The sequence below is a fragment of the Rhodanobacter sp. Root561 genome, from assembly GCF_001427365.1.
Taxonomy (GTDB): domain Bacteria; phylum Pseudomonadota; class Gammaproteobacteria; order Xanthomonadales; family Rhodanobacteraceae; genus Rhodanobacter.
The window spans coordinates 1-81,996 of the sequence record NZ_LMGH01000016.1 but is presented as its reverse complement, the minus strand read 5'-3'; the positions used below and the strand labels follow the sequence as shown (position 1 = coordinate 81,996).

Sequence of the window (81,996 nt, the reverse complement as noted above, 5' to 3'; positions counted from 1 at the left end):
ACTGCTGACACCGTCGGCCGCCGCGAACGCGCCACTGGCCAGCGAATAGTCGCCATTGGCGCTGGCACCGTAACCGGTCGCCGTGGCCGCCACGCCGGCGGCAAAACTCTGCGCGCCAACCGCCACGGTCGCTATCTGCGTCGCCGCTGCCCCGAAGCCCAGGGCGACGGATTGGTCACCGGTGGCCACCGACGTCGAGCCCACCGTGGTGGAATACTCGCCGGTCGCCGCCGATTCGGCGCCGACCGCCGTGGCATACGTGCCCGGGGTATACGCCAGCGCGCCAAGCGCGGTGGATTCGTCACCGTCAGCCTGCGCACCGATGCCCACCGATGACGCCGCCAGACCACTGGCGATCGCGCTGGCACCGATGGCGGTGCCGCCGTCGCCCGCCGTCGCCGCACCGGTGGTACCGGTCAGGATGTTGGTCGCCTCTCCGACCGATGGCGGTGCCGCCGTCGCCCGCCGTCGCCGCACCGGTGGTACCGGTCAGGATGTTGGTCGCCTCTCCGCCGATCGCCACGCTGTCCGCACCGGTGGCCGTCGCGCCCGCGCCGTAGGCCGAGCTGTTGCCGCCGATGGCCTGGGCGCCGTTGCCGTATGCCGAGCTGTTGTCCGCCGCCGCGTGGCTGTCGCTGCCGGTCGCCACGCTGCCGATGCCGTCGGCCATCGCGTTCGCACCGCTGGCCACGCTGTTGTCGCCCGTCGCGACCGCGCCGTAACCGGTGGCCACGGAGAACACGCCCAGCGCGCTGCCGCCCCAACCGACCACGGTGGAACCTTCGCCCAGCGCCACGCTGCTCGCGCCTACCGCCGTGCTGTAGTCACCTTCGGCATCGGACTGGAAGCCGTAGGCCGAACTTTCCTGACCGATCGCCACGCTGCTGCTGCCCGTCGCCGAAGAGCCGGTGCCCAGCGCCAGCGCACCGGCGCCAAAGGCTGCGCTGTCGTCGGACCCGGCGAAGCTGAGTGCGCCCACCGCCGTCGCACGATCACCGGTCGCGGAAGCATCCGGACCGCAGACGAAGGCGTCGTCACCGGATACCGCACCCGGCGTGCCCACATCGAGCTGGCACGTTGCCGGCAGGTTCTGGGCCGAGGCCGTGGCGACGGGAGCCAGCGCCAACGCACCGACCAGTGCAACCGCGCCGCAAACCAGCCCGACGGACCCTGCCTTGCCGCGCGTCGAGGCCAGCTCGGAAACGGCAACCATGGCGCCCAGCGTGCGGCTCCATACCTTCCTGTAAATCTTGTTCATGCAACACCTCGGCGGTTATGACATGCAACTCTATGGATGGCACCAGCCATGGCCTGCCGCGATGGCCCGGCCGCTGGTGCGAAAAATTCGGATTTGCCGATCGCCGGCAGACGCGATGCCACGCCTCGGAACGATGCGCCTGCCACGATGCGAAGCATTGGATTGCCTGGCCGCGACAGAACACCGATCCAGAGGAGCCTGGCAGGACGACCGGAGTCGTCGCTGCCAGGCGATCTGTGGCTTACCGCTGGGTGAAGTTGCCCAGCACCGTCACGCCGCTGTAGTCGGTCTCGCCGTATACGGTGAGGTAGTAGGTTCCCGCCACCGGACGCGTGATCATCACCGCTTCGCTGTTGGTGCGGGCATGCACCGACTTCCAGCCGTAGTCCGCCGGCGAAGCCTGCGAACCGAGCTTCACGTAGACCGTCACGTCACCCGTGCCGCCCAGCGTGCGCAGGCTCAAGCCCAGCGCCCCGGCCGGGACCTCCAGCGTGTAAACCTTGCTCGAGGCCGCCGCACCGGATTGCCCCGGCACGGTCACGCCGGCGGAGATTTCCTGCGGCGCAAACGCACTCCACGCCTTCCACTGGTTCAGGGTTTCCGCATCACTGAGGCAGGCATTGAGGCTGCTGGCCTGACCACCGGTGATGAGACCGTCGGTGGCAAGACCGGACGCGTAGGCACGCACTGCCGGGCGATAGTCGCCCACCGTCGGAGCAGCACCGGCGATGATCCTGGCGTTGGCGACCACGTTGGCACCGATCACCACGCCACCGGGCAGCCAGGTCGGGATACCGCTGTCGCAGCCCAGCAGGCTCTGCGTACCCTCGTTCAACTGCCAGCCTTCGTCCTGGAACAGCGCGGGGGTCAGGTCGAGGTCGATATGGCCCGCCAGATCCGCATTGATGGCGTATTCCATCAGCGCATTGGGAGTCAGGCGCGTGTCGTAATGCGAGAACGACGAGCCCTGCGCCAGCACGGTCGGTGCGTACAGCTGCACGTTGCCGGCCGCGTCGGCACCGGCCATCACGTCGCCGAGGACGAGAGCACCGGTCAGACCCGCCAGATTCGCCCGCAACGTGTTGCCGTCAGCCTGGCTGACCGAGATCACCGGGATGCTCGCCGTGATGGCGGGCACGATGGTGCCGGCGGCGTTGTTGGCAATGATGACGCCGGTCGCGCCGGCGGCGATGGCGTTGCCTGCCTTGATGTCGAAAGAGCAGGTGCCGCGATTGACCAGCACGAGATGGCCGGCCACGTCGGCCGCGTTGGTGAACGGGTTGCAGCCCTCGAAGTTGCTGGTGCTGGGCGAAAGCGGGGGACTGATCGCCCCGATGATCGAGCCGCTGAAATTGGCCGGGGTTGCCGGAATCGGGCTGCTGCTCTGGTTGAAGGCATAGTCGCCGGCGGCACCCGCCGGTGCGGAGACACGCAGCGTGGTCACCTTGCCCAGTGCCAGCGGTGCCTGTTCCTTCACGTTAGCGCCGGTGAACACGAGGTTGCCGTCGTTGAGCGCCGAGGCGACACGCTGGGTCGGCGTCATCGCATACCAGCTCATCTGCTGGGTATCGTCGTAGACGAAGGTCGTGTAGATGTCCTGGCGACCGACGCCATCGTTGCCCTGCAGCGGCTGGCCGGTGGTGAGGCTGCCGAAACCGGAGAAGCCCAGGCCGTGGGCCATCTCGTGCAGCACCACGTTGAGGAAGTCGATGCTGCCGGCCGGCTGCTTGCCATCCAGACCGAAGTACCAGCTGGAACCCTCGAGGCAACCGGTGGAACCGAGCGCGCCGTTGAAGCGTGCACGAATGTCCGCTGCACCGTCGCCCGCATCCTCGCCGGCGAGCGAATCAAACAGCGCCGAGTGATACCAGGTATTGGCGACCGCGCCCTGTGGCGCCGGTGCCGCGAAGGAGTAGATGTTGGTGGTACCCGCCGAGCCAAGCACGCCCGAAGTGGCGTCGCAGCTGAGCTTGGCGAAGCTGGCGCTGACCGTGACCGGAACGTCGCTCTGCAGCACCGCGCCCCAGATATCGGCCGCGAACTTGAACACGATCTGTGCCTGCTCGCCGCGCGTGGTACCCGGATTGCCACCGACCGGCGTGGCGGGCGTCGGATCATCCAGGCCCTGGCCGGTGCCGACGTCCTGGTTGGAGATCTTGATGTCGGCGGCCGACACCTGGCCGGCCATGAAGATCAGGCCGAGACCGAGGAATGCATTGAACATGCGGTTGCGACGGATCATTTCGTCACCTCCACCGATGCCGGGGCGCTCTGGGTGTCACCCTCGTGATGGATGCTCAGGCTGCCATCGGCCCGACGTTCGGCGACCAGGCTGCTCATGAGATTCTCCGGCAAGGCCATGCCCACCGCGGCATGCCCATTCCTGAGCTTGAAGGTATGGAAAGTGGCACGAGCCTCGGCCTCGTTACGCGGCGCGGCCGGCTGGCCAAGGGTGCGCTTCGAAGACGCAGTCGCGGACTGCTGCAGCATCGCCCGCGACAAAGCCGCGCGCTGCTCCGGCGTGGGGGCCACGAGCTGACCGGTCGGCGAAATCGCCACCTGCACGCCCTGCACCGTTACCGATGTTGCCTGCGCCGCCGTCTGTGGTTCGGCCGCGGTGGCCGCCGTGGCGATAAGCAGTCCAGCCAGTGCCAGACCCGAACCGCGCGCTACCCATTTCTTGTCCATGCAATCCCTCCCGTTGAAAGCCGCACCTCGTTCGAGGCGTGCAAAAGCCCGTCACGCGCATTTCCACGCGCGCGTTGTTGAATGTCCTGGTTGGGGATTGACGGAATCATGCGAAAGCTCCCCCCTCGCACGACACCTGCCCCACGACGTCAGGAATGTGACGCCGTCGCTTGAAACTATCGCAAGTTCCAGCGGTGGTCAACGCGACTTTTTCCGGGTAACCGGGGACTCGCTGGGCAGATGCGCGAGACCATCGTCCGCACGCGAGCGCGACTACGCGGGCGATCCGCCTTTGATCGCATGCTGCGTTGCGCCGAGAAACCCCGACTCGGCACCTTCCCGGACGGCGGACCTTCATCCATTGAGGCAAAACGTACCGGATGGAGGTACGCGAACAGGGACCCGGCGACGCGGTTCTGGCAACATGATCGACGAATGTCCCGGAAAAACGCATGTCTCTCATCGATATCGGCGCCAACCTCACCCACGAGTCCTTCCATCACGACCTGGATGCTGTGATGCAACGTGCGCATGCGCACGGCGTGGACCGGATGATTGTCACCGGCGCGTCGCGCGACGGCAGTGCCAGCGCCCACGTGCTGGCGGCCCGGCATCCGGCCCGACTGTTTGCCACGGCTGGCGTCCATCCCCACCACGCCGTGGAATACGACGATGCGACCGACGCGGCGCTGCGCGAGTTCGCGCAGGACCCCGCGGTGGTGGCCATCGGCGAAACCGGCCTGGACTACAACCGCAACTACTCGCCGCGCGGGGTGCAGCTGCAGGTGTTCGAACGGCAGCTGCAGCTGGCGGTGGACGCGGGCAAGCCGCTGTTCCTGCACCAGCGCGACGCCCACGGCGACTTCGTCGCCCTGCTCGCCCGCTACCGCGACAAGGTTCCGGGGGCGGTGGTGCACTGCTTCACCGATACCGGCGAGGCGCTGCGTGACTACCTGGCGCTGGACTGCCATATCGGCATCACCGGCTGGATCTGCGACGAACGCCGTGGCACGCATTTGCGCGAACTGGTGCGCGAGATCCCGGCCAACCGGCTGATGATCGAAACGGACGCGCCCTACCTGCTGCCGCGCACGGTGCGCCCGCAACCCGCGCACCGGCGCAACGAGCCGATGTACCTGAAGCACATCTGCGAGGAAATCGCCCGCGATCGCGGCGAAAGCGTGGCCGTGACGGCGGCGAACAGCACCGCGACGGCCGAGGCGTTCTTCGGCCTGCCGCGCAGCTCGTGACAGGCTGCGTAGCGGGCGCGGCGACTCAGTCCGCCAGCACGCGCGTCTCGCCCGGGGCGAGGCCGGCCAGCCGGTGTTCGCCGATCTGCACGCGGATCAGGCGCAGGGTCGGAAACCCGGCCGCGGCGGTCATCCGGCGCACCTGCCGGTTGCGTCCTTCGCGCAGCGTTAGGCTGATCCAGCTGGTCGGGATCGCCTTGCGGAAACGCACGGGCGGGTTGCGCGGCCACAGCCATGTCGGCTCGTCGACCAGCTTCGCCTCGGCCGGCAGGGTCGGACCATCGCTCAGCACCAGGCCACGCGAAAGCTTATGCAGCGCCGCCTCGTCGACGCTGCCGTCGAGCTGCGCCAGGTAGGTCTTGGCCTGCTTGTGGCGGGGATCGGTGAGTCGATGGGCGAGGCGCCCGTCGTCGGTCAACAGCAGCAGGCCCTCGCTGTCCTGATCCAGCCGTCCAGCCGCATAGACGTCCTTTTGCACGACGAAATCCGCCAGCGTCGGGCGACCGCGATCATCGGTGAACTGGCAGAGCACGCCGTAAGGCTTGTTGAGGGCGATCAGCATGTGGGCGTGACAGCGCAGCGCATCAGGCCATGCTCAATGCGCTTCATTTCCGGCGGGTGCCGTCGGTTTGACGAACTTCAGCGTCATCCGGTCCGACTCGCCGATCGCCTGGTACTTGGCCTTGTCCTGGTCGCCCAGGGTCAGGGTCGGCGGCAGGGTCCAGACGCCCTTCGGATAGTCCTTCGTGTCTTTCGGATTCGCGTTGACTTCACTGCTTTCCTCCAGCACGAAGCCGGCATCGGTCGCCAGCTTCACCACGTACGGCGTGGGCAGGTAGCCGCTGCCTTTCACCGCATCGATCACGGCGCCTTCGCTGGCGCGGTGATCGACCACACCGAGCACGCCGCCGGGCTTGAGCACGTCGAAGAAGGCCTTGAACATGGCCGGCCCGGTGCCGGCCGTGCCTTTATCGGCAGCAATCCAGTTGTGCACGTTGCGGAAGGTCAGCACCACGTCGGCCGAACCGGGCGCCCCGAACTTCGGCGCGGCGGCATCGAATTCGACGATGCGGGCATTGCCGTAATGCGCCGGGTCGGCGGCGAATTTCCGACGCAACGCGCTGTCGTCGCTGCGTGCCTCGCTGTCGGCGGACGGGGCTTTCTCCGCGGCGATGTAATGGCCGTTGTCGTTCAGCAGCGGCGCCAGGATTTCCGCGTACCAGCCACCGCCGGGCGTGATCTCGATCACCGTCTGGTCCGGCCGCACGCCGAAGAACTGCAGGGTGGCCTTGGGATGGCGGTAGGCGTCGCGCGCGCGGTTGGCGGGCGAACGCCAGCTGCCGGCCAGCACGCTGTCCAGTTGCGAAGCGGTGAAGTCGCTGGCGCTGGTGGGCGGCACCAGTTCATCCACGGGCTGGTCCGACTCCACCGATCCAGCCGACGCGGCCTGTGCGCGGGCAGGCCCGGGCAGCAGCAGCGCGGATGCCAGCAGCAAGACTGCCGCGATGCCGATCCCGGCAGGTTTCGCCGCTGCGGTTGCACGAATCATGGTCAACTCCCTGGCGTGTGGCGGAACGTACGAATTTCCAATATCACGAAAACCATGTGCAATCCCGGTGGAGACCTCAGGACGGACGCGGGCACACCGATTGCAGGCCGTCGATGTGTTCGTGCAGGTCCGGCGCGATGCCCTGCCACATCGGGTCGAGGATGAAGTCGATGCCTTCGTAGCGAGCCAGCTTCGCGGCCGGGATGAAATCCGCGTCGCCGGCGATCAGGATGATCTGGTCGACCAGCTTCTTGTAGGTCAGCGCCGCGATGTCGATGCCGATCTTCATGTCGACCTGGGTCTGGCGCATGTCCGGCTCGAAATGGCCATCGTCCAGATCGTCCCAGCGCAGGCTGCCGTCGCGCAACTGCTGGTAGGTACTGCGCTTCAGCTGCCACTCGCCGCGCTCGGACAGGCGCCCCAGCCGCAGCGCCATCTTGCGCTGGCGACGCAACTGGTCGTGCAGCTCGCGGCGGAACGCGGCGGCGCCGGTACGGCCGAAGTCTACACTGTCGCCGCTGACCGGCTTGATGAAACTCTTTTCCAGCGGCGGGCAATCGTAGAAGAAGATCCGGTACAGCTGTTCGCGTGGGCGGTCGACCGCCTTCAGGTGCTCCAGCGCCATGCCGAACACGGTCTTGGCCACCGCCCGCGCATCACCGGCGTCGCGCTCGCCGTAGACCTTGCGGTAGCGGGCAAGAAAGAAGGCACCGTCGACGAGGATGGCAGTGCGGCTCATGGAACGACCCTGGGCATGACGTGTGCAGACATGGAAACGGCGAACGCCGTCAGCGTGGCTGGCGGCGCCCGCACATTCTACGTCAGTAGTGGATCACCGAGCGGATCACCTTGCCCTCGTGCATCAGGTCGAACGCCTCGTTGATGCGTTCCAGCGGCAGCACCTCGGTGATCATCTCGTCGATGCGGATCTCGCCGGCCATGTAGCGGTCGACGTAGCCGGGCAGCTGCGAGCGGCCCTTCACCCCGCCGAACGCCGAACCGCGCCAGACCCGCCCGGTGACCAGCTGGAACGGCCGCGTGCTGATCTCCTGGCCGGCGCCGGCCACGCCGATGATGATCGACTCGCCCCAGCCCTTGTGGCAGCACTCCAGCGCCGAGCGCATCACATGGACGTTGCCGATGCACTCGAACGAATAATCCACGCCGCCGTCGGTGAACTCGACGATCACCTGCTGGATCGGCGTGTCCGGGTAGTCCTTCGGGTTGATGCAGTCGGTGGCGCCCAACAGCCTGGCCATCTCGAACTTGGTCGGATTGGTATCGACCACCACGATGCGCCCGGCTTTCGCCATCACTGCGCCCTGCACCACCGACAGACCGATGCCGCCCAGGCCGAACACCGCCACCGATGCGCCCGGCTCCACCTTCGCGGTGTTCAGTACCGCGCCGATGCCGGTGGTGATGCCGCAACCGAGCAGGCAGACCTTTTCCAGCGGCGCGGCCGGGTTGATCTTCGCCAGCGAGATCTCCGGCAGCACGGTGTATTCGCTGAACGTGCTGGTGCCCATGTAGTGCAGCAGCGGCTTGCCGTTCAACGAGAAGCGCGAAGTGCCGTCGGGCATCAGGCCCTGGCCCTGGGTCACGCGGATCTTCTGGCACAGGTTGGTCTTGCCGGACCGGCAGAACTTGCACTCGCCGCATTCGGGCGTGTACAGCGGGATCACGTGGTCGCCGACCTTCAGCGAGGTGACGCCCTCGCCGACTTCCTCGACGATGCCGCCGCCCTCGTGGCCCAGGATCACCGGGAACATGCCCTCCGGATCGGCGCCGGACAAGGTGAACGCGTCGGTGTGGCAGACGCCGGTGGCGACGATGCGCACCAGCACCTCGCCCGCCTTCGGGCCGGCGACATCCACTTGCTCGATCGACAACGGCTTGCCTGCTTCCCAGGCGACGGCGGCGCGTGACTTCATGGTTTCAGCTCCTCACAGTCGAATGCACAACGAAGAATGATGACTGGCGCAGAGCGTTTTCGAAACCGTTTCAGCCCGGGGCAACGCTGATCAAGGAGCACCGTCGTTGCCGGGCACCGGCAGATTGCTGCAGTAATCGTCGGCTTCGGCCAGCAACCATTGGCGAAACACCTGCAGCCCCGGATGGTCCTTCGAGCGCGTGGGATACACCAGCCAGTACGCATCCTCCACCGCCAGATAGCGCTCGCCCAGCACCATCAGCCGGCCGGCGTCGATCAGCGACTTCGACATCACCATGCGCCCCATCGCCACACCGAGACCTTCCAGCGTTGCATGTCGCAGCGCATCGAAGCTGTCGAAATTCGCCACGTAACGGCGCGGCGGCGAACCGCCGACCTTGGCGAACCAGTCCTTCCAGCGACTGGACGGATTGGGATCGCCGAGCAGCGGCCATTGCGACAGGTCGTGCGGATCGGCGCCGGCCATTTTCGCCACCAGTTCCGGCGCGACGACCGGCGCGATCCATTCACCGAACAGGCGTTCGCTGTGCAGGCCTTCCCACTTGCCGCGCCCGTAGCGCAGCGCGGCGTCGACCGGCTCGCGCTCGAAATTCACCAGGGTGGAGCCCGATTGCAGGTTGAGCTCCAGTTCGGGATGCGCGGCAACCAGTCGCGGCAGCCGCGGCACCAGCCAGCCCGACATGATTCCCGCGCTGGCGCTCAGCGTGAACGTGTCATGCGCCTGCTTGCGATAACGCAACAGCGCATGCTCGATGCGATCGAGGTGCTCGCCCACCGCATCGAGCAGGCTGCAGCCCTCGGTGGTCAGCTTCACGCCACGCGGCCCGCGTTCGAACAGGCGCTGTTCCAGTCGCTCTTCCAGCTGGCGCATCTGATGGCTGAGGGCGCTGACGGTGAGATTCGCCTGGGCCGCCGCGCGCGACAGGTTGCCTTGCCGGGCAACCAGCACGAACTGCTGCAACAGGCCCAGCGGCAACTTTCCCATCTTGAATTTCCCTCAAGCCTGGCTTGCGAATATATCGCTTTTTGGCGATCTGTGACGTGCGTATCTTGAGCTCTCCCCAAGACGCAATCCTCCCGAGGAGGCTTCCCATGAACTCGTTGTGGAAAGATTTGCTGTTCCTGCACGGCCATCTGGTGCGCAAGGAAGACCTGGACTGGCAGCCCGACGCGCCGGCCAAACCCCCGCAAGATGGCAAGCAAGTCACCCTGGCCAAACGCACCGTGATGGCCTGCTGCGCGCACGTGTGGCCGCGCATGGCGAGTCCACGCTGAACCCGGCCCGGGCTTGAATACCGCGGAGATGCAGCCACTTCGGCTGCATCGCTCATCGCTATCCGGGGTATTCCATGCACCAGCGCCCACTCGGCAACTCGCCGCTTTCCATCGCCCCGCTCGCCTTCGGCGGCAACGTGTTCGGCTGGAGCGCCGACGAGAAGCGTTCATTCGAACTGCTCGATGCGTTCGTCGACGCCGGCGGCAACCTGATCGACACCGCGGACGTCTATCCGGCGTGGGTGCCGGGCAACCGTGGCGGCGAATCGGAAACCATCATCGGCAAGTGGCTGAAGCAGAGCGGCAAGCGCGACCGCGTGGTGATCTCGACCAAGGTGGCCAAGTGGGCCGAGCAGCCGGGCCTGTCGCCGGTGAACATCCAGCAGGCAGTGGACGGTTCGCTGCAGCGCCTGCAGGTCGACTGCATCGACCTGTACCAGGCGCACGAGGACGACGCCAGCGTGCCGATGGAAGAAACCCTGGGCGCCTTCGCCCGCTTGATCGAGGCCGGCAAGGTGCGCGTGATCGGCGCGTCCAACTTCAGCGCCGCCCGTTTCGCCGACGCGCTGGCGATGTCGCAACGGCACGGCCTGCCCCGCTACGAAAGCCTGCAGCCGGAGTACAACCTGGTCAGCCGCGCCGGCTACGAGCAGGAACTGGAACCGCTGATCCGCCGCGAGAACATCGGCGTGATCAGCTATTACGCGCTGGCCAGCGGCTTCCTCAGCGGGAAATATCGGAGCGCGTCAGATCTCGCCAAGAGTTCGGCACGCGGCGGCGCGGTGAAGAAGTTCCTGAACCCGCACGGCCTGCAGGTGCTGGCCGCGCTGGACGCGGTGGCCGCCGCCCACCACGCCACTCCCGCCCAGGTCGCACTGGCCTGGCTGATCGCCCGCCCCGGCCTCACCGCGCCGATCGTCAGCGCCACCAGCGTGGAGCAGCTGCGCGAATTGCTCGGCGCCACCGGGCTGCAGCTGGACGACGGCGAGATCGCACGACTGGATGTCGCCAGCGCCTGACCGTCCGTACGGATCATTCCGGCGCGTCGACCTGGTAGCCCTCGGCACGCAACGTGGCCAGGTAGCCGTCCGGGCTCAGCAGTTCGTCCATCGGCAGCAAGGCGAAGGTCTGCGCGTTGGCCGTCAGCGCCTTGCGCGCGGCCGTCAGCCAGGTGGCGCGCAGGCGTGCCGGCACGTCGCCGAGACCCAGTGTCTGCGCAAAGCCGGCGCCGGTCACCGCCGCCACGCAGGCGTCACGGCGATCGCTGTCGGGCAGTCGGCGCAGGGTTTGCAGGTCGCCGGTGGCCCAGGCGTTCGCCCGTGCGGTCATCGCCGGCATGTCGTGCTCGACGCTGTCCAGGGTGCGGATGAAGCAGGTGGTGTCGTGTGGCGCCGCCTGCCTGAAGGCCTTGATCGCCTCGCGCGGATGCTCGATCACCACGCGATAGTCCACCGGCACCTCGGCCACGCCGTGCTGTTTGGCCAGGCCATCGATGCTCGCCTGGATGCCACCGGAACGACTCAGGCCGTTCGCCTTCAGCGCCTTGTGGTAGAGCTCCTCCGAGGCGAACAGCGGACGCCAGCGCTCGACGCCGCGATCGCGGCCGATGTACTTCTGCTTCAACACCAGCCAGCGTGCATGCACCGGCGGCGGCAGCACGTCCTGCAGCCGGCGGCCGTCATCATTCTTGCGCGCGCTGTACGCCGAGGGCAGCAGGAAGAGCTTGCCGAAGAAGCCCACCTTGGCCTCGAGCCTGACCGCAGGCGCCAGCAGCACCTGTTGCGAGGCGGCGATCACCTGCTCCACCTCCTGCGCCTGCCACTGCATGTCGCGGGGCAACGGCGACAGCGTGCCCAGCACCCACATCACGTGATCGCCCTTGCTGACCTTCCACAGACCCGGCCCGGGTTGCACGCCGCTGACCACCACCATCGGCAGGTCGGCGACCGGGGACGAGGCGGATGACGCCGGCGCCGGCGCGGACGCCGATTGCGCGAACAGCGGCAGGGTGACGACCAGCAGCAGCGGACACAGCCCTTGCCAAACACGCATCGCGAAAACTCCCTCTCCAGATGATGACCGGCGATGCCGCGCGACCCGAAGGCGGGCGCGACCGCAAAGAAAAACGGGGCGCCGATCGGCGCCCCGTTTCCGGCACGGACCGGCTCAGTGCGTCACTTCGACAGCTGCGCCAGCGCCGCGTTCAATGTCGCGCTCGGGCGCATCGCCTGGCCGACCCTGGTCATGTCGGGATGGTAGTAGCCACCGATCTCGACGCCGTGACCCTGCACTTGCGCAAGTTCGGCGACGATCTTCTGCTCGTTCTCGGTCAGCAGCTTCGCCAGCGGCGCGAACTTCGCCTTCAGCTCCGCGTTCACGTCCTGGGCGGCCAGTGCCTGGGCCCAGTACATCGCCAGGTAGAAGTGGCTGCCGCGGTTGTCGATGCCGCCGACCTTGCGCGAGGGCGACTTGTCGGTGTCGAGGAACTTGCCGTTGGCCTGGTCCAGGGTCTTCGCCAGCACGTCCACCTCGGCGCTGCCATAGCGGCTGCCCAGGTGTTCCAGCGAGGCGGCCAGCGCCAGGAATTCGCCCAGCGAATCCCAGCGCAGGTAGTTCTCTTCGAGGAACTGCTGCACGTGTTTCGGTGCGGAACCACCGGCGCCGGTCTCGAACAGGCCGCCACCGTTCATCAGCGGCACGATCGACAGCATCTTCGCGCTGGTGCCCAGCTCCATGATCGGGAACAGGTCGGTGAGGTAGTCGCGCAGCACGTTGCCCGTGACCGAGATGGTGTCCAGCCCCTGGCGGATGCGCTCCAGCGAGAACTTCGTGGCCGCCACCGGATCCATGATGCGGATGTCCAGCCCGCTGAGGTCGTAATCCTTCAGGTAGCGCTCGACCTTGGCGATCACCTGCGCGTCATGCGCGCGCTGCGGATCGAGCCAGAACACCGCCGGCGTGTGCCGGGCGCGGCCCACCGCCAGCTTCACCCAGTCGCGGATCGGCGCATCCTTGGTCTGGCACATGCGCCAGATGTCGCCGGCCTCCACGTCGTGCTGCAGCAGCACGTTGCCCGCTTCGTCGATCACCTTGACCACGCCGTCGCCGGCGATCTGGAAGGTCTTGTCGTGCGAGCCGTATTCCTCGGCCGCCTGCGCCATCAGGCCCACGTTCGGCACGCTGCCCATGGTGGCCGGGTCGAATGCACCGTGCGCCTTGCAGTCCTCGATGGTGGCCTGGTACACGCCGGCGTAGCAGCGGTCGGGGATCACCGCCACGATGTCCTGCAGCTTGCCTTCGGCGTTCCACATCTTGCCGGAGTCGCGGATCATCGCCGGCATCGAGGCGTCGATGATCACGTCGCTGGGCACGTGCAGGTTGGTGATGCCCTTGTCGGAATTGACCATCGCCACGCCCGGGCGCTGGGCGTACTCGGCGTCGAGGTCGGCCTTGATCGCCGCCTGCTGCGCCTCGGTCAGCGAGCCGAGGCGCGCGTACAGGTCGCCGATGCCGTTGTTCGGGTTGAAGCCGGCCTGCTTTAGCACGTCGGCGTGTTTCGCCAGCACGTCCTTGTAGAACTCGCCCACCGCCACGCCGAACATGATCGGGTCGGAGACCTTCATCATGGTGGCCTTGAGGTGCAGCGAGAACAGCACGCCGCGCTTCTTCGCTTCGGCGATCTGCGCATCGATGAAGCCGGCCAGCGCCTTGCGGCTCATCACCGACGCGTCGATGATCTCGTCCGCGAGCAGCGCGGTCTTCGGCTTCAGCACGCTGTGGCTGCCGTCCTTGCCGAACCATTCGATGCTGACGTTGCCGGCCTTCCCGACCAAGACGGACTTCTCGCTGCCATAGAAGTCTCCGCCGTCCATGTGCGCCACATGGGTCTGCGAATCGCCGCTCCAGGCACCCATCTTGTGCGGGTGCTTGCGCGCATAGTTCTTCACCGAGACCGGCGCGCGGCGATCGGAATTGCCCTCGCGCAGCACCGGGTTCACCGCGCTGCCCTTGACCCGGTCGTAGCGCGCCCTGATGTCCTTTTCGGCATCGTCCTTCGGCGCATCCGGATAGTCCGGCAGCGCGTAACCCTGGCCCTGCAATTCCCTGATCGCGGCCTTCAGCTGCGGCATCGAGGCGCTGATGTTGGGCAGCTTGATGATGTTCGCTTCCGGCGTGGTGGCCAGCTGGCCCAGCTCGGCGAGGTCGTCGGCGATGCGCTGGTCTTCCTTCAGCATTTCCGGGAACAGCGCGATGATGCGGCCGGCCAGCGAGATGTCGCGCGTCTCCAGCCGGATGCCCGCGGTGCCGGCGAACGCGCTGACGATCGGCAGCAGCGACTGGGTGGCCAGGAATGGCGCTTCATCGGTGAGGGTGTAGATGATCTTCGGGGTCTGGGACATGGCGAGCGGGGATTCCCTGGCAAGGGCGGCATAACCGCGACAGATGACTGCCCATTGTCGCGCGAATGCCCGTTCCCGGCCACCGCAGGCGGTGCGCGAGCGTGTAGCCATGCCAGAATGCGCCGGCTGGCGCGGCAACTGCCGGCCGCCTGCACCGCCAGGTGCAGCGCGTGATCAACGCCCATGACAAGGAAGGAATATGAGTCAGTTGAGCCAATCCATCGTCGACTTCATCGCCGGCCTGCAACCGCTGTACACCTGCCAGCACGCCGACGGCCGCGAATGCGCACTATCCTTGCTGGACGGCTCGCTGATCCTGCCGGTGGACGAAACCCACTCGGCGGAGCCGGAAGGCTGGGTCGCGGTGTACTGGCAGGGCGACAGCCGCCGCCACTCCGAAGTGCCTGGTGCGCAACTGGCCAGCGTGGCGGTATGGCGGCATGTGGAATTGCATGGGGCCGGGCGCGATGCGGACGAACGTCTGGCACTGCGCGAACAGCTGGCCCAGCGCTTCAAGCGGGAAACCGGCCTGTCATTGCAGCACGCCGCCGCGGCCTTGCCGGCCTGAACGGTCGTTCCGGACCGCTGACCGGAACGGTCGGGCGTGCGGCGCGTCGCGCCGCACGCCCGACACGGACCTCACCCGTTTACTTGACCGAGAAGTCCTTGCTGGCGACCGGCCGGCCGTCCAGCGAGATGTCCACCTTGTAGTTGCCGGCGGGGAAACCGCTCGGCTTGCTGATCATGAACACGGTGGTTTCCGGCCCGCTCGCATTCAGCGCCTTGCTGTCCTCATGCACGGTCTGGCCATCCTGGTAGGTCCACTTCGCGGCCAGCGTGCCGTTGCCGCTGCCCGTCGTATCGACCGACGCATAGATGCTGTCCTTCGGCGCGAACGAGTCGCCGCTGGCCGCGATCCGGTTGTTCGCGTCCACGCTGGAACCCAGCTGGACCGAGCTGAAGCTGATCGCCGCCGCGTTGCCGGTGTTGTCCATGCCCATGGCCGCGGTGCTGGCGGGGGCGGGCGCCATGGTGGTGGGCGGAGGCGCCGGCGCCGTGGCCGCGGGCGGTGGCGTGGCGGGAATCTGCGAGGCCGAATCGTCGGTCTTGCCGCAGCCGCCCAGCGCCAGCGCTGCGGCCAGTGATGCGGTGAGGATCAGGGGTTGGCGAGTCATCTTCATGGCATGTCTCCTGTTGCGGGGCTTGCGGTGTCGTTGCTCAGGGCTTCGCCGGAATTTTCAGCATCTGCCCGGCCTTGATGTGGTCCGGGTCGGTGAGCTGGTCACGGTTCGCATCGAAGATCGGCTTCCACGCATTGCCGTTGCCATAGAAATGCCTGGCTATCTTCGACAGGCTGTCGCCTGCCACCACTTCGTAGACTGTGGCTTCGTCGGCGGTCGAACTCACATGCGATTGCACGTCGCTGAAATCGGCCTTCGCCGCAGGCGGCATCTGCGCGGCCTGGCTGCGCACCTCGCTGCGCACGTCGGAGAAGTCCGGCTTGCCGGTTTCGTTGCCCATGGCGTTGTCTCCGTCTCTATTGAAGAGGGAGTCATAGGTAACGGTCGCCCGGTTAACGCCTTGTGAGTGCGTTGCCGAAGTGTTCAGCCTGGAAGCCGGTGCCGGGAGCGTCCCTGTTCAGGGCGACCAACGGCACGGTCGGGTGCCCGGACGACTCACGACGGCCGTCGTCACGCCCCCGCCAGCTGACGGCGGCGCCGCGCCAGCTGGCGCTCGCGTCGGCGCGCCGACCACGCCCTGCGCCGTTCGGCCAGGCAGGAGAAGATCACGTACAGCGCCGGGGTGCTCAGCAGGGTGAGGCTTTGCGAGATCAGCAGACCGCCGATCAGGGCGATGCCCAGCGGGCGGCGCAGTTCGCTGCCTTCGCCCAGGCCGATCGCGATGGGCAGCGCGGCGAGGATCGCCACCATCGTGGTCATCATGATCGGGCGGAAGCGCACGGTGCACGCCTCGCGCGCGGCTTCGAGCGGACTCTTGCCGTGCTCGCGTTCGGCGACCAGGGCGAAGTCGATCATCATGATCGCGTTCTTCTTGACGATGCCGATCAACAGCACCAGCGCGATCTGCGCCACCACCGACAATTCGGTGCCGGTCAGCCACAACGCCAGCAGCGCGCCGACGCCGGCGGCCGGCAGGGTGGACAGGATGGTCACCGGGTGGATCAGGTTTTCGTACAGCATGCCGAGCACGATGTAGACGGTCAGCACCGCAGCCAGGATCAGCCAGCCCATGCCGCTCTGCGATTGCTCGAAGCGCCGGAAGTTGCCGCCCATCTGCACCTTGATGTCGCCGGGCATGCGCATGTTCTGCACGGTGCCCTGGATGATCCCCATCGCCTCGCCCATGCTGACGCCGGGCGCGAGGTTGAAGCTGAGGTCCATCGTGCTGTACTGGTTTTCGTGGGTGATCTGCGATGGCGCCAGCCCCGGCTCCTGCCGGGTGAAGGCGGTGATCGGAATCATCCTGCCGCTGCTGGAGGCGACGTAGATGCGGTTCAGCGCATCGGGCGTGGCGGTCTGGTCGGGCAGCGCGTTGACCACCACCTTGTACTGGTTGATGTCGGAGTAGATCGTGCTGACCTGGCGCTGGCCGAAGGCGTCGTAGAGCGCGCCGTCGATCGCGCCGATCGACACGCCCAGGCGCGCGGCCTTGTCGCGGTCGATCACCATGTTCTGGCGCAGGCCCGCTTCGTCGACGTCGGTGCCCACGTCGCTGAGCTTGGGATTCTTCTTCAGCTCGGCCTGCAGCTTCGGCAGCCATTCCTGCAGGCTGGCCTGGTCGTTGCCCTGCAGTGAAACCTGGTACTGGGCGCCCTGGCTGGTGCCGCCACCGCCGCCGCTGGGCAGGTCCTGCACCGGGCGCAGGCGCAGGTTGAGGTCGGGATACTTGGCCGCCTTGGCGCTGAGTCGCGCCAGCACGGTGAAGGTGTCGTCCTTGCGACCCTGCGCCCGGGTCTTCAGGTCGATGTTGAACGAGCCGCTGGTGCCCTGTCGGCTGCTGCCCAGGCGCGAGCCCACGGTGGCCACGTCGGGATCGGCCATCAGCATCGCGGTCAGCCGTTCCAGCCGCTGCTTGCTCTCGGCGAAGGAGACCGTGGCGCTGGAACTGGCGCGGCCCCAGATCAGGCCGGTGTCCTGCTGCGGGAACAAGCCGGTCTTGACCACGCCGAACAGGAAGAAGGTGGCCACGATCAGCGCCAGCGGCGTCAGCGCGAACAGCAGCGCGTGCCGCAGCGAGAAGTTCAGCGCGCGGGTGTAGACCCGCAGCATGCCGGCGTGGAAACCGTCCAGCGAACGCGCCAGTCGCGACGGCGCTGCCGCCTTGTGCGCGTCATGCCCGCTGAGGAAGCGCCCGCACAGCGCCGGCGTGAGGGTCAGCGAGACCAGCGCGGAAACCACGATCGCCGACACCAGGGTCACCGCGAATTCGTGCATGAACATGCCGGTGACGCCGCCGGCGAACAGCAGCGGGATGAACACCGCGATCAGCGAGGCGGTGATCGACACGATGGTGAAGCCGATTTCGCGGGCGCCGGCGAGGGTGGCCTGCATCCGCGTCATGCCGTTGTCGATGTGGCGGATGATGTTCTCGATCACCACGATCGCGTCGTCGACCACGAAGCCGATCGCGATCACCAGCGCCAGCAGGGTGAGGTTGTTCAGGGTGTAGCCGAGGATGTACATCACCACGAACGCGCCGGCCAGCGACAGCGGCACGGCTGCCGCCGCGATCAGCGTGGGCGCCAGCCGGCGCAGGAACAGCGCCATCGTGAGGATCACCATCGCCAGCGAGATCAGCAAGGTGGCCTGCACCTCGTGCAGCGAGGCGCGGATGGTCGGCGTGCCGTCGAAGAACGGGGTGAGTTCGGTGCCCGGCTGCAGGTAGGCGCGCAGGGTCGGCAACTGGTCCTTGACCAGGTCCACCGTGGCGATCACGTTGGCGTCGGCCTTCTTGTAGACGTACATCAGCACCGCCGGCTTGCCGCGGAACCAGGCCGCCTGGTACGCGTCCTGCTGGCCGGCATAGACCTTGGCCACGTCGGACAGCCGCACCGGCGTGCCATTGCGGTTGGCGATGACCAGCTGGGCGAATTCGTCGGCGCTGTGCATCTGCGTGGTGGCGCTGATCGCCATGGTGGTCTTGCCGTTGGACAGGAAGCCCTCCGGCGAGGTGACGTTGGCCGCGCTCAGCGCGTTGCGCAGCTGGTCCGGCGACAAGCCCATCGCGTTCAGCGCGCGCAGGTTCACGTCGACGCGGATCGCCGGCGTGGCGGCGCCGGCGATCTCCACCGACGACACGCCGGGCAACTGGCGCAGGCGCTGGGCCAGCAGCGAGTCGGCCGCGTTGTAGAGGTCGGCGGCGGACTGGGTGTCGGAGGTCATCGCCAGCGCGATGATCGGATCGTCGTTCGGGTTGGCCTTCTGGTAGCCCGGTGCGCCGTTGAGGCCGCTGGGCAGGTCCGGCGCCGCCGAGTTGATCGCCGCCTGCACGTCGCGCGCGGCCGCGTCCAGGTCGGTGCCGTTCTGGAACATCATGAAGACGAAGGTGCTGCCCTCGGAGCTGGACGAGCGCATCGTCTCGATGCCGGGCACCTGGCCCAGGTGGCGCTCCAGCGGCGCGGCCACGGTGGACGCCATGGTGCTGGCGTCGGCGCCGGCCTGGCTGGCCTGCACGAAGATCGCGGGGAACTGCATGTTCGGCAGCGCCGCCACGCCGAGCAGGAAGTAGCAGATCATGCCGCCCACGAACAGGCCGATCGCCAGCAGCGAGGTGCCGATCGGGCGACGGATGAAGGTGCCGGAGATGTTCATGGGATCAACGTGAGCAGGGGATGGGCGGGGTATCGCAGATGACGCGTGAACGAATCATCCCACCCTCAACGTCCTAGTCGCCAAAAGGTTGATCGGAACGACTCCCGCCGAAGAGCGACCCCACCCCAACCCTCCCTTGCGAGCAGGGGAGGGAACACGGCGCACAGCTCTATCCTGCCTTGCGCAGGAGGGGTATCGAAGGATCACGCCGCGTGGCTGGCCTGATGGCGAGCCAGCGCACGCTGCTCGCGACGGGCGGCGAGCCAGTCGGAGAAGCGCTCCATGTACAGATAGATCACCGGCGTGGTGTACAGCGTGACCAGCTGCGACAGCAGCAGGCCGCCCACGATGGCCACGCCCAGCGGCCGGCGCAGCTCGGAACCGATGCCGTTGCCCAGCGCGAGCGGCAGCGCGCCCAGCATGGCCGCGGCGGTGGTCATCATGATCGGGCGGAAACGCAGCAGGCAGGCGCGATGGATCGCCTCGCGCGCATTGAGGCCGGTGCGACGCGCCTCGATCGCGAAGTCGATCATCATGATCGCGTTCTTCTTGACGATGCCGATCAAGAGCACGATGCCGACGATGCCGTCCACCGACAGGCTCATGCCGCACAGGATCAGCGCCAGCAGCGCGCCCACGCCGGCCGGCGGCAGGGTGGAGATGATCGTCAGCGGGTGGATGTAGCTCTCGTACAGCACGCCCAGCACGATGTAGATCACCACGATCGCGGCCAGCAGCAGCAACACTTCGTCACCCAGCGAAGAGGTGAACTCGGCGGCCTTGCCGACGAACTCGCCGCGCACTTGGGGCGGGAAGTTCAGTTGCGACTCGACCTGGTGGATCGCCGCCACGGCGTCGGACAGCGAATAACCCGGCGCCACGTTGAAGGCCAGGGTCACCGCCGGCAGCTGCTGCTGGTGACTGACCACCAGCGGTGCGCTGGTGACTTCGGCGGTGACCAGCGAGGACAGCGGGATGCTGCCGCCGCCACCGATCTGGAAACCCACGTTGCCGGTGTTGCCGATGCCCGAGGGCGTGGCCGAATTGCTGGATTTCAGCTGGCCAAAGCTGGTCGCGGTGCTGCCGACGAGCGCGCCGCTGCCGTTGCCGCGCACGGTCAGCTTGGTCAGCAGGTCGTCGCTGGTGCGGAACTCCGGCGCCACTTCCAGCACCACGCGATACTGGTTGAGCTGGGTGAAGATGGTCGAGATCTGGCGCTGGCCGAACGCGTCGTACAAGGTATCGTCGATGCTCTGCACCGGCACGCCGAGGCGGCTGGCCTTCTCGCGGTCGATGGTGAGCTTCAGTGCATTGCCGTTGTCGGCAAGGTTGTTGTCGACGTCGGCCAGTTCCGGTCGCTGGCGCATCGCCTCGGTCATCTGGTTGGCGTAGCCGGCCAGTTCGGACGCGCTGACGTCGGACATCGAATACTGGTATTCGGTGGCGGCCACGCGGCTGTCCAGGGTCACGTCCTGCACCGGCTTCAGGTACAGCGCCACGCCCGGGATATTGGCCACCGCCTGCTGCAGGCGCGGCAGCAGTTCGTCCAGGCCGTCGCGGTCGCCGCGGTCCTTCAGCACGATGCTGAGCTGGCCCTGGTTGAGCGTGGGGTTGATCGTGCCGGCGCCGATGAAGGCGGCCACGCCGGCCACGGCCGGATCCTTGCGCAGCGCTTCGGCGACAGCCTTGGTGCGGTCTTCCATCTGCGGGAAGGCGATGTTGTCGTCGGCCTGCACCACGCCGGTGATCAGGCCGGTGTCCTGCTCGGGCAGCAGGCCTTTCGGGATCACCACGTACAGGAACACGGTGAGCACCACCGCGGCGCCGGCCACCAGCATGGTCAGGCGCTGATGGTCGAGCACCCAGTCCAGCGAGCTTTCGTACACCGCCACGGTGCGCGACCACACGGTGCGCTTGCCGGCCGCCGCATGATGCTCGTGGGCGTCGTCGCCTTCGGGCAGCTGATCCGGCTTGAGCAGGTAGGCGCACATCATCGGGGTCAGCGTCAGCGACACCAGCATCGAGATGGTCACCGCGATGGTCAGCACCCAGGCGAATTCGTGGAACAGCCGGCCGGTGACGCCGGGCATCAGCAGCAGCGGCAGGAACACCGCCACCAGCGACACGGTCAGCGACAGCACGGTGAAGCCGATCTCCTTCGCGCCGATCTCGGCCGCCTCCTTGCCGCTCTTGCCCTTTTCGATGTAGCGCACGATGTTCTCGATCATCACGATCGCATCGTCCACCACGAAACCGGTGGCCACGGTAAGCGCCATCAGCGACAGGTTGTCCAGCGACATGCCGGTGAACGCCATCACGCCGAACGTGCCCATCAGTGACAGCGGCACCGCCGTGGCGGGAATGATGGTGGCCCAAAGCCGGCGCAGGAACACGAAGATCACGCCGATCACCAGGAACACGGTGAGGATCAGGGTGAACTCGACGTCGTGCACTGAGGCGCGGATGGTCACGGTGCGGTCGGCGAACACGTCCAGGTGCACGTCGGCCGGCAGCGCGCTGCGCAGTTCGGGCAGCACGTTGCGGATCTGCTGCACCGTCTGCACGATGTTGGCGCCGGGCTGGCGGCGCACGTCCAGCAGCACCGCCGGCTTGCCGTTGGCCCACGCGGCGAGCTGGTCGTTCTCGACGCCGTCGACCACCTTGGCCACGTCGGACAGCCGCACCGGCGAGTTGTTCTTGTAGCTGATGATGGTGTTCTTGTACTCGGCGGCATCACTCAACTGGTCGTTGGTGCCGATGGAGTAGCTCTGCGTCTTGCCGTTCAAGGTGCCCTTGGGCGCATTGACGTTGGCCTGGGTCAACGCGCTGCGCACGTCTTCCATGGTCAGGCCGAGGTTGGACAGCTGCGCCGGGTTCACCTGCACGCGCACCGCCGGCCGCACGTTGCCGGCGATCGAGACCAGGCCCACGCCCTGCACCTGCGACAGCTTCTGCGCAATGATCGAGTCGGCCAGGTCGTTCACGTCGCGCAGCTGGCGGCTGTCGGAGGTGAGCTTCAGGGTGAGGATCGGCGCATCGGCCGGGTTGACCCGGTTGTACACCGGTGGATACGGCAGGTTGCCCGGCAGGGTGCCCTTGGCCTGGTTGATCGCCGCCTGCACGTCCTGGGCGGCGATGTCGATGTCGCGACCCATCGAGAACTGCAGGATGATCGTGGACAGCCCGGCGGACGAGTCCGAACTCATCATGGTCAGGCCGGAGATCTGCCCCAGGTTGCGTTCCAGCGGCGTGGTGATCAGCGAGGCCATGGTGTTGGCGCTGGCGCCCGGGTACTGCGTGCTGACCACCAGGCTCGGCGCCTCGATTTCCGGCAGCGCCGACACCGGCAGCTGGCGGTAGCCCAGGATGCCGAGCAGCAGCACCGCCACCATCAGCAGCGAGGTGGCGATCGGTCGGCGAATGAAGAGGGTCGAGAATCCCATGGCTATCCGTAACGTCTAAAGTGCGGTTTCAGCCGCGATCATGGCTGGCGCGCGGCCGCAGCCGCGCAACTTCGGGTGTCGCGGCGGCGCAGGCTGGCTGCTCAGCCGTGACGGCGACCACCGCCCTTGCTGTTCTGCCTGGCCTTTTCCATTTCGGTGGCGGTCGGCACCGCCGGCACTTCGCCCGGCTTCAGCGCGTTGACCTTGCTGCCGGGCTTCAGCCGGAACTGGCCCTCGGTGACGACGCGGTCGCCGGCCTTGAGCCCGCTGCCGATCATCACGTGGCTGTCGCCCACTTCGCCGGCCACCACCACCGCCTGCATCTTGACCGTGCTGTCGCCCTGCACCTGGTAGACATAGTCGCCGTCCGGCCCGCGCTGCACCGCCTGCGCCGGGATCACCAGGCCGCCATCGACGGTGTTGACCAGCAGTTGCACGTTGACGAACTGGCCCGGCCAGAGTTCGTTCTTCGCGTTCGGGAATTCGGACTTCAGGCGGAACGTGCCGGTGGTGGTATCGATCTGGTTATCGATCACCTTGAGCACGCCGCCGCTGGCGATCGGATGGGCATCGGTGCGATCCAGCGCGGTCACCTGCAGCGCGGCGGCGTCCTTCCCGGCGGCGCTGCGCACCATGTCCAGGTTCTGCTCGGGCAGGGTGAACATCACGTTGATCGGGTGCAGCTGGGTCAGCGTCACGATCGTGCTCGAGGTGGTCACCACGTTGCCCGGGTCCACGCCGCGGATGCCGGCCAGGCCATCGATCGGCGAAATCACCCTGGTGTAGTTCAACTGCACCTGCGCATCACGCAGGCTGGCCGCATCGGCGGACACGGCGGCCTGGTACTGGGCGGCGGTGTTGCGCAAGGTGTCCAGGTCCTGCTTGGAGATGTAGCCCTTGGCGGCCAGGTCCTGGCTGCGTGCCAGGTTGCTCTTGGCCGTGTCGAACATGGCCTGGTCCTGGCGCTGGCGCGCCACGGCCTGGTCATAGGCCGCCTGGTAGGTGCGCGGGTCGATCTGTGCCAGCACCTGGCCCTTCTTCACCGGCTGGCCCTCGGTGAACTCGAGGCTCAGCAACTGGCCGCCGACCTGCGGGCTCACGCTGACCGTGTTGAGCGCCTGCACCGTGCCCAGCGCGGTCAGGTAGACCGGCACGTTCTGCTTGACCACGGGCACCACGGTCACCGGCACCGGCGGCGTCTCGTTCTTGCCATCCTTGCCGCCACGGTCCTTGCCGGCCGCCTGGGCCGAGGACGCGGGGCCAGCCGGAGCAGGCTTGTGCAGCAGACGGAACCCCAGCGCCGCCACCACGATCACGGCGATGACGATCAACGCGATCTTCCAAAAACGCGACATGTAAAACTCCTGGATTGAACGGTGCGGCCATGCGACACGCAGCAGCGTGACATGCATCTGCCGCCTGGCGGTGCTTTCAGATTGCGCCGACGGACGACTCTTGAGGTGAAAGCATAGGGGCAGTTCAACGAAAATGAACAATGCCGGTTGACATGGGTGCGCCATGACCGATGGCAGGGTAATGGCTTTCGCGCGGGGTTGCGCCCGGTTTTCGCCGACCCCGTTCACGGGGTCCGTCGTCACCGGAGCCTGAAACTTGCCGCGCGCTTCGTTTATAATCTCCGACTGGTTGCCTGTCCGATCCCCGAACCCGGGCCGGGGGCAAGCTTGATCAGCGTCGCGCACTCATGGACCACCCTGCGTGGAGGTGTTCATGATCCGGTGTGACAGCAACAGGCAATCGAGGCAGGTCGGGGCCGCCATGGTGGCGTTCCGCCGTGCCCACTGAAAGGAGTACGTGCGTGAGCGGTTCCATGAGCAAGGCGGACCACAGCGTCCTGCGCCAGTTTTCGATCATGATCGGCGGGCTCGCCGTGTTGACGGTCGTGCTGATCTTCGCGGCGCTGGCCATCCATGAGCACGAGCCCAAGGAAACCAATCCGGAGCAGCCGGCCCGGGTGGCCGCGCGGATCGCCCCGGCTGGCGCCGTCTACGCCGGCAACACCGGCCGCGCCGCGATGCAGGCTGCCGCCGATGCCGCCGCCAAGGCCGCTGCCTCGCAGGTGGCCTACGGTGGCACCACCGACGGCAAGGCGATCTTCGATCACCTGTGCACCAGTTGCCACACCTCCGGTGTCGCCGGCGCGCCCAAGGTGGGTGACAAGGCCGCCTGGGGTCCGCGCCTGGCCCAGGGCATCGACGTGCTGGTCAAGCACGCGATCGAGGGCTACCACGGCCCCGACGGCAACTTCATGCCGCCCAAGGGCGGCAACCCGGCGCTCACCGACGAACAGGTCACCAACGCGGTGCACTGGATCGCTGATCAGGCGAAGTAAAACTTCGCCTGATCCAAAAAGCTGTCTGCAAACGCCGCCCTCGGGCGGCGTTTTCGTTCGCCCCTTCCCCTGCAAAGCAGGGGGAGGTTGGGAGGGGGTCGCTTTTGAGCTAGGCGACCCCGCCTGATCCAAAAAGCTGTCTTCAAACGCCGCCCTCGGGCGGCGTTTTCGTTCGCCCCTTCCCCCGTGGGGGAAGGTTGGGATGGGGAGCCCCGGAGTGCGGGGAAGATCAAAAGCACCCCACCCCAACCCTCCCCTGCCTTGCAGGGGGGGAGCAAGGGCCTTAGTCAGCGTGCCTCTCCACCCACTCCCGCGCGAACCTCTGCAACTCGGGAAAGAACGCCTCGAAGCACCGCTGCAGTTCCGCCTCCCGTTCCACCAGCACCGGCAGCGCCGAATCCAGCGGGTTGGCCCGGCTCAGGCGCTGCCCGATGCCCGCCAGCGCCTGGCCCAGCACCGCGCGATCGGCATAGCCGGCGGGCAGCTGGTGGAAATCCATGTAACCGCGGAAGCGCCGCAGGGCCGGGGGCAGCAGCGCATCGCCACGCCACAGCAGGGCGCGCAGCGCGTCGGAATACGGCAACAGGGGCTGCCCGCTCCAGCGCGGGAAGTCGCGCGCCAGGCAATGGTCGAACCACATGTCGAGCAGGATGCCCGCGTACCGGCGATAGGGCGACGGCAGCAGGGCCTTGGCCGCCAGCACCTCCGGGTGGGCGTCGGTATGGACGTCGATCGCGCGATGCAGGCGGATTCCGGTGATCACCCGGGGCGCGTACAGCGCCGGGTCCGGCTGCCCGTGGACGAAATCGCCGAGCATGCCGCCCAGTTGCAGGTCCTCGTCGTCACCGGCCAGCAGGGCGTGCGCCAGATGGTTCACCGGCGGCTTCCGCGGCAGGCGATCCGATCGGCGGTTATCATCGTGCGCATGAATCCCACCGAACTCCCCGCCGAACCGGCCACCTTTCCCGATGTCGCCGCCAGTTTCCTGCTCGACGGCCCGGTCGGCAAGCTGGAAACCATCAGCGATGTCGCCGAGCCGGCCTGCGCGCGCCGTGGCGTGGCGGTGATCTGCCATCCGCTGACCGTGGAAGGCGGCACCATGCACAACAAGGTGGTGACCATGGCCGAACGCGCCTTGCGCGAATCGGGACTGGACACGGTGCGCTTCAATTTCCGCGGCGCGGGCAATTCGGCCGGCGAGTTCGACCGGGGCGACGGCGAAAGCGAAGACCTGGCCGCCGTGGTGGCCTGGGTACGCCAGCGGCGGCCGCACGATGCCTTGTGGCTATGCGGTTTCTCGTTCGGCAGCTACGTGACCCTGCGCAATGCGGTGAGGCTGCGTGCCGACGCGCTGGTGAGCATCGCCCCGCCAGTGGGCCGGCGGGAGTTCGGCCCGGTCACCCTGCCCACCTGCCCCTGGCTGGTGGTGCAAGGGGAAGCCGACGAGGTGGTCGATCCGCAGGCGGTGTTCGACTGGATCGACACGCTGGAGCACAAGCCCGAGCTGATCCGCATGCCCGACACCAGCCACTTCTTCCATCGCCGCCTGATGGACCTGCGCGGCGCGATCAAGCACGCCGTGCTTGGCTGGCTGCCGCCGCCGCGAAACGACTGAAACCTGCATCCCCACTTCACGACCTGTCCGCTCCATGAGTGAAAACCCCTCGCTCGCGCCCAGCGCGCGCTATCACGAAGGCGTCGCCGCGCACCGCTGGGAGTCCGACCCGACCCAGCTGGCGCTGCTGCCCGAGTTCGATCGCATGCACGCGGCGCTGTGCGCCGCACCGGCCAGCGACAGCGGCCTGTTCGGCCGGCTGAAATCCCTGCTCGGCAACGACGAGCCACCCGCGCCGGTGCCGGGCCTGTACCTGTGGGGCACGGTGGGCCGCGGCAAGACCTTCCTGATGGACCTGTTCGCCGCCAGCCTGCCGCATGGCGTGGTGCTGCGCCGGCACTTCCATCGCTTCATGGGCGAAGTGCACGACAGCCTGCGCCAGCTCGGCGAGCGGCAGAGCCCGCTGGTCGAGGTCGCCGCGGGCATCGCCGCACGCTGCCGGGTGCTGTGCCTGGACGAATTCCTGGTCAACGACATCGGCGACGCGATGATCCTGGCCAACCTGCTCGACGCGCTGTTCGAGCGCGGCGTCACCCTGGTCACCACCTCCAACACCGCGCCGTCGAACCTGTACCGGGACGGGCTGCAACGCGCGCGTTTCCTGCCCGCGATCGCGCTGATCGAACGGCAATGCCACGTGGTGGAGATGGCCTCTTCGCGCGACTGGCGCCTGCGCGCGCTGACCCAGGCCTCGGTCTACCTCACGCCGCCGGGCGCCGAGGCGCATCGCACGCTGGAAAAGATCTTCGCCAACCAGGCCGGTGACGAGGTGGAGCAGGATGGCCAACTACGCATCAACAGCCGCGACATTCCCTTCGTCAAACGAGCCGACGGCGTGCTGTGGTTCGAGTTCGACGCCTTGTGCGAAGGCCCGCGGGCGGTGGCCGACTACATCGCGCTGGCCAAGGCCGGCCCGGCGATCATCATCTCCAACGTACCGCAGTTCACCGTGTACAGCGAGGACCCCGCCAAGCGCTTCGTGCAGCTGGTGGACGAGTTTTACGACCGCCACGTGAAACTGGTGCTGTCCGCCGCCGCGCCGATCACCGAGCTGTACGACGGCGAGCGGCTGCGCGCGGAATTCGGCCGCACCGAGTCGCGCCTGATCGAGATGCAGAGCGAGGAATACCTGGCCCTGCCGCATCGGCCGGAATGAACCGGCGCGCCCCCGTCACAGCGGGGTCGCGATGCCCGGATGGCTGCGCTGGAAACGCCGGTGATGGATCAGCAGGCCGGTGAAATACACGATGTAATAGCCCACCAGCAGGCCGATCACCAGCAGCGTCAACGGGGTCAGTGCGTGGCCCATCGGCTGCATCGCCGCGGCGCCGCCCGCCGTCGCCTGCATCTGCCACGTCTCGAACAGGCGCCAGGCCAGCCGGCCGAGCAGCAGGGCGGTGAGCAAGGCGCCGATCCACGGATTGGGCACGTAGCAGTCGCCCTTGACCGGGTCGATCTCGAAGCGGGTCAGGCGCAGGCCGACCAGGCCCACCGCGCCACCGATCAGGACGCCGCCCAGCAGCCCTTCGGCCAGCGCCAGCCGCTGCAGTCCGCTGAGCGCCATCAGGCCGCCGAGGACCACGAAGATCACGATGCGGGCGATCATCCGCTTGCGCCGGATCGGCTGGCGGCCGAACTGCCGGCTCACGCGCTTCCAGACCATCCAGGCCAGCAACGGCAGCATGATCAGGTAACTGGTCAGATGGGCAGGCATGGGCATTCCGTTGGCAGGCGTCGACGACAGCTTAATTCAGCCATGGTCCGGCTGACGACTGACGAATGTCACCCATCGGACAGGCCGTCGCGCGGATCAGGCATCGCCCAGTTGCTGCGCGATCGAGCGCGTGCGCTCGGTGACCTGGTTGCCGGTATGCAGGGTCGACTTGCGTTCGATCAGCAGGATCAGGCATTCGGCCGCGGCCACCGGATTGTGGCGCGTGCCCTTGGGCACCACGAACAGCTCACCCTGGTCCAGCTCCACCGCACCAGTTTCCAGCTCGATGCGCAGCCGGCCGTCGAGCACCAGGAACAGCTCGTCCTCGTCGTCATGGCTGTGCCAGCCGAAGGTGCCCAGCAGCTTGGCCACCTTCAGATAACTGTCGTCCAGTTCGCCGATCACGCGCGGCGACCAGTATTCGACCAGTGCAGCCGCGGCAGCCTTCGGCGAGACAGCGGAGGACATGCCTACTTGGCCTTGCCCTGGTTGGCCACCGCGGCCATTTTCGCGGCGATCGCCTCGGCGTCGCCGAGATAGTAGTGGCGCAGTGGCTTCAGCTCGTCGTCGAATTCATAGACCAGCGGCACGCCGTTGGGGATATTCAACTCGACGATCGCCTCGTCGGAGATGCCGTCCAGGTACTTCACCAGCGCCCGCAGCGAATTGCCGTGCGCGGCCACCAGCACGCGCTGGCCGGCGCGGATCGCCGGCGCCAGCACCTGGTGCCAGTACGGCAGCACGCGCTCGACGGTGTCCTTCAGGCATTCGGTGTCGGGAATGTCCTTCGGGTCGAGCTTCGCGTAGCGCGGATCATGCACCGACTCGTTGGCGGCGCGATCCAGCGGCGGCGGCGGGATGTCGTAGCTGCGGCGCCAGATCTTCACCTGATCCTCGCCGTACTTCAGCGCGGTCTCGGCCTTGTTGAGGCCGGTGAGGCCGCCGTAGTGACGCTCGTTGAGGCGCCAGTCGGTGACCACCGGCAGCCACATCAGGCCCATCTCGTCCTGTACGCCCCACAACGTGCGCACCGCGCGCTTGAGCACCGAGGTATGCGCCACGTCGAAGCTGTAGCCGCCTTCGGTCAGCAGCCGGCCCGCCTCGCGCGCCTCGGCCATGCCCTGCTCGGTGAGATCGACGTCGGCCCAACCGCTGAAGCGGTTGTCGAGGTTCCACTGCGATTGGCCGTGGCGGATCAGGACGAGCTTGTGCATGGGATGCTCAACAGAAGGGAATAAAGCGGGAATGGTGCAGGCCGACCCCGCTGTCGTCAAACGCGGCCCCTGCCACAGGTCATGCTAAACCCGTCGACCGCGCGGGGCATCCTAATGCCGGTACCCACCCACTCAAGGAGATTGTCATGCGTCGATTCCCCACCCTTCTGATGTTCGGCACGCTGGCGCTGGGCCTGCCGCTGCTGGCGGCCGCGCACGACGGCGACATCGACAAGGTCAACGGCGCGGTGCGGGTGGAAGCCGGCCAGCAGGCGGGTGACGTCAGCACGGTCAACGGCGCGGTCCACGTCGGCGACAACGCCGTGGTGAAGGAAGCCAGCACCGTCAATGGCGCGGTCGAACTGGGCGCGAAGGCGCAGGCCACCGAACTGGGCACCGTCAATGGCTCGATCAGCCTGGCCAGCGGCAGCCGGGTCAGCGGCAAGGTGGATGCGGTCAACGGCGCGATCCGTCTGGATCAGGGCGCCGACGTCGGCGGCCGGGTGGAGAACGTCAACGGCGCGATCGTGCTGGACGCTGCCCACGTCGGCGGCGGCATCGGCACCGTTTCGGGCGACATCACCGTGGGCGCGAACTCGCGCGTCGAGGGCGGCATCCTGGTCGACAAGAGCCACAGCTGGTTCAGCGGCAACAGTCACACGCCGGTGGTGGTGATCGGCCCGCACGCGGTGGTGCAGGGCACGCTGGAGTTCAAGCGCGAGGTGGTGCTGAAGGTCAGCGACAGCGCGCAGATCGGCCCGGTGAAGGGCGCCACGGCGGTGAAGTTCAGCGGCGCCACGCCGTAATTCGCGGGGCCTACAGCCAGTCGCGCGGCTTCAGGTAGGTGGCCAGTTCCGCTTCGGCGGAACCGGCTTCCGGCGCGTACGCATACTCGAAGCGCACCCGCGGCGGCAGGCTCATCAGGATCGATTCGGTGCGCCCGCCGGACTGCAGGCCGAACAGGGTGCCGCGGTCGTAGACCAGGTTGAACTCCACGTAGCGGCCGCGCCGGTACAGCTGGAATTCGCGCTCGCGCTCGCCGTACGGCGTGGCCTTGCGGCGTTCCACGATCGGCAGGTAGGCGTCGAGGAAGCCCTGGCCCACGTCCCTGGTGAAGTCGAGGCAGCGCTCGAAGCCGCCTTCGTTGAGATCGTCGTAGAACAGCCCGCCCACGCCGCGGGTCTCGTCGCGATGCTTCAGGTAGAAATATTCGTCGCACCACTGCTTGTAGCGCGGATAGACGTCCGCGCCGTAGGGCTGGCACAGGTCGCGCGCCACCGTGTGCCAGTGGCGCACGTCTTCGTCCACCGGATAGAACGGGGTGAGGTCGAAGCCGCCGCCGAACCACCACACCGGTTCCACCCCTTCCTTGCTGGCCTCGAAGTAGCGCACGTTGGCGTGGGTGGTCGGCACGTGCGGGTTCTTCGGATGCAGCACCAGCGACACGCCGGTGGCGACGAAGCTGCCGCCGGCCAGCTCCGGCCGATGCGCGGTGGCGCTGGGCGGCAGCTTGTGCCCGGACACGCGCGAGAAATTCACCCCGGCCTGCTCGAACACCGCGCCGTCGCGCAGAACGCGGGTGCGCCCGCCGCCGCCTTCGGCGCGGGTCCACGCGTCTTCCTCGAAACGTGCGCCGCCATCGACCTGTTCGATCGCGCGGCAGATGCGGTCCTGCAGTTCGCGCAGGAAGGTTTCGGCACGGTCGGCTTGCTGGCTGCTCATCACGGGACTCATTGCGGTAAGGCGATCAGCTTAGCAAGTGCGATCCGCGCGGGCGCTGCGACGCGGCGACGCGGACGCCTGCGCTGGATCAGGGCACGCGCGGCGCGCGCATGTCAGCTCAGCCGCTCGGCCATCCGCCGGTTGCCGGTCAGCGCGGCCCAGCGCGCACCGACGTCGATCCACATCAGGTAGCTGGCCTCGATCAGCAGGCGGCCAAGCGTGCGTGGCCGCAGCGAAAGCGTGGACTCGGCGGCGACCGGCTGTCCGTCGAAGCCCAGCCGCCTGGCCAGCATGCCGCAGCGCGCAAGGTGGTAGCGACTGGTCAGCAGGGCCACCGGCGGCAGCTCGCCGGTGGCCGAGTCGATCCGCAACAGCTGGCGCGCGTGGCGCAGGTTCTCCAGCGAGTCCACCGAATCCTGTTCCAGTTCCATGCGCACGGCGCCGGCCAGGCCATGTCGCCGCAGCCAGTCCTCGCCGGCCGCCGCCTCGCTCTGCGTCCCGCCGCTGTAACCGCCCAGCAGCAGCAGGTGATCGGTGTGCCGCTGTTCGACCAGCGCCAGCGCGCGGCGCAGCCGTTGCCGGTAGTCCGCACCCGGCGCATCACGCACAAGCTGGCGACCAAACACCAGCACGATCATCCGCCGCGACGGCTGCAGCGGGCTGCGTGCGGCGACCCGGCAGACGTGGACCAGATAGCCCAGCCAGACCAGCCCCGCACTGAGCACCAGGGTCAGCAAGGTCACCAGCGCCGCGCGTTGCACGTCGCGATCGCGCAGGTAGCGCCAGGGACTTCGGGAGGTCGGCGGATGGGCTTGCACGGGAGACCGGGGCGGCGGGAACGATGCGGCCTAGTTTCGCACGCCTGTTCGCGACATCTTCATGCCTTCGCCGTCACGCTCTGCGCTCGCATGCACAGGCTAGGCATTCCGCCGGGTCACCGTTAGGCTTTCGAAGATGCCCACCAAGATGACCCCTCTCGCCGTCACTGCCCATACCGCCACGTCGGCGCTGGGCAGCGGACTGGCCGCCCAGCTCGCCGCGCTGGAAAGTGCCCGCAGCGGCCTGCGTCCGAACGACATCAGCAGCGCGCCGCTGGCGTGCTGGATCGGCCGCGTGGACGGCGTGGAAGAGGTGCGCCTGCCGGCCAGCCTGCAGATGTGGGATTGCCGCAACAACCGGCTGGCCTGGCTGGGCTTGAACCAGGATGGCTTCATGCAGAAGGTCGAGGCGGCACGCGCCCGTTACGGCGCGGCGCGCGTGGCCCTGCTGCTGGGCACCTCCACCGCCAGCATCGGCGCCACCGAGGAGGCCTATCGCCAGCTCGACGCCGACGGCGGCTTCAGCGACGACCGGCTCTATCCGCCGCTGCACGCGCCGCACTCGCTGACCGCCTTCGTGGCGGCGGCATTGCAGCTCGAGGGTCCCTGCCTCACCGTCTCCACCGCCTGCTCGTCCAGCGCCAAGGTGTTTGCCAGCGCCGAGCGCTTGATCCGCCTGGGCCTGGTCGACGCGGCCGTGGTCGGCGGCGTGGACAGCCTGTGCGACAGCGTGCTGTTCGGCTTCAACGCGCTGGAGCTGGTCTCGCGCGAGCCGTGCCGACCGTTCGACGCCGCCCGCAACGGCATCTCGATCGGCGAGGCGGCCGGCTTCGCCCTGCTCGAACGTGCCGCCGCTGCGCCCGATGCCGTGCAGTTGCTCGGTTACGGCGAAGCCAGCGATGCCCACCACATGTCCACTCCGCACCCGCAAGGCCTCGGCGCCGAACTGGCGCTGGCCGATGCGCTGGCCCGCGCCGGCCTGTCCGCGGCGCAGGTCGATTACATCAACCTGCACGGCACCGCCAGCCAGAAGAACGACGACGTGGAAGCGGCGCTGGTGACGCGGACGTTCCCCGCCCGCACCCGGGCCAGCTCGACCAAGGGCTACACCGGCCACACGCTGGGCGCCGCCGGCATCGTCGAGGCCGCCATCGCGATGCAGGCGATCGAACACGGCCTGATTCCCGGCAACCTCGGCGGTGACACGCCCGACCCCGCCTGCGGCGCGCAGTTCGCCTGGCGCAACGAGCGGCAGACGGTCGAGGTGGCGCTCAGCAATTCGTTCGGCTTCGGCGGCAACAACGCCTGCCTCGCCTTTGCCCGCGCAGGATTCGGCGCATGAGCGGGCTGGATGTCTGGGTCGACGGCATCGGCGTGTGGTCGTCGCAGCTGGCCGACTTCGCCGCCCTGCGCGAGATGCTCGCCGGCCGCCCGCCGGAACCGCCGCCGCGCCGGCCCGCGGCCGCCACCCTGCCCGCCAACGAACGCCGCCGCGCGCCGGAAAGCGTGCTGCTGGCGGTGGAGGTCGCCGGCCAGGCGGTGGCGATGAGCGGCCAGGATGCGGCCGGCGTCGCCTGCGTGTTCGCCTCCTCGCACGGCGACCAGGCGATCACCGACTACATGTGCGCCACGCTGGCCCAGGTGCCGACCGAGCTGTCGCCGATCCGCTTCCACAACTCGGTGCACAACGCCGCGGTGGGCTACTGGACGATCGCCACCGGCTGCCATGCGCCCTCCACCGCGATCGCGGCACAACGCGCCAGTTTCGGCGCCGGCCTGCTCGAGGCGGCCAGCCAGGTATGCAGCGAACAGCGCCCGGTGCTGCTGGTGTGCAGCGATTACATCGGCACCGGCCCGCTGCTCGAAGTGACCGCCTGCGCGCAACCGTTCGGCAGCGCCCTGCTGCTGACGCCGACCCGCAGCCCGCGCAGCCTGGCCCGGCTGCGGCTGACGCTGACAACCGCGCCGGCTTCGAGCACACTCGACGAACCGCTGGCCGGCTGGCGCCAGGCCAACCCTTCGGCCGCCGCGCTGCCGTTGCTGGCACGGCTGGCGCTGGGCGATGGCAGCTGCCATGTCGAGGCGGCCGCGCAACTGGGATTGCAGATCGACATGGAGAACGTCGCTTGAACACCGTCAACCCGCGCTGGTGCGTGCTGATTCCCTGCCTCAACGAGGAGGCCGCGATCCAGTCGGTGGTCGAATCCGTGCTGGCGCTCGGTGCACCGGTGATCGTGATCGACGACGGCTCCGACGATCGCACGCCGGACATCGTCGCCACGCTGCCGGTGACCCTGCTGCGCCACGAGCAGCGCAAGGGCAAGGGCGAGGCGCTGCGCCACGGCTTCCGCGAGGCGGTGAAGCTCGGCTACGACGCCGTGCTGACCATGGACGGCGACGGCCAGCACCTGGCTGCCGACATTCCGCACATCGTGGCCGCGGCGACGAAGTACCCGCAGCACATCGTGATCGGCGCGCGCCTGCTGGACAAGGAACAGCAACCGAAGGGCCGCCGCCGCGCCAACGCGGTGGCCGACTGGGGGATTTCCTGGGCCTGTGCGCAACCGATCGCCGACACCCAGAGCGGCCAGCGCTGGTATCCGCGCGCCGCGCTGGAACTGGTCGACCTGCCGGCGGAGAACTTCGTGTTCGAGGCGGCGATCCTGATCGCCGCCTCGCGCGAGAAGCGGCTGGGCGTGGTCTCGGTGCCGATCGCCTCGCGCTATCACGGCAATTTCCGGCCCAGCCACCTGAAGCCGGTACGCGACGTCACCCGCATCACCACCTACACGATCGGCCGCGTGGTCCATTACGGTCGGATCGTGGCCAGCTACCGTCGTTCGCGCGCCGCGCCGATCCTCTTCGAAGGCGGTGCGACGCACTGAGTTTCCGCGCCACCACGGAGTGCGTCGCATGAGCCGGACGGAGCACGAAGCGGTCATCCTCGGTGGCGGTCTGGCCGGCCTCTGCCTGGCGCTGCAGCTGCGTGGCGAGTTCCCGGACATGGACATCCTGGTGCTGGAGCGCAACCGTCATCCGCTGCCGGTGGCCGCGCACAAGGTCGGCGAATCCACGGTGGAGATCGGCGCGCACTACTTCGACCACACGCTGGGCCTGCGCGAACACCTCGATGCGGCGCACATCCGCAAGTTCGGCCTGCGCTACTTCTTTTCCGAAGGGCGCGACGACATCCAGAACACCACCGAACTGGGCGTGAGCCGGGTCCTGCCGATCCCCAGCTACCAACTCGACCGGGGCATCTTCGAGAACTTCCTGGGCGAGGAGGCGCGGCGGCGCGGCATCGACTTTCGCGACGGCGCCACGGTCAGGGGTTTCAGCCTGGGCGAACATGGCGGTGCGCACGAGGTGCGCTTCACCGACGACAAGGGCGAACACACCGTCGCCGCACGCTGGCTGCTCGACGCCTCCGGTCGCGCCGGCCTGCTGCGTCACCGGTTGCAACTGACCGTGGACAACGGCCACCACGCCAACGCGGTGTGGTTCCGCATGGATACCCGGCTGGACATCGGCCGCTGGAGCGACGACGCCGAATGGGGCGCGCGCTGCACACCGGCCGAGCGCTGGCGCTCGACCAACCACCTGATGGGCGCGGGCTACTGGGCGTGGCTGATCCCGCTGGGCTCGGGCGCACATTCGGTGGGCATCGTCTGCGACGCGGCGATGCATCCGCTGGACGGCATGCGCGATTTCGAGCGCGCGCTGCGATGGCTGCAGGAAAAGCAGCCGGCGATGAGCCGCGCGATTGCCGCCGAGCGCGACAGCCTGCTCGACTTCCGCTTCCTGCGCGACTACTCGTTCAGCAGCAGCCGGCTGTTCAGCGCCGACCGCTGGGCGCTCACCGGCGAGGCGGGCAGCTTCCTCGATCCGTTCTACTCGCCCGGCAGCGACTTCATCGCGATCAGCAACACCTACATCACCGGGCTGATCGGTCATGACCGCGCCGGCCACAACCTCGCGCCCTACGCGCACTTCTACGAAAAGCTGTACCTCTCGTTCTACGACAGCACGCTGACCCTGTTCCGCAAGCAGTACCCGCTGTTCGGCAACCCCGAGGTGCTGTCGGCCAAGGTGATCTGGGATTACGCGTACTACTGGGGCGTGCTGTGCCAGCTGGTGTTCCAGCAGCGGCTCACCGACCTGGCGTTCCTGGGCGAAATGCGCGCGGAGCTGGAACAGGCGCAGGCGCTGAACAGCCGCATGCAGTCGCTGTTCCGCCACTGGCATGCCGCCGCCGGCGGCCACAGCCGGCGCGAGATGCTCGACCAGTGCGCGCTGGCATGGTTCGGCGACCTCAATGCGACCCTGCACGATCCGCTCGACGAAGCCGGTGTCCGCGCCCGCCTGCGCCATAACGTGCGCATGCTCGACGGCGTGGCTGATGCGCTGGTGCTGCAGGCCAGCGCCAGCGACCCGCGCCTGCACGCACCGATGTCGGGCCAGCCGCGCCCACCGCTGTTCAGGGCGGTGGCGTAGCCGGTCAGCCCATGCCGCCGTTGACGCCGATCACCTGGCCGTTGATGTAGGCGGCCGCGTCCGAGCACAGGAAGGCGACTAGGGCGGCGACTTCCTCCGGCTTGCCCGCGCGCTGCGCCGGCACCACCTCGCGGATGCGCTCGGGCGGAAACGCCGCGTCGGCCATGCGCCCTTCGATCACGCCGGGCGCCACCACGTTGACGGTGATGCCGCGCGAAGCCATCTCGCGCGCCAGCGACTTGCTGGCGCCGTGCAGCGCGGCTTTCGCGGCCGCGTAGTTGGTCTGTCCCCGGTTGCCCAGCTGGGCGGCTACCGAGCTGACCGACACGATGCGGCCGAAGCGCTGCCGCGCCATCGGCAGCAACAGCGGCTGGGTCACGTGGAAGAAGCCGTGCAGCGAGACATCGATCACCCGATGCCACTGCTCGTCGCTCATGCCGGCCATCGGCGCGTCGTCATGGATGCCGGCGTTGTTGATCACCGCGTGGATCGGCCCTTCGGCCAGCAGCGTGTCGAGCGCTGCGCGGGTCACCTCGGCGTCGGCGACGTTGAACGCCAGCGCCTGCGCACGGCCGCCCGCGGCGACGATCGCGGCCGCGATGCCCTCGGCGCGGGTCAGACTGTGGTGGCCGTGCACGATCACCTGCCAGCCGGCCGCGGCCAGCGCCTGGCAGATCGCGCCACCGAGTTCGCCGCTGCCGCCGGTGACCAGCGCGCGGCGCAGACTCGCAGGTTCGCTCATGACTTTCGTCCGCTCAAAAGCGCGAGTCTAGCGCAGCGCGTGGCCCCCTTCAGAACGTCACTTGCAGGGTCATCCGCACCGCATGGTCGCTTTCACGACCGGCCAGCACGCCGTCATATCCGGCACGCAGGCTGGTGTGCCTGGACAAGCCGGCGTCGATGCCGAGCTGCACCAGCGCGGCATTCGCCCGCAGCGGCACGCCGCTGACGGTGAAGCGTTCGCCATCGGCGAAACGCTGCTGCGCCAGCGGCACCAGGTCGCCGAATGCGTGTCGCCAGCCGAGCGTGGCGTACAACGACACCGGCGTCGCGGCGCCGTCCGCCAGTTGCCACAGGCCACGCACGCCGAGCGTGCCGAGGCTGACCTCGGTGGTTTCGCCCGCGCTGCGCAAGGCGGTGACGCTGCCTCGCTCATCGACCTGGCCGGTGTATGCCGCCACGTGCGCCAGGTTCACGAACGGCTGCACGCTGCCGTGCGCGCCGGTGTAGCGGTAGCCGCCTTCGAGATACGCCTGGCGGGTACGCCCGTGGTAGTCGGCGCGCAAGGTCCCCGGCAACACGGCATCGACGTGGCGCGTGCTGCGGATGTCGTGCCAGCTTTCGGCCACGCCGCCATCCAGCGACCAGCCGTTCCAGCGGCCGCCGGCATACATGCCCAGGTGCCGGTTCTTCACGTAGGCCGAGCTGTCGAGCGCGGTGACGTCCAGCGCATCCTGGCCTTCGCCGGCGGTGATGCCGGCACGCAGCCAGTCGCCGATCGGCGCATCCACGCCGAGCAGGATGCCGCTGCCATGGCCCTGCATCGATGATGCATTGCCGTCGCCATCGGCGTGGCCGGAATGATTCCAGCCGTGCACCCAGATCGAACCCGCGCTGGCGCCGACGGCGCGGGCATCATCCTGCGCGGTGTCCGCGCGATGCAGGCGGTCGCCCATCGCCTCGCGCACGAAGCGGCTGTCCTGCAGCAGCGCGGTGCGGGTCGAGGCCAGCGATTCGCCTGACCACTGGCCGAGCGCCGCGCGGGTGGTGGTCACGTCCTGGCTCAGCAAGCCGTCGTACAGCCCGCCGCCACCCTGGTGTTCCACCGCATTGCCGGTGGCGCACTGGTTGGCGGTGACCGTCACCGCGCAGAAATCGACGTCGTTGCGGCTCAGCGTCAGCTGCACCGCGTTGGCCAGGTAGTCGAGCCTGGGATCGAGGAAGGCCAGCGTGGTGGTGACCGCGCCGAACTGGCCCTCGACACCGCCGGCGGCGGTGAGGATGGTGTAGGTGGTCTGCGTCGTGTAGCTGCCGTCGCTGGCCAGGTTCAGCACGGCACCGCCCTGCAGCGTGGCGTGTCCGGTCACGGCAAGCAGATCGCTGTGACCGGCTGCGTCGGTCTCCACTTCATAGGACGCGCCGCTGCGGATCGTCACGTCGCCACTGGCCGAAAGCGTGCCGATCGAATGACCCGGTGCCAGCGTGCCGGCCAGGTCCAGGTTGCCCAACGTGCCGCTGCCCGACAGGCGCGTGCCGGCGTCCATGGCCAGCGAACCGCCCAGCGTTCCGTCCACCGCCAGGCCGCCGGCCAGGACCTCGGCGTCGCCGCTGAAGGCATGGTTGTCGCCGCTCAGGGTCAGGGTGCCGGCACCGGTCTTGCCCAGGCTGCCGCCACCGGAAAGGGCAGCGGCATAGCTGCCATCGACCGCCTGGTCGAATACCAGCGCGCCGTGATCGACGATGTCGCCCTGCACGCTGGCGGTGTCGCCGCGCAGCGTGCCGGCACCGATCGTGGTGCCGCCGGCGTAGCTGTTGGCACCGGTCAGGGTGAGCACGCCGGCGCCATCCTTGACCAGCGCGCCGCTGCCGGAGATCGCGCCGACAAACGCCACGGCATCGCTCCGATCGAACACCAGCGTGCCGTTGTTCGTCACCGCACCGCTGCCCAGCGAACCGCTGGTGCCGCCGTCGCCGACCTGCAGGATGCCGGCCTCGATGGCGGTGCCGCCGGCGTAGCTGTTGGCGCCGCCCAGCAGCAGGCTGCCGCCACCCAGCTTGTGCAGGCTGCCGCTGCCGGAAAGCTGGCCCGCGTAGCTGCCATCGGTCGCCTGGTCGAACACCAGCACGCCATGATCGACGATGTCGCCCTGCAGGCTGACCGTGTCGCCGCGCAGCGTGCCGGCATGGATCGTGGTGCCGCCGGCGTAGCTGTTGGCGCCGGTCAGGGTGAGCACGCCGGCGCCATCCTTGACCAGCGCGCCGCTGCCGGAGATCACCCCGGCAAAGCCCACGGCATCGCTCCGATCGAACACCAGCGTGCCGTCGTTCGTCACGGCGCCGCTACCCAGCGAACCGCCGGTGCCGCCATCGCCGACCTGCAGGATGCCGGCACGGATCGTGGTGCCGCCGGCGTAGCTGTTGGCACCGGTCAGGGTGAGCACGCCGGCGCCATCCTTGACCAGTGCGCCGCTGCCGGAGATCGCGCCGGCAACGCCCACGTCATCGCTCCGGTCGAACACCAGCGTGCCGTTGTTGGTCACCGCACCGCTGCCCAGCGATCCGCTGGTGCCGCCGTCGCCGACCTGCAGGGTTCCGGCCTCGATGACGGTGCCGCCGCTGTAACTGTTGGCGCCGCCCAGCAGCAGGCTGCCGGCACCGAGCTTGCGCAGGCTGCCGCTGCCGTCCAATGCCTGCGCCACGGTGAAGGTGTGGCCGGCATCGACGATGTCGAAGCCGCCGCCAGCGGCGGTCATCGACAATGCGCGCGTGGTGCTGGCGAAGCTGCTGCCGGTCACCTGCAGCACGCCGCCATCGAGCACCAGGGCGCCGCTGGCGTCACCGAGGTTGGCATCGGCGGACACCGACAGCGTGCCGCCGCTGACCGTGGTGCCGCCGGTGTAGGTGTTGTTGCCGGCCAGGATCAGGGTGCCGGCGTCGGCCTTGTCCAGGCCGTCGCTGCCGGCGATCACGTTGTTGATCGTGGCCGTCCAGTCCGCGCCGGCGCTGCTGCCGTCGCCGACCCGGATCACCGGCGTCGCGCCTTGGCCGCCGACCAGGGTCAACGTGTCGCCGCCGAGCACATAGCCATCGCTGGCGAACTGCAGGCCGCTGGCGGTGACGGCGCCGTTGCCGCCATCCACCGTCACCGTGCCTGCATCGCCGCCGAAGATGGCAAAGCCCGGCTGCGGCTGCATAGCCGCGTCGACGGAGCCGATGGCATCGGTCCACAACGGCGCGGTCGTCGACCATGTACCGCTGCCGCCGCCCATCCGGGTGGCCGTGGCCTGGCCGTTGGCGTTCCAGAAGTTCAGCGTCAGGCCGGCGGTGTTGAGCAGGTTGATCTGCTTGCTGGCGAGGAGCGTCTGCAGTTGCAGGATGCTGCCGGCCGGCGTGGTGCCGAAGGCAAGACCGCCGTTGCTCTCGACCAGGGCGCCGCCCCAGCGGAACACGTTGTAGAGGCCGGCGCCCATGCCGCCGGCGTCGACGACGTTGAGCACGGCACCGTTCAGCGTGAGGTCGCCGTCGACCTGCACGCTGTCGCCCGCGCCGAAGGTATGCAGGTCCGCGCCGGGGGCGCCGAACTCGTAGTCCAGCACGCTGCCGGATGCGGCGCCGAGATTGCCGCCGATGCTGAGCGTGCCGATGGAACCGCCCGGGGCCAGGTGTCCGCCGGACTGCAGCGCGACATCACCGTCGATGCGGCCGTGGCCGCCCAGCGTGGCGCCGCTGTCCACCTGGACATCGCCGGCAATCGCGGCGGAAGCGTGCGCGGCGTCGCCCACCAGCAGGGTGCCACCGCGCAGCTCGGTGAGGCCGGCGTAGGTGTTGACGCCGTTCAGCACCTGGCGGCCGTCGGCCAGCACCAGGCCGCCACTGCCCGCGATGATCCCGGCGAAGCTGTCGTGGGCATCGCTCAGGGTCAGCGTCTGGCTGCCCAGGGTCACCGCGCCGCCGCCGCCCAGGCTGGCGATGCTGGCGCCGGCGCTGGTGCCGGCGATGTCGAAGATGCCGTTGTCGGTCAGCCCGCTGGATGCGGCGATGCTGCCTGCGCCGGTCAGTGCCCAGGTGCCGGCCGCGATGGTGGTGCTGCCGGTATAGGTGCTGATGCCGCTGAAGGTGGCGCTGCCGCGGTCGTCGGCAAATACCACGCTGCCGCCAGTGCCACCGGCGATGCCGCCATCTGCCAGCACACCGCCGAAGCTCCAGTTGGAGGAGCCCAGGCTGATGGTGAGCGTCTGCGCGCCCAGCGCCACGGTGCCGTCGCCGTACAGGGTCGCGACCTGGGTTCCCGCGTTCGTCTGCGACAGGTCGAAGAAGGCACCGCTGGCGATGTTCAGGGTGCCGCTGATCGCACCGTCGCCGGACAGCGCCAGCGTGCCTGCCTCGATGTCGGTGCCCTGGTACGAATTGGCGTGGCCGGTGAGGGTCAGCGTGCCCGCGCCGTCCTTGATGAGGTTGCCGTAACTTGCCGTGGTGATCGGACCGGCCAGGGTGACGTCGAAACCCTGGCTGTCGATGTGGGCGGAATTGGTGATCTCGATGGCACGCGACGAGCTGAACGAGGCGCCGGCCTGCAGCGTGGCATTTCCGATGTTCACCGCGCCGCTGCTGTCGCCCAGGTTGCCGTCGGCGGCAACGGACAGCGTGCCGGCGTTGATGAAGGTGCCGCCGCTGTAGCTGTTTGCACCACTCAGCGTGAGCGTGCCGGTGCCGGTCTTGGTCAGGCTGCCGGCGCCGCTGACGAGGCCCGCGTAGTTGCCGTCACTGGCCTGGTCGAAGACCAGCGCCGCGCCGTCGTCGATATTGCCGACCAGACTGCTGCTGTCGCCGACCAGGGTACCTCCGGTGATCGACCACGTTTGCGCCACAGAGCCGTTGCCGCTGAGCGTCCAGGTACTGGCGCCGCTCTTCCGGTGGCTGGCAAAGCCGAAGACGGAGCCGATGTCGAAGGTGTTGCCGCCAACGGCATCGACGTCGCCGCCGAGGATCAGGCTGTCGCCGCCCACGCCGGTGCCGCTGCTGCTGATCACGGCGCCGGTGATGCTGGAGCCCGCGCGCAGCAGCAGGGAATTGCCGCCGCCGGACAGCAGCACCGCGATGCCCTGGGTGCCATCGTCGGAGGTGACGCCGCCCACCAGGCTGCCGCTGTTGTCGATCGATGTCTGCCCGTTGGCGACGATGGCCGCGGCGCCGGCGTTGGCACCCTGGCCGTTGCCGCCCTGGATCGTGCCGCCCGCACGGTTGACGATGCTGGCCGCGTTCGCGATCACGGCGGTTCCGGCGAGGATGCCGCCAGTGCCCGCGATGGTGCCGCTGTTGTCGATGCTGACGCCATCGACGGCGACGATCGCGGTGCCGCCGGTGGTGCTGATGTCGCTGAGGCCGCCTTCGTCGCCAAGGATCGAGGCGCCCGACTGGTTGACGATGCTCACGTTGCCGCTGGCATGAATGCCCTGGCCGCCGATGTTGCCGAGATGGAACACGCCGCCGTAGCCGCCTTCGATGATGCCGCCGGAGCGATTGGTGATGCTGATCTGCTCGCCGCTGGCAGCAGTGGCCGCGATGCCGATGCCGCCGGTGCCGCCACCGCCACCGGAGCCGCCGGTGCCGCCTGCGATCCGGCCGCTGTTGCCGATGGTCACGTTGCCGGTGGCCTGGATGCCGCTGCCACCGACGCCGTTGCCGCTGAAACCGGGAGCGGCCTGGGCGCCCACGCCGCCGCTCACGCTGCCCGCGTTGTCGATGACGAAGCTCGCCGCACCGCTGGTGGCGGCCGTGATGCCGTGGCCGCCGGTGGTGCCGCTGTTCAGGGTGGCGCCACCCATGATGTTGCCGCTGGCCTGGTTGGTGACCTGGCTGCCGTTGCCACCCACGATGCCGGCGCCAGCGATGGTGAAGGCGTCGCCACCGGCGATGTCGCCGCTGTTGGTGACCTCGCTGCCGTCAGCAGCCAGATCGACACCGGCGCCGCCTTCGCCAGCGGCGCCGCTGAAGCTGCCCGGACCGCCCGAAGCGCCGCCCGCACCGCCGGTGATCTGGCCGCTGTTGGTCAGGTTGCCGTTCGCGCCCGCCACCAGGATGCCGGCGCCGCCACCGCCACCGCCGCCGCTCCATTGGCCGGTGGCGCCATTACCGCCGTTGCCGCCGGTGATGCTGCCGGCGTTGCCCAACGTGCTGCCATCGCTCAACACGACCAGGCCGGCGCCGCCACCACCACCGCCGCCGCCGATGCGGTCACCGTCGCCGCCGTTGCCGCCATTGCCGCCGGTGATGCCCAGGCCGACACCGAGAGCGAGGCTGGTGCCTGCGGCGTACACGCCGTCGCCGCCACCGCCGCCGCCACCGCTCATGAAGGTGACGCCCGGATCGGTCTGGCCGTCCGCGCCGTCGCCGCCGCTGATCGAGGTGTTGCCGATGGCGGTGGCGCCCACGCTGCCGCCGGCACCGCCGGCGCTGATGGCCGAGCCGCCGTGGCCACCATCACCGCCGTTGCCGTTGCTGCCGGCATCGCCCGCCAGACCGCTGCCACCCTGGCCACCCGTGCCGTTGCCGTTGCCGCCGCTGCCGCCGTAGGCACCGCCGCCCGCGCCACCCGCACCGCCCAGACTGCCGCCCACGGTGGCCCATGCCGGCAGCGGAACCAGGCTGACCGACAGCGCCGCGGCGCAAGCCACCGCCAGCAGGCGGTGCGGCGTGCGGGCGCGCGTGGCCGCGGCGGTGGCTCCACTCCGATGTGGCGTGACAGCCAGTTCCGAAGCCACCTGCATCACGCGCAGGGCGCGGTTCCAGATCAGACGGTAGGTATGGTTCATGGCGCGAGGTCCTTGGCAAGAGAACGGGGCGGCGGTCGCATCAATGCGGTCACCGGAAGAAAGAAACGGGGATAACGCCGCGACGGGGCGGCGGCGGGCTTACAGGTCGGCGTGGCCCGGCCCGGAAAGAGTCGATCGGATGTGCGTGACGCAAGGGGCAGGGGCGCTGCGGGGTCGCGGCGCTTGCGGTTTCCGTCCGGCAGTCGCCCGTCAGCATGTCCATTGCGCAGGATCTCCCTTGGTCACTCGGCACCGCGGGCAGCGTGACGCCGGGCGCACCACAAAGCATAAGCGAAGATGGCTTGCGATGTTCAATCGCGATGGCGGTCAACCGGCTCGCCGGGCAACCTGATCATCGCCATATTGCGTTTCGATCACGCGCGGTTCGGACTCCGCCGGTGATGCCGACCCGGGTCACGCCAGCGGGCCGGCGGCTCCCGCATCCGCGATCGACGGCGCGATCGACGGCGCGATCGACGGATGGATGACGGCCGCGCGCCCATGGGCCAGCATGCGACCGCGATGCTCGACACGGAACGCATACTGCGCACCGCCGTCGTCCGCGTAGAGGCATTCGGCATGGACGTCCAGATGACCGTCCAGCTGATCGACGTACTCCTCGAACAACTGCACGTCGCGCAGGCTGACCAGCATGCCCGGCCGCACCTGTTCGTCGCCGCGCGCGCGGGCCAGCAGCGCGCCGTGCACGGCCATCGCCTGCGCGCCGTATTCGGCCAGGTGCACCGCATGCAGGCCGTGTTCGCCACGCAGCGGATTGTCGGCGCGCGCATGACCGGTGCTGGTCGCGTGGATCGTGCGTGCGTCCCACGCGAGCACGGCGTCGAGCAGGCACATCGTGCCCGCATGGGGAATCAGCTTTTCCCAATCACTCTTCGGCAGCATGCGGCGCCATCAGGATCGACAGGCAGAAGTGGAAGGCCACGCCCAGGCTCACGGTGAGGCCGATCGCGCGCAGCACCGGGATCGTGGCCCACGCCAGCATGCCGAACACCAGCAGCGCGGACAGCACGCAGACGATGGTGGCGTGCAGGGTACGCCGCTGTTCGGCGGGGTCGCCGGTATCGCGCTCGAAGAACAGCGCGTAGTGCAGGCCCAGCCCGCCGGCCAGGATCAGCGCCACCAGGTGGAACAGCGAGATCTCGATGCCGATCACCCGCTCCACCGCCAGCACCAGGAAGGTGGCCAGGGTCATCGGCGCCAGCACATGCCAGGCGCGGCGCACGCTGCGCAGCGCGAAGCTGATCGTCAGCACCAGCAGCAGGCTGGCCGCAAGCAGCGCTTGCAGAATGCGCGTGCGGTAGTCGACCACCAGCGATTCGGAGGCGGCCTTCAGATCCAGCAGACGCACGCTGCCGTGGCTGCCGGCGCCCAGCGACTGCAGCGCGGCCACGTCGTGCACGCCGCTGACCGTGCCCAGGCCCAGCCAGTGACCGTCGCGCTCGACCAGCATCGCGGCCAGGCGCTGACCCAGTGGGGTCTGCGCGTAGCGCTCGGGCGTCAGCGGCGGCAGGCTGCGTGCGATTTCCACGTCGTCGACGAAGGGCTGGAACAGGTCGGCGCGGAAGGGCAGGCCATGCAGCGCTTCATCCAGTGCACGCTGCAGCGTGGCGCGATCAGGCAGCTTCGCCTGCCGCTCGCGTTGTACCGCGACGCTGGGCAGGTAACGCGACGGCAGTTCCAGCGCATCGGCGGCATGCTTTGTCACCAGCGCGTCGACTTGGGGCTGCAACCGCTCCGACAACGCCAGCACGCCCTGCTCGGTCGGCGCCTGCAGCACCAGCAGGTAGCGCACGTCGGGCGCGCCCAGCGCCTCGCGCAGGCGTGCGTCGTGCTGCAGCAGGTCCTGCGGCAGCGGGGTCAGCGCGGCCAGGTTGTTCTGCCAGAACGAACCACGCGCCAGGGCCAGCATCGCCACGATCGCGACGGCGACCAGCAGCGGAATCCAGCGCGGCCGTGGCAGCTGGTCGACGAAGCGCCGCGCCCGCGCCAGCCAGGCCATGCCGGCCACGTCGCGCACGCGCCGAGGCAGCAGGTGCGGCAGCAGGTAGCGCGTGCTGAAGCCGGCCACCAGCAGGCCGACGATGGTGAACACCGCCAGCTGTTTCAGGCCATTCACGCCGGACGCGTAGAACGCGAGGTAGGCGATGCACGCCGACGCAATCGCGGTGAGCAGCAGCGGCCACAACGCGCGCACGCTCTGCACCGCATCCTCACCGGCGCGGCGATGGCTGAGCACGCGGATCGGGTACTCCTGCGCCACGCCGAGCAGGGTGAAGCCGAACGCCAGGGTGATGCCGTGCACGTCGGGAAACGCCAGGGTCAGCGCCGCGATGCCGGCCAGCGCCGCGCTGGCGATCGGCAGCGCGCCCAGCAGCAGCGAACTGAAACTGCGATAGGCCAGCAGCAGCAGCGCGATGAAACCCACGGTGGAGATGCGTCCGATCCAGTCGGCCTGGTGCCGCGTCTGCGCGCCCACGACCACGCTGAAATAGCCCGGACCGCTGAGATCGAGCTTCGCCGCCGCGCTGCCCGGCAGCGCGGCGAAGGCTTGGCGGATGCCGTCGATGGATTGTTCCTGTGCACCCGGATCGAAGCCCGCGGCCACCGTCTGCACCAGCAGCAGCGCCTCGTCCTGCGGCGAGAACCACACGCCTTCGCGCACTTCGGGCGACTTCGCCGGCGCCCACAACTCGGCCAGCTTCAGCACTTCCAGCGTGGGATCGCGGGGCAGCAGGCCCTTCAGCAGAGTGGCGGCGGGCGAGGACAGATCGTCCAGGCGCTGTTGCAGCTGATCGGCCAGGTAGGCCTCGTCCAGCGGCTGCGTGTCCAGCGTGGGCGAGAGCAGGAAGCGGTACGGCAACAGGCTGCTGTCCAGCGCGCCGAGATCGAAACTGCCGTTGACCACCTGGCTGTAGCGCGGGTCCTTCTTCAGCGCAGCGAACAGACCCTGGCTCAACGCGGCCAGCTTCTCGTCGGAGGCGCCGCTGATCGACAACAACAGCAATCGCGAACCCGGGCCCTCGCCGACCTGCTCCATCAGCAGGCGCTGGTCGGGCGTGGTCGGCGCGGGCATGAAGCTGCGCAGGTCGGTGCTGATCTTCAGCCGCTGCGCCACCATCCAGCCCAGCGCGGCCAGAGACAGCAACCACACGACCAGCAAGGTCGCACGGGCACCCCGGCGCATGCTCAGGGCGCGCCCTGGCACAGCGCCTGCAGCGTCTCGCGGGTCGGATCGGCGGGCATCTTCGCGGCCAGCGGACCGAGCAGGTCGACGGCGAGATCACCGTCGGCCTCCTGCATGTGCATGCAGCGCGACTGCTTGCCGACGCCGTCGATGCGGATGCTGGCCACGGTCTTCGCCACGCGCGCGTCGCGCGGCACCAGGGTCAGGGTCCAGGCGCCGTCGGCCTTCCCCGTCTGGGTGATTTCGAAGGACTTCTGCAGACGCGCCGCGTCGCCGCTGAGCAGGGCCACGAAGCTGTCCAGCAACACTTGCAGCTGCGGCGCGCGCTTCAGCGAAAAGTGCCGCGCACTCCTGCCCTCGCGCTGCTGGGTGACCTCGCCGTCGGCGATGGTGGAAGTCTCGCGTTGCGGCCGGTCGACGCGCCGCTGCAACTGGTCACCGCCCAGCCACGACAACTCGCCGGACACCACCAGCGGCTGCTGCAACACTTGCAGGAAACGCGCCTCGGCGAACGCCGTATGCGCGGGCGCCGGCTGGCCCAGCGCGGCGATCAGCGCATGCGCCGGGGAAGACGCAGGCGCCTGCTCAGACGCCGACGCGCTCGCGCACAGCGTCAGCAGCAGGCTCGGCAGCAGGAGGTGCGTCTTGCCAGAAATCATAGAAATTGAACCAGTTGTAGGGAGCGACGTGAATGTAGTGCTCCAGTCGTTTCGCGTAGCGGGCAATCAGCGCATCGAGCGCCGGGCCTCGATCATGCCGCGGAATCTCCACCCGTTCGCTGAATGGCTCGAACACCAGCCGATAGCGGTTGCCGCCCAGATACAGGCCAAAGCACAGTACCACCGGCACCTGCAGCGTATGCGCCAGCAGCCACGGGCTGATCGGGAACGGCGCCGACGAACCGAGGAACTCGGTACGACGCAGCACCTCATGGCCGCGACCACGATCGGCCAGCATCGCCACCAGCGCACCGCTGCGGCAGGCTTCGGCCATCGCCAGCGCGATGCTGGTGCCATCCTGCGCCGCATCGATCACGCACTTGCCCACTTCCGGCGCCAGCTCTTCCAGCAGCTCGGTCATCGCCGGCGTCTTCTGCTTGTCCAGCACCACCCGCAGCGGCATGTCGGGTCTGCGCGCACCCACAGCGCGCAGGGCTTCGAAACTGCCCTGGTGCGAACCGAACAGCAGCACGCCATGACCGCGCGCGTAGCGCTCGTCGAGCAACTCCAGGCCTTCGGTCTCGATCTCGAACGGCTGCTCGCCATGCGCGAGCAGGAAGATCCGGTCCAGGATCGTGGCGGCGAAGCAATGGATGTGTTTCAGCACCTGCCACGATGACACCGGGCCGCCCAGCGCGCGTTCCAGGTACTGCCGCGAGGCCAGCCGCTCGGGCCCGCGACGCAGGTAGAAATACAGCGTGATCGGATACAGGCACAACCGGCCCAGCCGGCGGCCGCCGTACAGGGCGATGCTGCGGATCAGCCAGATCGCGAAGCGGCCGCCGCCCTCGGGCCGGCTTTGCCAGTGTTCGTCGTTGCTCATGCAGATCCCTCGACCACGCCGCGCGCCAGCAAGCAACCGTCGCGACGGATTTCGAAGCGGGCCCGCGAGCCTTCCGTCGCGACCCCGGTCAGACACAGCGTGGCCGTTTCATCGGGCAGCAACGGTGCCACGAATTTCGCCTCGAGTACCCGCGCCAGACGCTGCCCGCGCCAGCGGCCCAGCGCCAGCGCAATCTGTTCCAGCAAGACCACGCCGGGAACCAGCGGATGGCCGGGGAAGTGCCCCGGCAATGCCGGATGGATGGCGTCGATGCGCACAGGCTGTTCGAAGCGCTCGCTCATGACGGCATCACCCGCTTGCCGCGCACCAGTTGCGGCCAGTGCAGCGCCAGTTGCAGCATCATGTCGTGCAGGCCCGGATGACTGAGGTGGCGCAGGCGCCAGCGCCGGTAGAGATACTCCAGCAGGAACGCCACGCCCAGCAGCGCGTAGCAACCCAGGTGCAGCCATGCGGCCGCCCAGCGCTCGGGCACCTGCAGCGGCGAGGCGACGCCGAAGCGCTGCAGCAGGCCGCCGTGATCGGCACACAGCAGCAACACGGTCAGCAGCAGCGCCTGCGCGCCGAGCAACAGGGTCCAGAACCAGGTGAGCTGTCGAGCATAGGCCGCGACACCCGGCTGCTGCAATCGCTCGGCCCCTTCGATGGCGATGATGAAGCGTTCCACCAGCGGCTCGGCGGTTACCAGGGTGCGGCCGAACCAGATCGCCAGCAGCACATTGATCAGCACCGGCACCGCTTCCAGCAGCAGGTCGGCGAATCCGCGCATCCAGACCAGCAGCAGGCCGGCCAGCACGGCGCACCACGACAGCCATGCCGCACCTCGTCGCGCCAGCATGGCTGGCAGCAGCAGGACGGTAAGCAGCAGCGCCAGCGCCAGCAGCGCGAAAATCTGTCGATGGCTCACCGCACCGGCGATCGCCAGCAGGGGATACGCCGGCAACAGGCACAGCGCAAGGCGCCGCGCATGGTCGGACGATGGAGGGGATGCCGTCATGCCAGGTTCCGCGTGAGCTTCATCCGGATGGCCACCCTGCCATCCCCACGGGAAGACCGCGTGACGAAACCATGGCGGAGCAACTGCGAACGTCGGCCAACCTCAGCCGGCGCGATGCTGCTCGACGTGGTCGGACAGGCTGCGCAGACTGGTGAAGATCTGCCGGTTCTCCGGGTTGTCCGAGCGCAACTGAAAACCGTAGTGCTTGGACACGGCCAGGGCGATCTCCAGCGCGTCGATCGAATCCAGCCCCAGTTCGCCGCCGAACAGCGGTGCATCCGGCTCGATCTGCTCCGCCGTGACGGACTCGAGGTTCAGGCATTCCACCACCAGGGTGGCCAATTCGTGTTGCGCTGCGGTCTGCTCTGCCATGCTCGATTCCGTACGGTGTTTTCATTGCCTCCCCCCGGTGGCAGTGGGCGCGGAGTGTAACATAGCGCCCTTGTCGTCCCCGGTTGTCGAGAATGGTTCAGGGAAGTGAAAACCCGCAAATCGACTCGCTGGCGCGCCGCGCGCCGCGGGTTTCCTATCGCATGGCCGAACCCGCCGCGGTGCTTGCCGAACCCGGCACGCTGGCGGTGTTCGGCTTCGGCGAACACGCCCCGCGCAGCGGGGATCCGCGTTATCTGCAGGTACCGCTGGAAGCGTTCGATGGCCCGGCACCGCTGGAGCTGTGGCAGGTCGATGCGTCGGTGAGCAGCGGTCGCGACGGTGCGATGCACTGGGCGGCCGGCGGTGGCTGGCTGTTTGCCTCGATCGAGCTGGACGAGCGCGAGCATGGCGGCGCCACGGCCACCGCGGAGCTGGCCTATCGACAGCTGCACCAGCTGGTAGCCGCGCGGGCGGAGCATCACGTGCAGCGCGTATGGAACTACCTCGGGGCCATCAACCACGGTGATGGCGACGCCGAGCACTACAAGCATTTTTGCGATGGCCGCGCCAGCGGCATGGGCGATTTCTTCAGCGAAGGTTTTCCGGCCGCCACGGCGATCGGTCACCACGGCGACGCGCATCGCTTGCAGGTCTACCTGCTGGCCTGCGATCGCCCCGGCCAGAAAGTCGAGAACCCGCGCCAGGTCAGCGCCTGGCGCTACCCCCGCCAGTACGGCCGGACCCCGCCCAGTTTCGCCCGCGCGATGAGCCTGCCAGCCGGCGATGTGCTGGCCATTTCCGGCACGGCCGCCGTGGTCGGCCATGCGTCGGCGCACCAGCACGACCTGGACGCCCAGCTCGCCGAAACCATGGTCAATCTCGACGCCTTGCTGGCCAATGCCGGCATGGCCAGCGGGTTCGACAGCCACTCGCCGCTGAAGGCGTATGTTCGCCATCGCGGCGACGCCGTCCGCGTGCGCGAGTTTCTCGGCAGTCGGCTGCCCGGCGTGCCGGTGCTGCTGTTGCACGGCGACATCTGCCGCAGCGAACTGCTGTTCGAGATCGACGGCTGGCGGTACGTCTGAGGAACGGGGGAACGGTTAGAGCATCCCCGTTCCGACCGACTACCGCTTCACCGGCCGCTTCCAGCCCTCATAAGTCTGCTGCTTGCCGCGCGCCACGGTCAGCTCGCCATCGGGCGCGTCGCGGGTGATCACCGAGCCGGCGCCGATGGTGGCCTGGGCGCCGATCGACACCGGCGCGACCAGCGAACTGTTCGAGCCGATGAAGGCGCCGTCCCCGATCCGCGTGAGGTGCTTGTTCACGCCGTCGTAGTTGCAGGTGATGGTGCCGGCGCCAATGTTGACGCCACGGCCCACCTCGGTGTCGCCGAGATAGGTGAGGTGGTTGGCCTTGCTGCCTTCGCCGAGACGGGCCTTCTTGGTCTCGACGAAATTGCCCACGTGCACGCCGGCATCCAGCTCGGTGCCCGGGCGCAGCCGCGCAAACGGGCCGATCATGCAGGGGCCGTGGGTGACCACGCCATCGAGGTCGCAGTGCGACTGCACCACGGTGCCGGCCGCCAGCTGCACGTTGCGCAAGCGGGTGAAGGCGCCAATGCGCACGTCGTCGCCCAGCGCAACGTCGCCTTCCAGGATCACGTCGATGTCCAGCTCCACGTCGCGTCCGGCCGTGACCACGCCACGAACGTCGATGCGCAGCGGGTCGGCCAGCCGCACGCCGTCGCCAAGCAGGGCGTGCGCGGCGCGCTGGCGGAAAGCCGCCTCCAGTTCGGTCAGCTGCAGCGGATTGTTGGCGCCGGCGGCCTCGACCGGATCGGCGCACTCCACGCTCAACGCGGGATGGTTCTCCTCGGCCGCCATGCGGAAGATGTCGGTGAGGTAATACTCGCCCTGCGCGTTGTTGCGATCGAGCCGCCCGATCCAGCCACGCAAGGCGCCGGCCCCGGCGATCAGGATGCCGGTGTTGACCAGGTTCACCGCACGCTGCACGTCGTCGGCGTCCTTTTCCTCGACCACCGCCCGCACGCGGGCATTGCCGTCGCACAGCACCCGACCGTAGCCGCGCGGCTCGGCCAGCCGCATGGTCAGCAGGCTGAAGCCGCCCTCGGCTTCCACCAGTTGCCGCAGCGTCTCGACGCGGGTCATCGGCACGTCGCCATACAGCACCAGCACGCGCGCGTCGTCCGGCACCTCGCCCAGCGCCTGCTCCACCGCGTGGCCGGTGCCCAGGCGCTCGGCCTGCAGCGCCCAGCGCAGGTCGGCCTGGTCGGCGAACGCCGCCTGCACCTGTTCGCCGCAATGGCCGTAGACGATGTGCAACGCTGCCGGCTGCAACGCCCGCGCGGCCTCGATGACATGCGCCAGCAACGGCCGTCCGGCCAACGGCATCAGCACCTTGGGGCGGCTGGATTTCATCCGCGTGCCGGCGCCGGCCGCGAGGATGATGACGTGGAGTGGTGCGTGATTCATGCTGTCGGCCCTGACGTGTTTCGATCGAAAAGCATAGCAGCCGGTTCGGCGCCCGTTGCCGGCAGGCCTGACTCAGGGCTGCGCCGCCGCGGCCGAAACCGAGGACTGGCCCGCGTGGCATTCGAAGCGGAAGACATAGGTGAGGCTGAATGGCCGGGTGCCGCTGTCCACCACATGGCTGTTGCCGTCGGCGTCCGCGGCCCAGCGGCTGATGCTCAGCGGCTGGAATTGCCACTGCCGCGCGGCGGCACGCACCGCATCGATGAAGGCGTGCCGGCTCGCATCGGCCTGCCGCTCGCCGCTCACGCGCACCTCGGCCACCGCGCCCTGGTCATCGATGATCAACAGCGCCGGCACCTCCTGCGGCGGCGGGCAGATGGCCAGCCAGCCCGGCGGATACGCCGGCTTCACGCGCCGGAACGGCGTCGCGCCGCTGAACACCTCGCCCATCGCCAACTGGTAACGCACCGTGCCGGGCGGCGCCACCATCCGCCATGAGGCATCGCCACTGGGCGGCGGCGGCGCAATCCGGGACGTGCTGGCACAGCCGGCCAGCGATGCGGCCAGAACGGCCAGTGACAACCTGCGCGCGAATCGGATCATGATGGGCTCCTGCCATGGACGAGGCCTCGGAAGCTATCAGATTACACGTGTAATATATACTGCCACCACCACGGCATGGCTGTCCCGGATTCATCTGTTCCACACGCGAAAACGCCGGCACGAGGCCGGCGCTTTCTGTCGCTTCGGTAGCCCGCGTCAATCAGACGGCTAGTGCTTCAGATTCTTGCGCAGACGTTCCAGCGCCTGCAGCTGGGTCATCGCTTCGGCCAGCTTGGCCTGCGCCTCGGCAATTTCCATCGCGTCGGTGCGATTGGCCAGGGCCGCCTCGGCTTCCTGCTTGGCGCGTTGCGCGGAGGCCTCGTCCAGATCGGCGGCGCGGGCCGCGCTGTCGGTCAGCACGGTGACCACCTGCGGCTGCACTTCCAGAATGCCGCCGGAGACCCAGAACTGCTGGCGCTCGCCGCCGTCCAGCAGCACGTCGACGTGACCGGGTTTCAGGCGGGTGATCAGCGGTGCGTGGCGCGGCGTGATGCCGAGCTCACCGAGCTCACCGGTGGCAACGACCATCGTCGCGTCGCCGGAGAAGATCTCGGCTTCGGCACTGACGATGTCGACGCGAATGGTTTGGGTCATGGCTTTTCTCGCTACGCTCGAAGGGAGTGGGGGATCGGGAATGGGGAATGGTCAGGAGCGGTAGGAACCGGCGCTTTTGCTTTGCCGGTTCCCCATTCTCTGTTCCCGATTCCCGAAAGCCGCCTCAGGCGGCTTTCTTGGCGCCCATGTCCTCGGCCTTCTTGATCGCCTCGTCGATGCCGCCGACCATGTAGAACGCCTGCTCCGGCAGGTGGTCGACGTCGCCGTCCACGATCATCTTGAAGCCGCGGATGGTTTCCTTCAGCGACACGTACTTGCCCGGCGAGCCGGTGAACACTTCGGCCACGTGGAACGGCTGCGAGAAGAAGCGCTCGCACTTGCGCGCGCGCGACACCGCCTGCTTGTCCTCTTCGCTCAGCTCGTCCATGCCGAGGATCGCGATGATGTCCTTCAGTTCCTTGTAGCGCTGCAGCGTGCCCTGCACGCGGCGGGCGACGTTGTAGTGCTCTTCGCCGATCACCAGCGGATCGAGCTGGCGGCTGGTCGAGGCCAGCGGATCCACCGCCGGGTAGATGCCCAGGCTGGCGATGTCGCGCGACAGCGCCACGGTGGAGTCCAGATGCACGAAGGTGGTGGCCGGCGACGGATCGGTGTAGTCATCGGCGGGCACGTAAACGGCCTGGATCGAGGTGATCGAGCCGGTCTTGGTCGACGTGATGCGCTCCTGCAGCACGCCCATTTCCTCGGCCAGGGTGGGCTGGTAACCCACGGCGGACGGCATGCGGCCCAGCAGCGCGGACACTTCGGTACCGGCCAGCGTGTAGCGGTAGATATTGTCGACGAACAGCAGCACGTCCTTGCCCTTGCCGGTCTCGTCCTTCTCGTCGCGGAAGTACTCGGCCATGGTCAGGCCGGTCAGCGCGACGCGCAGGCGGTTGCCCGGCGGCTCGTTCATCTGGCCGTAGACCATCGCGACCTTGTCCAGGACGTTGGAGTCCTTCATCTCGTGGTAGAAGTCGTTGCCCTCGCGGGTACGCTCGCCCACGCCGGCGAACACGGACAGACCCGAGTGCGCCTTGGCGATGTTGTTGATCAGCTCCATCATGTTGACGGTCTTGCCGACGCCGGCGCCGCCGAACAGGCCGACCTTGCCGCCCTTGGCGAACGGACAGACCAGGTCGATGACCTTGATGCCGGTTTCCAGCAGGTCGGTCGCAGCCGCCTGCTCGTCATAGCTGGGCGCTTCGCGATGGATGACCCACTGATCCTGCTCGCCGATCGGGCCGGCTTCGTCGATCGGGTTGCCGAGCACGTCCATGATGCGGCCGAGGGTCGCCTTGCCGACCGGCACCTTGATGCCTTCGCCGGTGTTGCGCGCCTGCAGGCCGCGCTTCAGGCCTTCGGTGGAACCGAGCGCGATCGTGCGCACGATGCCGTCGCCGAGCTGCTGCTGGACTTCCAGCGTGATCTCGGTGCCGTCGATCTTCAGTGCGTCATACACCTGCGGCACCTGATCGCGGGGGAATTCCACGTCGACGACCGCGCCGATGATCTGAACAACTTTGCCCTGGCTCATGCTGATAGCTCCGGATGAATCTCTTTAGGTCTGTTGCGGCGCCGCTTCGCGTCGCCATGAATTTTTTTCAAGAGCTGCCGCGGTTACACCGCAGCCGCTCCTCCCACGATTTCGGAAATTTCCTGGGTGATCGCGGCCTGGCGGGCCTTGTTGTAGACCAGCGTCAATTCGCCGATCACCTTGTTCGCGTTGTCCGACGCGCTCTTCATCGCGACCATGCGGGCGGCGTGCTCGCTGGCCAGGTTCTCCAGGGCCGCCTGGTACACCACGGACTCGATGTAGCGACCCAGCACGTGCTCCAGCACGGTCTGCGCGTCGGGCTCGTAGATGTAGTCCCAGTCGTGGCTAGCTTCCAGCTTCACGCCGGCGTAAGCCGACTCGCCGGCCGCCTGATGGGCTTCCATTTCCGTGGCCACCAGCGGCAGCGGCAGCAGCGCATCGATGGTCGGCTTCTGCGTCATGGTGTTGACGAAGTCGTTGTAGGCGAGGAACACGCGATCCAGACCGTTGGACGTATAGGCGTCCATCATCACCTTGATCACGCCGACCAGCTGCTCCAGCTTGGGCTTCTCGCCCAGATGGGTGACGCTGCCGATCAGGTTGACACCCTTGAGCCGCCGGAAGAACGCCACCGCCTTCTGGCCCACCGCGACCACGTCGACCTGCACGCCCTGCTTCTGCCACTCGACGATCGCCGGCAGCAGGCGACGGAACAGGTTGGAGTTGAGGCCGCCGCACAGGCCACGGTCGGTCGACACCACGATGAAACCGACCCGCGCCACGTTGTCGCGCTGGGTCAGGAACGGATGGCTGAAATCCGTGCTGGCCTGGGCCACGTGCGCGATCACCTTGCGCATCGAGCGGGCGTACGGACGCGAAGCCTTCATCAGGTCCTGCGCACGACGGATCTTCGCGGCAGAGACCATTTCGAGCGCGCGCGTCACCTTGCGCATGTTCTGCGTGCTCTTGATCTTGGTTTTGATTTCGCGTCCGCTGGCCATGCTTTACTCGCTCGCTTTGCTCACTCGGGGGAATGGGGAATGGGGAATGGGGAATGGTTCAAAGCGGAGCGCGATGCGCCGTGGCTCTTCCTATTCCCGATTCTCTATTCCCTGTTCCCGGCTCCTCTTACCAGCTACCGGTCTTCTTGTACTCGTCCAGCGAGGCCTTGAAGGTGGCTTCGATGTCGCCGTTCCAGTCGCCGGTGGCCACGATCTTCTTCATCAGCTCTTCGTGGTTCTGGTGCATGAAGGCGTGCAGGCCCTTCTCGAACGCCAGCACCTTGTTCACCGGCAGGTCGTCGAGGTAGCCCTTCTCGGCCGCGTACACCGACAGCGCCAGCTCGGCGATCGACAGCGGCGCGTACTGCGCCTGCTTCATCAGCTCGGTCACGCGCTGACCACGGTCCAGCTGGGCGCGGGTGGCCGGGTCAAGATCCGAAGCAAACTGTGCAAACGCGGCCAGCTCGCGGAACTGCGCCAGCGCCAGCTTCACGCCGCCGGACAGCTTCTTGACGATCTTGGTCTGCGCGGCACCGCCGACGCGGGACACCGAGATACCGGCGTTCACGGCCGGACGGATACCGGCGTTGAACAGGTCGGTTTCCAGGAAGATCTGGCCGTCGGTGATCGAGATCACGTTGGTCGGCACGAACGCCGAAACGTCGCCGCCCTGGGTCTCGATGATCGGCAGCGCGGTCAGCGAACCGGTCTTGCCCTTCACTTCACCGTTGGTGAACTTCTCGACGTATTCCTCGGACACGCGCGATGCGCGCTCGAGCAGACGCGAGTGGAGATAGAACACGTCGCCCGGATACGCTTCGCGGCCCGGCGGACGCTTCAGCAGCAGCGAGATCTGGCGATACGCCACGGCCTGCTTGGAAAGATCGTCGTACACGATCAGCGCATCTTCGCCGCGATCACGGAAGTATTCGCCCATCGCGCAACCCGAATACGGCGCCACGTACTGCAGCGCAGCCGACTCGGAGGCCGAGGCGACCACCACGATGGTGTGCGCCAGCGCGCCGTGCGCTTCCAGCTTGCGCACCACGTTGGCCACCGACGAGCGCTTCTGGCCGATCGCCACGTAGATGCACTTAATGCCCGAACCCTTCTGCGCGATGATCGCGTCGATCGCCAGCGCGGTCTTGCCGGTCTGGCGGTCGCCGATGATCAGCTCGCGCTGGCCACGACCGACCGGGATCATCGCGTCGACCGACTTGTAGCCGGTCTGCAGCGGCTGGTCGACCGACTTGCGCCAGATCACGCCCGGCGCGACCTTCTCGACTTCGGCGTTGAGCTTGGCGTTGATCGGGCCCTTGCCGTCGATCGGGTTGCCCAGCGCGTCGACGACGCGGCCGAGCAGTTCCGGGCCAACCGGCACTTCGAGGATGCGGCCGGTGGTCTTGGCGGTGTCGCCTTCGCGCAGGTGCTGGTATTCGCCCAGCACCACCGCGCCGACCGAGTCGCGCTCGAGGTTCAGCGCCAGCGCAAACGCGTTGCCCGGCAGTTCGATCATTTCGCCCTGCATCACGTCGGCCAGGCCGTGGATGCGCACGATGCCGTCGGACACGCTGATGATCGTGCCCTCGTTGCGCGCTTCCGCGCCGAGCTTGAACTGCTCGATGCGGCTCTTGATCAGTTCGCTGATCTCGGACGGATTCAGTGTGCTGCTGGACATGGTTGTTATCCCAAAATCGAAAGCTTTGTTGAAGAGTCCGGCCATGGATGGCCGGTTTTGCCCTTCGCGAAATGGACTTCGCGTTTAATCAATTTGTCCGGCCAACAGTGGCCGGTTTTGCTCTTCGCGAAACGGACTTCGCGTGAAACTTATTGGCTCAACGCACCGGCCAGCTGCGCGAGACGTCCACGCGCCGAACCGTCGATCACTTCCGTGCCGGTATCGATCACCACGCCGGCCAGCAGCGAGGCATCGACCGAGGTTTCCAGTTCGATCTCGCGCTTGAAGCGGCGCTTCAGCGACGCCTTGAGCTGTTCGGACTGCGCGGCGTCCAGGCTCATCGCGCTGGTCACCTTGACCAGCAGCTGCGATTCGGACTCGCGCTTCAGCATCTCGAACAACTCGGCCACTTCGGGCAGCAGAACCAGGCGGCGCTGCTCGGCCATCTCGGTCAGGAACTGGCCGAACGGCGCATCGACCGCCATGCCGGCCGGCAGATGCAGCGCCACCAGCTGAGCCGGCAGCACCCGCGGATCATTGCCGAGGCCGGCCACGAGCGCATCGCCCGCCACCGCCGCAGCAAACGCCAGCGACTGCGACCACGAAGCCAGCGTGCCGGACGCGTGCGCCACCTCAAAGGCGGCGCGGGCGTACGGACGGGCGAGGGTGATTGCCTGGGCCATCGATCAGATCTCGGCCGCAAGCTGGTCGAGCAGGGCCTTGTGCGTCGAGGCATCCACCTCGCGCTGCACGATCTTGCTGGCACCCTGCACCGCGAGCGCACCGACCTGCTCACGCAGCTGGTCGCGCGCACGCTGCGCCATCGACGCAATGTCATCCTGCGCCGCGGCCTTCAGACGGTTGATCTCGCTGATCGCTTCGCCACGGGCCTTGTCGATGATCTGATTGGCCTGCTGCTGGGCCTTGTCGATGATCTCCGACGCCTGCAGGCGGGCCTGCTTGATCTCGCCAGCCACCTTCACGTCCGCGCTCTTCAGCTCGGCATGGGCGCGCTCGGCGGCATTCAGCCCTTCGGCGATCTTGACCTGGCGATCTTCGATGGCCTTGTTGATGTGCGGCCAGATGAAGTGGACGCTGAACCAGATCAGGATGGCGAACGAAATCATTTCGCCAATCAAGGTCGCGTTGAAATCCATCGCTGCGTTACCTGTAAATACGGAACAAGACAAACGCGGGAATCAGGGAAACCCGCGCCAGATACGCGATGGCGCCTCGATGGGCGCCATCGCGAGGGTGCTTCTTACTGACCCGCGCCGGCGGCGGACAGCACCTTGCCCAGCAGCGGGTTGGCCACGGCGAAGTACATCGCCAGCGCCACGCCGATCAGGAACGCGGCATCGATCAGACCAGCCAGCAGGAACATGCGGCCCTGCAGCAGCGGCACCAGCTCCGGCTGACGCGCGGCGGCTTCAAGGAACTTCGAACCCATGATGCCGATACCGATACAGGCGCCGAGCGCACCAAAACCGATGATCAGGCCGAGCGCGATGGCGGTGAAGCCCTGGATTTGTGCAAACTGGACGAGATGTTCCACGGTAGTCTCCTGAGAAATTCAAACTGGAATAGACAAAGCGGTTGCAGCAGATGATTCGAGAACGCCGATCAGTGGTGATCGTGCGCCATCGAGATGTACACGATCGTCAGCACCATGAAGATGAACGCCTGGATCGAGATGATCAGGATGTGGAAGATGCCCCACACCGTGTAGCCGATGATGCCCGCACCATACAGCGCCCAGCCCGCCAGGCCGGCACCGGCGCTGAACAGGCCGGCGATCAGCATGAACACCAGCTCGCCTGCATACATGTTGCCGAACAGTCGCATCGCCAGGCTCACCGGCTTGGAGGCGAGCTCGACCAGGTTCAGCGCGAAATTGGGAATCCACAGCAGCGGGTGCTTGCCGAACGGCGCGGTGAACAGCTCGCTCATGTAGCCGCCGGCGCCCTTGGCCTTGAAGCTGTAGAAGATGATCAGCACGAACACCGTCAGCGACATCGCGAACGTCATGTTGATGTCGGCGGTGGGCACGGCACGGAAGTGGCCGATGCCAAACTTCTCGGTGATCCACGGCAGCAGGTCGACCGGCAGCAGGTCCATCGCGTTCATCAGGAAGACCCAGACGAACACGGTCAGCGCCAGCGGCCCCAGCACGCGGCGATCGCCGTGGAACACGTCCTTGACCTGGCCATCGACGAACTCGAGGATGATCTCGACAAAGGCTTGGCCCTTGCCCGGCACGCCGGCCGTGGCCTTGCGCGCCTTCAGCCAGAACCACAGGCAGAACAGCACGCCCAGCACCAGCGACACGGTGACCGAGTCGACGTGCACCGCCCAGAACCCGCCCTCGCTGGTATGCGGGGTCAGGTGCTTGAGATGGTGCTGGATGTATTCGGTAAGACCGCCAGTCGGCTCGCTTGCCATGGATCAACCCTTGAATCTGAACGCCAGCAGATAAACCGCGTAAGCCGCCGCCAACCCCGTGATGGCGGCCAGCGGTGGCAACTTGAGTTGGAACAGGATCACGATCAGCCCTCCGACGATCACGATCCATTTCAGGAACACGCCCGTCAGCAACCGGCCCAACGCCTGACCCGCGCCCGTCACGCCGCTGAAGAATCGCGCCGACATCAGCGCGGTACCCAGCGCCACCATCGTCGCGCCCGCAGCAGCCGAAACCGCTTCACGCGGTCCCAATGCGAGAAACACGAGGCCGACCAGCAACGCCACCAGCAACTGCAGCAGGACAATGCGCAGCGCGATGCGTCGACCGGAGGCAAGACTGTTGAGCAACGTAGCTTCTCCGCGCGGCCTGCAGCAGGCGGCACCGATACAGCTGCGGGCCACGATCCAATCCGTAAAAGTATAGCAGTTGAAAAGTTGCCGGGACAAGCCGTGGAAGCTGCGACATCGTGTCCCGCGGCACGCTTAACGCATTGAATTGCGGAGCCCGCGCGGGCCACGCCACAAGATCTTTCGAGCCGACATGTAAACAGGGCCGGAACGAAGTCCGGCCCTGTTTGGGTCACGCCGAGAGCAACTGATGCCGCGGGATTACTTGGCGGAAGCCTTCTTGGCGGCGACCGGCGCGGCGACCGCGTCATTGACAGCCTGACGCTGCTCCTGCACGAGGGCATTCAGCGACTCGGCGGTCTTCTGGGTCACGGCGATCACTTCCTGCGAAACGGCCACGGCGCGCTCAGCATTCTCGCGGCTCAGGCTGCTGCCCTTTTCCCACAGGCTGCGCAGACCGTCCATGTCGCGGGTTTCCATCGCCTCGGCGACGAACTGGGCGGAGACCTTGGACTGCTCCTCGAGCGCCTTGAGCTGCAGCTCGGCGACCGTCTCCATGCCCTTCAAGGCCAGCGACTGCGCCTTGAACGCGCTGTCGGTGAACTGCTTGGTGAAAGCGAAAAGCTGGTTGTTGAACTGCTGCGTCATGGCTTGGTCCTCGTTGAGGATGGGGTAGTGGCAGCCATTCTAGCGAAAGATTTTGTGCAGTGCAATATATATTTCCGGTCGACGACCAGACCAGCGGGGAAATGTTCTGGAAAAACGATCTGTTGGAGTCGCCATGAACCACATCGCGCCGCGTCAAAGCGATCATCCCGAGCCCAGTCAACTCCGCCCCGACCGAAGACTGCAGAGCTTGGCGCGGGCCCGGTGACGGGGCCGGCTCACATGCCCCGGTATCGACATCCCGACGTGCAGGTTTCATGCACCACCACTTCGGAAAGCAGCGGCAGTGCGGGCTTCAGCCGATCCCATATCCACACCGCCAGCCGCTCGCTGGTCGGATTCTCCAGCCCCTCGATGTCATTGAGATAGTGATGATCGAGCTGATCGTAAATCGGCTGAAACACCGCTTTGACGTCGCCAAAATCCATCACCCACCCCGACTCCACCCCGAGCTCGCCGGTCAGATGCAACTCGACCCGGAACGAATGCCCATGCAGCCGCGCGCACTTGTGCCCCTCCGGCACGTTGGGCAGGCGGTGAGCGGCTTCGAGGGTGAAGACTTTGAAGATGTTCATCGGCGGATTGTACAGCCCTCGGGAAAGCCGCCCAGCATCAGTAGAAGGACGACATTCCGAACCCGCCTGGCGCTGCAATGACCCTGCAAACATGCGCCATCTTCCATCAAACAGCATGACTGGCCGGAACGCAGGTAGGACACGCAGGCGCCAGGTGCAGTCGGGCACCTTGGCTGTGCAAGGTCTGCGACCGACTTCCGCGATGTGCAAAGAGAGGTGTTTGGTGGCTATGGGTGGACTCGAACCACCGACCCCAGCATTATGAGTGCTGTGCTCTAACCAGCTGAGCTACATAGCCTTGAGGAATTCCGCCGGGCTGGATCGGAACGATCACGGGCGGGGCGCGGAAGTGTAGTGGGCCGGGGGCGAAGGTTCAAGCCTGTGGCTTGCCGCTGCTTTGCGGGCTGTGGTTGAATCGGCTTCAGGAATTCGGCGTGGCGTGCAGGAAAACTGCGTCGTTCGGCTCCAGGAGGCGACATGATTGATGTAGATGGCTACCGCCCGAATGTCGGCATCGTGCTGCTGAATGCAGACGGGCAGTTGTTCTGGGCGCGCCGGGTCAATCGTGACGGCTGGCAGTTCCCGCAGGGCGGCATGCGCTCGGACGAGACGCCGCTGGAGGCGATGTACCGCGAACTGGAAGAGGAAACCGGGCTGGCGGCGCATCACGTGGAAGTGATCACCGCCACCCACGGCTGGCTGAAGTACCGCCTGCCGAGTCGCTACGTGCGGCACCATCAGCGGCCGACCTGCATCGGTCAGAAGCAGGTGTGGTTTCTGCTGAAGCTGGTCGGCGGCGAGGAAGCGTTGAAGCTGGATGCCTGCGAAAAGCCGGAGTTCGACATCTGGCGCTGGGTGGATTTCTGGTACCCCGCGGCGCACGTGGTGAACTTCAAGCGCGACGTGTACGCACGGGCGCTGCGCCATTTCGCGCCACTGGTGGAGGATTTGTTCAGCGTGCAACTGGGCACCCTGCCGCCGCGCGACGAGCCCGACACACCCTCCAGGCCGCAGGGCGGTCGCGCGGTGGCCTGAACCGGTTGAACGGACGCCCGGCTGAATCCTGGGCAATCGACGGCCGTCCACTTGTTGACAATCGTTCGCATTCGCGTTCTCATACGCGTCATGTATATCTGCATGTGCAATGCCGTCACCGATCACGACATCCGCCGCGAGGCGGCTGCCGGCGTACAGACGTTCGCCGAGTTGCAGGCGCGTACCGGCTGCTCGGACTGCTGCGGCTGCTGCGATGCCGAGGCACGCGCCACGTTCGACCAGGCGCGCTCGCAGGTGATCTGCCAGTTGCCGCTCGTCACGGCCTGATTCCCCCTTCGTTTCATGCGCAACCCGGCCGGAGTCCGCTCCGCACGCCGGGCAAAGGCGTTCCATTCTCATTCCGTCGCCGCCGACGCGGAGTTTGTATAGTCGGGACTGATTTTCGAGAGGAGTGGAAGCCATGAAAGGTGATGCGAAGGTCATCGAATTCCTCAACAAGGTGCTCTACAACGAGCTGACCGCGATCAACCAGTATTTCCTGCATTACCGCATGCTCAAGGACTGGGGCTATGGCGAGCTGGCCGCGCATGAATACAAGGAGTCGATCGAGGAGATGAAGCACGCCGATCACCTGATCGAGCGCATCCTGTTCCTCGATGGTCTGCCGAACCTGCAACACCTGGGCAAGCTGCGCATCGGCGAGAACGCGATCGAGTCGATGCAGGGCGACCTGGACCTGGAACTGGCGGCTGTGAAGGACCTGCGCGAGGCCATCGCCTACAGCGAAGGCATCGCCGACTACATCAGCCGCGACCTGTTCAAGGACATCCTGCACGACGAGGAAGAGCACATCGATTGGCTGGAGACCCAGTTCAGCCTGATCAGAGATATCGGTGCGGAGCGTTATCTGCAGAACAAGATGACCAGCTGACGTCGCCGCACCGGGACGAGCCGCCGCCCGATTCGTGCTGCCGTTCCTTGACGCTTTCATCACGCCGGGGCTATACCTTGGGTTTTCCCCGGAACAGCCGCATGGGTTCACGACCGCCACCACGTTTCGTCGTGCGCCGCCACGACGATACCGGCCATCGCCGACGCTGGTGGTGGCTGGCCCTGGCATGGCTGGCCAGCCTGCTGGTGGTCGGCCTTGTCGTAGCCTTGTTCGGCCGGCACGCCAACGCACCGGCTGTGGTGGACAACCGGCAACAACGTGCCCTGCTCGGTCAGATCGACGACCTGAAGCAGCAGCTGGCCAATCTGCAGCGCTCGGCCCAGGTCAATGAAGTGGCCACGCGTTCGCTGCGGGGCACGCTGGCCCAGCGCGAAGAGGAACTCAACGGCCTGCGCGCCGACCTCGGCTTCTACTCGCGGCTGGTCGGCGGCGATGCCCAGCGGCAGGGACTGAAGTTGCAGGAAGTGAAGCTGCAGCCGATCGTCGGTTCACGCGGCTGGAACCTCAGCCTCAGCCTGACCCAGAACGCCAAGCGGGGCGACGAGGTTTCCGGCAATGCCCTGGTCAGCGTGGAAGGCCTGCGCGGCGACAAGGTGACGCGGCTGGACTGGAACGCACTGGGCGACGCCGCGCAAAAGGACGGCATGCCGTTCCGCTTCACCTATTTCCAGCAACTGCACGGCACGATCGTGTTGCCGGCGGATTTCCGCCCGACACGACTGCGCATCAGCGTGAAGCCTGCCGACGGGGAGACGGTGAACCGCGCCGTCGCCTGGGGCGACGCGCTCAGTGGCAATATCACGACCGCACAAGGGGATCACGATGCTCAACCGTAGACGCAGCGACCGCAACGATCGCAACAACAGCCACAACGAAACCAGCCTGATTGCCCGTGGCACGTCGATTCGCGGCGATGTGCGCTTCAGCGGCGCACTGCACCTGGATGGACGCATCGAAGGCAGCGTGATCGGCGAGGGCGAGGACACCATGTTCACCCTCAGCGAGCACGGCCAGGTGCATGGCGAAATCCACGTGCCGCAGGCGGTGATCAACGGCCACGTGACCGGCGACGTGAACGTCAGCGTGCGGCTGGAACTGGCGCCGCAGGCGCGTATCGATGGCGACCTGCGTTACCACACCCTGGAGATGGCCGCCGGCGCCCAGGTCAACGGACGCATCACGCGCCAGGCCGAGGAAGCCCAGCGCAACCTGCCCGCGCCGGCCCAGGATGCCGGGGTGGACGAGGCAGTGCCCGCCTGACGCGCTATGCTTGCGCAGACCCCGCCACGCCCCCACTTCGAAAGCCATGGAAACCATCGTCTCGATCCCCGACTACCAGAGCAGCGGCACGCCGCTGATCTTCACCGCAGCGGCCGCGCACAAGGTGCATGAGCTGATTGCCGAAGAGGGCAATCCGGCGTTGAAGCTGCGCGTCTACATCTCCGGTGGCGGCTGTTCGGGCTTCCAGTACGGCTTCACCTTCGACGAAGCCCAGGCCGAAGACGACCTGGCGGTGGAGCGTGACGGTGTCACCCTGCTGTGCGATCCGCTGTCGCTGCAGTATCTGGGCGGCGCGCAGATCGACTACGCCGAGAACCTCAGCGGCGCGCAGTTCGTGATCAGCAACCCGAACGCGAAAACCACCTGCGGCTGCGGCTCCTCGTTCTCCGCCTGAGGGAGTTGCCGATGGACCGGGCCTGGCTTGCCCCCACCAACACCTTCGCCGGGCTCAGCCTGGTGCTCGACCGGGTCGCCGAGTCGCGCGACGAATCGACGTGGATCGTCGAGCAGGCCCGCTCGCCTGCGGCGCGTTATCTGTTGCTGGATGCCGCGGGCGAAGCCTTCCTGCGCCGCGATGGCGACCGGCTGCGCTGGCTCGACGTCGACGAACGCGAGCGCTGGCTGGGGGACACGCGGGCCAGCCTGCTCGGCATGGCGTACGAGCGCCCGCATTTCCTGCTGGTGGCGGACGATCCCGGGCGCATCGATGAACTGGAGCGTGCCCTCGACGCACGTCGCCAAAGCCTGCGCAGCGCCGGCCTGCTGCTGGATGCCGACGAAGCCGGACTGTTTGCCTACGCCAAGGGTCTGTCGCACTGGCAACGCGAGACGCGATTCTGTACACACTGCGGCGCGGCGCTGCTGCTGGTGGCCGCCGGGCATCGCGCGCAATGCACCAACGCCGAGTGCGCGCGCCTGCATTTCCCGCGCACCGACGCGGCCGTGATCATGCTGGTCGAGCACGAGGGCGCCTGCCTGCTCGGGCGCCAGGCGGGCTGGCCCGCGGGGCGCTATTCCACGCTGGCCGGTTTCGTCGAGCCGGGCGAGGCGCTGGAGGATGCGGTGCGCCGCGAAGTGGCCGAGGAGGCCGGCGTGATCGTCGACGAGGTCCGCTACCACTCCTCGCAACCGTGGCCGATGCCTGCCTCGCTGATGGTCGGCTTCATCGCCACGGCGCGCTCAAGGCGCATCGCTCGGCGCGATCACGAGCTGGAAGATGCCCGCTGGTTCACTCCGCAGCAGATCGTCGATGGCATCGCCGACGGCAGTTTCCTCCCGTCCACGCCGCTGTCGGTGTCCTACCAGTTGCTGACGTACTGGCTGCAATGTCGTGCCGGCCTCGATCTGGCCTCGCTGGTGGAGGCGGCCGCAGCACCTTGAGCCCCCGCCGAGAACTTGGTGACGCGCTGGTGGTCTGATTCGCCGCACCTCATCAGGGAATCGGGCATGGCGCATGGAAGCACCCCTCTGCAGGCGCGGGAAACGCCCGCCCGTCGCCCTGACTGGTGGGCGGCGCTTCGGCGCGGAGGCATTCTCGGCCTGGTGATCTCGCTGCATCTTGGTCTGCTGGCGTTGTTGTTCGGGCCGGTCGCGCCACGCCCGCCCCATTCACACGCGCCGCCCGCAGACCAGGGCGTGCTGCGAATCCGGCTGGTGACGCAGATTCGCGCGCATTCCCCCGCGCGCCCGGTGCCGCGGCGCTCGCGCCAGGCGCGGCCGGCCTCGCCATCGCTTGCGCTCACCACGGCCACGCCGGTCCAGGCAGCGGAGCCGGCTCCGGCAGCCAGGCTGATCGGGGCGTCAGCGGTTGCGGACGACTATCAGTCGCCGATCCAGGGTGGCCGCAGCGGTACGGGAGCACCGCCCACCCAGGTACGCCTTCCCGGAACGGACATCGTACGCATTCGTGGCATTTCCCTCGACGACAAGCCAGGCCTGCAACAGGTGGTGCGCAGGATGGCCGGAGCCAGCCGTTGCAAGTACGTCCGCATGAAGATGGAGCACAGCACCATCCAGTTCGTCACCGCTCAGTTGATGGACCGCGCGCTGGAGGCTGATGGGTGCGGCCCGCAGGTTCCGCACACGGCCGACGACCACACCGTCGAAGCGATCTCGCATCAGGCCATCTTCGGCGATTGAACGCACGACGAGGCACCGAGGCGCACGGGCAGTCGCATACAATGGCCCCAGTCCCTGCGAAGCTGCTTCCCCATGGCCATTCGTCTGCTTGTCGTCCTGATCGCCCTTGGTCTGCTGCACGTCGCGCCGCAACTGGCGCGCTGGCGCGGTGACGGCTGGTTCCGCCGCTGGATAGCCCAGCTGGGTGACACCAGCGGCGCGGCCCGGGTGGCGGTGGCCCTGTTGCTGCCCGCGGCGCTGTGCGTGCTGGTCGCGTGGATGCTGGGATGGTCGCCGCTGGGCGAACTGTTGCGCTTGCTGTTCGCGCTGGCCGTGCTGCTGTACTGCTTCGGTCCGCGCGAGTTCGAGGTGGATCTGGAGGCGATTTTGCGCGCCCCGGACGACGCCAGCCGCGAGGCAGCGGCACAGGCCCTGGCCGACGATGGCAACCCGGTCGCCTGGAACGCGCCCGCGCTCGGCGAGGCCGTGGCCTACGCCGCGTTGCGCCGGCGTTTCGCGGTGCTGTTCGGGTTTTTCCTGCTCGGGCCCGCGGGCGCCCTGCTCTATCGCTTGGGGCAGACGCTGGGCCGCGACGACTCGCTGCACCTCGACTCGACCACCCGGCGCGTTGCCGACCAGGTCGCCAATGCGCTGGACTGGTTGCCGGCGCAGCTGCTGACTTTCACCCTGGCCGTGGTCGGCCATTGGGATGCCGTGATCGACGCGTGGCGCCGCTGGCACAGCCAGGCGGCGCCAACCAGCTGGTACAGCAGCGGCCCCGGCTTTCTGGGCGCTGCAGCCAGGGCCGACGTGGTCACCGACATCGAGGCGGGCGACGGTTACGCCGAGGAACACAGCGATCCGCTGGGCGAGCTGCGGCGGCTACAGGGCGCCCTGCTGCGGGCGTTGCTGGCGTGGCTGAGCGTGGTGGCCCTGGTGGTGATCGGCAGTTGGGTGGGTTGAGCGACTCGCTCAGGCCAGGTCGCCGCGCAACTCACGAACCCGCGCCTCCAGTGCCGCGACGCCGGCGTTCTCCGGCTGCCGTGGCGCATCAACCACCAGCTCCACTCGTGCGCGGAAACGGCGAGGCAGGCGGGAACGGCCCAGCATCGAGTCACGCCGGCTCCATACGCTGCCCCACAGGCCGCGCAGGGCCATCGGCACCACCGGCACGGGCCGCCTGGCGAGAATCTTCTCGACGCCCGCCCGGAACGGCGCTATCGAGCCATCACCGGTGAGTCCACCCTCGGGGAAGATGCAGACCACCTCGCCATTGGCCAGCGCGGCGTCGATCGCATCGTAGGCCTCTTGCAGCACAGCAGGGTCTTCCCGGTAACCGGCGATCGGGATCGCCTTGGCCGTACGGAACACGAAGCTGAGCACGGGGATCCGGAAGATCTTGTAATACATCACGAACCGCATGGGGCGGCGCAGATTGGCCATCAGCAGCAGCGGATCCATGAAGCTGACGTGGTTGCACACCAGCAGAACGGGACCCTCCTCGGGAATCCTTTCACTACCGTCCACGCGCACCCGGTACAAGGTGTTCACCAGCACCCAGGTGATGAAGCGCATCACGAACTCGGGCACCAGGGTGAAGATGTACCAGGCCACCAGCACGTTGAGCAGCGAGGCCGCCAGGAAGATCTGCGACGCGCCGAAGCCCAGCAAGCCCAGGCCGAGTCCGAAGCCCGACGCCAGCACGATCAGCAAGGCGTTGAGGATGTTGGTGCCGGCGATGATCCGCGACAGCTTCTCGCGCGGCGCGCGCGCCTGCACGTAGGCAAACAGCGGCACCACGTAGAACCCCGCGAACGCGCCGATCAGGGTGAGGTCCAGCGCGATCCGCCAGCTTCCGGCCGAATGCAGGAAGCCCAGCCAGTCCAGTCCGCGCACCGTGGCCACGCCATGGCGCGCAAAGTACAGGTCCACACCAAACGCGGTCAGCCCGAAAGCGCCCAGTGGAACCAGGCCGATTTCCACCCGGCGACCCGACATGCGCTCGCACAGCAACGCCCCGGCGCCAGTGCCGATCGAGAACAGGGTCAGCACCAGCGTATTGACCGAGCCATCGCCACCCAGCGTCTCGCGCGTATAGATCGGCAACTGCGCGATCAGGACCGTGCCGAAAAACCAGAACCAGGAGATGCCCAGTATCGCGTTGAACACTGCACGGTCGGCCCGGGTTATCGCCAGCACGCGAGCCGTTTCGCTGAACATGTTCCAGTTGAACTTCAGCTCCGGCGCGGTCGCCGGCGCAGGCGGAATCCTGCGGCAGACCAGATAGCCCGCCACGGCCACCGCAATGGTCACGCCCGAGGCCAGCAACGGACCGATACCCGCCACCAGCATCAGCGAGTTGCCGGCGATCATGCCCACCAGCATCGCCATCTGCGTGCCCATCTCGACCAGGCCATTGCCACCGACCAGTTCGTCGCGCTTCAGCGCCTGGGGAAGGATCGCGTACTTGATTGGCCCAAACATGGTCGAGTGCATGCCCATCATGAACAGCACGACCAGCAGCAACGAAGTGTGGTGCGTGTAGAAGCCATAGGCGGCCAGCACCATCGCGCCGATCTCGAACAGTTTCACGTAGCGGATGATCCGCGTCTTCTCGTACTTCTCGGCCAGCTGTCCGGCGGTGGCGGAGAACAGGAAGAACGGAATGATGAACAGCGCCGGCGCTAGATTGGTGTAGATCGAGGCGACGCGATCGCTCAGGCCCATCTGGTAGGCCACCAGCATCACCAGCGCATTGCGGAAGGCATTGTCGTTGAAGGCACCCAGCGCCTGGGTCCAGAAGAACGGCGCGAAACGGCGCTTGCCCAGCAATGCGAATTGGCTCATGCGTTTCCCTGTCTTGATGTGCATCTTGCCAAAGGGCTTTGCCGCCCGAATTCGATGCCGACTGAGCTTTCTCGGCCAAGGGCCGGCGTTCGCAGCTTACAAGACGAAGGCACCGACTCCAAAAAAAGAAGCTGCCGGGGATGCCGGCAGCTTCTTTTGAATCACAGCGATGTGTTGCTGACTGGTAATGAAAAACGAACCTGGGGTCGACCGCCGGACCATCACTGATCCGGCGGACCTTCCCGACTTCAGGACATCAGAAGTCGTAGTTGATGGTGAAACGCACGGAGCGCGGGGCGCCGTAGCTGATCACGCGATCACGCGAGGAGTAAACCACGTTCACGCCGCCGTTCTCGCCAATCTCCGTGACGTTCTGCGCAACCTGCTTGTTCAGCACGTTGAACACGTCGACCTTGAACGCCAAGCCCGGAGCCCAGTTCGGCATGTAAGCCGCATTCAAGCTGAGCTGGATGTCCACCGGCGTGCGGCCGTTGGCACCGCGCGGGGTCGCTTGGCCACCGCAGTAGTGGTAGTACGGACCGTAGCTCAGGTAAGTCTCCCAGAACTCCTGACCGCTTTGCGTCGTACCAGTGCCGTCGGCGTTCGGAGCACCCGGCGGGTTGTAGCCGCCTGCACCCGTGTAGTAACCCAGGCACTGCTTCGGGCGACCGGTACGGGCAACCAGGGCAGCACCGGTACGCCATTCCGGGTTGATCTGATAGAAGCCGTAAGCCTTCACGACGTGACGACGGTCATTCGGCAGGTTGCCGCCGCCGTATTCCATCAGCTCCTTGTGATCGAACAGCACGGTCTGCGAGACGTCGCCCTGACCGATGTCGGAGTTCAGCTGACCTTCGTCGTTACCGTAGTTGTGCGACAGGGTGTAGTCGACGCGACCGAACCACTTGCCATCGAACGGATGCTCGAGGAAGAGATCCAGGCCGATGTACTTGCGCTTCAAGTACATGCCCATGTCCTCCTTGGAGTACGGCACGGGGACCAGGTCGGTGCTGCCGGCAGCGTCCGGAATGTCGAGCAACATGACGTTGTTCTCACCCGGGTTGAACAGGCGGCAATCCGGCGAATAGCTGTAGTTCGGGTCGATCGCGATGTTGTTCTCGACCATGTACTTCAGCATCGGCCGGTTGTCGCACTGGTCGTCGATCGCGGACTTCAGCTCGCGGTACTGCAGGCGGGCGCCCCAGTTCCAATCCGAACCAATCGCCTGCTGCATGCCCAGGATGAATTCGTCCTGGTAATGCGACTTCAGGTTCTGCGCCGCAACGGTGCGCGGGTCCGGAGCCTGGCCAAATTCGTTATTGGACGAGTACGGTCCACCGATCAACGCCGTGCCCTGCGGCGCGCCCGTGACCGGATCGATACCGGTGAAGGTGTAATACGTTTCGGTGTAGGTGGAGCCGGCAGCGCCACGGACAGCCACGTTCAGCGGCATGGCCAGGAAGTAACGACCAGCGTTGCCGTAGATCTTCAGCGTGGAGTCGCCGTTGACGTCCCAGGTGAAGCCCAGACGCGGCGCCCACTGGTTCTTCTGCTCGACGTAAGCGACACCGTCGGAATTGTAGTTGGTGAAACTGTCGTTGCGCACGCCCAGCGACAGCAACCAGCGATCGGTCAACTGCCAGCGATCTTCGGCGTAATAGGCCTTCTGCTCGACCTTGAACTTGCCGCCATTGGTGAACACGTACTGGTCGACATAGTCGCTGTTCGGCGCGGTGGTGTAGCCGCCCTGCTCGGTGGTGCCGTCATCCGTGTGGTAGTAGATCCAGCTGTAGCCGGGGCCGGTCATCGCCGTGCCAGCCTGCGATTCCGAGTTCGACACGTCGTAGCCGAAGCTCAGATCGTGATCGCCCAGATGCCATTCCAAGTCGACGCGATAACCGTCGGTCTTGTCATAGGCTTCCGGATCGGAAAGCGTGGTGTACGGCTGGAGGCCGGTGACCGGATTGGCGGAGTGGGCCGGACGGGAGTCGGTGACGGCGACATCGTTCGGGTTGTAGCCGAACGGCGAGGAATAGTGCACGTTGTCCTGCTTGCCGTACATCGCCGACAGGGTCAGGTTGTCGGTCAGGTAGCTCGTAAACTTGCCGATGTAGGTCTCGCCGCCATCCTTGTAGCGGTAGCCACCGGTCTTGTTGGTGCCGTGGGTGCTGTCGGCGAAATTCCACGCGAAGTTGTCCACGCTCTGGCCGGTCTTGTCAGAGATCGCGGTGAATTCGAGCATGTTGCTGTCGTTGATGTTCCAGTCGATCTTGGCCAGCCAGCGCGGGCTCTTGTACTCACTTTCGGTGTAGCCCTGGGTCGGGCTACCGCCGCGGACGGAACCTGCATCGTAATTGCGATCGGTCCACTCACCGCTGACGTAGACGAACAGGCGATCCTTGATCAGCGGACCGGCAGCGTAGGCGCCGTAGGTCAGGCTGTTGTCGCTGATGGTGCCGCGATCCGAATACAGCAGGCCGGCACTCGATGCGCCCGTATCGTTGGCGTAATAGATGTTGCGGCGACCTGCGCGGAGGCTTTCCGGAGTCCAAGTGGCCGTGGCGCCGAATTTCCATTCGTTGCTGCCCGACTTGGTCACCACGCTGATCACGCCACCGGTGGAGCGGCCGTAACGGGCGCTGTAACCGCCGGTGAGCACCTGTTCCGACTGGATGGCGTCAAATGGCAAGGTGGTGGAGCCGATGTTGGTCAGCGCGTTGGTGACCGGATAGCCATTGATGTAGTAGGCGTTTTCGGAAGCAGCTGCGCCACCGAAGGACACCGAGTTGCCGTAGCGCGAGTCCGCCGGGATGACGCTGGGTGCAAGGACAGCGGCCTGGGTGATGTCACGTGCCACCGGAACGTTCCGCAGGATGGTCGCGCTCAGTTCGGTGGAGGTATCTACCCGGCTGACGTCGATCGACGGCAGCTGGTTGGCCGACACCGTCACGGCACCCAATTCCTGGGCGACGAAGTCGACTTCGGTACCACCGGCGGCGCCGACGTAGACGCTACGGCTTCCGCCCGTCTCTTCGCCGTTATTGCTGGCGGTAACGGTGTAGTTGCCAATCTGCAGCTCGCTCGCGCGGAAACGCCCCTTGGCGTCTGCCGTGATCGTACGGGTCTGTCCCGTATCGGTATTGACGATCTTGATCTGGCTGCCCGCAGCGGCGTCGCCGAAAATGGAGCCAGCGGAGCGTGACTGCGCAACGGCTGAGCCGCCGACCAGGCTCAACGCCAAGCCGATTGCCAAGGCCGAGCGGCGCAGGTGAATACGATTACTCGTGTTACGAAGTTTCATTTGAATAGTCTCCCCATACTTACCCAAAGAACGGACTGCCAAAAAGTCGGCAATGTTAAAAAATGACCGATCACCGACAAAACGTTTTGATCGTCATGTCGCAAGAAGCTGCTGACACTTTCTCAAGGATTGCTGCTTCGATGCCCTTCGAAACACTTTGCGAAAACCTTGGAGCGGCTCATATCACCGCATCGTTGCCGGGTGCAGCGATACCTCCCGACTACGGACGCTACCTGCGCCCATAACATTTTGTCAACAATTTCTTGTGGTGAAAACTTGCGTGCGCAGAAATTTCCACCACCATACTCTTGCGCATGGGTCTGGCGCACGGAGCCGTCTGAAGACGCTCTTCGGAAGACTTGTCGCGTTTGCCCCGACCGGGAGAGCGTGGATCTTCCGCAAAAACGCCTGCTATTTCGCAAATATCAACGACTTCGGACACGTGGCATCGACCGATGGCGGCCTTGCATGAAGCATGGACAGTGGCTGACTGAGCCAGGCAACTACGACTACAACTGAAGTCATCCTCGATATGTGAGCCTGTCCACGCATGGGTTCTGTATGCGGGGGACAATTCCCACACGTTTTCCACGGTTGGGGCGAAGCACCGCACCCACGCCATTCCCGCACACGCTCCGTGGTCGAAGGCCAGCCGAGGCTGATACGGGATGTGCGTACCAGCGGCGCCCCGGGGCTGGATCCGCGTCGATCATGCCCGTGAAATTTTTGCGTACGATCGCTGTCTGTGATGCATGTACAACAGCGTGTACAACTCGAAGGGTGCTGCACAGAAGCGTTGACCCAGGCATTGTTGAAGCTACTGCAAGCAACCTCCGGGAGTTGAGCGGCAGAACGGTGAACATTCGCACTTTCACACGCTTCCACACTAAACTTACCCCGTTGATTTCATAGAAAATAGAAGAAAGACCCTCCCCCCACATCCAAGTCGGGCTTCTCATGAAAACGCAAATCACTGCAGTTCAGGCAACCGAGACAACAGCCACGTCGTCGTTCTCCGACCGGATCAAATTGCTCATACAACATGTTGGCAGTGCTACGGCAATCGCAAGAATGTGTGGTTTCTCAGAGGGCGTCGTGCGCAGCTGGCGTGATGGCAATACGGACCCTTCTCGCGCACGCTGCGTCACACTGGCACGTACCTTGGGAATCTCGCTGGTCTGGCTGGTGGCTGGCGAGGGCGGCTTGCAGACCGAGGCGAACTCGGCGCCTTATGAAGAACAGCGCAATTCAGAAGGGGTCATCTCACACCGGCTACAGAATCCAACACAGCCTTCGGGTGCCTTGGTCGAGAACAAGGTAGACGCGCAGCGGTTGAATACCGCGGTAAGTGTCCTGCAGTCGGAGCTGAGCCTGGCCGATAGCCAGCTTTCGTTGACAGACAATGCCGACCTGCTTACCCAGCTCTATGAAATTCTGGGTCCCAGTGGTTCGCACGTGGATCCTCAAGCCATGGTGGCGTTCAACCAGCAACTTGGTGAGCGCATCCGCAAGGTTCGCGAGGCGGCCTGATCCTATAAAAAGCATGACAGCCCTCGGCTGTCATGCTTTTTTTATAGCGCCTTCAAAGCAACGCGATATCGGCGATCGCGCCGAACTGCGTCTTCAACTGGTTGAGCAGCGCCAGGCGGTTGGCGCGCACGGCGGGGTCGTCGGCATTCACCAGCACGCTCTCGAAGAATGCATCGACGGGCGCCTGCAGATGGGACAGGCGCGCCAGGACAGCGGCATAGTCTCCGGCATCCAGCGCAGCGGCGCTGTCGCGTTGCGCCGAGGCCAGGGCATCGGCCAACTCGCGTTCCGCGTCGGTTTCGAAGCGGGCCGGGTCCACGATCCGCCCGATCGACGGTGCGCCCGCCTCTTCGGCCTGCTTGCGCAGGATGTTGCCAACGCGTTTGTTGGCGGCAGCCAGACTCATCGCCTCGGCGCGGCGACCGAACTCGGCAACAGCCCGCAAGCGCCGATCGAAGTCGGCCAGGCTGGCAGGCTGCACCGCTAGCACGGCCTCGAACTGGTTATGGTCGAAGCCTTGCTCGGCGTAATAGCCACGCAGCCGATCGAGCACGAAGTCGTACAGTTCATCGAGCAGGATGGCGCGCCGCTGGGCGGCGTTGAGTGTCGGCGGCTTGCCGTCCTTGCCTGGCTTGAGACCTGCAGCGAGGGCTGCATCAGGGATCAGCTCCAGTGCCTCGATGAAGCTTCCGCGCAAGTCCAGCTCCAGGCCACCTTCGATCAGGGTGCGCGCCAGGCCCAGCGCGGCGCGGCGCAGGGCGAACGGGTCCTTGTTGCCGCCGGGCTTCATGCCGACGGCAAAGATGCCCGCCAGGGTATCGAACCGTTCGGCCACCGCCAGCACCTGGCCCAGCTTGTCCGCGGCAATGCGATCACCGCCGAAGCGTGGCTGGTAATAGCTGTCCAGCGCCTCGGCCACGACCGCGGGTTCGCCGTCGTGGCTGGCGTAGTAGCGCCCCATCACACCCTGCAATTCGGGGAACTCACCGACCATGCGGGTCAGCAGGTCGCACTTGGCCAGGCTGGCCGCCCGCGTGGCCGCGCCGGCGTCGACACCGGTCCGGTTGGCGATGATCCGCGCCAGTTCCGCCACGCGCACGCTCTTGTCCCACAGGCTGCCCAACGCCTGCTGATAGGTGACTCCCTTGAGCTGCTCCTGGTAGCTGGCCAGCGGAGTCTTCAGGTCTTCATCCCAGAAGAACTTGGCGTCGGCGAAGCGCGGCCGGATCACGCGCTCGTAACCCTTGCGGATCTCGGAAGGGTTCGTGCTTTCGACGTTGGCGATGCCGATGAAATGCTCGGTGAGGTTGCCGCTGGCGTCGAACACCGGAACGAACTTCTGGTTCCCCACCATGGTGGTGACCAGCGCCTCGGGCGGTACGGCGAGGAACTCGCGTTCGAAGGTGCAGGCGATCGCCACCGGCCATTCGGTGAGGTTGGCCAGTTCGTCAAGCAGGGCGTCGTCCAGTCGGGGTACCCCGCCGGTGGCGCCCGCCACCTGTTGGATCTGGTCCTGGATGCGCTGGCGTCGCTCGCGAGGATCGGCCAGCACGTTGCAGGCACGCATGGCATCCAGCCAGCCGTCGGCATCGGCCACGTGCACCGGTTGCGGGTGCATGAAGCGATGACCGCGTGACTTGCGCCCGCTGCGCAGCCCCAGAACTTCGCCATCGATGATCTCGGCCCCGTGCAGGATCACCAGCCAATGGGCTGGTCGCACGAAACTGTAATCGTGATCGGCCCAGCGCATCGGGCGCGGGATCGGCAATGCCTTCAGCGCCTCGTCGACGATTTCCGGCAGCAACGCCGCCACCGGCTGGCCCGGCTTCACGCTGCGCCAGACAAACCAGCTGCCCTTGTCCGTTTCAAGTTTCTCCAGCTCGTCCACACCGACGCCGCACGACTGTGCAAACCCCAGCAGGGCTTTCGAAGGCTGGCCTTCGGCATCCAGCGCGGCGCTCAGCGCAGGACCCCGGCGCTCGATCGCCTGCTCCGGCTGGGCCACGACCACAGCGGGGATATGGACGGCCAAACGACGTGGCGAGGCATAGGCTTGCGCCTGGTCAAGCGCGGCGCCGATGCTGCGCCTGGCCAATCCGTCGCAGATCCCGCGCTGGAACGCGGCGGACAATTCGTCGAGCGCCTTCGGCGGCAATTCTTCCGTACCCAGCTCGATCAGCAGTGACTTGGCGGCGCTCATGCAGCCTGCTCCTTGTGGCCCGCAATGGGAGTCTGCTTCAGACCCGGGAAGCCGAGTTTCTCGCGTTGCGCCACATAGGTTTCGGCGACGCCGCGCGACAACGTGCGTACGCGCAGGATGTAGCGCTGGCGCTCGGTGACGCTGATCGCACGGCGCGCATCGAGAAGATTGAAGGTATGGCTGGCCTTCATCACCTGCTCGTACGCCGGCAAGGGCAGGTTGGCGGCGATCAGCTGATTGGCGGTGGCCTCGCAGACATCGAACCAGCGCAACAACTCGGGCACGTTGGCGTGTTCGAAGTTGTAGGTGCTCTGCTCGACCTCGTTCTGATGGAACACGTCGCCATAGGTCACCGTGCCGCGCGGGCCATCGGTCCAGATCAGGTCGTAGACGTTGTCCACGTTCTGCAGATACATGGCCAGCCGTTCCAGGCCGTAGGTGATCTCGCCGGTGACCGGACGACACTCCAGGCCGCCGGCCTGCTGGAAGTAGGTGAACTGGGTCACCTCCATGCCGTTCAACCAGACTTCCCAGCCGAGCCCCCAGGCACCGAGCGTGGGCGACTCCCAGTTGTCCTCGACGAAGCGCAGGTCATGCACCAGCGGATCCAGTCCCAGCTCCCTGAGCGAGCCGATGTACAACTCCAGGATGTTCTCGGGATTGGGCTTCATCACCACCTGATACTGATAGTAATGCTGCAGGCGATTGGGATTCTGGCCGTAGCGACCATCGGTGGGGCGACGCGACGGTTGCACATAGGCGGCCGCCCAGGGTTCCGGACCCAGCGCCCGCAGGAAGGTGGCGGGATGGAAGGTGCCGGCGCCGACCTCGGTATCGAGCGGCTGCAACAGCACACAGCCCTGCGCCGCCCAATAGCGGTTGAGGGTCTGGATCACATCCTGGAAGGTGCGTGCGGACATGGCTTTCCGTGACCTGGATTAAAGCGCGTTAGTATAGCTGCAGCTTGCTTTCGCACTGGGCTGCGCCCGGAAATGCATGGGGGATACCGCCGGATGGCCGCTTCACCGCAAATCGCTTCACTGCTTGGCCGCCGGGGTCGATTGGAGCTGGACGAACTGCTGGCAGCCCTGGTCGTCGATGGCTACCTGCTGGCCGACGACGCCAAGCAGGTTCGCATCGGTAACCGGGCCGGTCGCAGCACGGTGGAGCTGCATCCGCTGGTGGTGATCGCCAACGCCAAACTGATCAACCAGCGCGATCCGGGCCGTCCGTTGAGTCTGGAAGGCCTGACCGAATGGTTGGCCGGCCATGCCGGGCTGCCGTATCTGAAGATCGACCCGATGAAGATCAATGTCGCGGCGGCGACCCAGGTGGTCAGCCAGGCCTATGCCAAGCGGCATCGCATCCTGCCGATCGCGGCCGCACCCGGCGAAGTGACGTTCGCCACCTGCGAACCGTTCGAGTCGGGCTGGGCGCCGGACCTGAGCCAGATGCTGCGCCGGGACATCCGGCGGGTGGTGGCCAGTCCCATCGACATCAATCGCTACCTGCAGGAGTTCTACGGCGTCCAGCGCTCGATCCAGCTGGCGCAGGATGCCAAGAACGGCAGCGACGCCTCGTCGGCCATCCTCAACTTCGAGCAACTGGTCGAACTGGGCAAGAGCGGCGAAGTCGGTGCGGACGATCGCCACGTGGTGCATATCGTCGACTGGCTGCTGCAGTACGCGTTCGAGCAGCGGGCCTCCGACATCCACCTGGAGCCGCGCCGCGAAACGGGCCATATCCGCTTCCGCATCGACGGCATCATGCAGAAGGTTTTCGAGCTGCCCTCGCCGGTGATGACCGCAGTCACCGCCCGAATCAAGATCCTGGCGCGCATGGACGTCGCCGAGAAGCGCCGCCCGCAGGACGGCCGCATCAAGACACGCTCTTCCTCCGGACGCGAAGTCGAGTTGCGCATCTCGAACATGCCCACCGCGTTCGGCGAGAAGGTGGTGATGCGCATCTTCGATCCCGACCTGGTGGTGAAGGACTTCGCGCAACTGGGCTTCTCGCCTGTCGAGGGTGCGAACTGGCGAAGCATGGTCGAGCGACCGCACGGCATCGTGCTGGTCACCGGCCCGACCGGCTCGGGCAAGACCACCACGCTGTATTCCACGCTGAAGCATCTGGCCACGCCCGAGCTCAACGTGTGCACCGTGGAAGATCCGATCGAGATGGTCTCGCCGGAGTTCAACCAGATGCAGGTACACGCGGCGATCGACCTGGATTTCGCCGCCGGCGTCAGGACCCTGCTGCGACAGGACCCGGACATCATCATGATCGGCGAGATCCGCGACCTGGAGACGGCCCAGATGGCCGTGCAGGCCTCGCTGACCGGGCATCTGGTGCTGTCCACGCTGCATACCAACGATGCGCCGAGCGCGGTCACGCGCCTGCTCGACCTGGGCGTTCCTCACTATCTGATCCAGTCGACCCTTACCGGCGTGGTGGCGCAGCGACTGGTGCGCACCCTCTGCCCGCATTGCAAACGGGCCAGCGTGCAGGACCCCCACGCCTGGAACGTACTCGTCCATGGCTGGGATTTGCCACTTCCGGCGCAGGTGTTCCAGCCTGTCGGATGTCTGGAATGTCGCAATACCGGCTTTCTCGGCCGCACCGGCATTTACGAGATGCTGAAACTGTCGCCCCGCTTGCGCGGGATGATTTCGGCCCAATTCGACCTGAGCGGGTTCGGCCAGGCCGCCCTGTCCGAGGGGATGCGCCCGTTGCGCATCTCCGCCGCCGACCAGGTGGCGGCGGGTCTGACCACCGTGCAGGAAATCCTCACCGTGCTGCCGCCGATCGACGCGTTCGAAGACGGACAGCCCTGACTACAACCCGAGCCTCATCCCTGCATGAAACCCGTCCTGATCATCCGCACCGGCCGTGCCCCGGATCCCATCCGTGCCCGCCACGGCGACTTTCCGCACTGGTTCCGCCTGAGCGCCGGCCTGCAGCCACGGCAGCTGCAAGTTGTCGATGTCGCCAATGGCGAAGCCCTGCCCCCGCCGAAAGAAGTCGCCGGAGCCATCATCACGGGTTCGGCAGCCATGGTCACCGAACGGGCGCACTGGAGCGAACTCACCGCGGGGTGGATCCGCGATGCCATGGATGTCAGCCTGCCACTGTTCGGCGTGTGCTATGGCCATCAGTTGATGGCCCATGCCTTGGGCGGCACGGTGGGTTACCTTCCAGGCGGGCGCGAAATAGGTACCCAGCTCATCGAGCTCACCGACGCCGGCAAGCGCGACTCGCTGGCTCACGGCCTTCCACCACACTTTCGGGCGCATACCACGCACGAACAAAGCGTGCTTGAAGCACCTGCGGAAGCAACCGTGCTCGCCCGCTCGGCCAGGGACCCGCATCAGTGGCTGCGTTATGGTCCGCACGCGCTGAGTGTGCAGTTCCATCCGGAGTTCAACGCCGAGGTGATGCGCGCCTACATCCGGCGCAAGCACTCCGACATGCATCGCGAAGGCAGCGATCCGAAACGCGTGTTCGGCGAAGTCGGCGCCACGCCGCTCGCTCGGCGCCTGTTGCGCCAGTTCGCCAACACCCATCTGCAGAATGGCGGCGCGTTCTGAAACATCAGCCCCGCAGGCGACGCGCTATGCCTTCGCGTGCAAACAGGGCGAACATCACGCCAAACAGGAATCCGCCGATGTGCGCCCACCACACGTAGGCGCCGTAGCTGGGTCCGGCATAGCTGAACAGCAGTTGCAGCAACACCCAGATGCCGATCAGCAGAAAGGCGGGGACCCGGACAAATTCCAGATAGAGACCCAGTGGCAGCACCAGCCCCAGCCGCGCCCGCGGGAACAGTGCCACGTAGGTGCCGACCACGGCCGAGACGGCTCCGCTGCAGCCGATGATTGGCAGCCGCACGCCGGCGAGCGACAGTGCGCCAATCAGATTCGCCACGATGCCGCCCACCACGAACAGAAGCAGGAAGCGAAACGATCCCAGTGCGCGCTCTCCAGGCAATCCGAAGATCACCAGGAAGAGCAGGTTGCTCAGCAAGTGCAGCCAGGTGACGTGAATGAACAGTGCGGTGAACAGCCGCAACAGGGCCGGATCGGTCAGCTGCGGCAGCAGCGCCTCGTGGGGATCGAAGATGTTCGCCGGAATCGTGCCCCATTCAAGCAGCAACGAGATCCGCTGCGCTGGCGGCGTCAGCGCCAGAACCACAAAGCACAAGACGCAAAACGAAACCACCAGGAGAGTGGCCCAATGCCAGCGGGGACGGCGCCGCGTTTCCACATGAATGAACAAGAGCCGCTCCTGGCGTGAGGCGCTGACTGAAGGAGGTTCATCATAGGCGATGGATTGGCCCGGCAACGGTGATCCACATGGAAGAACAATCCTTCAAACGCCACAAAGACGAAGGCCTCCCCGATGGGGGAGGCCTTGGAGGATAAAGCCCCTGGCGGTGACCTGTTGCGGGTCGCGACCTGCGGTCGCCACCGCAACAGCACCAAAGAAAAACCCCCACCGTTTCCGGTGAGGGTGTTTCAGGATAAAGCCCCTGGCGGTGACCTACTCTTGCATGGCAAAGCCACACTACCATCG

At 66.9% G+C, this 81,996-nt stretch carries 73 protein-coding genes, 1 tRNA gene and 1 pseudogene; 25 read left to right on the top strand and 50 right to left on the bottom strand.

The window, feature by feature from the left end:
* The 4 genes and pseudogenes from ASD55_RS18655 to ASD55_RS16790 all read right to left on the bottom strand — a co-directional run.
* A pseudogene (locus tag ASD55_RS18655) lies at positions 1-330 on the bottom strand (hypothetical protein); the annotation flags it as partial.
* Positions 308-1,258 (bottom strand): ESPR-type extended signal peptide-containing protein, encoded by a 951-nt coding sequence (locus tag ASD55_RS16800; protein WP_056768016.1) that lies wholly within the window; start codon positions 1,256-1,258, stop codon positions 308-310. The pseudogene ASD55_RS18655 and the gene ASD55_RS16800, both read right to left, overlap by 23 nt.
* Before the next feature lie 241 nt (positions 1,259-1,499).
* A complete protein-coding gene (locus ASD55_RS16795; RefSeq protein ID WP_056768013.1) occupies positions 1,500-3,500 on the bottom strand; it encodes a PA domain-containing protein in 2,001 nt (666 codons plus the stop codon).
* Positions 3,497-3,946, bottom strand: coding sequence for a hypothetical protein (locus ASD55_RS16790; RefSeq protein WP_056768010.1), 450 nt, complete (start codon positions 3,944-3,946; stop codon positions 3,497-3,499). Before ASD55_RS16790 ends, ASD55_RS16795 begins: the two co-directional genes overlap by 4 nt.
* Positions 3,947-4,398: 452 nt before the next feature.
* Between ASD55_RS16790 and ASD55_RS16785 the strand changes: the two genes are divergently transcribed.
* Positions 4,399-5,196 (top strand): TatD family hydrolase, encoded by a 798-nt coding sequence (locus ASD55_RS16785; protein ID WP_056768007.1) that lies wholly within the window; start codon positions 4,399-4,401, stop codon positions 5,194-5,196.
* A gap of 25 nt (positions 5,197-5,221) precedes the next feature.
* Here ASD55_RS16785 and ASD55_RS16780 read toward each other — a convergent pair whose 3' ends face one another.
* From ASD55_RS16780 to ASD55_RS16760, 5 genes are all read right to left on the bottom strand, one after another.
* Positions 5,222-5,758 carry a pseudouridine synthase gene (locus tag ASD55_RS16780; RefSeq protein ID WP_056713875.1) on the bottom strand — a complete coding sequence of 179 codons (537 nt, stop codon included), beginning with the start codon at positions 5,756-5,758 and terminating at the stop codon, positions 5,222-5,224.
* Positions 5,759-5,791: 33 nt separating this feature from the next.
* Positions 5,792-6,745 (bottom strand): class I SAM-dependent methyltransferase, encoded by a 954-nt coding sequence (locus ASD55_RS16775; RefSeq protein WP_056768003.1) that lies wholly within the window; start codon positions 6,743-6,745, stop codon positions 5,792-5,794.
* A 76-nt stretch (positions 6,746-6,821) separates the two neighbouring features.
* Complete coding sequence (locus ASD55_RS16770) at positions 6,822-7,484, bottom strand: NYN domain-containing protein (RefSeq protein WP_056713878.1); 663 nt, start codon at positions 7,482-7,484, stop codon at positions 6,822-6,824.
* A gap of 82 nt (positions 7,485-7,566) precedes the next feature.
* Positions 7,567-8,679 (bottom strand): S-(hydroxymethyl)glutathione dehydrogenase/class III alcohol dehydrogenase, encoded by a 1,113-nt coding sequence (locus tag ASD55_RS16765; RefSeq protein ID WP_056768002.1) that lies wholly within the window; start codon positions 8,677-8,679, stop codon positions 7,567-7,569.
* A gap of 90 nt (positions 8,680-8,769) precedes the next feature.
* Positions 8,770-9,684 (bottom strand): LysR substrate-binding domain-containing protein, encoded by a 915-nt coding sequence (locus tag ASD55_RS16760; protein ID WP_056713883.1) that lies wholly within the window; start codon positions 9,682-9,684, stop codon positions 8,770-8,772.
* A 107-nt stretch (positions 9,685-9,791) separates the two neighbouring features.
* Here ASD55_RS16760 and ASD55_RS16755 point away from each other — a divergent pair, with 107 nt between their 5' ends.
* Together ASD55_RS16755 and ASD55_RS16750 are read left to right on the top strand one after the other, a co-directional pair.
* Positions 9,792-9,974, top strand: coding sequence for a hypothetical protein (locus ASD55_RS16755; protein WP_056713886.1), 183 nt, complete (start codon positions 9,792-9,794; stop codon positions 9,972-9,974).
* Positions 9,975-10,048: 74 nt separating this feature from the next.
* Entirely contained in the window at positions 10,049-10,993 is a 945-nt protein-coding gene (locus ASD55_RS16750) for an aldo/keto reductase (RefSeq protein ID WP_056767999.1), read from the top strand.
* 13 nt (positions 10,994-11,006) lie between these two features.
* Here the strand turns inward: ASD55_RS16750 and ASD55_RS16745 are convergent, their stop codons facing one another.
* Both ASD55_RS16745 and ASD55_RS16740 read right to left on the bottom strand, forming a co-directional pair.
* Positions 11,007-12,026: a TraB/GumN family protein gene (locus ASD55_RS16745; RefSeq protein WP_056767996.1), complete on the bottom strand. Its 1,020-nt coding sequence runs from the start codon at positions 12,024-12,026 to the stop codon at positions 11,007-11,009.
* Between the two features lie 122 nt (positions 12,027-12,148).
* Complete coding sequence (locus ASD55_RS16740) at positions 12,149-14,374, bottom strand: NADP-dependent isocitrate dehydrogenase (protein WP_056767993.1); 2,226 nt, start codon at positions 14,372-14,374, stop codon at positions 12,149-12,151.
* Between the two features lie 199 nt (positions 14,375-14,573).
* On the opposite strand from ASD55_RS16740, the gene ASD55_RS16735 reads away from it, so the two are divergent.
* Positions 14,574-14,942, top strand: coding sequence for a hypothetical protein (locus tag ASD55_RS16735; RefSeq protein WP_235577862.1), 369 nt, complete (start codon positions 14,574-14,576; stop codon positions 14,940-14,942).
* Between the two features lie 79 nt (positions 14,943-15,021).
* Here the strand turns inward: ASD55_RS16735 and ASD55_RS16730 are convergent, their stop codons facing one another.
* The 5 genes from ASD55_RS16730 to ASD55_RS16710 form a co-directional block, all read right to left on the bottom strand.
* Complete coding sequence (locus tag ASD55_RS16730) at positions 15,022-15,555, bottom strand: hypothetical protein (RefSeq protein ID WP_056714477.1); 534 nt, start codon at positions 15,553-15,555, stop codon at positions 15,022-15,024.
* 37 nt (positions 15,556-15,592) lie between these two features.
* Entirely contained in the window at positions 15,593-15,895 is a 303-nt protein-coding gene (locus ASD55_RS16725) for a LysM peptidoglycan-binding domain-containing protein (protein WP_056714474.1), read from the bottom strand.
* A 170-nt stretch (positions 15,896-16,065) separates the two neighbouring features.
* Positions 16,066-19,206: an efflux RND transporter permease subunit gene (locus ASD55_RS16720; protein WP_056714471.1), complete on the bottom strand. Its 3,141-nt coding sequence runs from the start codon at positions 19,204-19,206 to the stop codon at positions 16,066-16,068.
* Positions 19,207-19,409: 203 nt separating this feature from the next.
* The gene (locus tag ASD55_RS16715) at positions 19,410-22,649 is read right to left on the bottom strand and encodes an efflux RND transporter permease subunit (RefSeq protein ID WP_056767990.1); all 3,240 of its coding nucleotides are present in this window, start codon (positions 22,647-22,649) and stop codon (positions 19,410-19,412) included.
* Positions 22,650-22,750: 101 nt separating this feature from the next.
* Entirely contained in the window at positions 22,751-24,004 is a 1,254-nt protein-coding gene (locus tag ASD55_RS16710; protein WP_056768345.1) for an efflux RND transporter periplasmic adaptor subunit, read from the bottom strand.
* 473 nt (positions 24,005-24,477) lie between these two features.
* Between ASD55_RS16710 and ASD55_RS16705 the strand changes: the two genes are divergently transcribed.
* On the top strand, positions 24,478-24,999 hold the full coding sequence (locus ASD55_RS16705; RefSeq protein ID WP_056767984.1) for a c-type cytochrome: 522 nt from the start codon (positions 24,478-24,480) through the stop codon (positions 24,997-24,999).
* A 283-nt stretch (positions 25,000-25,282) separates the two neighbouring features.
* Here ASD55_RS16705 and ASD55_RS16700 read toward each other — a convergent pair whose 3' ends face one another.
* Positions 25,283-25,876: an ACP phosphodiesterase gene (locus ASD55_RS16700; protein WP_056767981.1), complete on the bottom strand. Its 594-nt coding sequence runs from the start codon at positions 25,874-25,876 to the stop codon at positions 25,283-25,285.
* A 48-nt stretch (positions 25,877-25,924) separates the two neighbouring features.
* Here ASD55_RS16700 and ASD55_RS16695 point away from each other — a divergent pair, with 48 nt between their 5' ends.
* Together ASD55_RS16695 and zapE are read left to right on the top strand one after the other, a co-directional pair.
* A complete protein-coding gene (locus ASD55_RS16695) occupies positions 25,925-26,614 on the top strand; it encodes an alpha/beta fold hydrolase (RefSeq protein WP_056767978.1) in 690 nt (229 codons plus the stop codon).
* Positions 26,615-26,648: 34 nt separating this feature from the next.
* Entirely contained in the window at positions 26,649-27,770 is a 1,122-nt protein-coding gene (gene zapE, locus ASD55_RS16690; protein ID WP_056767975.1) for a cell division protein ZapE, read from the top strand.
* 15 nt (positions 27,771-27,785) lie between these two features.
* Here the strand turns inward: zapE and ASD55_RS16685 are convergent, their stop codons facing one another.
* From ASD55_RS16685 to gpmA, 3 genes are all read right to left on the bottom strand, one after another.
* Positions 27,786-28,328 (bottom strand): hypothetical protein, encoded by a 543-nt coding sequence (locus ASD55_RS16685; RefSeq protein WP_056768342.1) that lies wholly within the window; start codon positions 28,326-28,328, stop codon positions 27,786-27,788.
* Positions 28,329-28,424: 96 nt separating this feature from the next.
* Entirely contained in the window at positions 28,425-28,796 is a 372-nt protein-coding gene (locus ASD55_RS16680; RefSeq protein ID WP_056767972.1) for a cupin domain-containing protein, read from the bottom strand.
* A gap of 2 nt (positions 28,797-28,798) precedes the next feature.
* Positions 28,799-29,542: a 2,3-diphosphoglycerate-dependent phosphoglycerate mutase gene (gene gpmA, locus ASD55_RS16675; RefSeq protein WP_056767969.1), complete on the bottom strand. Its 744-nt coding sequence runs from the start codon at positions 29,540-29,542 to the stop codon at positions 28,799-28,801.
* Positions 29,543-29,688: 146 nt separating this feature from the next.
* On the opposite strand from gpmA, the gene ASD55_RS16670 reads away from it, so the two are divergent.
* Complete coding sequence (locus tag ASD55_RS16670) at positions 29,689-30,348, top strand: hypothetical protein (RefSeq protein WP_056767966.1); 660 nt, start codon at positions 29,689-29,691, stop codon at positions 30,346-30,348.
* A 10-nt stretch (positions 30,349-30,358) separates the two neighbouring features.
* Here ASD55_RS16670 and hemF read toward each other — a convergent pair whose 3' ends face one another.
* Positions 30,359-31,264 (bottom strand): oxygen-dependent coproporphyrinogen oxidase, encoded by a 906-nt coding sequence (gene hemF / locus ASD55_RS16665; protein ID WP_056767963.1) that lies wholly within the window; start codon positions 31,262-31,264, stop codon positions 30,359-30,361.
* 113 nt (positions 31,265-31,377) lie between these two features.
* Positions 31,378-32,082 (bottom strand): YdcF family protein, encoded by a 705-nt coding sequence (locus ASD55_RS16660; protein WP_056767961.1) that lies wholly within the window; start codon positions 32,080-32,082, stop codon positions 31,378-31,380.
* 148 nt (positions 32,083-32,230) lie between these two features.
* On the opposite strand from ASD55_RS16660, the gene ASD55_RS16655 reads away from it, so the two are divergent.
* From ASD55_RS16655 to ASD55_RS16640, 4 genes are read left to right on the top strand one after another with little or no spacing between them, the layout of a single operon-like run.
* Positions 32,231-33,424 carry a beta-ketoacyl-ACP synthase gene (locus ASD55_RS16655; protein WP_056768332.1) on the top strand — a complete coding sequence of 398 codons (1,194 nt, stop codon included), beginning with the start codon at positions 32,231-32,233 and terminating at the stop codon, positions 33,422-33,424.
* The gene (locus ASD55_RS16650; protein ID WP_056767958.1) at positions 33,421-34,212 is read left to right on the top strand and encodes a beta-ketoacyl synthase chain length factor; all 792 of its coding nucleotides are present in this window, start codon (positions 33,421-33,423) and stop codon (positions 34,210-34,212) included. Before ASD55_RS16655 ends, ASD55_RS16650 begins: the two co-directional genes overlap by 4 nt.
* Positions 34,209-34,967: a glycosyltransferase family 2 protein gene (locus ASD55_RS16645; protein ID WP_056767955.1), complete on the top strand. Its 759-nt coding sequence runs from the start codon at positions 34,209-34,211 to the stop codon at positions 34,965-34,967. The genes ASD55_RS16650 and ASD55_RS16645 overlap by 4 nt, the downstream gene beginning before the upstream one ends.
* 28 nt (positions 34,968-34,995) lie before the next feature.
* Positions 34,996-36,576: a tryptophan 7-halogenase gene (locus tag ASD55_RS16640; protein WP_056767951.1), complete on the top strand. Its 1,581-nt coding sequence runs from the start codon at positions 34,996-34,998 to the stop codon at positions 36,574-36,576.
* A 4-nt stretch (positions 36,577-36,580) separates the two neighbouring features.
* Here the strand turns inward: ASD55_RS16640 and fabG are convergent, their stop codons facing one another.
* The 9 genes from fabG to ASD55_RS16595 form a co-directional block, all read right to left on the bottom strand.
* Positions 36,581-37,318: a 3-oxoacyl-ACP reductase FabG gene (gene fabG / locus ASD55_RS16635; RefSeq protein WP_056767948.1), complete on the bottom strand. Its 738-nt coding sequence runs from the start codon at positions 37,316-37,318 to the stop codon at positions 36,581-36,583.
* A gap of 49 nt (positions 37,319-37,367) precedes the next feature.
* The gene (locus tag ASD55_RS18905; protein WP_056767945.1) at positions 37,368-44,108 is read right to left on the bottom strand and encodes an autotransporter-associated beta strand repeat-containing protein; all 6,741 of its coding nucleotides are present in this window, start codon (positions 44,106-44,108) and stop codon (positions 37,368-37,370) included.
* Positions 44,109-44,522: 414 nt separating this feature from the next.
* Positions 44,523-45,011, bottom strand: a complete 489-nt coding sequence (locus tag ASD55_RS16625) for a hypothetical protein (RefSeq protein WP_056767944.1) — start codon at positions 45,009-45,011, stop codon at positions 44,523-44,525.
* Entirely contained in the window at positions 44,995-47,313 is a 2,319-nt protein-coding gene (locus ASD55_RS16620) for an MMPL family transporter (RefSeq protein ID WP_200946244.1), read from the bottom strand. The genes ASD55_RS16625 and ASD55_RS16620 overlap by 17 nt, the downstream gene beginning before the upstream one ends.
* 2 nt (positions 47,314-47,315) lie before the next feature.
* Positions 47,316-47,972, bottom strand: coding sequence for a LolA-related protein (locus tag ASD55_RS16615; RefSeq protein WP_056767937.1), 657 nt, complete (start codon positions 47,970-47,972; stop codon positions 47,316-47,318).
* Entirely contained in the window at positions 47,899-48,855 is a 957-nt protein-coding gene (locus ASD55_RS16610; protein ID WP_056767934.1) for an acyltransferase, read from the bottom strand. The genes ASD55_RS16615 and ASD55_RS16610 overlap by 74 nt, the downstream gene beginning before the upstream one ends.
* A complete protein-coding gene (locus tag ASD55_RS16605; protein WP_056767930.1) occupies positions 48,852-49,157 on the bottom strand; it encodes a hypothetical protein in 306 nt (101 codons plus the stop codon). The genes ASD55_RS16610 and ASD55_RS16605 overlap by 4 nt, the downstream gene beginning before the upstream one ends.
* A complete protein-coding gene (locus tag ASD55_RS16600; protein WP_056767928.1) occupies positions 49,154-49,870 on the bottom strand; it encodes a hypothetical protein in 717 nt (238 codons plus the stop codon). Before ASD55_RS16600 ends, ASD55_RS16605 begins: the two co-directional genes overlap by 4 nt.
* A gap of 102 nt (positions 49,871-49,972) precedes the next feature.
* Complete coding sequence (locus ASD55_RS16595; protein ID WP_056715942.1) at positions 49,973-50,242, bottom strand: phosphopantetheine-binding protein; 270 nt, start codon at positions 50,240-50,242, stop codon at positions 49,973-49,975.
* Between the two features lie 92 nt (positions 50,243-50,334).
* Between ASD55_RS16595 and ASD55_RS16590 the strand changes: the two genes are divergently transcribed.
* Entirely contained in the window at positions 50,335-51,327 is a 993-nt protein-coding gene (locus ASD55_RS16590; protein ID WP_056767925.1) for a hypothetical protein, read from the top strand.
* Positions 51,328-51,366: 39 nt separating this feature from the next.
* Here the strand turns inward: ASD55_RS16590 and glmU are convergent, their stop codons facing one another.
* From glmU to ASD55_RS16520, 14 genes are all read right to left on the bottom strand, one after another.
* Positions 51,367-52,734: a bifunctional UDP-N-acetylglucosamine diphosphorylase/glucosamine-1-phosphate N-acetyltransferase GlmU gene (glmU, locus tag ASD55_RS16585; RefSeq protein ID WP_056767923.1), complete on the bottom strand. Its 1,368-nt coding sequence runs from the start codon at positions 52,732-52,734 to the stop codon at positions 51,367-51,369.
* 72 nt (positions 52,735-52,806) lie between these two features.
* On the bottom strand, positions 52,807-53,337 hold the full coding sequence (locus ASD55_RS16580) for a hypothetical protein (protein ID WP_056767920.1): 531 nt from the start codon (positions 53,335-53,337) through the stop codon (positions 52,807-52,809).
* A 168-nt stretch (positions 53,338-53,505) separates the two neighbouring features.
* Positions 53,506-53,931 (bottom strand): F0F1 ATP synthase subunit epsilon, encoded by a 426-nt coding sequence (locus ASD55_RS16575; protein WP_056715927.1) that lies wholly within the window; start codon positions 53,929-53,931, stop codon positions 53,506-53,508.
* Between the two features lie 124 nt (positions 53,932-54,055).
* Positions 54,056-55,468 carry a F0F1 ATP synthase subunit beta gene (gene atpD / locus ASD55_RS16570; RefSeq protein WP_056715925.1) on the bottom strand — a complete coding sequence of 471 codons (1,413 nt, stop codon included), beginning with the start codon at positions 55,466-55,468 and terminating at the stop codon, positions 54,056-54,058.
* Between the two features lie 83 nt (positions 55,469-55,551).
* On the bottom strand, positions 55,552-56,469 hold the full coding sequence (atpG, locus tag ASD55_RS16565; RefSeq protein ID WP_056715922.1) for a F0F1 ATP synthase subunit gamma: 918 nt from the start codon (positions 56,467-56,469) through the stop codon (positions 55,552-55,554).
* A 127-nt stretch (positions 56,470-56,596) separates the two neighbouring features.
* Positions 56,597-58,147, bottom strand: a complete 1,551-nt coding sequence (atpA, locus tag ASD55_RS16560) for a F0F1 ATP synthase subunit alpha (RefSeq protein WP_007807021.1) — start codon at positions 58,145-58,147, stop codon at positions 56,597-56,599.
* 149 nt (positions 58,148-58,296) lie between these two features.
* Complete coding sequence (locus ASD55_RS16555; RefSeq protein WP_056715920.1) at positions 58,297-58,830, bottom strand: F0F1 ATP synthase subunit delta; 534 nt, start codon at positions 58,828-58,830, stop codon at positions 58,297-58,299.
* 3 nt (positions 58,831-58,833) lie between these two features.
* The gene (locus ASD55_RS16550) at positions 58,834-59,304 is read right to left on the bottom strand and encodes a F0F1 ATP synthase subunit B (RefSeq protein ID WP_056715917.1); all 471 of its coding nucleotides are present in this window, start codon (positions 59,302-59,304) and stop codon (positions 58,834-58,836) included.
* Between the two features lie 104 nt (positions 59,305-59,408).
* Positions 59,409-59,702 (bottom strand): F0F1 ATP synthase subunit C, encoded by a 294-nt coding sequence (atpE, locus tag ASD55_RS16545; RefSeq protein WP_007807016.1) that lies wholly within the window; start codon positions 59,700-59,702, stop codon positions 59,409-59,411.
* A gap of 68 nt (positions 59,703-59,770) precedes the next feature.
* A complete protein-coding gene (gene atpB, locus ASD55_RS16540) occupies positions 59,771-60,589 on the bottom strand; it encodes a F0F1 ATP synthase subunit A (protein WP_056715915.1) in 819 nt (272 codons plus the stop codon).
* Positions 60,590-60,592: 3 nt separating this feature from the next.
* Complete coding sequence (locus ASD55_RS16535; RefSeq protein WP_056715914.1) at positions 60,593-60,958, bottom strand: ATP synthase subunit I; 366 nt, start codon at positions 60,956-60,958, stop codon at positions 60,593-60,595.
* Positions 60,959-61,219: 261 nt separating this feature from the next.
* Positions 61,220-61,606: a phasin family protein gene (locus ASD55_RS16530; RefSeq protein WP_056767917.1), complete on the bottom strand. Its 387-nt coding sequence runs from the start codon at positions 61,604-61,606 to the stop codon at positions 61,220-61,222.
* A 236-nt stretch (positions 61,607-61,842) separates the two neighbouring features.
* The gene (gene queD, locus ASD55_RS16525; protein WP_056767916.1) at positions 61,843-62,199 is read right to left on the bottom strand and encodes a 6-carboxytetrahydropterin synthase QueD; all 357 of its coding nucleotides are present in this window, start codon (positions 62,197-62,199) and stop codon (positions 61,843-61,845) included.
* Positions 62,200-62,420: 221 nt separating this feature from the next.
* Positions 62,421-62,497, bottom strand: a tRNA-Met gene (locus ASD55_RS16520).
* A 179-nt stretch (positions 62,498-62,676) separates the two neighbouring features.
* Here ASD55_RS16520 and ASD55_RS16515 point away from each other — a divergent pair.
* The 9 genes from ASD55_RS16515 (at position 62,677) to ASD55_RS16475 (ending at position 68,509) form a co-directional block, all read left to right on the top strand.
* Positions 62,677-63,234: an RNA pyrophosphohydrolase gene (locus tag ASD55_RS16515; RefSeq protein WP_056715907.1), complete on the top strand. Its 558-nt coding sequence runs from the start codon at positions 62,677-62,679 to the stop codon at positions 63,232-63,234.
* Between the two features lie 90 nt (positions 63,235-63,324).
* A complete protein-coding gene (locus ASD55_RS16510) occupies positions 63,325-63,522 on the top strand; it encodes a (2Fe-2S)-binding protein (RefSeq protein ID WP_040673053.1) in 198 nt (65 codons plus the stop codon).
* 133 nt (positions 63,523-63,655) lie between these two features.
* Positions 63,656-64,126 (top strand): bacterioferritin, encoded by a 471-nt coding sequence (gene bfr, locus ASD55_RS16505; RefSeq protein WP_056715904.1) that lies wholly within the window; start codon positions 63,656-63,658, stop codon positions 64,124-64,126.
* Positions 64,127-64,227: 101 nt separating this feature from the next.
* Positions 64,228-64,983: a DUF6776 family protein gene (locus ASD55_RS16500; protein ID WP_056767913.1), complete on the top strand. Its 756-nt coding sequence runs from the start codon at positions 64,228-64,230 to the stop codon at positions 64,981-64,983.
* Positions 64,970-65,407, top strand: coding sequence for a polymer-forming cytoskeletal protein (locus ASD55_RS16495; RefSeq protein ID WP_056715899.1), 438 nt, complete (start codon positions 64,970-64,972; stop codon positions 65,405-65,407). Before ASD55_RS16500 ends, ASD55_RS16495 begins: the two co-directional genes overlap by 14 nt.
* Before the next feature lie 46 nt (positions 65,408-65,453).
* Positions 65,454-65,822 carry an iron-sulfur cluster insertion protein ErpA gene (gene erpA, locus ASD55_RS16490; RefSeq protein WP_007806944.1) on the top strand — a complete coding sequence of 123 codons (369 nt, stop codon included), beginning with the start codon at positions 65,454-65,456 and terminating at the stop codon, positions 65,820-65,822.
* A gap of 11 nt (positions 65,823-65,833) precedes the next feature.
* A complete protein-coding gene (nudC, locus tag ASD55_RS16485) occupies positions 65,834-66,808 on the top strand; it encodes an NAD(+) diphosphatase (protein ID WP_056767910.1) in 975 nt (324 codons plus the stop codon).
* A 66-nt stretch (positions 66,809-66,874) separates the two neighbouring features.
* Positions 66,875-67,567 (top strand): hypothetical protein, encoded by a 693-nt coding sequence (locus tag ASD55_RS18890; RefSeq protein WP_235577861.1) that lies wholly within the window; start codon positions 66,875-66,877, stop codon positions 67,565-67,567.
* Positions 67,568-67,639: 72 nt separating this feature from the next.
* On the top strand, positions 67,640-68,509 hold the full coding sequence (locus ASD55_RS16475; protein WP_056767908.1) for a hypothetical protein: 870 nt from the start codon (positions 67,640-67,642) through the stop codon (positions 68,507-68,509).
* Between the two features lie 9 nt (positions 68,510-68,518).
* On the opposite strand, the gene ASD55_RS16470 is transcribed toward ASD55_RS16475, so the two are convergent.
* Both ASD55_RS16470 and ASD55_RS16465 read right to left on the bottom strand, forming a co-directional pair.
* Positions 68,519-70,393, bottom strand: coding sequence for an MFS transporter (locus tag ASD55_RS16470; protein ID WP_056767904.1), 1,875 nt, complete (start codon positions 70,391-70,393; stop codon positions 68,519-68,521).
* 256 nt (positions 70,394-70,649) lie between these two features.
* Positions 70,650-73,646 carry a TonB-dependent receptor gene (locus tag ASD55_RS16465; protein ID WP_235577860.1) on the bottom strand — a complete coding sequence of 999 codons (2,997 nt, stop codon included), beginning with the start codon at positions 73,644-73,646 and terminating at the stop codon, positions 70,650-70,652.
* A gap of 1,005 nt (positions 73,647-74,651) precedes the next feature.
* On the opposite strand from ASD55_RS16465, the gene ASD55_RS16460 reads away from it, so the two are divergent.
* A complete protein-coding gene (locus tag ASD55_RS16460) occupies positions 74,652-75,224 on the top strand; it encodes a helix-turn-helix transcriptional regulator (protein WP_056715885.1) in 573 nt (190 codons plus the stop codon).
* 52 nt (positions 75,225-75,276) lie between these two features.
* Here the strand turns inward: ASD55_RS16460 and glyS are convergent, their stop codons facing one another.
* Positions 75,277-77,424 (bottom strand): glycine--tRNA ligase subunit beta, encoded by a 2,148-nt coding sequence (gene glyS, locus ASD55_RS16455; protein ID WP_056767900.1) that lies wholly within the window; start codon positions 77,422-77,424, stop codon positions 75,277-75,279.
* Positions 77,421-78,344: a glycine--tRNA ligase subunit alpha gene (gene glyQ / locus ASD55_RS16450; RefSeq protein WP_056715876.1), complete on the bottom strand. Its 924-nt coding sequence runs from the start codon at positions 78,342-78,344 to the stop codon at positions 77,421-77,423. The genes glyS and glyQ overlap by 4 nt, the downstream gene beginning before the upstream one ends.
* A gap of 93 nt (positions 78,345-78,437) precedes the next feature.
* Here glyQ and ASD55_RS16445 point away from each other — a divergent pair, with 93 nt between their 5' ends.
* Both ASD55_RS16445 and ASD55_RS16440 read left to right on the top strand, forming a co-directional pair.
* Positions 78,438-80,258 (top strand): GspE/PulE family protein, encoded by a 1,821-nt coding sequence (locus ASD55_RS16445; RefSeq protein ID WP_056767897.1) that lies wholly within the window; start codon positions 78,438-78,440, stop codon positions 80,256-80,258.
* 24 nt (positions 80,259-80,282) lie between these two features.
* Positions 80,283-81,011, top strand: a complete 729-nt coding sequence (locus tag ASD55_RS16440; protein WP_056767894.1) for a glutamine amidotransferase — start codon at positions 80,283-80,285, stop codon at positions 81,009-81,011.
* Between the two features lie 4 nt (positions 81,012-81,015).
* On the opposite strand, the gene ASD55_RS16435 is transcribed toward ASD55_RS16440, so the two are convergent.
* Positions 81,016-81,699, bottom strand: coding sequence for a rhomboid family intramembrane serine protease (locus ASD55_RS16435; RefSeq protein WP_056715871.1), 684 nt, complete (start codon positions 81,697-81,699; stop codon positions 81,016-81,018).
* Between the last annotated feature and the right edge of the window lie 297 nt (positions 81,700-81,996).

Excerpts from the sequence above, each read along its gene's own strand:
- ASD55_RS16745 (WP_056767996.1), bottom strand. The coding sequence starts at position 12,026 with ATGCGTGTTTGGCAAGGGCTGTGTCCGCTGCTGCTGGTCGTCACCCTG.
- ASD55_RS16610 (WP_056767934.1), bottom strand. The coding sequence starts at position 48,855 with ATGAGCAACGACGAACACTGGCAAAGCCGGCCCGAGGGCGGCGGCCGC.
- ASD55_RS18905 (WP_056767945.1), bottom strand. The coding sequence starts at position 44,108 with ATGAACCATACCTACCGTCTGATCTGGAACCGCGCCCTGCGCGTGATG.
- bfr (WP_056715904.1), top strand. The coding sequence starts at position 63,656 with ATGAAAGGTGATGCGAAGGTCATCGAATTCCTCAACAAGGTGCTCTAC.
- ASD55_RS16640 (WP_056767951.1), top strand. The coding sequence starts at position 34,996 with ATGAGCCGGACGGAGCACGAAGCGGTCATCCTCGGTGGCGGTCTGGCC.
- ASD55_RS16775 (WP_056768003.1), bottom strand. The coding sequence starts at position 6,745 with ATGATTCGTGCAACCGCAGCGGCGAAACCTGCCGGGATCGGCATCGCG.
- atpD (WP_056715925.1), bottom strand. The coding sequence starts at position 55,468 with ATGAGCCAGGGCAAAGTTGTTCAGATCATCGGCGCGGTCGTCGACGTG.
- ASD55_RS16750 (WP_056767999.1), top strand. The coding sequence starts at position 10,049 with ATGCACCAGCGCCCACTCGGCAACTCGCCGCTTTCCATCGCCCCGCTC.
- ASD55_RS16615 (WP_056767937.1), bottom strand. The coding sequence starts at position 47,972 with ATGATTTCTGGCAAGACGCACCTCCTGCTGCCGAGCCTGCTGCTGACG.
- ASD55_RS16800 (WP_056768016.1), bottom strand. The coding sequence starts at position 1,258 with ATGAACAAGATTTACAGGAAGGTATGGAGCCGCACGCTGGGCGCCATG.
- ASD55_RS16510 (WP_040673053.1), top strand. The coding sequence starts at position 63,325 with ATGTATATCTGCATGTGCAATGCCGTCACCGATCACGACATCCGCCGC.
- ASD55_RS16650 (WP_056767958.1), top strand. The coding sequence starts at position 33,421 with ATGAGCGGGCTGGATGTCTGGGTCGACGGCATCGGCGTGTGGTCGTCG.
- ASD55_RS16670 (WP_056767966.1), top strand. The coding sequence starts at position 29,689 with ATGCGTCGATTCCCCACCCTTCTGATGTTCGGCACGCTGGCGCTGGGC.
- ASD55_RS16705 (WP_056767984.1), top strand. The coding sequence starts at position 24,478 with ATGAGCAAGGCGGACCACAGCGTCCTGCGCCAGTTTTCGATCATGATC.
- glyQ (WP_056715876.1), bottom strand. The coding sequence starts at position 78,344 with ATGTCCGCACGCACCTTCCAGGATGTGATCCAGACCCTCAACCGCTAT.
- ASD55_RS16500 (WP_056767913.1), top strand. The coding sequence starts at position 64,228 with ATGGGTTCACGACCGCCACCACGTTTCGTCGTGCGCCGCCACGACGAT.
- ASD55_RS16655 (WP_056768332.1), top strand. The coding sequence starts at position 32,231 with ATGACCCCTCTCGCCGTCACTGCCCATACCGCCACGTCGGCGCTGGGC.
- glmU (WP_056767923.1), bottom strand. The coding sequence starts at position 52,734 with ATGAATCACGCACCACTCCACGTCATCATCCTCGCGGCCGGCGCCGGC.
- ASD55_RS16680 (WP_056767972.1), bottom strand. The coding sequence starts at position 28,796 with ATGTCCTCCGCTGTCTCGCCGAAGGCTGCCGCGGCTGCACTGGTCGAA.
- ASD55_RS16555 (WP_056715920.1), bottom strand. The coding sequence starts at position 58,830 with ATGGCCCAGGCAATCACCCTCGCCCGTCCGTACGCCCGCGCCGCCTTT.
- ASD55_RS16770 (WP_056713878.1), bottom strand. The coding sequence starts at position 7,484 with ATGAGCCGCACTGCCATCCTCGTCGACGGTGCCTTCTTTCTTGCCCGC.
- ASD55_RS16600 (WP_056767928.1), bottom strand. The coding sequence starts at position 49,870 with ATGACGGCATCCCCTCCATCGTCCGACCATGCGCGGCGCCTTGCGCTG.
- ASD55_RS16590 (WP_056767925.1), top strand. The coding sequence starts at position 50,335 with ATGGTTCAGGGAAGTGAAAACCCGCAAATCGACTCGCTGGCGCGCCGC.
- gpmA (WP_056767969.1), bottom strand. The coding sequence starts at position 29,542 with ATGCACAAGCTCGTCCTGATCCGCCACGGCCAATCGCAGTGGAACCTC.
- hemF (WP_056767963.1), bottom strand. The coding sequence starts at position 31,264 with ATGAGCAGCCAGCAAGCCGACCGTGCCGAAACCTTCCTGCGCGAACTG.
- ASD55_RS16620 (WP_200946244.1), bottom strand. The coding sequence starts at position 47,313 with ATGCGCCGGGGTGCCCGTGCGACCTTGCTGGTCGTGTGGTTGCTGTCT.
- ASD55_RS16710 (WP_056768345.1), bottom strand. The coding sequence starts at position 24,004 with ATGTCGCGTTTTTGGAAGATCGCGTTGATCGTCATCGCCGTGATCGTG.
- ASD55_RS16625 (WP_056767944.1), bottom strand. The coding sequence starts at position 45,011 with ATGCTGCCGAAGAGTGATTGGGAAAAGCTGATTCCCCATGCGGGCACG.
- ASD55_RS16530 (WP_056767917.1), bottom strand. The coding sequence starts at position 61,606 with ATGACGCAGCAGTTCAACAACCAGCTTTTCGCTTTCACCAAGCAGTTC.
- ASD55_RS16715 (WP_056767990.1), bottom strand. The coding sequence starts at position 22,649 with ATGGGATTCTCGACCCTCTTCATTCGCCGACCGATCGCCACCTCGCTG.
- ASD55_RS16470 (WP_056767904.1), bottom strand. The coding sequence starts at position 70,393 with ATGAGCCAATTCGCATTGCTGGGCAAGCGCCGTTTCGCGCCGTTCTTC.
- ASD55_RS16440 (WP_056767894.1), top strand. The coding sequence starts at position 80,283 with ATGAAACCCGTCCTGATCATCCGCACCGGCCGTGCCCCGGATCCCATC.
- atpA (WP_007807021.1), bottom strand. The coding sequence starts at position 58,147 with ATGTCCAGCAGCACACTGAATCCGTCCGAGATCAGCGAACTGATCAAG.
- ASD55_RS16475 (WP_056767908.1), top strand. The coding sequence starts at position 67,640 with ATGGCCATTCGTCTGCTTGTCGTCCTGATCGCCCTTGGTCTGCTGCAC.
- ASD55_RS16495 (WP_056715899.1), top strand. The coding sequence starts at position 64,970 with ATGCTCAACCGTAGACGCAGCGACCGCAACGATCGCAACAACAGCCAC.
- ASD55_RS16685 (WP_056768342.1), bottom strand. The coding sequence starts at position 28,328 with ATGCCTGCCCATCTGACCAGTTACCTGATCATGCTGCCGTTGCTGGCC.
- ASD55_RS16695 (WP_056767978.1), top strand. The coding sequence starts at position 25,925 with ATGAATCCCACCGAACTCCCCGCCGAACCGGCCACCTTTCCCGATGTC.
- ASD55_RS16460 (WP_056715885.1), top strand. The coding sequence starts at position 74,652 with ATGAAAACGCAAATCACTGCAGTTCAGGCAACCGAGACAACAGCCACG.
- ASD55_RS16580 (WP_056767920.1), bottom strand. The coding sequence starts at position 53,337 with ATGATCCGATTCGCGCGCAGGTTGTCACTGGCCGTTCTGGCCGCATCG.
- ASD55_RS16785 (WP_056768007.1), top strand. The coding sequence starts at position 4,399 with ATGTCTCTCATCGATATCGGCGCCAACCTCACCCACGAGTCCTTCCAT.
- ASD55_RS16780 (WP_056713875.1), bottom strand. The coding sequence starts at position 5,758 with ATGCTGATCGCCCTCAACAAGCCTTACGGCGTGCTCTGCCAGTTCACC.
- atpG (WP_056715922.1), bottom strand. The coding sequence starts at position 56,469 with ATGGCCAGCGGACGCGAAATCAAAACCAAGATCAAGAGCACGCAGAAC.
- atpB (WP_056715915.1), bottom strand. The coding sequence starts at position 60,589 with ATGGCAAGCGAGCCGACTGGCGGTCTTACCGAATACATCCAGCACCAT.
- zapE (WP_056767975.1), top strand. The coding sequence starts at position 26,649 with ATGAGTGAAAACCCCTCGCTCGCGCCCAGCGCGCGCTATCACGAAGGC.
- ASD55_RS16795 (WP_056768013.1), bottom strand. The coding sequence starts at position 3,500 with ATGATCCGTCGCAACCGCATGTTCAATGCATTCCTCGGTCTCGGCCTG.
- ASD55_RS16595 (WP_056715942.1), bottom strand. The coding sequence starts at position 50,242 with ATGGCAGAGCAGACCGCAGCGCAACACGAATTGGCCACCCTGGTGGTG.
- ASD55_RS16445 (WP_056767897.1), top strand. The coding sequence starts at position 78,438 with ATGGCCGCTTCACCGCAAATCGCTTCACTGCTTGGCCGCCGGGGTCGA.
- erpA (WP_007806944.1), top strand. The coding sequence starts at position 65,454 with ATGGAAACCATCGTCTCGATCCCCGACTACCAGAGCAGCGGCACGCCG.
- ASD55_RS16725 (WP_056714474.1), bottom strand. The coding sequence starts at position 15,895 with ATGGGCAACGAAACCGGCAAGCCGGACTTCTCCGACGTGCGCAGCGAG.
- ASD55_RS16550 (WP_056715917.1), bottom strand. The coding sequence starts at position 59,304 with ATGGATTTCAACGCGACCTTGATTGGCGAAATGATTTCGTTCGCCATC.
- ASD55_RS16790 (WP_056768010.1), bottom strand. The coding sequence starts at position 3,946 with ATGGACAAGAAATGGGTAGCGCGCGGTTCGGGTCTGGCACTGGCTGGA.
- ASD55_RS16755 (WP_056713886.1), top strand. The coding sequence starts at position 9,792 with ATGAACTCGTTGTGGAAAGATTTGCTGTTCCTGCACGGCCATCTGGTG.
- ASD55_RS16730 (WP_056714477.1), bottom strand. The coding sequence starts at position 15,555 with ATGAAGATGACTCGCCAACCCCTGATCCTCACCGCATCACTGGCCGCA.
- ASD55_RS16575 (WP_056715927.1), bottom strand. The coding sequence starts at position 53,931 with ATGACCCAAACCATTCGCGTCGACATCGTCAGTGCCGAAGCCGAGATC.
- nudC (WP_056767910.1), top strand. The coding sequence starts at position 65,834 with ATGGACCGGGCCTGGCTTGCCCCCACCAACACCTTCGCCGGGCTCAGC.
- fabG (WP_056767948.1), bottom strand. The coding sequence starts at position 37,318 with ATGAGCGAACCTGCGAGTCTGCGCCGCGCGCTGGTCACCGGCGGCAGC.
- ASD55_RS16760 (WP_056713883.1), bottom strand. The coding sequence starts at position 9,684 with ATGGGAAAGTTGCCGCTGGGCCTGTTGCAGCAGTTCGTGCTGGTTGCC.
- ASD55_RS16740 (WP_056767993.1), bottom strand. The coding sequence starts at position 14,374 with ATGTCCCAGACCCCGAAGATCATCTACACCCTCACCGATGAAGCGCCA.
- ASD55_RS16515 (WP_056715907.1), top strand. The coding sequence starts at position 62,677 with ATGATTGATGTAGATGGCTACCGCCCGAATGTCGGCATCGTGCTGCTG.
- glyS (WP_056767900.1), bottom strand. The coding sequence starts at position 77,424 with ATGAGCGCCGCCAAGTCACTGCTGATCGAGCTGGGTACGGAAGAATTG.
- ASD55_RS16605 (WP_056767930.1), bottom strand. The coding sequence starts at position 49,157 with ATGAGCGAGCGCTTCGAACAGCCTGTGCGCATCGACGCCATCCATCCG.
- ASD55_RS16765 (WP_056768002.1), bottom strand. The coding sequence starts at position 8,679 with ATGAAGTCACGCGCCGCCGTCGCCTGGGAAGCAGGCAAGCCGTTGTCG.
- queD (WP_056767916.1), bottom strand. The coding sequence starts at position 62,199 with ATGAACATCTTCAAAGTCTTCACCCTCGAAGCCGCTCACCGCCTGCCC.
- ASD55_RS16735 (WP_235577862.1), top strand. The coding sequence starts at position 14,574 with ATGAGTCAGTTGAGCCAATCCATCGTCGACTTCATCGCCGGCCTGCAA.
- ASD55_RS16720 (WP_056714471.1), bottom strand. The coding sequence starts at position 19,206 with ATGAACATCTCCGGCACCTTCATCCGTCGCCCGATCGGCACCTCGCTG.
- ASD55_RS18890 (WP_235577861.1), top strand. The coding sequence starts at position 66,875 with ATGGCGCATGGAAGCACCCCTCTGCAGGCGCGGGAAACGCCCGCCCGT.